This is a genomic window from Nocardioides immobilis, from assembly GCF_003515065.1.
GTDB lineage: Bacteria > Actinomycetota > Actinomycetes > Propionibacteriales > Nocardioidaceae > Nocardioides > Nocardioides immobilis.
The window spans coordinates 55,886-163,288 of the sequence record NZ_QXGH01000014.1; the positions used below are offsets into that span (position 1 = coordinate 55,886).

Consider the following 107,403-nt stretch of genomic DNA (forward strand, 5'->3'; position numbering starts at 1 on the left):
CGATGGGCCGCCGACCGCCTCGTACGGCAGCAAACCGCCACCCGGGAAGCGTGGGAGCGCCGCCAGGAGCAGACGCGGCGTATCGAGCCACCCCCTCCCAGCCGGAGCACTCCTGACCACGGGAGAGGAATTGGCCGCTGAACCAGTCACTCCAACAAGCACCGGCTAACGGCGTCCGATCCGCACCACCACCTGTTGCTTTTCCTGGTCGAGACACCCGCGCGTGATCGCTCCGGGAGGTGCTGCACACCTAGGAGAACAAGCGCAGTCGATCCGGCACCCGCCCCCCGCGCTTTGTAGATCACCCACCACCGATGAGGAGAAGCAACATGAGCACCGCGCCCCACCACGACGACAATCACGCAGACGACGAGATCCTCAGCATCGAGGAAGCCGCCGGGTTCCTCCGCGTCCCCGTCGCCACCCTGCGCTACTGGCGCTACTGCGGCGACGGGCCCGTTCAGCTTCAAGGTCGGTCGCCACGTCCGCTACTGGCGCACCGACCTCATCCTGTGGCGCGCCGAGCAGGGACGCCGACCCAACCCCGACTCTTCGCGGACAGACCGCAGGTGAGACGACAATGTCGGACCGGCGGGTCACGATGGTGACCCAGGAGAGGAGCGGCCATGGCCGGGAACATTGCTAAGCGCGCCGACGGGAAGTGGCGCGCACGCTACCGCGACGAGGCAGGCAACGAACGCGCTCGCCACTTCGACCGCAAGATCGACGCACAACGCTGGCTCGACAACGTCACCGCCTCGGTGGTGGCGGGCACCTACGCCGATCCCAAGGCCGGCAAAGTCACGTTCGCCGCGTTCTTCGGCGAGTGGTCCGCGCGCCAGGTTTGGGCTCCCGGCACGGTGCTAGCGATGTCGCTCGCAGCACGCTCCGTGCCATTCGGGAGCAAGCCGATGAAGCTTGTCCGTCGCTCCGATGTCGAGGCCTGGATCAAGAGCATGGACGCCGCCGGGCTGGCCCCCGGGACGATCAAGACCCGTTACGTGAACGTCCGCTCGGTGTTCCGCGCGGCGCTGAAGGACAGGATCATCGGCTCCGACCCGACCGAGGGAGTACGCCTCCCCCGCGGCCGTCGCGCTGAGGCCGCGATGTCGATCCCAGCACCCGAAGAGGTCGGACAACTGCTGGACGTGGCCGATGACCGGTTCCGAACGTTCGTCGCCCTCTGCGCGTTCGCCGGTCTACGCCTTGGTGAGGCGGCCGCCGTCCAAGTCGGCGACATCAACTTCCTCCGCAAGTCACTGACGGTGCACCGTCAGGTGCAGCGCGTGAACGGCGGCTCCGTCGACATCCGCTCCCCCAAGTACGGCTCGGAGCGCGTCATCTATCTGGCCGACAGCCTCGTCGACCTGCTCGCCCAGCACGTCGCCGCCTTGGGCGGCAACGGATCACAGCAGTGGTTGTTCGTCGGTGAGGGCGACGATCCGCCCCACCAGAACACGGTCGGCTACTGGTGGCGTAAGACCCTGCGCGACGCGAGTCTTTCCGGCATCAAGCTCCATGACCTGCGCCACTTCTATGCCTCGGGCCTGATCGCCGCTGGATGCGACGTGGTGACCGTCCAGCGCTCACTGGGTCACTCGAAGGCAACGACGACGCTCAACACCTATGCCCACCTCTGGCCGACGGCGGAGGACCGAACGCGCAAGGCCGCCGAGTCGATCATCGCCGCGTCCCTCGGACGACCTGATGACGCCGCTCAGTCCGACGCAGACTCAGCGAGCGTCCTTCGTTCCCGCTATCCCGAGAGGGCATCCAGCCGCGCGACGTAGTCGTTCAACCAGGCCACCGCGTCAACGACGCTCGGGAGCACGTCAAGGCCGTCCGCGGCTTCGGAGTACAGAGGCCCCCAGTCGACACCTGGGGAGAGCATCGGCGGCCACTCGTGCTCCGCGCGGAATGTGAACAGTCGTCTGGTCGTCGCCGCGACAAGGTTCGACGCCGTCATCGGCGCTATCAACTGGAGGTCCACCAGGTCGTGCGCTCGGTCGCTGCGAGGCGCAGTGCAGGCATGGATCTTCTGGGCGATCTGGTGATGCAGCGGTTGGACGCGCACCGGCGCCGGCGCCGGGAGGCCAAGTGCACCGAACAGGCGGAGCACCTCGTCGGACATCTCGAACTCGGGCTCTTCCCGTGTGGTGGCCTCGAGCTCGTCGTAGCCCACTTCGAGGTCGACGCCTTTGAAGGTGCGGTCGTGATACTTCATCGTCACCCGGAAGGGCTGCATGACGTACGCCTCGGGCACGGTCTGCGGGCTTCGCTTCGCGCCCATTGTCACGGTGCCGGTGAACCCGCCCCAGCCCAATTGCTAGCGTCTCGGAAAGCCGGTCGTGGAACTCGTCAAGATCACCACGGAACGCCGTATCGAGGTCGGGGGTGTCCCGGGTCAGGCTCTCCCCGAAGCGGAGCTTTAGTCCAGTTCCTCCCTTGATCGCCGAGTCGGGCAGCATCTGCGACAACGCAACGTTGCCGACCAGTGCAACCAGACGCCGCTCGGTCGTATCGACTTCCTTGCTCAACGCCGTGATGGCGCGGAAGAGGTCAGCGACCCGCTTCGGTGGTTCGGTCATTCCTGCTCCAGTTCCGAGATGATCGCTTCCGCTTCGCGATGGTCGATCAGGCCACGTACGTCAGCTTGCCGTGCGGCGTCGATGAGCCTCGAGGTCCTCACTCTGTCCCGGCTGGCGCGGATCGCGGCGGCCAAGGTCATCGCGGGCAACCCGTCGATGTCGGTGCGCTGGTCGGCCGGGACCGTACGAGCGATCACCTCGATGGTGGGCGGCAATTGTCTGCGCACCCTGCCGCCCGTCGCGACCTGGATGCGTCGTAGGTTCACCTGTGCGAGGTCGTGGGCCGCCAGCACGGACTCGTCGGCCAGTACCGCGTCGCCGCCGACCAGTGCCACCGCGGCCGCGAACTCCGTGAGGGCATCGGCCGGAGCCTCCTCCATCCGGTAGACCCCATGTCCGAGCCTGGTGAGCGCGCCGCGGGAGGCGAGCTTGCGGACTTCGACGGCGGGCACGCCACTGGACTCCGCATCGCGCAGCGTGACGATGCCATGCGAGTCGAACGCCAATTCGCGTAGTTCGCTTCGGTAGCCCACGGCTCTGCCTCCTGCCAAAAGCGTACCAATAACAGTACGGTTTTGGCATGGGCGGCAACCAGCGCTAACGGGTCGGCGAGCGGCGTCCCTGAAATTCTTGCGGACTATTTGCGGACTTGGGGCACCTACACCCCCTCTGACCTGCGCAAACGCGTCGATTCACACGTTGAAGCGGAACTCGACCACGTCGCCGTCCTGCATGACGTAGTCCTTGCCCTCCATCCGGACCTTGCCGGCCTCACGGGCCTTGAGGACCGACCCCATGGCGATGAGGTCGTCGTACGAGATGATCTCGGCCTTGATGAAGCCCTTCTGGAAGTCGGTGTGGATGACACCGGCCGCCTCAGGCGCGGTGGCGCCCTTCTTGATCTCCCACGCGCGGACCTCCTTGGGCCCGGCGGTGAGGTAGGTCTGCAGGCCGAGGGTGGCGAAGCCGACCCGGGCCAGTACGTCGAGGCCGGGCTCGTTGATGCCGACCTCGGCCAGCAGCTCCCGTGCCTCCTCGTCGTCGAGCTCGACCAGCTCGGACTCGAGCTTGGCGTCGAGGAAGATCGCCTCGGCGGGGGCGACGAGCGCGCGCATCCGGTCCTTGAGCTCCTCGTCGGCGAGCTCGTCGGTGTCGCAGTTGAAGACGTAGATGTAGGGCTTGGCGGTGAGCAAGGACAGCTCGCGGATCAGGGCGCGGTCGATGTTGGTCGCCACGATCGGCGTACCGGCCTCGAGCGCCTCCTTCGCCTGCTTCGCCGCCTCGAGGTTGGCCACCAGGTCCTTGACCTTCCGCGACTCCTTCTCCAGCCGCAGGATCGCCTTGTCGACCGTCTCGAGGTCGGCGAGGATCAGCTCGGTCTGGATGGTCGAGATGTCGCTGCCCGGGTCGACCTTGCCGTCGACGTGGGTGACGTCCTCGTCGCGGAAGACGCGTGTGACCTGGCAGATCGCCGCAGCCTCGCGGATGTGCGCGAGGAACTTGTTGCCCAGACCCTCGCCCTGCGACGCGCCCCGCACGATGCCGGCGATGTCGACGAACTCGACCGTGGCCGGCAGCAGCTTCTGCGAGCCGTAGATCTCCGCGAGCCTCGGGAGCCGGTCGTCCGGGACGCCGACGACCCCGACGTTGGGCTCGATCGTGGCGAACGGGTAGTTCGCCGCCAGTACGTCGTTCTTGGTCAGCGCGTTGAAAAGCGTCGACTTGCCTGCGTTGGGGAGACCGACGATGCCGATGGTGAGAGCCACGGGCGGTCACTCTACGAGGGAGTGCGGCTCCCCTGTGAATCATGCAGCTCGCTCTCCTCTGCGACGGCGTCACGCCGCTTCAGCCGAGCGCGAGCGATGAACGCGGCGCCACCGAGCATCAGGATCAGACCCACGACCCTCATGTTGAGCCACGACGAGTCGGCCTTGAGCGCGAACGTGAAGATCGCACCGACGATGAAGAGGATGATTCCGGGAGCCATGCGCGACCGGTACCCATCCTCACGGTCGCGATCCGACCAGGCTCGGCAAACCGCTCGCACTCCGTCGTCGGCCGCGGGCAGAGTGGGCCCATGGCGATGACCGTGAACAACATGACGTTCGACTGTGCCGACGCCCGCGAGCTGGCCGAGTTCTGGGCGGCGATGACGGGATGGATCGTCTTCTACGACGACGACCCTGAGGTGCTGGTAGCGCCGCACTTCCCGGCGACCGGGCCGACGATGCTCTTCATCCCCGTGCCGGAGGGCAAGACGGCGAAGAACCGCCTCCACCTGGACCTCCAGCCGAGCGACCGCACCCGGGACGAGGCGGTGGCCCAGGCGCTCGCGCTCGGCGCCACCTTGATCGGCGATCATCGCAAGGACGACGGCACCGGCTGGGTGACGCTGGCCGACCCGGAGGGCAACGAGTTCTGCGTCGAGCGGTCCGCCGCCGAGCGTGGCGAGCCCGAGGGCGTCCGCAGCTACCGGATCGGCAGCTGACCCTCCTCAGCCTGCGCTCACACCCAAAGGGAGCGCGGCACGCCGCCCGTCCTTTCCCACTGGTCCCCGTCGAGTCACCACAGGAGAAGGAAGGCGGCGTGCCGCTTTGGGGGGAGGTCGGTCAGGACCCGTAGAGGGCGCGCACGCCAGCGGCGTCGGAGGCCTGGAACTCCAGGTCGTCCGAACCGCCGTTGCACTGCGGGTAGTGCATGATCGACTTGTTGTCGTACGGCGTCAGCGGCCGCCAGTTGTTGTCCTCGAAGCAGGTGCCGGACTCGGGCCGGGTGTGCTCGTGCCGGAAGCCGAGGGTGTGGCCGAGCTCGTGGGCGATGATGTCGATCGGCTCCCAGTTGCCCGAGGTCCAGATCGAGTCGTCGATGAGGACGTTCCGCGAGCGCTTCGACGTGCTCGGGAAGAACGCCCGGGCGATGTACTGCGTCGTGCTCACCGGCTCGACCGAGAACAGCACGTTGTTGTTGCGGGTGTTGCACTTGCTGTCCTGTGACGGCACGTAGACGAAGTTGACCTTCGTCGTCGCGGCCTCCCAGAGACCCGCGCCGCCGGACATCGCCGCCACGACGTCAGCGTGCCGGGTGCCGAACCGGGTGCTCACGCAGTAGGTCATGTTGGCCGCCGTCGCCGCCGACCACTTGTCGTCGTTGCCGTTGACCGTGTTGACGATGAGGCCACCCTCGAGGGTCTTGCCGGTCTTCTTGTTGCCCACCATCTGGCTGTAGAACTTCTTGAGGTCACCGTCGTTGCTGATGACCTCGTCGCCGTTCACGACGTACTGACTGTCGAAGTCGACGTACGTGTCGGCCTTGAACTGCTTGTACGTCGGCGCGCCCGCGTCGGTGGCGGTCGCCGCGGTGCCCGCGAACCCCGCAACCAGGCACGCGGCCCCCACCCCGACGGAAATCTTGCTGAACCTCGAGAACTTCATTGAAAACCCTTCGTCGACAGACCCTTCCGGGCTCATCGAAGCCGTCGAGAGTCGGAATCGACAAGAGGTCCTCCGCCTCACAAACTGGCAGGGTCGAAAGCTGCAGGGTTCTGCACCGCCGCTACCCTCACCGGGTGCGGATCGCCACCTGGAACGTCAACTCGCTGCGCTCGCGGATCGACCGGGTCGAGGCGCTGCTCGACCGGCACGAGATCGACGTACTTGCTCTCCAGGAGACCAAGGCGCGCGAGGACCAGCTGCCGCTGATGGGCCTCCAGGCCAGGGGGTACGACGTCGCCGCCGCCGGCGTGAACCAGTGGAACGGCGTCGCCCTCATCAGCCGCGTCGGCCTCGACGACGTCGAGGTCGGCTTCCCCGACATGCCCGGCTGGGGCGACCCGATCGCGCCAGAGGCGCGCGCCATCGGGGCGACCTGCGGCGGTGTGCGGGTCTGGAGCCTCTACATCCCCAACGGCCGCAAGCCAGACGACCCCCACTACCTCTACAAGCTCGACTGGCTGGCCCGGCTCCGGGAGGCGGCGCGGCCCTGGCAGGACGTGCCGACCGCGCTCGTCGGCGACTGGAACATCTGCCCGACCGACGACGACGTCTTCGACGTCGCGCAGTTCAAGAACTCCACGCACGTGACCCCCGCCGAGCGCGCCGCCTTCCAGGCGTTCCTCGACGACGGCTGGGCGGAGGTGACCCGCGCCCACGCGCCCGGCTACACCTACTGGGACTACTACCGCCAGCGGTTCGAGCGCGACCGCGGGCTGAAGATCGACTTCGTGCTCGGCTCCCCGGGCTTCGCCGCGCGGGTGACCGGGGCGTTCATCGACCGCGAGGAACGCGCCGGGCAGGGCGCCTCCGACCACGCCCCGGTCGTGGTCGACCTCGACCCGGACTCCGAAGCAACCTGAGCCGCGCTCGCGCGTCCTAGGTTGCAGGGGGCACCAATCCGGCGACCAGCGGAGGCGGACATGCACAGGCGACGAACCACCAGGGCCGTCGGGACGGCCGTTGCCGTCCTCGGGGCCTTCCTGTCGATGCTCAGCCCGGCGTCGGCTGCCGCGAGGCCGGTCGTCGACACCGACTTCCCCACGATCGACGAGGTCGCGGCCATCTACCCCTTCTACGCGGGCGGCTGGCGCCAGTTCGTGGACGACCCGGAGCTCATCCTGATCACCCGCGACTGTCTGGGCAACCGGGCGGGGCCGACGGCGCCGTACGGCGGCCGCGGGCTCTACTGGGGCACCGACGCCAACCCGTCGCCCCTCGACGACGGCGATCCCGAGCCGACGGTGGAGGTCTACCGCTTCAACAGCCGGGCCCGCGCCCACCGGGTGCTCGACAGGGTCCGGGACAACGTCGCCCGGTGCTACGGACGCTCTGCCGCGGGTCAGCTGGTCCGCCGGCGCCACGCCATCACGGTGCCCGACCTCGGTTCGGAGCCGCCGCTCGCGTGGCGGACCCGCCTGCGGAACCGGCCGGACCGGGAGGAGGTGCCGGACTACCGCGGCATCGACATCTGGATGCGGCGCGGGCGGTTCCTGATCCTGGTCAACGTCTTCCAGATCACCGCGCCGACGAAGGCCCCCGTGGTCACCCTGGCTCAGCGCGCGCTGGACGCGATCGGTTGACCGCGCCTCGTCAGATGCCCTGCCAGGTGGGCTTGGCGTCGTAGACCTCGCGGTAGTGCCGGAGCCGGCCCAGCCCGGACGCGGCCGGCGGGTCGACCAGCACGGACACGTGCGGGTGCAGCTGCAGGACCGAGGCCGGGCAGGAGGCGGACACGGGTCCTTCGACGGCCGCTGCCAGCGCTTCGGCCTTGCCGGCGCCGGTCGCGAGGAGCAGCAGGTGGCGGGCCCGGAGGATGGTGCCGAGGCCCTGCGTCAGCACGTGCCGCGGCACGTCGTCGACCGACCCGAAGAACCGCGCGTTGTCCCGCCTGGTCCGGTCCGTGAGCGTCTTGATCCGGGTCAGTGACCCCAGCGACGAGCCGGGCTCGTTGAAGGCGAGATGACCGTCGGAGCCTATGCCGAGGAGCTGGAGGTCGACTCCCCCGGCCGCGCGCAGCTCGGCCTCGTAGCGCTCGCCTGCGGACGGGAGGTCCGCCTCCGCCGGGTCCGGTCCGTGCACGCGCTCGGCCGCGATCCCGAGCGGGTCGGTGAGCTCGCGGGCGATGGTGGCGCGGTAGCTCTCGGGGTGGCCAGGAGGCAGGCCGACGTACTCGTCGAGCGTGAAGCACCGCACGTCGTCGTACGACGGGCCCCCGCCGGCCCGGTGCCGCCGGATCAGCTCCTGGTACGTCGCCAGCGGGGTCGACCCGGTCGCGAGACCGAGCACCGTGCCGGGCTGCGCACGGACCGCGGCCTCGATCGTGTCCGCGGCGAGCGCGGCGACCTCGTCGGCGGAGTCGAGCGGGACGACCTCCATCAGTCCGTCCCTCCGTGCACGAGCCGCCCGCCCACGATCGTGGCGACGACCCTCAGCTCCGGGTCGACCAGCGTCAGGTCGCCGCGGGCGCCCGGCGAGAGCCGCCCGCGCTCTCCGTCTCCGACCACGCGGGCCGCGGTCGCGGTGCAGGTCGTGACGGCCTCGGCCAGCGTGCAGCCCGTGGCCGAGCGCAGCGTCCGCAGGCACTCGGGCAGCGAGGCCGCCGAGCCGGCGAGGGTGCCGTCGGCGAGCCGGACCGTGCCGCCGCGAGCGACGACGTGCTGCTCGCCGAGTCGCCTCGGGCCATCGGGCAAGCCCAACGCGGCGGTGCAGTCGGTGACTGCGAGCAGCCGGTCCCGCCCCAGCGCCTGCCACAGCGCGGCCAGGGTCACCGGATCGAGATGATGGCCGTCGGCGATGACGCCCGAGACCAGACGTGGATCCGCGAGGGCAGCGCCGACCGGTCCCGGCTCCCGGGCGCGCAACGGCGGCATCGCGTTGCCGAGATGGGTGACCACCCGGGCACCTCGCGCCACCGCGGCCGCGACCTCGCCGGCGGACGCCTCCGTGTGTCCGACCGCGACCACCACCCCGCGCTCGACCAGGGTCGCGATCACGTCGAGGACCCCGGGCAGCTCCGGGGCGACCGTCACCATCACCACCCCGGCCTCGCGCGACCAGCCTGCGACCAGCTCTGCCGACGGCATCGCGAGCCATCGCTCCGGATGAGCACCCTTGCGTCCTGCGGCGATCATCGGACCCTCGAAGTGCCAGCCCAGCGGCGTTGCGCCGGACCACCCGGTCGGCGGGCCTCCGCCGAACGCGGCGAGCGCCCGGTCGCGGATCTCGGGTGCGGAGCTGATCACGGTCGGGAGGAACGCGGTCACGCCGTACGCCGGCAGCACCGCCGCCGCCTCCCAGAGCCGCTCGGGTTCCAGGGTGAGGTCGATCCCGGCGACGCCGTTGACCTGGAGGTCGATGAGGCCGGGCAGAACCGTCAGGCCGTGGGCGTCGTACGTCGGTCCGTCGGCGCGCCCGGAGACGATCCGTCCTCCCGACATCCCGACGTCGTACGGCGCCCCGCCGGCGTCGCGCCCGCCGCGTACGAGGAGGCTGCTCACGACGGGACACCCGCCAGCAGTGCGGCCCCGAGAGCCGCGACCGGCACGTCGCCCGGGACCAGCAGCACCCGGCCCGGCAGGTCCAGCGAGCGCAGGAACGGCGACGTGGCCGCCTGCTCGGCGAGCGCGTGGGCGACTGCCACGCGCAACCGCTCGCCGACCTGGGCGACACCGCCACCGAGCACGACGTACTCCGGGTCGACCGTGAGGCAGACCAGCCGGATGGCGTCCGCGACGCGCGCGGCGAAGGTGTCCCGGACAGCGACCGCACGCGGATCGCCGGCCGCGGCGGCGTCGAACAGCGCCTGCGCCGGAGCGATCCCCGCGACGGGCCACGCTTCCGCGACCGCCGATCCCGATGCCGCCGTCTCCAGGCACCCGACCTGGCCGCACTGGCACGGGTGGCCGCGCGGATCGACCGGGACGTGTCCGATCTCGCCGGCCGCGCTCCGGAACCCCCGCCGCAGCCGTCCGTCCAGGATGGACGCGGCCGCGAGGCCGGTGCCGAGGCTGAGGTAGACGAGGTCGTCGTGGCCGGTCACCTGCGCCGCACCGAGCGCGGCGGCGTTCACGTCGTTGTCGACGACGACCCGGGCACCGGTCCGTTCGGCGAGCCGCTCGGCGATCGGGAACCAGTCGTCGACGCCGAGGTTGACCGCGTGCTTGACGTTGCCGCCGGCAGCGTCGACCAGGCCGGGTACGCCGACGCCCACGACGCCGTCGAGCACGTCACCCACGCGGGCCCGCAACTGAGCCACGAGCTCGGCCGCCGCGGAGACGACCGCGTCGCCACCGGTCGGCGTGGTCGCGAGCACGTCGGCGAGCACCGTGCCGTCGGACGTCGCCGCCACGCCGTGCATCTTGGTGGCACCGATGTCGATGCCGACCCGTGCCTTTGCTGCGCTCACCGTCGCAGACCCGCCTTCTGCATGATCTCCTCGACCGCGGCGACCGCCGGCTGCGAGCTGCCCCGGGTGCAGATGCGCGCGTGGCCGCTGTCCGGCCAGCCCGTGCGCGGGCCGGGCCAGCCCCATTCGACGACCAGGGCGGGACCGCGGAGCGCCGCGAGCATCGCGCCGACCTCCGGGTGGCGATGTGCATCGCGGACCTGCACCACGAGCGGTCCGGCCGGCAACGCCGCACCCGGAGGTACGACGAGATCCGGGCGGGCCCCCCACGGCACCTCACCCACGGCGATGTTGGCAGGGGTGCTGATGCTCAGCACCTGGGCGCCGGTCAGCTCCGGCAGCTCACCTTCGACCACCAGCGACCGCAGAGCAGCCTCGCTCATGACCGCGCAGACGTCTTCCCCGGACGGCGTGCCCGTCGACGGGCGGCGGATCCGACCGACCCGCGCAGCTGCCTCCGCGAGTCGCTCCTCCGTCAGTCGTCCGGACCGGACCGCGTCCACGACGACCGACTGGACCTCGCGGACCAGTGACTCGTCCTTGTCCGGCCCCACGCAGAGCAGGTCGACGCCGGCGGCCAGGGCGAGCACGGATGCCTCGGGAATGCCCCGCCCCGCGGACGCCCCCGCCATGTCGAGCGCGTCACTGACGATCGCGCCGTCGAACCCCAGATCCTGCCGCAGGACCGAGAGGATCGGCCGGCTGAAGGTCGCCGGCAGCTGCGGATCGATCGCCGGGACGGAGATGTGGGAGGTCATCACCGCAGCGACGCCGGCATCGATCGCGGCCGCGAACGGCGGGATGTCGCGAGCCCGGATCTCGGGCACCGGTGTGTCGAGGACCGGCAGCGTGAGGTGACTGTCCTGCTCGGTCGCGCCGTGGCCCGGGAAGTGCTTGACGCACGCTGCGACCCCGCCGGACTGCAGCCCGCCGACCCAGGCCGCGACGTGGCGGCCCACGAGTCCCGGGTCCGATCCGAAGCTGCGGGTCCCGATCACCGGGTTGTCGGGGTTGCTGTTGACGTCGGCGACAGGACCCAGGTCGAGGTCGACACCGGCGGCGACCAGGTCCGCCGCAACCGAGCGCCCCGCCGCGGCTGTCAGCGCAAGGTCGTCGACGGCACCCAGCTGAGCCGCCCCCAGGACCGGGCTCCCGGTGCGCGCGTGCAGTCGGGTGACATCGCCACCTTCCTCGTCGACCGCCACCAGGGCATCGGCCCGCGCACGCCGTACGGCGTTCGTCAGCGCGCGGGCGTCGGCGATGCTGCCGGTGAGGTTGGAGCCGAACAGGCAGACCCCGCCCAGCCCCTCCTCGAGGAGCCGCGCCCATCCCGCTGCCAGGTCGGGTCCACGGAACGACGGCATCAGCACGCGCAGCGCGAGCGAGTCGAGGCTCATCCCTTCACCGCGCCCGCGGTGAGACCCGAGACCATCCGCCGCTGCACGATCAGGAAGAACACGATGACCGGGATGGTGATCAGCGTGGACGCGGCCATGATCGCTCCCCAGTCGACGCCGCGGCTCCGCGACTCGGAGAAGCCGACCAGCCAGACCGGCAGCGTCTCCTTGGCCGGTTCGGTCATCACCACGAGCGCGAGCGTGAACTCGTTCCACGCCTGGATGAACCCGAACAGCCCGGTCGCGACCAGGCCCGGGGCGAGCAGGGGCAGGGTGACCGTGAAGAACGCCTGCACCCGCGAGCAGCCGTCCATCATCGCCGCCTCCTCGAGCTCGCGCGGCACGCCGTCGACGAACCCGCGCAGCGTCCAGACGGTGAACGGCAGCACGCTGGCGACGTAGACCAATGTCAGCCCGAAGACCGAGTTGAGCAGGCTGACGCCCTCGAGCATCTTGTACTGGCTGATGAACAGCCCCTCCGCCGGGATCATCTGGATCACGAGCAGAGTCAGGATGAAGGACCGCCGCCCCCGGAACCGGAACCGGCTGACCGCGACCGCGGCGAGGAACGCGAAGAGCAGCGCCACCCCGACCGTCATCAAGGTGACCGACAGGCTGGTGACCAACGCGTTCCGGAAGCCCTCCCCCTCGAGGATCCGGTCGTAGTTGGCCAGCGTGCCGTCGGTCGGCAGCCAGGCCTGCTCGTCGCTCTTGATCCGGTTGCGCGGCAGGAACGACCGGCTGATCATCCAGTAGACCGGGAAGATGCTCACGACCAGGATCACCAGGCCGGCGGCGTTCGCGACGAGACGCGCGGGCGTCGGTGTACGGCGGGCGGACATCAGTCCTCCTCCTGACGAAGCATGACCCGGACGTACGGCGCCGTCAGGATGACGGTGAGCACGAGCATGAACATCGCGGCGGCCGCAGCAGTGCCGAAGTCGCCGCCCTTGATCCCCAGGGTGTAGATGTAGGTGCCGAGCAGGTTGGTGTCACGGGTGATGCCGCCGGCCTTCTGGAGCGTGTAGATCTGGGTGAAGACCCGCAGGTCCCAGATGATCTGCAGGAGCAGGACGACGAGCAGCACCGGCCGGACGGTCGGGAGCACGACGTGCACGAACCGCTGCCACGCCCCCGCACCGTCGATCTCGGCCGCCTCGACCACGTCGTCCGGGACCTGGGTGAGCGCCGCGTAGGTCGTGAACACCACGAACGGCACGCTCATCCAGACCACGATCATCGTCGCGATGGTGAAGAACGACATCGGCTCGATCAGCCACGAGTGGCCGTCGTAGTCCCAGCCGAGACCGGTGAGCACCGCGTTGACCACTCCGTAGTCGGTGTCGAAGAGGAACTGCCACACGATCATCGCGGCGACCACCGGCGTCGCCCAGGTGAGCAGCAGCCCGCTCTGGACGGCGATCCGCACCCAACGGCTCATCCGGGTCATCAGCAGGGCGATGCCGACCCCGATGCCCATCGTCAACGCCGCGTTGACGAAGCAGAACGCCACGGTCCGCCCGACGACTGTCCAGAGGTACGAGTCACCGACCAGCTCGCGGTAGTTGCCCAGCCCCACCCACTCCGGGGGTCGCCCGAACTGCTGGGCGAGGCCGAACTCCTGCAGCGAGAGGACCACCTGCCGCCCGAGCGGGTAGCCGAGCGCGAGGGCGAGGAGCGCCGCGGCCGGCAGCACGAGGCCGATGGGCAGCGGCGTACGTCGTACGGCCGGTTGGCGTCGAGCCATTGCGCGAGTCTCCTTTCGTTCGGGTCGTGGTGTCGAGGGCACGCTGACGCTCGCCGAGCCTGTCGAGGCGAGGCTGCCTCGCCAAGCTCGGCGAGCGAGCCGGTCGAGACCAGCTAGTTCAGCTCTTCGGTGATCCGCTCGTCGGCGTCGGACGCGAGCTCCTCGACGTCCCCGCCCTGCGCGATCTGGCTGAAGAGGTCCTCGAGGATGCGCGTCCCCTCGACCGTCGCCCAGTTCGCTGCGGCCGGCGTCAGCTTGGCGTTCGACGCCGCCTCGATCGTCGCCTGGGCGAACTCGTCGTCGCCGAGCAACGACGCCAGCGACTCCCGGGCCGGGGTCAGGCCGGCATCGGCGAGGATGCCCTGGTACTCGTCACTGAGCATGAGCGCGACGATGTCGCGGGCCAGGTCCTGGTTGGGAGTCTGGGCGCTGACCGCGATGTCGGACCCACCGAGCAGAACCGGCGCGGGGCCGCCGTCCGATCCCGGCAGCGCGAAGACGCCGACCTTCTCGGCGAGGTCGGGGCAACCTGCCTCCGGGTCGGTGAGCATTCCGTAGACCCAGCCGGGACGGGACATCATGCCGATCTTGCCGGCGCAGAACGGGGTGACCGGGTCGGCCTCGTTGGCGTCGGCCGGCGCGCCCGAGGCCTCCTCGTAGAGGGTCTGGAACGTCGTCAGGCCAGCGATCGACTCCGGCGACGAGAGGGTCCCGGTCCAGCCCTCGCCGTCCGGGGCGGCGAAGTCACCGCCGGCGTCCCACAGGAACGCGGCGCCGTCACGCCAGTCCTGGCCCGGGAGCCAGTAGCCCGAGAAGTCCTCCTGGTCGCTGTCCTCCTTGAGCGCGACCGCTGCGGCGACGAAGTCGTCCATCGTGGTCGGCACCTCGAGCCCCGCCCGGTCGAAGAGGTCCTTGCGGTAGAAGACGTACGTCGAACCCGCGTAGTACGGCACGGCGTACGTCTTGCCGTCCCCCGTCGCCCCCTCGACGAAGCCCTGCAGCAGGTCGTCCCCGCCGAGCTCGTCCAGGTCGCCGGTGAGGTCGCTGAACGCACCTGCGGTCGTGAAGGTCGGGGCCTGGGTGTTGCCGACCTCGACGACGTCGGGAGTCTGGTCCTCCGACGAGAGCGCGGTCGTCAGCCGCTCGACGAGGCCGTCCCACTCCTGCTCCTCGATGGTGAGCGTGGAGCCGGGGTGCTCCTTCTCGAACGTCTCCTTGAGCCAGTCCCGAGCCTCCTGGGGCGTGTCGGTGCCGTTGAGCCACACGACCATGTCCGCCTCCTCCGGTCCGCCGCTGGTGGCCGGCGAATCGTCGTCGGAGCCGCAAGCGCTGGTCACGCCCCACAGGGCGGTGACGGCCGCAATGGCCAGAATCTTCTTGATGCGCACCACTAGTTCCTCTGCTTCCTTGCGTGGGACTTTCCTGTGATTCCGACCCCGTGCGGGTCGCGCTCTGCGGGGATCACGACACCCCCAGCTCGGCGGCGAGGACCAGACCGGTCGCGCCGACGATCACTCCGTCGTCGCCGAGCGTCGTCGCCCGGACCACGAAGTGCTCCGCCGTGACGGGCATGACCCGCTCGCGGATGAGCGGCGCCGCTGCCAGCGCCAGGGGCTCGACGAGGTCGAGCGGCCCGCTGAGGACCACCTCGCCGAGGTTGAGCGTGGCGACCACGGGCGCCAGGGCCTCCGCCAGGTGCTGCGCGGCGTCGGTGAGCACCCGGTCCGGCCCGTCGTCGACGATCCGCCGCCGCAGGCGCGGGACCGACAGGTAGGTCTCGAGGCACCCGCGCCGGCCGCAAGCACAGGCCTCGCCGCCCTCCTCGACGCGGACGTGGCCGATCTCGCCCGCGGCGCCGCCGTGCCCGTGCAGCAAGGAACCGCCGAGCACCAGTCCCGCGCCGACACCGGTGCTGAGCCGCAGCAGCATCAGGCCACCTTCGGCACCTCCGCCGAACGTGAACTCGCCCAGCACCGCGATGTTGGCGTCGTTGGCGACGTAGACGGGGTGTCCGAGAGCGGCGCCCAGCGTCTCCGCGAGCTTGACGTCGCGCCACCCGAGGTTCGGCGCATCGAGTACGACGCCCTCAGGGCTCACGACGCCGGGGCTGGCGACGCCGACGCCGAGCAACGGCGTCGTGGAGCCCCGGATCAGGTCCGCGGCGAAGGTGCGGACGGCCTCGACGGCCTCGTCACCACGCCGGCCCTCCAGCGCTCGCGCATCGCGGGTGACCACGGCGCCGGCCAGGTTGACGACGGCGCCGACAATCTGGCCGTCGACCGACAGGTCGATCGCGAGGATGTGTCGCGCGTCCGGTACCAGCCCGACCAGCGTCGGGGGCTTCCCGACCCGGCTCTCCGCGGGAGCACCCAGCTCCTCGACCAGCCCGTCGGCCAGCAGCTCGCCGACCAGCTCCGACACCGTCACGCGGGTCAGCCCGCTCGATCGCGCCAGGTCCGCACGACTCGCCGGGCCCTCACCGAAGAGCTGCTGGAGCACCATCGACCGGTGGTGGCGTCGCGAGTCGGCACGGTGCAGCTTGGTGCGGCCGCGGTTCGGGCGTTCGGTCGGACTGCTCCAGGACATGTTTGTTAGTTCAGCATACTTACATATAGGCTGTCTACCTATGACGCAGATCACCTTCGCGGGCGCCCAGCGCTGGTACGCCGGAGCCGACCGCCCCGCCGTACCAGGAATCGACCTGGAGGTCGTCGACGGCGAGTTCCTGGTCCTCGTCGGCCCGTCCGGCTGCGGCAAGACCACGACGCTGCGGATGCTCGCCGGCCTCGAGCCCGTCGATGCCGGGCGGATCCTCATCGGCGACCGGGACGTCACCCGGGTTGCGCCGAAGGACCGCGACATCGCGATGGTCTTCCAGAGCTACGCGCTCTACCCGCACAAGTCGGTCCGCGACAACCTCGGCTTCGCGCTCCGGATGGCCAAGGTGCCAGCGGCGGACCGCGACCGCCGGGTCGAGGCCGTCGCCGCGATGCTCGGGCTGGCCGACCTCCTCGACCGTTTGCCCAAGGAGCTCTCGGGCGGACAGCGCCAGCGGGTCGCGATGGGCCGGGCGATCGTGCGCCAGCCCCAGGTCTTCTGCATGGACGAGCCGCTCTCCAACCTGGACGCGAAGATGCGGGTGCAGACCCGCGGCGACATCGCGCGACTCCAGCGCGAGCTCGGCGTGACGACGGTCTACGTCACCCACGACCAGGTCGAGGCGATGACCCTCGGCGACCGGGTCGCGGTGATGCACGACGGAGAGATCCAGCAGGTCGACACTCCCCTCGCTCTGTACGACCGACCGGCCAACCTGTTCGTGGCCGGCTTCATCGGCTCGCCGCAGATGAACCTGCTCGAGGTGCGCACCGAGGGCCCCGCGCTCCATCTCGGCGCGCACCGACTGGCCCTGAAGACGTCGTACGACGCTCCGCCGGCCGGCGGGATCACGGTCGGGGTCCGACCCGAAGGCTGGGAGCTGGTCGGAGCCGGAGAAGGGGTGCCGGTCCGGGTCGACCTGGTCGAGGAGCTCGGTTCCGACAGCTTCGCCTACGGCTCCGCCGACCTCGGCGATCGTACCCAGACCGTCTCGGTCCGGCTCCCGCACCGGGACCCCGCCGCGGTCGGCTCCACGCTCCACGTCACGGTGCCGACGCGCGCGGCCCACGTCTTCGACACCGCGACCGGTCGCCGCCTCAGCGAATGACCGACGTACGGCGCGCCGCGCCCGCCGCGCGCGAGCGCCGACCTAGCGTGGAGGCGTGACGAGCGCATCGCGCACGCTGTGGGAACAGGGCGACGAGCCCGGCTACGAGGTGGCCGCGCTCGCGGTGGCCCTGCTGCTGACCGCGGCCACGATCGATCTCGCGCTCGCGGACCGGCTCGGCCTGCTCTTCGACCTCACCTTCGTCACGGTGTGCGCCCGGGCAGCACTGATCGTGCGACCCGCCGCCTTCTTCACCGTCGGGGTGCTGCCGCCGCTCGCGATGCTCGCCGCGATCCTGCTGCTGGCGCTCGTGGAGCCGGCCTCGATCGCCCACCCCGACGACGGCGCCGTCCAGGCGACCGTCTCCGGCCTGTCGGCCCACGCGGTAGCGCTCGTGGTCGGCTACCTGGTGTGCCTGGCTGTGCTCGCGGTGCGCAACCAGGTTCAGACGAACCGGTCGGGGTCTCCCGCGCCGCGGCGCACCAGCTCGGGGTAGCCCTCCGACCAGTCGACGACCGTGGTCGGCTCGGCCGGGATCTCCCCCGCCTCGACCACGATGTCGACCTGGTGGTCGAGCTCTTCCTTGATCTCCCAGCCCATCGTCCGCGGCTCGGTCTCGCCCGGCAGGATCAGCGAGCTCGACAGCAGCGGCTCACCCAGCAGGTCGAGGATCGCCCGCACCACCCCGTGGTCGGGGATGCGAACTCCGACGGTGCGCTTCTTGGGATGCATCAGGCGGCGGGGCACCTCCGGCATCGCCGGCAGGATGAACGTGTAGGGACCCGGCGTGGCCGAGCGGATCGCTCGGAACGCGGCGTTGTCGACGTGGACGAGCTGTCCGAGCTGGGAGAAGTCGCGGCAGACCAGGGTGAAGTGGTGGCGGTCGTCGAGCCCCCGGATCCGGAGGATCCGGTCGCGACCGTCCCGGTTGCCGACCCGGCACCCGAGGGCGTAGCCCGAGTCCGTCGGGTAGGCGATGAGCGCGTCCTCGTGCAGGGCGTCGACGATCTGCTGCAGCGCCCGCGGCTGCGGGTTGTCCGGGTGGACGTCGAGATAGCGAGCCATCGGTGGTTGCTACGGACGGCCGGCGGCCTTGAGGTCGCGGTGCAGCTCCTTGGGGAGCGAGAACACCAGCGACTCCTCGGCGGTCTGGACCGCGCGAGCGTCGGGGAACCCGCGGTCGGCGAGGAAGGCGAGCACGCCGGTCACCAGGTCGTCCGGCACCGACGCCCCGGAGGTGACGCTGACCGTGCGGACGCCGTCGAGCCAGGACTCGTCGATCTCGGACGCGTCGTCGACGCGGTACGACGTCTTCGCGCCCGCCTCGAGCGCGACCTCGACCAGGCGCACGGAGTTCGAGGAGTTGGCGGAGCCCACCACGATCACCAGGTCGGCGGTGGCGCCGATCTCCTTGACCGCCACCTGGCGGTTCTGGGTCGCGTAGCAGATGTCGTCGCTCGGCGGGTCCTCGAGCTGGGGGAACTTCGTGCGCAGCCGGCGCACGGTCTCCATCGTCTCGTCGACGCTGAGCGTGGTCTGGGACAGCCAGGCGAGCTTCGCGTCCGGCGGGAACTCGAGCTTGTCGACGTCGTCGGGGTGCTCGACGAGCACGGTCTGGTCGGGGGCCTCTCCCGCCGTACCCTCGACCTCCTCGTGACCGGCGTGGCCGATCAGCAGGATGGTGTAGCCCTCGCGGGCGAAGCGGACCGCCTCGCGGTGCACCTTGGTGACCAGCGGGCAGGTCGCGTCGATGGTCTTCAGCTCCCGCTCCGCCGCCTGGCGGTGGACGGCCGGCGACACTCCGTGGGCGGAGAAGACGACGGTGGCGCCGGGCGGGACCTCGTCGAGCTCCTCGACGAAGATCGCGCCGCGCTTCTCGAGGTTCGACACGACGTGCTTGTTGTGGACGATCTGCTTGCGGACGTAGACCGGGGCGCCGTACAGGTCGAGTGCCTCCTCGACCGTCACCACGGCACGGTCGACACCGGCGCAGTAGCCCCGCGGGTCGGCCAGCAGGACCTGCCGGTCGGCGTCGTCCACGGACAGGACGCGAGGGGTACCGATGTCGATCGTCATGCCTGCCAGTCTACGGGCGTCGCGACCACGCCCGAAAACGCGCGAGCCGTCGCATCTGACCCGAAAAATGCACCGAGCCGGCGCATCCTCAAGATGCGCCGACTCGGCAACGTGCAGCGATCAGGCCTGCTCGTCGGTCTCCTCGACCTCGGCAGCGGGCTCGTCGGTCGCCTCGTCGGCGGCCGACTCCTCGGTCTCCTCGACCTCGGCCGGCGCCTCGGCGTCGGCGGTGGTCTCCTCGACCTCGGCGGTGGTCTCCTCGACCGCGGGCTCCTCCTCGACGACCGGAGCGGCAGGCTCGGCGGTCTTCTTGGAGGCCGACGGCTTCGGGTCGTACGCGTCGGTCACCAGCTCGATCACGGCCATGGGGGCGTTGTCGCCGTGGCGGGGACCGATCTTGGTAATCCGGGTGTAGCCACCCGGACGCTCGGCGAAGACCGGCGCGATCTCGGTGAAGAGGTGGTGCACGACGCCCTTGTCGGTGATGCTCTTCAGCACCTCGCGGCGGTTGTGCAGCGGGTTCTCACCCAGGTGCGCCTTCTTGGCCTTGGTGATCAGCTTCTCGGCGTAGGGCCGCAGGGTGCGGGCCTTCGCCTCCGTGGTCGTGATCCGGCCGTGCTCGAAGAGCGCGGTGGCCAGGTTGCGGAGGATGAGCCGCTGGTGGGCCGGGCTACCGCCGAGGCGGGGACCCTTCTTGGGCTTGGGCATTTCTGACTCTCATTCCCCCCGGCCGTACCAGGTACCGGGGATCAAGGCCCCCGACCGCGTGTCGGTCGGAAGCCGCCAATCAATCTGTAGTTGTGTCTACGTCAACCGCGAGGGCGGCAGCGTGTCGGACGGCCGGCGAAGCCGGCACGGTGAGGCGCCCGCGGGCCGAGCGAAGCGATGGCCCGTGCGGCGCGTCACCGTTTCCGACACGCTCGCCCAATCCAACTCAGTACTGCTCGTCCTCGACGAAGGTGTCGTCGTCGTCATCGCCGTACGACGCAAGCGCCGCGTGCGGGTCGAAGCCCGGAGCGCTGTCCTTGAGGGACAGGCCCATCTCGACCAGCTTCGCCTTGACCTCGTCGATCGACTTCGCACCGAAGTTGCGGATGTCGAGCAGGTCCTGCTCCGAGCGGCTGATGAGCTCACCCACGGTGTGGATGCCCTCGCGCTTGAGGCAGTTGTAGGACCGGACGGTGAGCTGCAGGTCCTCGACCGGCAGGGCCAGGTCGGCGGCGAGCTGCTCGTCGACGGGCGACGGGCCGATGTCGATGCCCTCGGCCTCGACGTTGAGCTCACGGGCCAGGCCGAAGAGCTCGACCAGCGTCTTGCCGGCCGACGCGATGGCGTCGCGGGGCAGGATCGACGGCTTGGTCTCGACGTCGATGACGAGCTTGTCGAAGTCGGTGCGCTGCTCGACACGGGTGGCCTCGACCTTGTAGGTCACCTTCAGCACGGGGCTGTAGATCGAGTCGACCGGCATCCGGCCGATCTCGTTGTCGGCGCCCTTGTTCTGGACGGCCGAGACGTAGCCGCGGCCACGCTCGACGACGAGCTCCATCTCGAGCTTGCCGTTGTCGCCCAGGGTGGCGATCTTCAGGTCGGGGTTGTGGACCTCGACACCGGCCGGGGGCGCGATGTCCGCCGCGGTGACGTCGCCGGCACCGGACTTGCGGAGGTACATGGTGACCGGCTCGTCGTGCTCCGAGGAGACGACCAGGCCCTTGAGGTTCAGGATGATCTCGGTGACGTCCTCCTTGACGCCCTCGATCGTCGAGAACTCGTGGAGCACGCTGTCGACCTTGATGCTGGTGACCGACGCGCCCGGGATGGACGACAGGAGGGTACGACGGAGGGAGTTGCCGAGCGTGTAGCCGAAGCCAGGCTCGAGGGGCTCGATGACGAACCGCGACCGGAACTGGTCGACGGTCTCCTCCGACAGGGTGGGGCGCTGTGCGATGAGCACTGTGTTCTTATCCTTTCCGGACCGACCGCTATATGAGGGCCCAGACGTGGTGCTTGGACGGGTGAGGCTGAAGGTGGGCGGGGAAGCCCGGTCAGGCGGCGCTGACGAGGCCCCCCACTCACGTCACTTCTTCGAGTAGTACTCGACGATGAGCTGCTCCTGGATCGGGAGGTCGATCTGCTCCCGGACCGGCAGCTGGTGCACCAGGATGCGCATCCGCGTCGGCAGCGCCTCGAGCCAGGCAGGCACGATCCGCTCGCCGTGGGTCTCGCGGGCGACGATGAACGGCGTCATCTCCAGCGACTTCTCGCGGACGTCGATGATGTCGTACTGCGTCACCTGGAACGACGGGATGTCGACCTTCTTGCCGTTGACCAGGAAGTGACCGTGGGTCACCAGCTGGCGGGCGTGACGGCGGGTCCGGGCGAACCCGGCGCGGTAGACGACGTTGTCCAGGCGGCACTCGAGCAGCTGGAGCAGGTTGTCGCCGGTCTTGCCCTGGCGACGCGCGGCCTCGACGTAGTACTTGTGGAACTGCTTCTCGAGGATGCCGTAGGTGTAGCGCGCCTTCTGCTTCTCCTGCAGCTGGTTGCGGTACTCGCTCTCCTTGATCCGCGCGCGGCCGTGCTGGCCCGGCGGGTAGGGGCGCTTCTCGAAGGCAGCGTCGCCGCCGATGAGGTCGACACCGAGACGGCGCGACTTCTTGGTGATGGGACCGGTGTAACGGGCCATGTCCTTACGCTCTCTTTCTCAGTCTCGGGGTCAGACGCGCCGGCGCTTGGGCGGGCGGCAACCGTTGTGCGGGGCAGGGGTGACGTCCTGGATGGTGCCGACCTCGAGGCCGATCGCACCCAGGGACCGGATCGCCGTCTCGCGGCCCGAGCCCGGGCCCTTGACGAAGACGTCGATCTTCTTCATGCCGTGCTCCATCGCCCGACGGCCGGCGGCCTCAGCGGCCATCTGCGCGGCGTACGGCGTGGACTTGCGGGAGCCCTTGAAGCCGACGGTGCCGGCAGAGGCCCACGAGATGACCGCCCCGGTGGGGTCGGTGATCGTGACGATCGTGTTGTTGAACGTGCTCTTGATGTGGGCTTCGCCCTGAGCGACGTTCTTCTTCTCCTTGCGGCGGACCTTCTTCGCGCCCGCACGAGCCTTGGGAGGCATCTAGATCACTTCGCCTTCTTCTTGCCGGCAACGGTGCGCTTCGGGCCCTTGCGGGTACGAGCGTTGGTCTTGGTGCGCTGACCGCGGACCGGGAGGCCCTGGCGGTGACGACGACCCTGGTAGCTGCCGATCTCGATCTTGCGGCGGATGTCGGCCTGGACCTCGCGACGGAGGTCACCCTCGATCTTGATGTCCGCGCCGTCGATCGCGTCGCGCAGCTTGACCAGCTCTTCGTCGCCCAGCTCGTGGACGCGCAGGTCGGGGCTGACCCCGGTGGCTTCCAGCAGCTTCTGAGCGCGGGTACGGCCGATGCCGTAGATGTAGGTAAGAGCGACCTCGATGCGCTTGTCGCGCGGCAGGTCTACTCCGACGAGGCGTGCCATGAAAGGCGTATCTCCTTGGATTCCACTGAGGTGTCGTGCGTGATGCGTCCGTCCGCGGACGGCGCCGGCCTCAGTTCCGACGGTGGGCTTCGTCGTACGACGAAGCTGCGATCACGCTGCAGAGGTTATTCAGTTGTGGCGGTTCTGCTTCAGCCCTGGCGCTGCTTGTGGCGCGGGTTCTCGCAGATCACCATGACGCGGCCGTGGCGACGGATCACCTTGCACTTGTCACAGATCGGCTTGACGCTCGGGTTGACCTTCATGTCAGCCCTTTCTTGGGGTAGCGGCTTGTCGGTGCTTACTTGTAGCGGTAGACGATGCGACCCCGGCTGAGGTCGTACGGCGAGAGCTCCACCACGACCCGATCCTCGGGGAGGATCCGGATGTAGTGCTGGCGCATCTTGCCGCTGATGTGAGCGAGGACCTTGTGGCCGTTGCTCAGCTCCACACGGAACATCGCGTTAGGAAGGGCCTCCACAACGGAGCCCTCCATCTCGATGACGCCTTCTTTCTTCGCCATGCCGTCCTTCGGGTTGGGGTTGTCTACCGGTGACCCGGGAACCTCCTCCGCAGCCCTGACGGGCGACTTCGGTGGACCTCGTGATGTCGTGTCGCGAGCCTCAACCCAGCGCGCAGCGACCTACTCTGGAGGAGTCGATCGGTAGCGACCGGGCAGCCGCGAGGCAGCACGACACAGACCCACGTTGGGCCGACACGCCAGTTTAGTCCACTGATTCACGAACTCCCAATCGCGACCGTGAGCAACTCGGTGGCGATCGCTGCTGCCCGGCCGGTCGCGGCGTCGTCGACCTCGACCTCGTAGATGACGGGTCCGACCTGGGCAAGACCGGACGCTTGGCTCACCGCAGCGGCAGGGTCGTGGACCAGCAGGGCGGCGTCGGCACCCGGCACCTGGATCTGCTGGGGAGAGACGCCCTCCGGGACGTATCCGTGCTCAGCGAGGTAGCGGTCCGGGTCGCCGGCGTCACGGGCGGTGCTGAGGGTCGCGCTGGTGCCCGTTCCGGTCTCCCAGGAACATGAGGACCACGCCTCCTCCGCAGGGCCGGCCTCCCGCTCGGCACGCCGCCCCAGCACGGAGGTGACCTGCGGGTCGAGGTCACAGACGTCCGGCACCGCAGCGCCGGTGTGGTCGACGGCGTCCCCACCGAGCGCCGCCGACAGCAGTCGTACGGCGACCTCCGTCGAGCCACCGAAGGTGACCACGAAGGCGTTCCCGTCCACCTCAGCGGCGACCTGCTCGATCACCAGGTCGCCATCGTCCGTGGTGAGGACGACCGCATCGTCGGCGCCGGGTACCTCGATCGGGTTCTCGGTCACCTCGCCGAACATCTCGAGGCCCCGCACGACCTGGTCGAGGTCCCCCTCACCTGCACTGACGGTCAAGGTAAACGGTGCCTCGTCCTCGCTCTGCTGGTAGGAGCAGAGCGGGAAAGGCAGGTCCGGGGAGGGCTCGTGGGCGCGAAGGTAGCTCGCCCCGACGATACGGGTCGCGTCCTCCGGCGGGAGGAGGGCGCAGACGTCGTCGATCGGCTCCGGGTCCCCGGACGAGCCACTCCCGGAGCCGTCGTCACCACCCGAGCACGCGGAGAGGACCAGAGCGGCTGCACCGGCCGCGAGAATCGAGCGCATCACCCGGCGCAGGCTAGCGGTGCTCAGGTCGCCAGCAGCTCGAGGGTCCGCACCCGCGCCGGAGCGCTGCCGGGGTCGGTGCCGGCCACGGCACCGGCGACGGGGTGCACCATCACCTCGTCGACGTCGTACGACGACGCGAGCTCCTCGATCTCGGCCCGGGCGCCGGCGGCGTCGCCGATGACCCAGCGTCGCCGCATGGCCTCGAGCAGCCCGGAGTGCCCCTCGGGCAGCCCGTCGGCGACGACCTTCTCCGCGTCCTCCACCAAGGGTTGGGCGGTCAGGGTCTGACCGGTGCGGAGGGCCAGCATCTGCAGCAGCTGCGGGAGCGCCAGCCGCCGCGCGTCGTCGGCCGTCTCCGCGACGGCCGCGTTGACGGTGAGGAAGGTCCGCGGCTCGTCGAGCAGCGCGGACGGCCGGAAGGTCGAGCGATAGAGGGCGAGCGCCTCGGCCGTGCCGGAGCCCGAGAAGTGGTGCGCGAAGACGTAGGGCAGGCCCTTCTCCGCGGCCAGTCGCGCGGAGTAGTCGGAGGAGCCCAGCAACCACGGCGTGGCCACCGACCGTGCGGCCGGGGTGGCCTTGAGGACGTGGGTGCGTCCCCGCAGGTCGAGCCCGGCGCCGGCCGGTTCCATCATGGTCAGCACGTTGTCGACGTACTCACCGAACCGCTCGACGGCGTTGTCGTCGACGCCGCCCGCGCCGTGGCGGAGCGCCCAGCGGGTGATCGGGTCGGTGCCGGGCGCGCGACCGATACCGAGGTCGATCCGCCCCGGGAAGGCTGCCTCGAGCAGGGCGAACTGCTCCGCGACGACGAGCGGGGCGTGGTTCGGCAGCATCACGCCGCCGGACCCCACCCGGATCCGGGTCGTCTGACCGGCGAGCAGGCCGATCAGCACCGGCGGGTTGGTCGCCGCGACCGCTGGCATGTTGTGGTGCTCGGCGACCCAGTAGCGGCGGTAGCCGAGCCGGTCCGCCGTACGCGCGAGGTCGATCGAGGCCTGGACGGCGTCGGCGGAGGTCTGGTCGGAGCGGACCGGGACGAGGTCGAGGACGGAGAGGGCGGGAGGCATCGCTGGTTCCAAGGCCAGGCGCGGCCCGGGCATTCCCGGGGTCGGTCAGTCCTCGGTGGCGCTGCGACTGGTGAGCCACAGGCCGAGGCCGAACGCGACCGCGCAAAGGACACCCAGCATGCCGAGGCCCATGAGGTAGTGGCCCGCGCCGGCGAGCGCGATCCAGTCCTCGTCCTCGGGTGCCTGACCCCGGACCAGGCCCATGGTCGAGGCGGTCGCGGCGTACGCCCATCGTGACGGCGACAGCCAGGCGATCTGCTCGAGGACCGGCCGGCCGGCGATGCCGAACAGCGAGCCGGACAGCACGAGCTGGATCATGATCACGCCGACCAGGGTCGGCATCGTCTGCTCGTTGCTCCGCACCAGGGCCGACAGTGCCAGACCCACGACCGCCATGGTGAACGCGAGGAACGCGATCGCGAGGGCGAGCCGGATGGTCCCGAGCTCGCCGTCGGGTCCAGGTAGACCGACGGTGGCGATGACGGTCACCAGCAGGCCCTGGACGAACGCCGCGCTGCCGAGCACCAGGACCTTGCTGAGGAAGTAGATGCCGGGTGACAGGCCGACGGCGTACTCCCGCCGGAAGATCGGCCGCTCCCCCACCAGCTCGCGGATCGCGATCGCCGTCCCCATCAGGCAGGCCGCAACCAGGAGGACGATCAGCCGCTGACGGGCCTCGCCCTGGTCGAAGACCATGCGGATGGCGTCGCCGAACGGCTCGCCGTCCTGCATCGCCTTACATTTTCCGCGCCCGATGGACTCGGTCTTACCCGGACATGTGAGTGACTCGTCGAGGGAGAACCCGTAGGTCCCCGGGACCAGCCGGCTCAGTCCGCCGAGGACCAGCGGCAGCAAGAGCAGCATGCCGAGGAGGAGCCGGTCCGAGACGACGACCGCGGCATTGCGCCGGACCATGGTCGAAAGCTGGCGGCCGGGCGACTGCCGGGGCGGCGACGGTACGCCGGCGGCGGCCGCCGGGAGAGCTCCGGTGGTCGGGGCGAGCTGGGGCTGGGCGGGGATCTGCTGCCAGAGGTTCGGGTCGTCGAGCAGGTCGAAGACCTCGGGATAGCTGGGCCGGCGGAAGTGGGCGAGGACGCCGGACGGCGGACCGAAGTAGGCGACCCGACCGCCGGGCGCGAGCACCATGACGTTGTCGCAGACGTCGAGCGCGAGCACGGAGTGGGTGACGACCATGACCACCCGGCCACCGTCGGCGAGGGAGCGGAGCTGCTTCATGACCTCGAGGTCGAGGCCCGGGTCGAGCCCGGACGTCGGCTCGTCGAGGAACAGCAGCGGAGGGGCAGTCAGCAGCTCGGTCGCGATGGACACCCGCTTCTTCTGCCCCCCGGACAGCTCGGTGCCGATCCGGTTGTCGAGCCGCGAGGTCAGCTGGAGCTGGTCCGCCACCTGGAGGACCCGGGCATCCTGCTCCTGCCGGGTGGTGTCGGGCGGGAGCCGGAGCTGGGCGGCGTACCGCAACGCCTGGCGGACCTTCAGCTGCGGGTGCTGGATGTCCTGCTGGGGCACCAGGCCGATCTGGAACCGGAGCTGGTCGTAGTTCGCGTAGAGGTCGTGGCCCTGCCAGATCACCCGCCCGTGCGTGGCCGGCCGGAGCCCGGTGAGGGCACCGAGGAGCGTCGACTTGCCGGCGCCGGACGGTCCGATGACCGCCGTCAGGCTGGAGGGCTTGAGCTGGAACGACACGCTCTGCAACAGCTGCTTGCCGCCGGCCACGACCGTCGTCAGCCCATCGGCGTACAGCGTGAACTCGTGAGTCGTCGCCGATGCGATCAGCTGGGAGCCGTCCCAGCGGAAGGTCTGGTTGCCGATGATGACCTCGGCGCCGACCGCGAGCTGCACCGCGCCCTGCACCCGGTGCCCGTTGACGAAGGTGCCGTTGAAGCTGCCGAGGTCGTGCAGGACCGCCAGCCGGCCGGGGCCGCCCGGGTCGAGCCGGGCGTGCCGACGGCTGACGAGCGCGTCGTCGAGCACCACGTCGTTGCCCTGCTCGCGTCCGATGCTGAGGGGACGGCCGGCGGCGACCTGCTGCGGGAGCACGATCGAGTGGCCGTGCGCGAGCTGGCCGGGCGGGACGTTCTCCTGCGGCCGCCAGGCGTCCACCGGCGCCGCACCGGCGGGGAGCTGGGGCGGCGGCAGGTTGCGCCACCACTGCTCGTCCGGCGCGCCCGGTGACGGCTGGTACGGCGGCGGCGCAGCTTGGTGCGGCGGCGGCACGGGCCGGGACGCCGAGGCCGGAGCGTCCACCAGCCGCACCAGCACCGCCTCCCCCGCCGGACCTCCGAGGTGGAGGCTGAGCGGGTTCATCGGTACGGCGAGCCGGTTGATCCGCTGCCCCCGCACGAACGTCCCGTTGCTGCTCGTGTCGACGACCACCCAGGAGCCGGACTCACGCTGGAGGACGACGTGGTGCCGCGACGCGCTCGGCTCGCTCACGACCACGTCGCAGTCGGCCTCGCGGCCGATGACCACCCGGTCGGCGTCGAACGTCCTCGTCGTCCCGCCCCATTCGACCTGAAGGCGCTGCTGACCGCCGGGACGGTGTGATGCGCTGGTCATGGGCCTCGTCGGGAGCTCGGGAGCGGGTTCGCAGGAGAACCCTAACCATGCCCGACCGGCGCCGTGGTCAGTCCTTCCAGTCCGGACCGGCGGTGTCGTCGACCTCGGCCGGGACGTGCGCCGGGGTCGGCTCGTCCTTGGCCGACCTGGTCAGGCTGGCGACGGCGGTGATCACCAGGGTCGCGATGATCACGCCGAGGCTGAACAGCGAGGAGATCTCGGGCGCCGCCTTCACGTGCTCGCCGCCGTTGATGAACGCGAGCTCGTTCTCGTGCAGCGCGTGGAGGACGAGCTTCACGCCGATGAAGGCGAGGATGAAGGCCAGGCCCAGCGACAGGTAGATGAGCCGCTCGAGCAGCCCGCCCAGCAGGAAGTACAGCTGCCGCAGTCCCATCAGCGCGAAGACGTTCGCCGTGAAGACCAGGTAGGGCTCCTGGGTGATGCCGAAGATCGCCGGGATCGAGTCGAGCGCGAACAGGATGTCGGTGACCCCGAGGGCGATGATCACGATCACGATCGGGGAGACGAGGCGCACGCCGTTCTCGTGGTACCAGAGCTTCAGACCCTGGTAGGTCTCACCGACCCGCATGTGGCTGCGGGCGAACTTCACGACAGCGTTGTCCTCGGGGTGCTCGTCCTCATGGGTGCGGTAGGACTTGACCAGCCCGTAGGCCGTGTAGACCAGGAACGCGCCGAAGATGTAGAAGACCCAGCTGAAGTTCTCGATGAGGGCGTAGCCCAGGGCGATGAAGATGCCGCGGAAGATCAGCGCGAGCACGATCCCGACGAGCAGAGCCTCCTGCTGGTACTTCCGGGGCACCTTGAGCGCAGCCATCAAGATGATGAAGACGAAGAGGTTGTCGATCGACAGTGAGTACTCCGTCAGCCAGCCGGTGTAGAACTCGATGCCGTAGGCCTGGTCATGGTAGAGCCACACGAACAGGCCGAACGCCAGCGCGGCCCCGATGTAGAAGCTGAGCGCGACCGCGCACTCCTTCATCGACGGCTCCCGCGGGTCGCGCGCGATGACGACGACGTCGAAGAGCAGTACGCCGATGGTGGCGGCGATCGTGATGGTCCATTCCAGCGTGGTGACGTCCACAGAGAGCCTCTCGGTGATCAGGGTCGGGCGGTCGGCCCGAGGTCTCTTCCGCCGCCTGCCGGCGACCCACGCTCCCGGACCAGCCCGATGGAGCGGCCGATCGTGATGACGAGAACGCAGCGGAGGAATACTCCCCTCTGGTCCTCCCATCCTTCCACAGCCCGCCGGGAACTCCCGCATCCCGAGATCGAGTACGACGCCGCGCGGCCGGCTAGGCGAGCAACGAGGCGAGCCGGGCCATTCCCGAGCCGGGGCTCGAGAACACCGGGACGGACAGGGCTCCCCCGAGCATGGCGACCACCCGCGCCATCGACGCCTGGGCGAGCACGATCACATCCACGTCCACCGCGAGATCCATGAGTGCCTCCCCGATGATCTCGTCGTGCCGTCCACCGTCGCCCGACCTCATCGCCGTGAATGCCGCCTCTCTCAGCAAGGGTGTCAGCTCGACGTCCTTCCCGAGGCCTCGGGCGCAGCGTCGCAGCAGGTCAACGGTGGGGTCGAGCGTCGATGCGACTGTCGCCAGCACGCCGATCCGCGTGCCGCTCTCGATGGCGGCGGCAGCCATGGGTTCGTCGATCCGCAGGACCGGTACGTCGACCAGCCGTGAGGCGATCTCCACGGCTGGTCCGATCGAGGAGCACGTGGCGAGAACCGCGACCGCGCCACTGTCCGCGGCCGACAGGATGTGGTCCACGACCCGACGATTCAGCGAGGGGGTGAGCCTCCCTGCTGCGATCGCATCTTCCAGCAGGGACTCGTCCACGATGTTGGAGATCTTCACGTCGCCCGGCAGGCCCTTCGCCAATTCCTGGAAGATGGGCACCAACCCAGCGACCGTGTGCACAAGAACAACCCGACGCATCATGCTTGCCGCCTTTCTGCCAGGGCGGTGAGCTGGGCGTCGGCCAGCGGCCTGGTGCGCTGCTCGCGCAGCAACAGCCACAGGCGAGCTGTCTCCTCGATCTCCTCCGCTGCATCCGCCGCAGAGAGGAGATCCTCGGCAACCACGATCGAGCCGTGGTTCGCGAGCAGCATCGCGTGGTGCTCGCGCGCCGTCTCCTCCACCGCGACGCTCAGCGCTGGGTCCCCGGGCGCGAAGTACGGCACCAGGGGCAGCCGCCCCACGCGCATCACGAAGTAGGCGGTCAACGGTGGAAGCGCGGAGCGTCCATCGATGTCGGCCAAGCACGACACGGCCACCGCGTGCGTGCTGTGGAGGTGCACGACCCCTCGGGCGGCCGGACGGGCACGATAGAGCGCGGCGTGCATCACCGCCTCCTTGGAGGGCTTCCCTCCCCTGACCGGACGCCCTGCCAGGTCGATGATCGCGAGCCGGCAGGGATCCAGGGACCCGAGGCTGACACCGGTGGGTGTCACCACGATCTCGTCCTCGATCCTGCAGCTCAGGTTGCCGGTACGTCCGGGAGTGAGGCCGCGGGCGAAGATCGACGCTCCCAGCTCGGCGATGACCTCGGATGCGGCACGAATGGTGTCCTCGTGAGCGCTCATGCGGCGTCGACCAGCAGGCGACGAGAGCCGAAGTTTCCCGACTTGAGCAACAGGCGCAGGGGACGAGGCCCCTCCGTCGTGCACCAGGGCACTCCTGCTTCGAGCTCGTCCTCGACCAGTACGTGCTGGATGCCGAGGGCGGAGACGACAGCCCCGGATGTCTCCCCGCCGGCCACCACGAAACGGCGTGTCCCCATGGCGGCGGCATCCACGGCCAGGGCACCCAGTACGTGTTCCAGGTGCTCAGCAGTCCGCGGTCCCATGGCCGCGACGGCTGCTTCACGTTCTGCTGCCGTCGCCGAGGCGTAGATGAGTCTCGGTCGGCCGGAGGGTTGCGCCTGCAGCCACGCACGAGCCTCGCGGAGCATCTGTGCCGGGTCAGGGGTCCGCACCGGGTTGAGCCTGTGGCTCGGAAAGGCCGTCTTCGCTTCCGAGACCTGCGCGAGGGTCGCCGCGGAGCAGCTGCCCGCCAGGAGGAGGGTGGCTGCGGCGGAGACGGTCTCGACCGGGGTGCTGTGATCGTCCCGCGCGGCACGGGGACCGGCCGACGCGTCGCCGTCGGGGGTCCCCGTCCCGATGTCGCGCTGATCGCGGACGAGCTCGGCCCATGCTTCGGCGAGACCAGCTCCCCCCGTCAACAGCGAGCAGTCCTGCGTCGCTGACACGACGGTCCGGAGGTCATCGACGCTGATCGCATCCGTGACGACGTGGCGAACACCCGATCGCGCAAGGAGGTCGAACGCTTCTCGGACGGTCGGGGGACCCGCGTCAACGACTGCCCAGCTCACGAGCCCCACTGGACCTGCCGTCTGCCGAGCCAGGACCCGGACCAGGTCGGGATCGGTCATTGGTGTGAGGGGGTGGTGGCGTAGCGGTGACTCCGACAGCAGCCGGTCGCCGACGAAGAGGTGTCCCTGGTAGACCGTTCGACCGTGCACCGGGGACGAGGGAGAGATCACCGATGTCCGCATCCCGGTGAGCTGGAGCAAGAGATCGGTGATGGGTCCGATGTTCCCCTCGGTTGTCGAGTCGAAGGTGGAGCAGTACTTGTAGTAGAAGCGCCGCACCCCCTGGCTCGTCAGCCAGTCATAGGCTGCGGAGACGTCTTCGGACGCCTTCTCGACAGACGTCGTGCGGAACTTCATGGCCACGACTACCGCATCGCACGGGGGCAGGGCCTGGCCCGAGGTGGGAACGCCGAACACCAGCGCAACCCGCAGGCCCGCTCGCCGCAGACCAGCGGCGACGTCGGTGCCTCCCGTGTAGTCGTCGGCGATGCATCCGATCTCGGTCATCATGCTGGTTGTCCTTGCGGGATCAGCTAGTGGGACGGGGGCAGGAACGGCGCAACCAGCCGGACGCGCTTCGCGGGCCTCCCCGTGCGCTCCTCGTAGGCGTCAGCGGACGCGAGCGTCTTGTGGATGAGCCTCGAGGCGATGAACCGCAGGGGCTCAGGCTCCCAGTTCCGGGTCTGGTGGCCGACCCAAGGAAGCGACGTCAGGTCCGTGCTGTGTCCCAGGATCAGGTCACGCATCGTGCGGCCGGAGATGTTGGAAGCTGTCACGCCGTGACCGCCGAACGCACCGACGAATCCCAGCCCCGTCTTGCGGTCGAAGGTCGTTCTCATGCACCAGTCGCGCGGGACCGCCAGCGAACCGCCCCAGTGATGGGTGATCCGGGCGTCGGCCACAGCCGGAAGCGCCTCGCGCAGCGTCTGGCACAGCCGCTCATAGACGCGGGAGTCCTGCTCGTTCTCGGGGGAGACGGGATTGCTCAGTCGGTACGGAGCCCCTCGGCCGCCGACCACGATCCGCCCGTCGACCGTCCGCTGGGCGTAGTAGAAGAGGTGCCCCAGGTCTGAGAATCCGATGCCGTCCCGCCACCCGAGCTCGTCCCAGGTCTGCTGCGGGAGAGGTTCGGTAGCGATCAGCAAGGCGTAGAGGGGCAGGAACGTGCGTCGCTGGCCCCGCTCGCGGATCGTGTACGACTCCGTTGCTCGGACCACGACATCGGCCGAGATCCGACCGTTCCTGCACTGGACCACGTTCGGGCCCAGGTGCTCTGCCGGGCTCTGCTCATAGATCTTGACACCCAGACGCTCGCAGGCCGCGGCCAGGCCACGAGCCAGCCGAGCGGGGTCGACGCGCGCACAGTGCGGCGTGAAGGACGCAGCAAGAAGGCCCTCCGGCCCGGGGATGAGGTCGGCGCACTCGTCGGCGGTGAGGAGCCTGATGTCCTCGGGGCCGAGCCCGGAGCTGTGCTTTGCCTCGACGCGGGCACGAAGACGTTGCAGCTGCGGTTCGTTGGTCGCGACGGTGAGCGCCCCCGCCTTCTTGTAGCCGCAGTAGATGCCTTCCACCGACACGACACGGCCGATCTCGTCGATCCCGTGCAGGACCTCGCGCTCGGCCCGGAGGACACTGTCCCAACCGCTACGTCGCGCGTAGCGCGCGCCGCTGCCGGCGATACCAGCCGAGACGAAACCGCCGTTGCGACCGGCAGCGCCGAACCCTGCAATCTCAGCCTCGACCACGGTGACCCGCAGGGACGGATCGGCCGCCTTGAGGTAGTACGCCGTCCACAGCCCGCCGAATCCGGCTCCGACGATCGCGACATCACACGTGTGGTCGCCCGCAAGCTGCTCCCTCGGCGACAGGTCCTGGACTACCCCATCGAGCCACAGGCTCCGTGCCCACGGGTTGTCGGATGGTGGTGGAGGAGCGGGCGCACGGTCCGGGCTGTTCCTCGGGCGTTCTACCTTGAACACGACTACATCTCTCCCGTTCGTGCCTCGTCGTCGATCAGATCCCGAGCAGCGGCGGCAGGTCGGAGAGCAGGTTGATCCCGTGGAAGTTGTAGCTCGGGGTCGCGGGCTCGGCCCCACGCTCCACGTGCACCTTGTGCTTGATGCCCAGGTCGTTGGCCGCCATCAGGTCGTAGCGCGGGCTGGCCGAGACGTGCACCACGTCCTGCGGGCGGCAGCCGAGCTGGTTGAACATGTAGTCGAACGCCTCGAACCGGGGCTTGTAGGCCTGGGCCTGCTCGGCGGTGAAGACGGCGTGGAAGGGTGCGCCGAGCTTCTCCACGTTGCTCATCACCTGGTCGTCGGCGGCGTTGGTCAGGATCACCAACGGGTAGCGCGACGCCAACGCCCGTAGCGCTTCGGGCACCTCGGGGTAGGGACCCCAGGTGGGCACCGCGTCCACGAGGGCCTGACTGTCGGTCTTGCGGTACGGCAGGTCGAAGCGCTCGAGGGTCTTGCGGAGCGAGTCGTGGATGACGTCGGGGAAGGGCTTCCATGGGCCCAGCACCTCGTCGTACCGCTGCCACTTGAAGCCGTGGACGACATCCGCCATCTGCTCGGGAGGAACGATGTCCGCGAGCAGCTCACGGGTCATGTCCGCCATGTGCCAGCGGATCAGCGTCCCGTGCATGTCGAAGGTGATGTACTTCGGCTCGAACTCGATCATGGGGTCTCTCCTCTGAGGCTCGACGGCGTCCTGCTCGGTCTGCGACGCAGGAGCTCGTCGTCGTTGCATCAATGGAACATCCCGACCACCGCTAACGTCCAAGACTCGTTTGCAGGCTGACCGATAGGCGATTCCTATCGATATGCTGGCCACCCGCCCCTTCGATTCGAGAGGCGCAAGACGGCGCCGACGGCGCGGAGAGCGGCATCCATGGACGTTCGGCAGCTCCGCCAGTTCCTTGCCGTGGTCGATCACGGGAGCGTCCATCGGGCGGCCGAGCAGTTGTTCGTGGCCCAACCGTCCGTGACGCAGACGATCCGCCGCCTCGAGTCCGACCTCGGGACGAAGCTGTTCATCCGCCAGGGACGAGGATTGGTCCTCAGCCCCTCTGGGGAGGCGCTGGTCGGCCCGGCGCGGGAGGTGGTCCGGGCGCTCGACGTGGCACGAGAGACGGTCGCCGCCGTCGACGGCCTGCGCGGAGGGCGGTTGAGGATCGCGTCCATGCCGTCGCAGGTCGTCAGCCCGCTGACCGGCCTCGTGGCTTCGTTCGTCGAGCGCTACCCCGGCGTACAGGTGGCCGTCGGCGCCGCACCCCGGCCCGACGACGTCCGAGAGGCCTTGCGGCGCGGCTTCGCCGAGGTCGGCGTGGTCGCAACCGGCGGCCCGACGGAGTCCCTGGCCGACCTCGACCGGCTACCGCTGGAGACCCAGTCCTTCCTCCTGGTCGCACGCGACGACGTGAACCTGCCGGCAGACCACGGTGATCTGGAGCTGAGTGACCTGCGGAGCCTGCCGCTGGTGGCCGGCCAGCCGGGCACCGGGATGCGGCGCGTCGCGGACGCGATCGTTGCCGCCACCGACTGTCGGATCGTGGTGGAGATCGAGCACCGCGAGGGCCTTCTGCCCCTGGTGCTGAGCGGTGTCGGGGCGGCCGTGGTCGCTGACTCGTGGCGCCCCCTGGCCGACGCCGTGGGCCTGCAGGTACGCCGCCTGGTGGTCGAGGACCAGCTCGACGTCGCGCTGGTGTGGCAGCGCTACCGGCTCAGCCCGGCAGCTGCGGCATTCGTGGAGGTGGCCGCAGCCCGCTGACGGGACCGCGCCGCTATCCCAGGCCGGCGACGCGCGTCATCGTCTCGAGCTTCGCACCGGTCTCGCGGACCTCCGAGTCGGGATCGGAGCCGGCGACGATCCCGGCGCCGGCGAACAACCGCATCCGCGCACCGTCGATCACGGCGGCCCGGATGGTGATCGCGAAGACGCCGTCGCCGGACTCGTCGACCCAGCCGACGCAGCCGGCGAAGTAGTCGCGCAGGTCGCCTTCGAGGTCCGCGATCGCCTCGGCGGCCGCCTTGGCGGGCACCCCTCCGACGGCGGGCGTGGGGTGCAGCATCTGGGCGAGCCGGAGCGCGCTGGGCCCGGAGTCGGGATCCTCGAGTCGCGCCGTGATCGGGGACGCGAGGTGCCAGACGGTGTCGGTCGCGAGCAGGGTCGGTCCGGTCGGCGGCTCGACGTCGACGCAGACCTCCTTGAGCGCGTGCACGATCGCGTCGACGACGAACGCGTGCTCGGCGAGGTCCTTGGCGGAAGCGCGCAGCGCGTCGGCCCGGCGGGCGTCCTCGTCGGGACCGGGCGAGCGCGGCACCGACCCGGCCAGCGGAGTGCAGGCGATCCGGTCACCCTCGCGGCTGACGAGGAGCTCGGGGCTGGCGCCGACGAGCAGCGGGCCGTCCTCGAGGCCCTCGGTGAGCGGCACCGAGAAGACGTAGCGGCCGGGACGGGTCACCAGCAGCCGGTCGATGATCTCGGCGGGCTCGAGCGGCGGGTCGCTGATCACGTCGAGGCAGCGCCCGATCACGACCTTGCGCACGACGCCCGCGGCGATCTTGTCGAGCACTGCCCGCACCATGTCGGCGTACGCCGCCGGGGTCGGGAACTCGTGCACGTCGTAGGTGCGGGCACGGGGCGGCGACGCCGGTCGGTGCAGTGGTCGCTCGGAGCCGACCACCTGGTGCAGGATGCCGGGCGCACCGGCGGCGAACGACAGGGCGCCGATCGCCCGCTCCCCGGGCTCCAGCGCGGCGACGACCTGGTCCGCCCAGCCGGGGTCGGCGCCGTCCGGGGTGATCCAGGTGCGGAGCACCCGGTCGGCGACGTACGCCTCCTCGCCGGAGGCGAAGAGGAGCGGTCGGGCGGGCAGGGCCATGCTCGATGATAGGTCGACGCGCTCAGCGGTCACCCGGGGCCGCCGTACGGAGCCCCGAGCCGCTCGAGGTCGGCCCGGCCGCCGTCGTGCGCGGTCAGCACCCACACGCCGTCGTCGGTGAGCGCGAAGGTGTGCTCGAAGTGGGCTGCGCGGGAGCCGTCGGTGGTCACGACGGTCCAGTCGTCAGCGGTGACCGCGGTGTCCTTCGTGCCGAGGGTGATCATCGGCTCGACGGCCAGTGCGAGACCGCGCCTCAATCGAGGCCCGCGCCCGGGGCGGCCGTGGTTGGGCACGTCGGGCGGCAGGTGCATCGCGGTCCCGATGCCGTGTCCGGTGTAGCCCTCGACGATCCCGTAGTCGCCCGCCGCGCGGACGTGCTGCTCGATGGCGTGCGAGATGTCGCCGACCCGCCCGCCGGCCCTGGCCGCGGCCAGGCCGCGCCAGAGGGCCTCCTCGGTGACGCGCATCAGCTCGGTGACGTCATCGGGGACGTCGCCGACGGCGATGGTGATCGCGGCGTCGCCGTGCCAGCCATCGACGATCGCCCCGCAGTCGATCGAGACGACGTCGCCCTCCGCCAGCACCTGCGACCCCGGGATCCCGTGCACGACCGCCTCGTTGACCGACGCGCAGATCGTCGCCGGGAACGGCGGGTCGCCGTACCCGAGGAACGACGGCGTGGCCCCGCGCGACCGGATCAGGTCCGCGGCCACCTGGTCGAGCTCACCCGTGGACACACCCGGACGTACGGCGTCGCGCACCGCTGCCAGCGCATCGGCGACCACGAGCCCGGCCTCCCGCATCAGCAGGACCTGCTCCGGCGTCTTGATCTCCAGCCCGCTACCGAACACAGGGGACTACCGCCGGGCGCGCGACCGCGCAGCAGCGCGGTGCACCATCCGCGACGCGCTCGCGCGACTCAACTCTGCTCGACGTCGTCGAGGGCCTCGAAGATGCGCTTCGTGACGTCCTCGACCTCGCCCATGCCGTCGATCTCGTGGACCAGGCCACGTTCCTTGTAGACGGAGATGAGCGGCTCGGTCTCGGCGAGGTAGATCTCCTGGCGCCGACGGATGACCTCTTCGGTGTCGTCGGCACGACCCTCGGTCTGGGCGCGCGCGAGCAGCCGCGCCACGAGCTCGTCCTGGTCGGCCGTGATCGCCACGACGGCGTCGAGCTGGTGCCCGGTGTCGACGATCATCGAGTCGAGCTCCTCCACCTGGGCCAGGGTGCGCGGGTAGCCGTCGAGCAGGAAGCCCGGCTGGGCGTCGTCCTCGGCGATCCGGTTGCGCACCATCTGGTTGGTGACCTCGTCGGGGACGTACTCGCCCGCGTCCATGTACTTCTTCGCCTCGACTCCCAGCGGCGTGCCCTGGGAGACGTTGGCGCGGAAGATGTCGCCGGTGGAGATCGCCGGCACCCCGAAATGCTCGGCGACGAACTTGGCCTGGGTGCCCTTGCCGGCGCCCGGGGGGCCCATGAGAATCAGCCTCATCGAAGGAATCCTTCGTAGTTGCGCTGCTGGAGCTGGCTCTCGATCTGCTTCACCGTGTCAAGGGCGACACCCACCATGATCAGGATGGACGTGCCCCCGAAGGGGAAGTTCTGGTTGGCGTCGATCAGCACCAGCGCGATCAGCGGGATGAGGGAGATCAGACCCAGGTAGAGAGCACCCGGCAGCGTGATGCGGGAAAGGACGTAGGACAGATAGTCCTGGGTCGGCTTGCCCGCCCGGATCCCGGGGATGAAGCCGCCGTACTTCTTCATGTTGTCGGCCACCTCTTGCGGGTTGAAGGTGATCGAGACGTAGAAGTAGGTGAAGAAGATGATGAGCAGGAAGTACGTCGCCATGTAGAGCGGGTGGTCACCGACGACGAAGTAGTCGGCGACGAACCGCACCCAGGCGGAGTCGCTGGTCTGGTTGAACTGCACCGCCATCGCGGGCAGGTAGAGCAGCGACGAGGCGAAGATGACCGGGATGATGCCGGCCTGGTTGACCTTCAACGGGATGTACGTCGAGCTGCCGCCGAACATCTTGCGGCCGACCATCCGTCGGGCGTACTGCACCGGGATCCGGCGCTGCGCCTGCTCGATGAAGATGACGCCGGCGACGATGACGAGACCGATCGCGATCACGATGCTGAACGTCCACCAGCCCTGCTGCTTCTGCACTGCCCAGAGCGCGGCGGGGAAGGTCGCGACGACCTGCGTGAAGATCAGGATCGACATGCCGTTGCCGATGCCGCGCTCGGTGATCAGCTCACCGAGCCACATGATCACGGCGGTGCCGGCGGTCATGGTCGTGACGATGACGAGGAACGTCGTCGTGTTGTCGTGGTGGAGCAGCGGCTCCTCGCAGTTCTGCAGCAGGCTGCCGGTGCGCGCGAGCGCCACGATGCCGGTCGCCTGGAGGAGCGCGAGCCCGAGGGTCAGGTAGCGGGTGTACTGCGTGATCTTCGTCTGACCGGCCTGGCCCTCCTTCTTGAGGGCCTCGAGCCGCGGGATCACGACGACGAGCAGCTGCAGGATGATGCTCGCCGTGATGTACGGCATGATCCCGAGCGCGAAGATCGTCAGCTGCAGCAGCGCGCCACCGGAGAACAGGTTGATCAGGTTGTAGATGCCGGTGTTGTTCGCCTCGTCACCCAGACACTGCTGGACGTTGGCGACGTGCACACCGGGGGCCGGGATCTGGGATCCGGCCCGGAAGATCACGATGATGAACAGGACGAACAGCAGCTTGCGCCGCAGGTCCGGAGTCCGGAATGCGTTGACGAACGCGCTGAGCACTGAAGGTCCTCTTTCTCATAGGGCCGTCGACACCTGAGGGCCGTCGGGAAGCCTAACAGGGAGCGAGAAAGGCGCGGCCAGCCTGGTGACCAGGCCGGCCGCGCCTCAACTCTTGGGGCTCGTCACAGAACGGTGACGCTGCCGCCGGCACTCTCGATCTTCTCCTTGGCGGAGTTCGAGAAGGCGTTGGCGCTCACCGCCACCTTGACGGAGATCTCGCCCTGGCCGAGCACCTTCACGGGCTCGCCCTTGCGGACAGCGCCGCGGGCGACGAGCAGCTCCGGGGTGACGTCTCCGCCCTCCGGGAACAGCGCGCTGATCCGGTCGAGGTTGACGACCTGGAACGTGACCTTGAAGGGGTTCTTGAAGCCCTTGAGCTTCGGCAGCCGCATGTGCAGCGGCATCTGGCCACCCTCGAAGGCCACCGGCACCTGGTAGCGGGCCTTCGTGCCCTTGGTACCGCGACCGGCGGTCTTGCCCTTGGAACCCTCACCGCGGCCGACGCGGGTCTTGGCCTTCTTGGCCCCCGGCGCCGGGCGCAGGTGGTGCAGCTTGAGCGTCATTTCACTCCACCTCTTCGACCGTCACGAGGTGACGGACGGTCTGGACCATGCCCCGGATCTCCGGGCGGTCCTCCTTGACGACGACGTCACCGATCCGCTTGAGGCCGAGCGAACGCAGCGTCTCGCGCTGGTTCTGCTTGCAGCCGATCGACGACTTCTTCTGCTGGACCTTGAGCTGAGCCATCAGGAGCTCACCCCTGAAGCGGCCTTGGCCGCAGCAGCGGCCTCCTCCTCGCCCAGTGCCTTCGCCTTGAGCAGCGCCGCCGGGGCGACGTCCTCGACGGGGAGGCCGCGGCGCGAGGCCACGGTCTCCGGCATCTCGAGCATCTGCAGCGCCGCAACGGTCGCGTGCACGATGTTGATCTGGTTGGACGAGCCCAGCGACTTGCTGAGCACGTCGTGGATGCCGGCGCACTCGAGTACGGCGCGCACCGGGCCACCGGCGATCACACCGGTACCGGGCGCGGCCGGACGCAGGAAGACGACACCGGCGGCCTTCTCGCCCTGCACCGGGTGCGGGATGGTGCCCTGGATGCGGGGGACGCGGAAGAAGTTCTTCTTCGCCTCCTCGACACCCTTGGCGATCGCCGCGGGCACCTCCTTGGCCTTGCCGTAGCCGACGCCGACCAGACCGTCACCGTCGCCGACGACCACGAGGGCGGTGAAGCTGAAGCGACGACCACCCTTCACGACCTTGGCGACGCGGTTGATCGCGACGACCCGCTCGACGTACTGGCTCTTGTCCGCGCCGCCGCGACGGTCGTCGCGACCACCGCGTCCGCGGTCGCCACCCGAACGCTGTCCGCGCTGGGGTCCGCTCATGATTTCTCCTCAGTCCTTGCTTCGCGATCAGAAGGTCAGGCCACCGGCGCGAGCGCCGTCGGCCAGGGCCGCGATGCGACCGTGGTACTTGTTGCCGGCCCGGTCGAAGACGACCGATTCGACACCGAGCTCCTTGGCACGGGCGGCAACGAGCTCGCCGACCTTCTTCGCCTTGGCGGTCTTGTCACCTTCGTACGACCGCACGTCGCCCTCCATGGTGGAGGCGTACGCCAGGGTCTTGCCGACCAGGTCGTCGACGACCTGGACCGTGATGTGCTTGGTCGACCGGGTGACCACCAGGCGCGGACGCTCGGCGGTGCCGGAGATCTTCTTGCGGCCACGAATCTGCCGGCGCAGCCGCGACTTGGCGCGCGCCGAGAGGTGCCGCTGGTGCTTGAGTGTGATCGCCATGGTCACTTACCAGCCTTTCCGACCTTGCGACGGACATGCTCGCCGGCGTACCGGACGCCCTTGCCCTTGTACGGCTCGGGCTTGCGGAGCTTGCGAATGTTGGCCGCGATCTCGCCGACCTGCTGCTTGTCGATGCCGACGACACCGAGCTTGGTCGTGCCCTCGACGTTGAAGGTGATGCCTTCGGGAGCGTCGAAGATGATCGGGTGGGAGTAACCGAGCTGGAACTCCAGCTGGGTCGGGCCCTTGGACAGGACGCGGTAACCGACGCCCACGATCTCGAGCTTCTTCTCGTAGCCCTCGGTCACGCCCACGACCATGTTGTTGATCAGGGTGCGGGTCAGACCGTGCAGCGACTTGCTGATGCGCTCGTCGTCGGGGCGCTTGACGTCCAAAACCGGGGCGCCGCCTTCGTCGTTTCGTTCGACGATGATCGGGGCGGCCACGGTGTGGGTGAGGGTGCCCTTGGGGCCCTTCACCGTCACGACGGGACCGTCGAGCACTACGTCGACACCGGCCGGGACCGGGACGGGGAGCTTGCCAATACGCGACATTGCTATTCCTCTCTTCCTGGTCTCGTCACCAGACGTAGGCGAGGACTTCCCCACCCACGCCCTTCTGGTTGGCCTGACGGTCGGTCAGCAGGCCCTGGCTCGTGGAGATGATCGCGACGCCGAGGCCGCCGAGCACCTTCGGGAGACCCGTGTGCTTGGCGTAGACCCGCAGACCGGGCTTGCTGATCCGGCGGACGCCGGCGATCGAGCGCTCACGGCTGCGGCCGTACTTGAGCGTGATCGTGAGCGTCTTGCCGACGCCGTTCTCGTTGTCGGCCACGTCGAAGGAGGTGATGTACCCCTCCTGCTTGAGGATCTCCGCGACGCCCTGCTTCAGCTTGCTGTAGGGCATCGCGACCGTGTCGTGGTACGCCTGGTTGGCGTTGCGCAGACGAGTCAGCATGTCTGCGATCGGGTCGGTCATCGTCATGATGTGTGTTTTCCTTCTGCTGCGGTTTCCGCCCGCACTGGGCAGCTCGGACCTTCAGCTGTTATTGGTGATTACCAGCTCGACTTGGTGACGCCGGGAAGCTCGCCCCGGTGGGCCATCTCCCGCAGGCAGATCCGGCACAGGCCGAACTTGCGGTAGACCGACTTGGGCCGGCCGCAACGCTGGCAACGGGTGTAGCCGCGCACCGCGAACTTGGGCTTGCGGGCCGCCTTGACCCGCAGCGATGTCTTCGCCATGTCAGTTCTCCTTGAACGGGAAGCCGAGCTGCTTCAGCAGCGCGCGACCCTGCTCGTCGTTGGTCGCAGTGGTGACGATCGTGATGTCCATGCCGCGGCTGCGGTCGACCTTGTCCTGGTCGATCTCGTGGAACATGACCTGCTCGGTGAGACCGAAGGTGTAGTTGCCCTTGCCGTCGAACTGCTTCGGGCTCAGACCACGGAAGTCACGGATACGCGGCAGCGCGAGCGTCAGCAGCCGGTCCAGGAACTCCCACATCCGGTCGCCGCGCAGCGTGACGTGCGTGCCGATCGGCATGCCCTCGCGCAGCTTGAACTGGGCGATCGACTTGCGGGCCTTGGTGACGGCCGGCTTCTGGCCGGTGATCGCCGTCAGGTCGCGGATGGCGCCCTCGATCAGCTTCGAGTCGCGAGCCGCCTCGCCGACACCCATGTTGACCACGATCTTGGTCAGGCCGGGCACCTGCATGATGTTGGCGATCTCGAACTCCGACCGCAGCGCGGGGAGGATCTCCTCGCGGTACCTGGTCTTGAGCCGCGGGGTGACCTTCGCCGAAGACTCCGTCACGGGCGCCTCTGTTGCCTGCTCGCTCATCAGATTTCCTTCCCCGTCTTGCGGGAGATCCGGACGCTGCGCGTCGACGGGTACTCCGAGCCGTCGGGGCGACGCTTGGTGACCTCGACCCGCTTGTAGGCCACGCGGGTGACGCCGTCACCCTCGACCAGCATCACGTTGGAGACGTGGATGGGGGCCTCGGTGGTGATGATCCCGCCGGTGTTGCCGGCGCGACCGCCCTGGTTGACGACCTTGGTGTGCTTCTTGATCCGGTTGACGCCCTCGACGATCACCCGCTGCTCCTCGCGGAGCACCTTGATGACCTTGCCCTCGGCGCCCTTGTCCTTGCCCGCGATCACCTTGACGGTGTCGCCCTTCTTGATGGCGATCTTCGCCGGCTTCTTCTGGGCGTTCGACTTGGTCATCACAGCACCTCCGGCGCGAGCGAGATGATCTTCATGAACTTCTTCTCCCGCAGCTCGCGGCCGACGGGACCGAAGATGCGGGTGCCGCGCGGCTCGCCGTCGCTCTTGAGGATCACGGCGGCGTTCTCGTCGAACTTGATGTAAGAACCGTCGGAACGACGGCGCTCCTTGACGGTCCGGACGATGACGGCCTTGACGACGTCACCCTTCTTCACGTTGCCACCGGGGATCGCGTCCTTCACGGTGGCGACGATGGTGTCGCCGATCCCGGCGTAGCGTCGACCCGAGCCACCGAGAACCCGGATGCAAAGGATCTCCTTGGCACCGGTGTTGTCGGCGACCTTGAGTCGCGACTCCTGCTGAATCATTTCTTCTCCTGGTTGTCGTGCCGGTTCTCAGCGCCTCGCGAGCGGTGAGCCTGGCCGAACTTGCCGAAAATTTGGTGGAGCTACTTGGCCCGCTCGAGGATCTGGACGACGCGCCAGCGCTTGGTCGCGGACAGCGGCCGGGTCTCCATGATCAGGACGCGGTCACCGACACCACACTCGTTCTGCTCGTCGTGCGCCTTCAGCCGGGTGTTGCGCCGCAGCACCTTGCCGTACAGCGCGTGCTTGACGCGGTCCTCGACGGACACGACGACGGTCTTGTCCATCTTGTCGCTGACGACCATGCCCTCGCGCGTCTTGCGCGAGTTGCGCTCGACGGTGCCGTTGGCGCCCTCGTTTGACTCAGTGCTCATGCGCTCTCCTCCTCCGAACCCGGGGCGGTCCGGATGCCGAGCTCGCGCTCACGCACCACGGTGTAGATCCGGGCGATGTCCTTCTTGACCGTGCGGAGCCGACCGTGGGACTCCAGCTGGCCGGTGGCCGCCTGGAACCGCAGGTTGAACAGCTCCTCCTTGGCCTCGCGCAGCTTGGCCTCGAGGTCGATGTCGTTGAGCTCGTCGAGCTCGTGGGCCTTGACGTCCTGACTCATCAGAACTCACCAGCCTCTCGGGTGATGAAGCGGCACTTCATGGGCAGCTTGTGGATGGCACGGCGCATCGCCTCGCGAGCGGTTTCCTCGTCCACACCGGACAGCTCGAACATGACGCGACCGGGCTTGACGTTGGCGACCCACCACTCGGGCGAGCCCTTACCGGAACCCATCCGGGTCTCGGCCGGCTTCTTGGTCAGCGGGCGGTCCGGGTAGATGTTGATCCACACCTTGCCGCCACGCTTGATGTGGCGGGTCATGGCGATACGCGCGGACTCGATCTGCCGGTTGGTCACGTAGTGACCCTCGACCGCCTGGATCCCGAAGTCACCGAACGCGAGCGTGGTGCCACCCTTCGCGGCACCCCGACGCTTCGGGTGGTGCTGCTTGCGGTGCTTGACGCGACGCGGCATCAACATGGCTCAGGACTCCGTTCCGCTGGTGGGAGCAGTCGGCTCGGCCTGGGCGGCACCGGCGTCGGCGGCCGGAGCCTCGCGGTCCGAGCGGGTCGGACGGTCGCCGCGCGACCCACGGGTCGGACGGTCCCCGCCACGCGTGGGACGGCCACCGCGGCCGGGGACACCGGCGCGGGCAGCGGCCTGGGCCTGACGCTCGGCACGGGTGCCGGCGACCTCGCCCTTGTAGATCCACACCTTCACGCCGATCCGGCCGAAGGTGGTGCGGGCCTCGTAGAAGCCGTAGTCGATGTCGGCACGCAGCGTGTGCAGCGGGACGCGACCCTCGCGGTAGAACTCGGTGCGCGACATCTCGGCGCCGTTGAGGCGGCCGGAGCACTGGATCCGGATGCCCTTGGCACCGGAACGCATCGAGGTCTGCATGGCCTTGCGCATCGCGCGGCGGAACTGGACACGGCCCGACAGCTGCTCCGCGACGCCCTGGGCGACGAGCTGAGCGTCGACCTCGGGGTTCTTGACCTCGAGGATGTTCAGCTGGACCTGCTTGCCGGTGAGCTTCTCGAGCTCGCCACGGATCCGGTCGGCCTCCGCGCCGCGGCGGCCGATGACGATGCCCGGCCGGGCGGTGTGGATGTCGACGCGGACCCGGTCACGGGTGCGCTCGATCTCGACCTTGGCGATGCCGGCCCGCTCCATGCCCTTGGAGAGCAGCTTGCGGATCGCGACGTCCTCGCCGACGTACGCCTTGTAGAGCTTGTCGGCGTACCAGCGCGACTTGTGGTCGGTGGAGATTCCGAGGCGGAAGCCGTTCGGGTTGATCTTCTGACCCATTACTTCTTGGCCCCCTTCTTGGACTGCGCGACAACTTCTGCGGGCTGGACCACGATCGTGATGTGGCTGGTGCGCTTGTTGATCCGGGTGGCCCGGCCCTGCGCACGCGGGCGCCAGCGCTTCATCGTGGGGCCCTCGTCGACCTGCGCGACCGAGACGACCAGGTCACCGGTGGGCAGGCCCTCGGTGGTCCCGGCGTTGGCGATGGCGCTGTCGAGCACCTTGCCGACGGTCTTGGCAGCGGCCTGCGGGGTGAACGCGAGGATCGACTGCGCCTCGTCCACGGGCAGGCCGCGGACCAGGTCGACGACCCGGCGGGCCTTCATCGGAGTGATCCGGACGTAGCGCGCGCTCGCGAACGCACCCGGCTGGTCGCCGAGGAGCGTGTCGCGGCGGGCGCTGGTGCGCCGGCGGTCGGTGGTGGTCATCGACGACGTCCCTTCCGGTCTTCCTTGACGTGGCCGCGGTAGGTGCGGGTGGGGGCGAACTCGCCCAGCTTGTGGCCGACCATGGAGTCGGACACGAACACCGGCACGTGCTTGCGACCGTCGTGGACGGCGATCGTGTGGCCGATCATCGCCGGGACGATCATCGAGCGGCGCGACCACGTCTTGATGACGTTGTGGCTGCCCTTCTCGTTCTCGGCGTCCACCTTCTTCATCAGGTGGTCGTCGACGAAGGGGCCCTTCTTCAGGCTGCGAGGCATCTTGGTTACTTCCTACCCTTGCCGGACTTGCGACGACGGATGATCTGGGAGTCGGAGGCCTTGCGCTTGCGCGTCCGGCCCTCCGGCTTGCCCCACGGCGAGACCGGGTGGCGACCACCGGAGGTCTTGCCCTCACCACCGCCGTGCGGGTGGTCGACGGGGTTCATGACGACACCGCGGACGGTCGGGCGCTTGCCCTTCCACCGCATCCGGCCGGCCTTGCCCCAGTTGATGTTGGACTGCTCGGCGTTGCCCACCTCACCGACCGTGGCGCGGCAGCGCACGTCGACGAACCGCATCTCGCCCGAGGGCAGACGCAGCGTGGCGCGCGAGCCCTCACGGGCGACGAGCTGAGCGCTGTTGCCGGCGGAGCGGGCCATCTTGGCGCCGCCACCGGGACGGAGCTCGATGCAGTGGATCGTCGTACCGACCGGGATGTTGCGCAGCGGCAGGTTGTTGCCGGGCTTGATGTCGGCACCGACACCGGACTCGATGCGCATGCCCTGGACGAGGTCCTTGGGCGCGATGATGTAGCGCTTCTCGCCGTCGGCGTAGTGCAGCAGCGCGATCCGAGCCGTGCGGTTCGGGTCGTACTCGATGTGAGCGACCTTGGCCGGGACGCCGTCCTTGTCGTAGCGACGGAAGTCGACGATGCGGTAGGCCCGCTTGTGGCCACCGCCCTGGTGCCGGGTGGTGATCCGGCCCTGGTTGTTGCGGCCGCCCTTCTTCGGAAGCGGGCGCGTCAGCGACTTCTCCGGCGTGGTCCGGGTGATCTCGACGAAGTCGGCCACCGAGGAGCCACGACGGCCCGGGGTGGTCGGCTTGTACTTACGGATTGCCATATCTCTTCAGTCCTCGTATCAGAGCCCGGTCAGGCGACCGGACCTCCGAAGATGTCGATGCGGTGGCCCTCGGCGAGGCTGACGATCGCGCGCTTGGTGTCCTTGCGCTTGCCCATGCCGAACTTGGTACGGCGGGTCTTGCCCTGACGGTTCATCGTGTTGACCGAGGTCACCTTGACGTTGAACACCTTCTCGACCGCGATCTTGATCTCGGTCTTGTTGGCGTCCGGGTGCACCAGGAAGGTGTACTTGTTGACGTCGAGCAGGCTGTAGCTCTTCTCCGACACGACCGGCGCGATCAGGATGTCGCGGTGGTCCTTGTGCAGGGTGCTCACTTGTCTGCCTCCTCAGTCGACACCGGCTTCTTGCCGTAGGCGGCGCCGGAGACGAACGCGTCGTACGCGCCCTTGCTGAAGACCACGTCGTCGCTCGCGAGCACGTCGTAGGTGTTCAGCTGGTCGACGGCGACCAGGTGCACCTCGGGGGCGTTGCGCAGCGACAGCCAGGTGACGGTGTCGGTGCGCTCGAGGACCACGAGGTAGTTGTTGCGGTCGGTCAGCGAGCTGAGCGCGGCCAGGGCGTCCTTGGTCGACGGCTTGTCGCCGGAGACCAGGCCCTCGACCACGTGGATCCGCTCGTTGCGGGCCCGGTCGGTGAGGGCGCCACGCAGGGCGGCGGCCTTCATCTTCTTCGGGGTCCGCTGGCTGTAGTCACGCGGCTGCGGGCCGTGGACGACGCCACCGCCGGCGAACTGCGGAGCGCGGGTCGAGCCCTGACGGGCGCGGCCGGTGCCCTTCTGCTTGTAGGGCTTGCGGCCACCGCCGCGCACGTCGGCGCGGGTCTTGGTGGCGTGCGTGCCCTGACGCGCAGCAGCCTGCTGGGCGACGACGACCTGGTGGATCAGCGGGATGCTGACCTCGACGTCGAAGATCTCGTTGGGGAGCTCGACCTTCACGGTCTTGACACTGCTCTTGGCCATGTCGATCAGCCCTTCTTCGCAGAGGTCCGGAGGACGATGACGCCACCCTTGGGGCCGGGAACGGCGCCCTTGAGCAGGATCAGGCCCTTCTCGACGTCGACCGCGTGGACGGTGACGTTCTGGGTGGTGACGGTGTCGCTACCCATCCGGCCGGCCATCCGCATGCCCTTGAAGACACGGCCGGGGGTGGCGCACGCGCCGATCGAGCCCGGCTTGCGGTGGTTGCGGTGGGCACCGTGCGAGGCGCTCACGCCGGCGAAGCCGTGGCGCTTCATGACACCGGCGAAGCCCTTGCCCTTGCTGGTGCCGGTCACGTCGATGACGGTGCCCGGCTCGAAGGTGTCGACCGGGAGCTCCTGGCCCACGGTGTAGGTCGGGGCGTCCGCCGTACGGATCTCGATGAGGTGACGGCGCGGGGTCGTGCCGGCCTTGGCGAAGTGACCCGCCTGCGGCTGGTTGACCTTGCGGCCCTCGATCTCGCCGTAGCCGATCTGGATGGCGTTGTAGCCGTCCGGCTCGGGCTGGCGGACCTGGGTCACCACGTTGGTCGTGGCCGCGATGACGGTCACGGGGACGATGCGGTTGTTCTCGTCCCAGAGCTGGGTCATGCCGAGCTTGGTGCCCAGCAGGCCCTTCACGTTGCGTTCGATCGTCATGACAACAACCTCAGAGCTTGATCTCGATGTCGACGCCCGCCGGCAGGTCGAGCCGCATGAGGCTGTCGACGGTCTTCGGGGTGGGGTCGATGATGTCGATGAGGCGCTTGTGGGTGCGCATCTCGAAGTGCTCGCGGGAGTCCTTGTACTTGTGGGGCGAGCGGATGACGCAGAAGACGTTCTTCTCGGTCGGCAGCGGCACCGGGCCGGCGACCTTCGCACCCGTACGGGTGACGGTGTCAACGATCTTCCGCGCCGAGGTGTCGATCACCTCGTGGTCATAGGCCTTGAGCCTGATGCGGATCTTCTGTCCCGCCATAGGTCTCTCTCGTCCTTCTTCTCTCCACGCCTGCTGTGTCGAGACGTCCTCGGGTTTGAGTCGGTCCCGCCCTGTTCTCACCCCGCACCGCCGACCCCCGAGGTCGGGCGTGTCGCTGCCCAGAATCAAACTCTGTTCGGCGCACACGACCGCCGTGGCGGATCATGCTGTGTTGTCGGGGTGCCTGACGGTTCGTCAGGCTGATCGGGTCTCCTGGGTCCGGCGCTTCAGCACCACTGACCGCAATCCAGGAGCGGCTGCCCGGAGTTAGCTCCAGGACACCTGCTCGGAGACACGATTCAGTAGTCAAGATGTGCCGCACCCCGACAGTCCCGTCGGAGCAACCTGGATATCTTGGCAGAGATCCCGCCCGGCCACAAAATCGCAGCCGCCTTGGTGAAAGGATGGCGCCGTCCCCCGGACCGGAGCCCTGCTCGGTCCGGGTTTCTCTGACATCCTGCAGGGCCGGGTGAGCGTGCAGAAGGAGTGCGATGACGGGGACACCGCACCACTACCCTCCGCCGGGCGCACCGCCCCCGGAGGAGCCGCCCCGTCCGGCCACCCCGGCGGCACCGGCGGCCCCCGTCGCTGGTCCGCCCGTGCTGGGCATGCTCGGCGCCGCCCACAAGCCCGGCGCGATCCCGCTCCGGCCGCTCGGCCTCGGCAACATCTACGACGGCGCGTTCCGGATCATCCGGTTCAACCCCAAGGCGACCGTCGGCTCGGCTGTCCTGGTGACCGCGGTCGCGATGATCATCCCGATCGTGGTCAGCGTGGTCATCGCGTTCACCGTCGGGACGGGCATCAGCTCCGACGGCCAGGCCTCCGAGGACCTGAGCACCGCGGAGGCGCTCGGGCTCCTGGGCTCGTTCGGATCCCTCTTCCTCGGGATCTACGCGGCGCAGCTCGGGATCGTCTTCGTGGTCGGCATGGTCTCCCACGTCACCAGAGCCGCGGCCGTCGGCCGGCGGCTCAGCCTGGCCGAGGCGTGGGCCGCGACGTACGGGAAGCGCTGGCGGCTGCTCGGACAGGCTCTTCTGGTCGGCCTCGTCAGCACCGTCGCGATCGTGGCGGTCGTCCTGCTGGTCGTGCTCGTCGCCGTGCTCACCGGCGACGTGCTCATCACCGTGCTGGTCGGTCTCGTCGCCACGTTCGGCGCGATCCCGCTGTTCGCATGGCTCTGGATCCGCGTGGTCTACCTCGCCACCCCGGCCCTGATGCTCGAGCCGATCGGCGTCTTCCAGTCGTTCGGACGGACCTGGCGGCTCACCGCCGGCCAGTTCTGGCGGACCCTCGGCATCGGCCTGCTCACCCTCCTGATCGTGCAGGTCGCGGGCGGCATCCTCACCACGCCGGTCACCATCGGTGGCCAGCTCCTCGCGGTCGTCCTGCCCGAGTACTCCGTCCTCGTCCTGGTCCTCGCCCAGGCGATCGCGCTGATCATCCAGAACGCGTTCGTCGCACCGTTCACGGCCGCGGTGACCTCGCTGCAGTACCTCGACCAGCGGATGCGCAAGGAGGCGTACGACGTCGAGCTCATGCGTGAGGCCGGGCTGATCCCGCGGTGACCCTCATCGTCCCTGCAGCGCCGCTGCTCGTCGCCGACCCGCCGCTCGACCCCAGCGGCGAGGAGGCCCGGTCACTGCTCCGTCGGGAGCTCGCCCGTCCGGAGTACCACGACGCGAACCTCGTCGAGCGGATCGGGAACTGGATCCGGCGCCGGTTCGACGACGGCGTCGGCGCTGCCCAGGACGTCCCGCCGATCGGCACGTTCGCGGCGATCGTGGTCGGGCTGCTGATCCTCACCGGGGTCGTGATGCTCGTGTCCCGCGCCCGCCGTACGGCGCGGGCCCGGGCCGACCGCTCACCGGCCCTGACCGGCGAGGTGATCACCGCAGCCGCGCTGCGCGCCCGCGCCGAGGCGGCGCTGACAGGAGGGCGTTTCGACGACGCGCTCGTCGACGCCTTCCGCGCGCTCGCCGTACGTCAGGTCGAGCGCGGCCGGATCGAGGACCTCCCGCAGGCCACGGCCCACGAGCTCGCGGCCGGCCTCGGGGCCGAGTTCCCGGCGCAGCGCCACCTCATCGACCGCAGCGCCGACCTCTTCGACTCCGTCCTGTACGGCGACCACCCCGCCACCCGCGAGCAGGCCGTCGACACGCTCGCTCTCGACGACGAGCTCAGTGGCCGACGGGAGCGCGCCCGATGACGACGACGACCGCTCCCCCGCCCACCACCGCGCCCGACCCGGGTGAGGTCGCGACGGCCGGCTTCTGGCGCCGCAACCGGGTCTGGTTCTACGTCGGCATCGCGCTGGCGGTCGCCCTCGCGCTCTCGGCCCGGGTGAGCCAGGGCGATCAGGAGTTCTCCGCACCGCTCGACCCCCAGAACCCCGACCCGGACGGCGCCCAGGCCCTCGCTCAAGTCCTGGAGGACGAGGGGGTCGACGTCACCATCGTCCGTACGGCCGACGCGCTCCACGACGCCGAGGTCGGCCGACGGACCACGGTCCTGGTCACCGGTTCCGACCAGCTGGCGCCCAGCACCACCCGGCGTCTGCGTGACGACGCCGGCAGCGCCGAGATCGTGCTCGTCGAGCCGCCGCCGTACGTCCTCAGCGAGATCCAGGACGACGTGGAGCCCGCGCACGCCTCCGACGAGACGACCGGTGACTGCGCAGACGACCGGTTCGACGGCCTCGAGCTCGCAGTCGACGCCGCCACGGGCTACGACACGCCGGACGGCTGCTTCCCCAGCAACGACGGCTTCGTGCTGGCGCAGGGCCCCGGCGCGACGACGTACTTCGGCGCCGGCGAGGCGCTCAGCAACGACCAGGTCCTGCGCGGCGACAACGCGGCCGTCGCACTGCGGCTGCTCGGCGGGCACGACCGGCTGGTCTGGTACCTCCCGACGTACGACGACGCCGCCGACGACGAGGCCGTCAGCCTCTGGACCTTCGCGCCCTCCTGGCTGGAGCCCGCGCTGTGGCTCACCTTCTTCGCCACGATCGCCCTGATCTGGTGGCGCGGCCGGCGGCTGGGGAGGCTCGCGACCGAGCCGCTGCCGGTCGTGGTCCGTGCCGTCGAGACGACGCGCAGCCGCGGCCGGATGTACCGCCGCGCGGACGACCGGCCCTACGCCGGCGGTGCCCTGCGCGCCGCCGCCCGGCGCCGGCTCGCCGACCATCTCCGGCTCGGCCGGGGTGCGTCCGAGTCCGAGGTGATCACGGCCGTGGCCCACCACCTCGGCCGACCCGAGGAAGCGATCGGCGCCCTGCTCGCCCACCACGCCCCCGTCCCGGGCTCGGACCACGGACTGGTCCAGCTCGCCCAGGAACTCACCCAGCTCGACAGAGAGGTACGCCGAGGATGACCGACCAGATCCCCGAGCACGACGCACTCCGCGAGCGCCTGCTCGCCGTACGGCACGAAGTGGGCAAGGCCGTCGTCGGCCAGGACGCCGCCGTGTCCGGCCTGCTCGTCGCGCTGCTCTGCGGCGGGCACGTGCTGATGGAGGGCGTGCCCGGTACGGCGAAGACGCTCCTCGTGCGCACGCTGGCCGCGTCGCTGTCCGTCGACACCCGGCGGGTGCAGTTCACGCCCGACCTGATGCCCGGTGACATCACCGGCTCGCTGGTGATCGACAGCTCCGCCGGCGAGCTCACCTTCCGCGAGGGCCCGGTGTTCACCAACCTGCTGCTCGCCGACGAGATCAACCGGACGCCTCCCAAGACGCAGTCCGCACTGCTCGAGGCGATGGAGGAGGGCCAGGTGTCCGCGGACGGTGTCACCCGCCCGCTCCCCCGGCCGTTCCTCGTCGCGGCGACCCAGAACCCGATCGAGTACGAAGGCACCTACCCACTGCCGGAGGCGCAGCTGGACCGGTTCCTGCTCAAGGTGATGCTGCCGGTGCCCCCGCGCACCGACGAGATCGCGATCCTCACCCGTCACGCCGATGGGTTCGACCCTCGCGACGTCGCGGCGGCAGGCGTCACGGCGGTCGCGTCGGGCACCGACATCGAGGCCGGCCAGGCCGCGGTGAAGCAGGTGCAGGTCGCGCCGGAGGTGGCGACGTACATCGTCGACATCGCGCGCGCCACCCGCGAGTCGCCGTCCCTGTCGCTCGGGGTGAGCCCGCGCGGTGCCACCGCCCTGTTGCGCGCCGCCCGCGCGTGGGCCTGGCTGTCGGGCCGCGACTTCGTGACGCCCGACGACGTCAAGGCGCTCGCGCACGCGACCCTCGTGCACCGGCTCGGCCTCCGGCCCGAGGCCGAGCTCGAGGGCGTCGACACCGCGAAGGTGCTCTCCTCCGCTCTCGGCTCGGTCCCGGTGCCGAGGTAGCCCATGGTCATCTCCGGGCGGGTGCCGCTCCTCCTGCTGCTCGGCGTCGTGGCCGTGGTGCTGCGACCGTCGGCCGGCACCGTCGTGCTCTGGCTGCTCGCCGTCGCCCTCTTCGTGGGCGCCGACCTGCTGCTCGCGCCGTCGTCGGGTTCGGTCGGCCTCCACCGGCGGCCGCCGGGCACGGTGCGGCTCGGCGACCCCGCCGAGTCGGCGCTGACCGTCGCCAACGACGGCGGCCGCACCCTCCGGCTCGAGGTCCGCGACGCCTGGCAGCCGACCGCCGGCGCGACCGGCAACCGGCACCGGGTCTCGCTCCCCGGCGGCGAGCGCCGGGTCCTGCGCACCGCGCTGCGGCCGTGGCGGCGCGGCGACCTTCGTGCGTTCGGAGTCACGGTCCGCTCCTGGGGCCCGCTGCACCTGGCGGCGAAGCAGCGGACGTACGACGTCCCGGGCAGCGTCCGCTCCCTGCCGCCGTTCGAGTCACGCAAGCACCTCCCCTCTCGGCTGGCGCAGCTCCGCGAGCTCGACGGCCGGGCGGCGGTGCGGATCCGCGGCGCCGGCACCGAGTTCGACTCGCTCCGTGAGTACGTCCGGGGCGACGACGTGCGCTCGATCGACTGGCGCGCGTCTGCCCGCACCCCGCACGTGGTCGTCCGCACCTGGCAGCCGGAGCGGGACCGGCGCGTCGTGCTCGTGCTCGACACCTCCCGCACCGCCGCAGGGCGGGTCGGCGGCACCGGCGACCAGGGCGGGATGCCCCGCCTGGACGCCGCGATGGATGCAGCGCTGCTGCTCGCCGCCCTGGCGTCCCGCGCCGGTGACCGGGTCGACTTCGTCGCCGGCGACCGACGGGTGCGGGCCCGGCTGCGCGCGGCCGGTGCGCGCGACATCGCCGCCCGGCTGCAGGAGTCGATGGCCGACCTCGAGCCGACCATCGTCGAGGCGGACTGGGACACGCTCGCCGGCGCGGTCCAGGGCTTCGGCAAGCAGCGGGCGCTCGTCGTACTCCTCACGCCGGTGGAGCCGTCCGCGGTCCAGCAGGGCCTGCTGCCGGTCCTGCCGACACTCACCCGTCACCACCGCGTGGTCCTCGCCTCGGTGCGCGACCCCGAGCTCAACCGGCTCGCCGACGAGCGCGGGACCGTCGACGAGGTGTACGACGCAGCGGCCGCCGAGCAGGAGCTCCGGCGCCGCGAGTGGACGGCGGACGTGCTGCACCGGCTCGGCGTGCACGTCGTCGACGCCGACGCCGAGCGGCTGCCGCCGGCCCTCGCCGACCACTACCTGGCGCTGAAGGCCCAAGGCCTGCTCTGACCCGCCGAAGTGTCAATGTTGGTCGGCCGAAGTGTCGCACTTGGCTCATCGAGGTATCACACTTCGCGCGACCAACCTCGACACTTCGGCGGTCAGTCCTGGGTGGCGACCCGGTCCTCGAGCAGGTCGGCGCTGATGTCGCCGGTGTGACCCGCGCGGACGGCCTGGCGGCCGAGCACGAAGACGTAGGCGAAGAACGCGATCTCGGCGAGGATGCCGATCGCGATCCGCGCCCAGGTGGGCAGCGGGGACGGGGTCACGAACGCCTCGATGATGCCGCTGACGAAGAGGACGGCGACCAGGCCGAGTGCGACCGTGACCATCGTCCGTCCGGCGATCGCGAGCGAGTTGCCCCGGCTGATCCCGCCCGGCTCGATCCACGACCAGAACAGCTTCAGGCCCACGCCGCCGGCCACGAAGACCGCCGTCAGCTCGAGCAGGCCGTGCGGGAGGATCAGCCCCCAGAACAGGTCGGCGCGGTCGTGGCGGGTCATGATCGAGCCGACGACGGCGACGTTGAGCACGTTCTGGAACAGCAGCCACACCACCCCGACCCCGGTGATGCCCAACGCCATGCACAGGGCGGCGACCCAGGCGTTGTTGATCCACACCCGGGTGGCGAACGCGCTGGCGGCGTGCTCGCTGTAGTAGCTCTCGAAGTCGTTGTTGACGAGGTCGTCGACCTCCTGCTTCGACAGCAGCGTCTGCTCCACCTCGGGGTGGTCGACGAACCACCACATCAGTACGGCGCTCACCACGATGTTGGCGGCCATGCACCCCAGCCACCAGTAGCGCAGCCGGTAGAGCGCGGCCGGGAACTGATGGGTGAAGAACCGCCCGGCGGCCCGCCAGCTCAGGACCCGCGCGCCGAGCATCGCCATCCGCGCCCGGTTGAGAAGGGAGGAGAGGTAGGCGACCACCTCGCCGTCCGGCGCCGCCGTCCGGATCACCGACAGGTGGGTCGCCACCTGCTGGTAGCGGTCGACCAGCTCGTCGCTCTCCGGTCCGGTCCGCCGTCCCGCCCGCACCAGCTCCTCGAGCCGAGCCCACTCGTGGGCGTGCGCGACGACGTAGGCGTCGAGGTCGATGCGCGGCACGGGCGCAAGAGTACGGCGTCGCCGTACTCTTGCATCGATGTCGACCCAGCCCGCGACCGAGTTCGCCACGATCACGACCGACGACCTCGTCACCGGCGAGGGCGTGGCGCTCGACCTGCCCCCGGCCAGCCTGGGTCTGCGAATCGCCTCCGGCCTGATCGACTACGTCGTGACGATCGTGATGTTCATCGTCACCTGGATCGTCATCGCGATCGCCACCATCAACGTCTCCGAGGCGCTCTTGCTGATCGCGCCGATCGTCGCGAGCATCCTCAGCTTCGTGCTGTACCCGACGTTGCTCGAGACCCTCACCCGGGGCCGCTCGCTCGGCAAGCTCGCGCTCGGGCTGCGCACGGTCCGCGACGACGCCGGTCCGATCACGTTCCACCACGCACTGGTCCGCGCGCTGATCGGCTTCGTCGAGATCTACGCGCTGCAGGCCGTCCCCTACTTCTTCGCCGTCCTGATGAGCAAGCGCGGCAAGCGGCTCGGCGACTTCGCGGCCGGCACCTACGTCATCCGCGACCGGGTCGCCCTCCGGCTCCCGCCCCCGTCGCCGATGCCCCCGCACCTGGCCCACTGGGCCCGCACCACGGACCTGGCGAGCCTCCCGACCGGCCTGGCGCTCGCCGTCCGGCAGTACCTCGGGCGGCTCCCCACGCTCGACCCGCACTCGCGGCACCGGGTGGGCACCGACCTCCTCGCCGAGGTGCGCCAGTACGTCGCACCCGCGCCCCCGGCCGATGCACCCCCGGAGCTGGTGCTCGGCGCGGTCATCGCGGAACGCCGGGAGCGCGACCTGGCCCGGCTGCGACGCGACGAGCAGTTCCGGGCACGGCTCGCAGCGCGGGACTGAGTTCCCGTCCCCTGGGTAGGTTGTGCGTCGATGACCACCACGCGAAGCGCCCCACCCACCACCCCGCTCACGGCCGCCGACGTCGCGCGCGCGAGTGGAGCGATCGACCGCATCTCGGCGGCGTTCTCGAGCCGCGTCGCCGGCCAGGAGCGCATCCGCACGGCGCTGCTGGTGACGCTCCTCGCGGAGGGCCACGTGCTGCTCGAGAGCGTGCCCGGCCTCGCGAAGACCCTGGCCGCGTCGACACTCGCGCAGTCCGTCAACGCCGACTTCTCGCGGATCCAGTGCACCCCCGACCTGCTGCCGAGCGACATCATCGGCACCCAGGTCTACGACCCGCGGCGCCACGAGTTCGAGACCCAGCTCGGTCCGGTGCACGCCAACTTCGTGCTGCTCGACGAGATCAACCGCTCCAGCGCCAAGACCCAGTCCGCGCTGCTGGAGGCGATGCAGGAGCGACAGACCTCGATCGCCGGCACCATCCACCCGCTGCCGAGCCCGTTCATGGTGCTGGCCACCCAGAACCCGATCGAGGAGGAGGGCACCTACGTCCTCCCCCACGCCCAGATGGACCGGTTCCTCCTCAAGGAGGTCGTCGACTACCCCGAGGAGTCCGACGAGCTGATGGTCCTCGACCGGATCGAGGACGGCACGCTCGGCCAGCACGCCGAGCAGGTCACCCCGGTCGCCAGCCTGGCCGACGTCATCGAGCTGCAGGCGATGGTGCGGCGGGTCTACGTCGATCCGGCGATCAGGCGCTACGTCGTCTCCCTGGTCCGGGCGACCCGGCACGTCGGGCAGCTCCTCGGCCCCGATCTCGGGGCGTACGTCGAGATCGGCGCCAGCCCGCGCGGCAGCATCGCGTTCTTCCAGGCCGCCCGGGCGATCGCCGTCGTCCAGGGCCGCCACTACGTGATTCCCGAGGACGTCCGCGAGCTGAGGCACGCCATCCTCCGCCACCGGATCCACCTCAGCTTCGAGGCGCTCGCCGATCGGGTCCAGCCCGAGAGCATCATCGACGCGGTCTTCCGCGCCGTACCCACGCCGTGACGGGAGTCCGCGGTTGACTGCCCACCTGACCCGCGTCAAGGCCCGCCTCTCGATCCACGCCCACCGCAAGGCGCGCGGGCTGCTCGAGGGCGAGTACGCCGCGATCCAGGTGGGACGCGGCATCGACTTCAACGACCTCCGCGAGTACGTCCGCGGCGACGACGTGAAGGACATCGACTGGAAGGCGTCGGCCCGCACCCGGATGCTTCTCATCCGGCGCTACGTCGCCGAGCGCAAGCACACGGTCGTGCTCGCTGTCTCGACCGGTCGCAGCATGGCGGCGATGAACGACGCGCAGGTGTCGAAGCGCGACCTCGCCGTGTTCGTCTCGGGTGTCATGGGCTACCTCGCGGTGCGGCACGGTGACCTGGTCGCCCTCGTCTACGGCGACGCGCGCCGCCAGCACGTGCGCCCGCCGGACAACGGCGAGCTCTACCTCGAGCGGCTGCTCGGGCTGGTCCACGACGCGATCACCCCGGAGGCGCCACCGAGCGACCTGGCCGCGGTGCTCGACTACGTGGCCCGCGCGATCCGGCGCCGGACGATCCTGGTCGTGGTGTCCGACGAGACCTCCGTGTCCGACCAGCTCGCCGAGTCGCTGCGCCGGCTCACGGCCCAGCACGAGGTGCTGTTCCTGACCATCGGCGACCTCGACCCGACGATCACGGCCGGCGCCCCGCGTCGGCTGGTCGACGTCGACGCGGGCGCAGAGGTGCCCGGCTGGCTGCGCGGAGACGTCCGGCTCCAGCAGGAGTACGCCGCCCTCGTGGCCGGCGAGGAGTCCCAGCTGCGCCGGCGGCTCGACCAGCTCGGCGTGGTGCACGAGCGGGTCGAGGACACCGAGTCCGCGATCGCCGCTGTGTTCCGGGTCCTGGAGAGGCAGAAGCATGCTCGCCGCCGCTGACCTCCAGGAGGAGTTCAACGGCCCGGTGGCGTACGCCGACCGCTGGCTGTGGTTCGCCCTGCTCGGCCTGTTCCTGGTGGCTGCCTACTACCTCGGGGTCCTCTGGTTCACCCGCGACCGGACCGCGACCGGTCCGATGCCGTGGAACCGGCCGGACGTGCCGTCCGCCCGCCAGCAGCACCTCGCCCGCATCGATCGGATCGAGGCGGCGGTGCGCGGGGGCGAGGTGACGGCGCGCGACGGCCACCAGCAGCTCAGCGAGACGGTCCGCTCCTACGTGGGCGCGGTGAGCACGCTTCCCGCGCCGACGATGACCTTGTCCGACCTCCGCCGGGAGCGGGCGCGGCCCCTCGCCGACGCCATCGAGCTGATGTACCCGCCCGAGTTCGCGCCGGACGACATCGGCGAGGCCCAGGAGCGGTTCGACCAGGCGGTCTACCAGGCCCGACGGCTGGTGGCGTCATGGAACTGACGTGGACGACGAGCGACAGCGAGCTGAAGTGGCCCTGGCTGGTGGTGCTGCTGGTCGTGCTCGTCGTCGCGCTGCTGGCGGTGTGGGTCCGGATCTGGTGGCGACGGCATCCCCCCGGCGCGTCGTACGTCGCCCACGCCACGCGCCTGGTGTCGCTCCCGCGCTACCGGACCCTGGTGCAGCGGCGACGGCTGCTCGGCGGATTCGGGTCCGTCGCCGCGCTGGTCGCCTGCGTCGGCGGCATCGTGCTCGGCGGGCGGGTGCAGGAGACCCAGGTGATGGACCGTGACGAGGCGTCCCGCGACATCATGCTCTGCCTCGACGCCTCCGGCTCGACCGCGCCTTGGAACGTCGACGTCGTCCAGGAGTTCCGCGACATCGTCGAGGGGCTCGAGGGCGAGCGGATCGGGCTCACGGTCTGGAACAACGCCGCCATCACGAAGTTCCCGCTCACCGACGACTACGACTTCGTGCTCGACCGGCTCAGCGAGGCCGAGCTGGCGTTCGCGGGCTGGAGCGAGATCTACCCGAGCGAGGAGTTCGACGACTACACCGCCGGGACCTGGAGCGAGGAGCGGCAGTACCAGTCCTCCCTCGTCGCCGACGGCCTGGTGTCCTGCGTCCAGCGCTTCGACCGGCTCGACGAGGACCGCGGGCGGGCACTGGTGCTCGCGACCGACGGCGAGCAGCGTGGGCGCGGCGTCTACAACCTCGACGAGGCAGCGGAGTACGCCGCCGAGGACGGCATCGTCATCCACGTGGTCGCCAACCCGGGCGAGCCCGACAAGGAGGGCGACAGCGACGGTCTCCAGGCCGCCGCCGACGAGACGGGCGGGACGTTCGCCCAGCTCGGCACCGGGGGCTCCGCCGAGGACGTGGTCGAGGAGATCAACGAGCTCGAGGCGGCCAAGATCGAGCGCCCGCCGCTGGTCCAGACGGTCGACGAGCCGCGTACGGGGCAGGTGCTCGCCGGCATCGGGGTCGGCCTGCTGTTGCTCGTGTGGACGGTCCAGGGCCTGATCGCCCTTGCCGGACGGACGAACCGGGGGTCGACGCCGTGAGCACCGTGCTTCTCCTCGCCCGCCGGATCGGGATCGTGCTGACGCTGGTCGTGATCCTCGTGCAGCCGGGGTTCGGCACCCGCGCCGCGCCGAGCCAGGTCGCCGACATCGAGGTCTTGGTGGTCGTCGACCGGACCCGCTCGATGGCCGCGCTCGACTACGAGGACGGCCCGCGGATCTACGGCGTGCAGCAGGACCTGGCCGACCTGGCGGAAGCTCTCCCCGCGGCCCGGTTCGCGATGCTCACCTTCGGCGCCGACGTCGAGCTCGAGCTGCCGTTCACCAGCGACACGACCACGTTCGGGACCGCGGTCGACACGCTCCGCCTGGAGGGCCCGTTCGACGGCACCGGATCGCGCGCCGACCGCCCGCTGGAGGCGATGCGGGAGGTCCTGGAGCGTGCCGACGAGCAGCATCCCGACCGACGGCGGATGGTGGTCTACGTCGGCGACGGCGAGAACACGGCCGAGGGCGAGCAGGAGTCCTTCGTGGAGCTCGAGGACCTCGTCGACGGCGGCATCGTGCTGGGCTACGGCACCGAGGAGGGTGCCAAGATGCCGGAGGCCGACAACCTCTCCGACGAGGACGGCTACGTCTACGACCAGGACCGCGGCGAGGACGCGATCTCCCGGCTCGACGAGGACAACCTGCAGGACATCGCGAACCAGCTCGGCATCGACTACGCGCACCGCACCGAGCCCGGGGGGATGGACGCGATCGCCGCCGACTTCGAGGCGTCGTACGCCTTCGACGAGGGCGAGGGCGCGCCGGCGGAGCATGACCTGACGTGGGTGTTCGGCCTCCTCCTGCTCGGGCTGGTGCTGCTCGAGCTGCGGTCGTGGTGGCGGGCGCTCTGGACGTCGCACACCGCCCTCCAGCCGACCCGGAAGGAGGCGACCTCGTGAGGCTCCGCAGAGTGCTCGTGCTCGCCGGCATCCTGCCCGCGCTGGTCGCCCTGGCGTTCGCGGTCAAGGTCGTCACGATGCTGTCGCACGACCGCGACGGCCGGAGCGGATTCGACGACGGCTCCTTCCTGGCGGCGGCGGACGAGTTCTCGGCCAACGGCTCGCTCAACTGGTTCGAGCCGTGGATCACCGCCTTCGACGAGGGCGCCGCCCGGCACGCCGAAGGTGACCTCGAGGATGCGCTCGAGCTCTACGTCACGGCGCTGGCGGACGTGCCGGCCGAGGAGGAGTGCACGGTACGGATCAACGAGGCGCTCGCCCTCGAGTCGCTGGGTGACACGGCGGCCGAGAACGGTGACGCCGACGAGGCGACCGGTCGCTGGCAGGCCGGCATCGACACCCTCGCCGAGGGCGGCTGCCCCACGGACTCCGGTCGCGGGGACGACCAGACGGCCGATGCTGCCGCCGTCGACCAGCGCCTCCGCGAGAAGCTGCAGCAACAACAGCAGCAGCAACAGCAAGAGGAGGAAGAGCAGCAGAACCAGCAGCAGGATCCTCAGCAGCAGCAGGAGCAGCGCGAGCAGGAGCGCAAGGAGCGCAAGCTCGAGGAGCGCAACGACGACGCGATCGAGGAGGAGCAGGACTACGAGGAGTCGAACCAGGAGCGCGACTACTCGCAGTACCACTGGTGAGGGGCTGATCCTCCCGGGTCAACGGCGACGCAGGACGCGGAGCAGCACCAGGAGGCCGACGAGCGCCAGCGCACCGAACGCGAGCTGCTTCCCGTAGGACTTGACGAGCACCGGCAGCACGGTCGCGCCCAGGTCGAGGGCGTCGTCCTGCGGGGTCGACGCCGACGCAGGCATCGACGCGGGCCCCGCGTCCTGGTCGACACCGTCGGCCGGCGCGACCGTGGCCGCACCGGCCGGCTCGGAAGCCGGCCCGGCGTCCTGGTCCCCCTCGTCCGCGGTGAGCCGCCGCTCGAGGCACGCGACGAACTGCCCGAGCAGCTTGTCCGAGACGTCCTGCATCACTCCCCGCCCGAACTGGGCGGGCTTGCCCGTGACTGCCAGGTCGGTCAGCACCTCGACCTCGGTGCCCGTGCCCGACGGAGCCATGCTCAGGGTCACCGTCGCGCCCGCCGTACCGTTGCCGCGCTTGTCGCGCCCCTTGGCCTCCACGACGAACCGGTGCGCGGCCTCGTCGCGCTCGACGAACGTGCCTGACCCGGTGTAGACGAGGGCGATCGGCCCCAGCTTCACCTTGCAGGTGCCGGTGAACGTGTCAGCCTCGGCGGAGGTGACCTGGGCTCCCGGGAAGCACTCCGCGACGGACGCGATGTCCTGGAAGGCCGCCCAGGTCTCCTCGACCGCGGTGGGTACGGCGAACTTGTGCGACAGGTCCATCAGCCAGGAACCCTCGTCCCGTTGCGCCCGGCGGCCGCGAGCACTGCCCGGCCGGTGAGCACGGTCGCCAGGTGCCGCCGGTAGTCGGCGCCGCCATTGAGGTCCGTAGGCGGGTTCGCACCGTCGGCGGCGTGCGCGGCCGCCTCCCGTACGGCGTCCTCCGTGGCCGGTCGCCCGACGAGCGCCTCCTCGACCGCGGTGGCCCGCAAGGGCGTGCTGCCCATGTTGGTCAGACCGACCCGCGCCTCGGCGATGGTGTCCCCGTCGAGCCGGACGGACGCCGCGACCGCGACGATCGGCCACTGGTGGGCCACCCGGACGAACTTCTCGTAGTGCGCGCCCCAGCCGGTGTGCTTCGGGATGTGCACCTCGGTCAGGATCTCGTCCTCGCCGATGGCCGTCTCGAAGATGTCGACGAAGAACTCCCCCGCCGGGACGGTCCGGCTGCCGCCGGGGCCCGCGATCACGAAGGACGCGTCGAGAGCCAGCGCGGGCGCACCGACGTCGCCGGCGGGGTCGGCGTGCGCGAGAGCGCCACCGAACGTGCCGCGGTGCCGGACCTGCGCGTCGGCCAGGTGGGTGACGGCCTTCGTGAGCAGCAGGGCGTGCTCGTGCACCAGCGGGTCGTGGCCGACGGCGTCGTGGGTCGTCATCGCGCCGATCACCAGGTGGTCACCGCCGTCGCGGACTCCCCGCAACGAAGGGATCCGGCTCAGGTCGACGACCCACTCCGGCGCGTTGAGGCGCATCCGCAGCACCGGCAGCAGACTCTGCCCCCCAGCCAGGATCTTCACGTCGTCGCCTGCGGCACCGTGCTCGGCGAGCGCCTGCAACGCCTCCTCGACCGTGGTCGGGGCGACGTACTCGAACGCTGCGGGAATCACTGGGCACCTCCTTCTGCGCGGTCGACGGTGCCGGACATGCCCGTCGAGGGATCGAAGTGCGGGGCCGCCGCACCGGCGGTCTCGCCGCCGCCGTCCGAGCGGCTGTGGATCGCCCGCCACACCCGTTCCGGCGTGCACGGCATCTGGATGTCGTTGACCCCCAGGTGCCGGATCGCGTCGACGACCGCGTTGACCACGGCCGGGGTGGACGCGATCGTGCCGGCCTCGCCGACACCCTTCGTGCCGAGCGTGTTCGTCGTGCTCGGCGACGTGGTGTGGTCGATGTCGAAGCTGATCGTGTCCGCCGCGGTCGGCAGCAGGTAGTCGACGAACGACCCGGTGACGAGGGTGCCGTTCTCGTCGTACACCGCCTCCTCCCAGAGAGCCTGGGCGATGCCCTGGACCAGGCCGCCGTGCACCTGCCCGGCGACGATCAGCGGGTTGATGATGTTGCCGATGTCGTCGCAGCAGGCGTACTTGCGCATCTTGATCTGGCCGGTCTCGGTGTCGACCTCGACCGCGCACAGGTGGGTCCCGTGCGGGAAGTTGAAGTTCACCGGGTCGTACGTCGCCTCCGAGTCCAGCGAGGACTCCACCCCGTCGGGCAGGTTGTGCGAGGCGAACACCGCGGTCGCGATCTCGGTGATCGGCAGGCCCTGGTCGGTGCCGCGCACCGTGAAGCTGCCCTGCGCGAACTCCAGGTCGTCGATCGACGCCTCGAGCAGGTGGGCCGCGATCGGCCGCGCCTTCTCGATCACCTTGTCGACCGCCCGGACCAGCGCCTCACCGCCGACGACGAGGCTGCGGGAGCCGTAGGTGTCGAGGCCCTTGTGCGACACCTGGGTGTCGCCGTGCAGCACCTCGACGTCCTCGAACGGCACGCCGAGCCGGTCGGCCACGATCTGGCTGAAGGCCGTCTCGTGCCCCTGCCCGTGCGCGGAGGCACCGGTGACGACCTCGACCTTGCCGGTCGCGAGCATCCGCACCTCGGCGTGCTCCCAGCCGCCGGCCCCGTAGTTGAGCTGGCCGAGAATCCGCGACGGGGCGAGGCCGCACATCTCGGTGAACGTCGAGACGCCGATGCCGAGCTGGACCCGGTCGCCCCGCTCGCGTCGCTCCCGTTGCTCAGCACGCAGCTCGTCGTACCCGATCATCTCCTTGGCCCGCGCGGTCGCGGCCTCGTAGTTGCCGGAGTCGTACTCCATCCCGGCCACGGTGGTGAACGGGAACTCGTCGTGCTTGATCCAGTTCTTCTCGCGGACCTCGAGCGGGTCGACGCCGAGCTCGGCCGCGAGCTCGTCCATCAGCCGCTCGACGGCGTACGTCGCCTCCGGCCGGCCGGCGCCGCGGTAGGCGTCGGTCCAGGTCTTGTTCGTGAGGATGTTGCGGGTCGTGAAGCGGTACGCCGGGAACTTGTAGATCGCGTTGAACATGAACGCGCCGAGCACCGGCACGCCGCCACCGACGATCGCGACGTAGGCACCGAGGTCGGCCAGCAGGTCGACCTTGAGCCCGGTCACGGTGCCGTCCTTGGTGGCGGCGAGGGTGAGCCGCTGCCACTGGTCGCGGCCGTGGTGGGCGGTCATCAGCGACTCGCTGCGGGTCTCGGTGAACTTCACCGGCTTGCCGAGCATCCGGGCGACAGCGAACGCGATCATCTCCTCCGGCGTCTGCTGCAGCTTGCCGCCGAACCCGCCGCCGACGTCGGGGGCGATCACCCGGATCTTCGACTCGGGGACACCCGTGGTGGCCGCGAGCGCGAACCGGAGGATGTGCGGGATCTGGGTGGCGGACCACATCGTGATCTGCTCGCCGGTCGGGTCGACGACGACCGACCGCGGCTCCATGAAGGCCGGGATCAGCCGCTGCTGGCGGTACTCCCGCTCGATGACGATGCCGTCCTCGCGCGCCTGGGCGATCGCCTCCTCGACGTCGGAGCCGGTGCCGGCCTCGGCCGAGTCGAACGTCCAGACGGCGCTGACGTTGGTGCCGAGGTCGGGGTGCGCCAGTACTCCGTTGTCAGAGTCCGCGGCCGCAGCTTCCTTGAGGTCGAGCGCGGCGGGCAGCTCGTCGTACTCCACCTCGACCAGCTCGGCGGCGTCGCGCGCCTCCGCGGCGCTGCGGGCCACGACCACGGCGACGGTCTCGCCCGCGAACGCGACCCGGTCGGCCGGCATCGGTAGGTGGTCGGGAGTGACCTGGTCCGTCACGACCGGCCACGCGTTGATGCAGGCGCCCTGGCTCTCCGCGAGGTCCGCGCCGGTGTAGACCGCGACGACGTTGGTGCTTTGCTTGGCGGCGCTGGTGTCGATGCTGGCGATCCGTGCGTGCGGGAACGGGCTGCGCACCATCGCCAGGTGCAGCATCCCGGGGAGGGTGAGGTTGTCGGTCCAGCGGGTGCGACCGGTGATGAGGCGCTGGTCCTCCTTGCGGCGGCGGTCGCGACCGATCTCAGCGGTCGGCGTCGCGACGCCCGGGTCCTGGGTGGCGGTCATGCTCCGACCCCCTCGGCGTGCTGGCTGGAGGTCGCCTCGGCGGCGTGCTGCACCGCCTTGACGATGTTGTGGTAGCCCGTGCAGCGGCACAGGTTGCCCTCGAGGCCGAGCCGGATCGCCTCCTCGGACGGGTGCGGGTTGTTGTTGAGGAGGTCGATGCTCTGCATGATCATCCCGGGCGTGCAGAAGCCGCACTGGAGGCCGTGGCACTCGCGGAACGCCTCCTGCACCGGGTGCAGCCGGCCGTTCTGGGCGAGACCCTCGATCGTGGTGATCTCGCTGCCGTCGGCCTGGACAGCGAGCACGTTGCAGGACTTCACGCTGGTGCCGTCGAGGTGGACGGTGCAGGCTCCGCAGTTGCTGGTGTCGCAGCCGATGACCGTGCCGGTCTTGCCGAGGCGCTCCCGGAGGTACTGCACGAGCAGCATCCGGGGTTCGACGTCGTCAGCCACCTGCTGGCCGTCGACGGTGAGGTTGATCCGGGTCATGACACTCCCTTGGGTCGGGCCGGGTCGAGGGTGAGCTCTGTGACCCGGCTCACGCTAGGCAGCGTCGGTTGGTGAAAGGTTGCCTCAGAGGCGGGCCACGGAGAGGCGCGCCTTGAGCAGCGGCACCGCCGGGTGACGGCCTCCGTGAACCCGGGCCAGATGCTCGAGACACGCCTCCAGGACGGCCGTGTCGTACGGCGCCCGCTCGATGTAGTGCAGCACCGCGTCGGGCAGCGGATCGGCCAGCAGCGCCTCACGGACGGCGACCGCGACGTACTCCCCCATCTCGGTGAGCGCGGGGCTCTCGGTGCCGGGGAGCAGGTCACCGCCGTACGCCTCGACGGCTGCGGCGACGTCCCCGCGGCGGACCAGCGCGAGCACATGGTCGACGTCGGTCGCGATCGGCATCAGCAGCCGGTAGGGGCGGGAGGCGAGCTGGCCGCCGAGCGCGTGGCGCAGGTGGGAGACCTCCGCCTTCAGCGTGGAGAAGGTGACCGCGTGGTCGCCGTACAGCATCGTGTGCAGCTGGTCGAGGGACAGTCCGTCCGGGTGGAGGGCGAGCAGCGCCAGGATCTCGGTCTGGCGGCGGTTGAGCAGCAGCCGCTGCCCGTCGACGCGGGCCTCGGCGGTGCCGAGGAGGGTCAGGACCAGGCCAGGGTCGGCCGTGTCGTCGAGCACGGGGTCGTCGACGTAGAGCTGGGTCCGCGGCATCGCCTGCTCCAGCAGCCGGGCGAGGACGCGGACAGTGGCGAGGCCGATGGGGTGCGTGCGGTCCCAGGTCGTGGAGATGTCGAGGACGCCGAGCTTCTTGCCGCTCACCGGGTCGTGGAGCGGCGCAGCCCAGCAGACCCAGTTGTGGACGATCGGCGCGTAGTGCTCGGCGCTGAACACCATCGACGGGCGGTCGAGCCGGTTGGCGAGGTCGAGCGCGTTGGTGCCGACCGAGCGGTCGTCCCAGCGGCCGCCGGCCACGAAGTTCACCGTCTCGGCCCGGCGCCGCATCACCCGGCCGCCGTACGTCCAGAGCACCCGGGTCGCCGGATCGGTCACCGCTACCACGAGGTCACCGTCCTCGGCAGTACGGCGCAGCTCCTCCTCCACGCGTTCGACCGCGATCTGCAGGGGTGAGCCCCGCCAGAAGGAGCGGGTCTCCGACTCGTCGGCCAGCGGGGCGTGGCCGACGTCGCGCGCCACCGAGGCGCCCGAGCGGGTCCAGCTGTCGAGGATCTCGGGCCGGACCGGCACAGCGGAGCGGTCACCCTCCTCGACGAAGGTGGTCCAAGCGGTCAGAGCCGCGCGGCGCCGCTGGTCGAGCTCGCCCATGCCTGGACAGTACCCCCGCATGGTGAGGCAGGTCACTGCCCTGGCGCGACCGGCGCAGCACCGGGGATCAGCCGTGGATCCGACCCGACCGCGCGGCCAGCGGCTCTCCGGATCCACCCCACCGGCCCGCCACGATCTCGGCCGCGATGCTGATCGCGGTCTCCTCGGGGGTGCGGGCGCCGAGGTCGAGCCCGATCGGGCTCGAGAGCCGGGCCAGCTCGTCCTCGGTGAGGCCGGCCTCGCGCAGCCGGGCCATCCGGTCGTCGTGGGTGCGCCGCGAGCCCATCGCGCCGACGTAGGAGAGCTCGGGGATGCGGAGCGCCTGCTCGAGCAGCGGTACGTCGAACTTCGGGTCGTGGGTGAGCACGGCCACCACCGTGCGCGGGTCGATCCGGCCCGCCTCGTGCTCGGCCGCGAGGTAGCGGTGCGGCCACTCCACGACGACCTCGTCCGCCTCGGGGAAGCGGGTGTCGGTAGCGAACACGGGCCGGGCGTCGCACACGGTCACGTGGTAGCCGAGGAAGCTGCCGACCCGGGCGACCGCGGCGGCGAAGTCGATCGCCCCGAACACCAGCATCCGCGGCCGCGGCGCGAACGCCCACACGAAGACCTGCATCCCCTCGCCACGACGCTCGCCGTCCGGGCCGTAGGTCAGCGTGCCGTTGTGGCCCGCCTCCAACAGTCCGAGCCCGTCGTCCCGAACCGCGTCGTCGATGCGGCTGCTGCCGAGCGAGCGCGATAGTCCCTGACGTTCCTGTCGTGAATCGGCTACATCGACGACAGAATCGTCAGGGATTATCCCGTCTGGGCGGATGAGCGTCCGGCGTCCGACGTACGACGGGTCGGGGTGCTCGACGACGGTCGCGACGGCGATCGGCGTCCCCCGCTCGATCGCTTCGGCGATCTCGCCGAGCTCGGGGAAGGTCTCCTGTGAGACCTTCTCGACGTACACGTCGAGGATCCCCCCGCACGTGAGCCCGACCGCGAACGCCTCGTCGTCGCTGACGCCGTACCTCTGCAGGACCGGGACCCCGGACGCCACCACCTCGTGGGCGAGCTCGTAGACGGCGCCTTCCACGCAGCCGCCCGACACCGAGCCGACCGCTGACCCGTCGGCGCCGACGAGCATCGAGGCCCCGGCCGGACGGGGGGCCGACCGGAACGTCGCCACCACGGTTCCCATGCCCACGGTCTCGCCGGCCTCCCACCACTTCATCAGCTGGGGCAGCACCTCACGCACGGGCGATCACCTCCACGAGGTCGGCGAACGTGGCCAGCGAGTGGCCGGCCAGGAAGTCGTCGACGTGGGGAAGCACGGCGACGATGCCGCCCTGGAGCGGCTCGTATCCCGGCTTGCCGCGGTGCGGGTTCACCCACACGACGCGGTGGGCGATCCGGTGCAACCGCGCCATCTGCTCCGCCAGCAGCGCCGCGTCACCGCGCTCCCAGCCGTCGCTGAAGATCACGACCACCGCACCCCTCGCCATCCCGCGCTGGCCCCAGCGGTCCAGGAAGGCACGCAGGGTCTCGCCGAGCCGGGTGCCGCCGGACCAGTCGGGCACCGCGTCGCCGGCTGCGGCCAGCGCCCGCTCGGGGTCACGCGCCCTCAGCGCGCGGGTGACGTGGGTGAGCCGGGTGCCGAGGGTGAAGGTCTCGACACCGTTGGTGGTCGAGCCCGTCGAGACCCCGTGCCCGAGCCGGTGGGCGAGACGGAGCAGCGCGTCGGCGTACGAGGACATCGAACCGGACACGTCGACGAGGAGTACGACGCGGCGCGGGCGGGTGCCGCGCCGGCGCCACCGGATCTCGGCCGGCTCCCCCATCCGGCGCAGGCTGGCGCGGAGGGTGCGGGATGCGTCGACCTCGCCGCGGTGATGGGCGACGTGGCGGGCGGTGCGGCGGCGGGGGCTCCGCACGGGGAGCGTGGCGTAGAGGGCGGTCAGCCGCTGACGGTCGGCGGGCGACAGGCCGGCGACGTCGCGGTGGCGCAGCACCTCGGTGGCGCTCGCGGCAGCGCGGATCGGGTCGTCGGCCTCCCCTGCTCCCTGTCCCTCGCCGGAGTCGTCCACGACGAGGGTGGTGACCGCGCTGCGCTCGCGGGGGGAGGCCGTGGAGGTCCGCGGGAGATCGGTCCCGAACCAGGCCTCGAAGACCCGGTCGTGGCGCTCCAGGTGGTCGGGCGACGAGCACAGGGTGGCGCGTCCGGCTGCCGACGTCGCGGCCCGGTCGCCCAGGCCGACGATGGCGACGGCGTCGAGGTAGGCGCGGGTGCGATCCTGGGTGACCGGGACCCCGGCGGCCCGCAGGGCGCGGGCGAACCCGAGCAGAACCTCGTCGCCACCCCGCAGCGTCGTGCCGATCCTCGGAGTCATTGCGCGAGCATCCGGTCGAGGGCGGCGCGGACCCGCTCGGTGTCGTCGCGGTACTTCACCAGCGCGCCGAGCGTCGCCGACGCCGTGCCGAGGTCGAGCTCGGTCGTGCCGAGGTGCTCGAGCGCGCGTGCCCAGTCGAGCGTCTCGGCGACGCCGGGGGGCTTGAGCAGGTCGTCGCGGGTGCGGAGCTGCTGGACGACCGCGACCACCTGACGGGCCAGGTCGGCGCTCACCTCGGGAGCACGGGAGCGGACGATGGCGACCTCCCGATCGAGACCCGGGTGGTCGATCCAGTGGTAGAGGCAGCGGCGCTTGAGCGCGTCATGGAGCTCGCGGGTGCGGTTGGACGTGAGGACGACGGTCGGCGGTGTCGCCGCCTGCACGGTGCCGAGCTCCGGGATGGTCACCTGGTACGTCGACAGCACCTCGAGCAGGAACGCCTCGAACTCGTCGTCGGCCCGGTCGACCTCGTCGACGAGGAGCACGACCGGGCTCTGCTGCAGCGCCGCCAGGACGGGGCGCGCGAGCAGGAAGCGGGCGTCGTACAGGCTCTTCTCGGCCTCCTCCAGGTCCGTCCCCTGGCCGCCGTGCCCGGCCGCCTCGAGCGCGCGCAGGTGGAGGATCTGACGCGGGAAGTCCCAGTCGTAGAGGGCCTGGGTCGCATCGATGCCCTCGTAGCACTGGAGCCGGATCAGCGGTTGGCCGAGCGCCGACGCCAGCGCCTCGGCGAGCGCGGTCTTGCCAGTGCCGGGCTCGCCCTCGAGCAGCAGCGGTCGCCCCATCCGGAGGGCGAGGAAGACCACCGTGGCGAGCTCTTCGTCGCACAGGTAGCCGGTCCCTTCGAGCAGGCCGGACACCTCGGCCACACGCGCGTCCATGGTCCTCACGGTAGATCCCGCTCGTTGGTCGCCGGTTGGCCGATCAACGCTGGTCGACGTCCTGCCCGGTGGCCAGGTCGCCGCACTCCACGAGGACGGTGCCGTGCTCGGCGAGGTACGTGCGCGCTCCCTCGTCCCCGGTCACCGCCGCCAACAGCGGGGGCCAGTGGTCACGGCCGATCAGCACCGGGTGGCCGGGCGTGCCGTCGTACGCCGCCCGCGCCAGCACGTCGGGGCGCACACCGACGGCGAGCACCCGGCGGACGACGTCCGCGGTGACGTCGGGGAGGTCGACGAGATGGACCATCGCCGCCGGCGCGTCGCCGACCTCCAAGGCGATGAGGCCGGCCCGCAGAGTGCGAGACATCCCCTCGGCCCAGTCAGCGGCGACCACGACCCCGACACCGTGGGGCACCAGTGGCCGGGCGTCTTCGGCGTGCGATCCCAGCACCACCACCACGCGGACGCAGCCTCCCTCCAGCAGCACGTCGACCGCGTCCGGCAGCCAGCCGGGCACCAGTGCCTTCGGCATGCCCATCCGGCTGCCGGAACCGGCGGCGAGCAGCAGACCGGTGACCATGGCCCGAACATGCCACAGGGCCCCCGCCGAAGCGAGGGCCCTGTGGTTGGTGCTTGTCTGGTGCTCAGCGAGCGGGAGGCTCTGATCGGTGGATCAGAAGTCCATGCCGCCCATGCCACCGGACGGGTCGCCGCCCATAGGCGCGGCCTTCTCCGGCTTGTCGGCCACGACGGCCTCGGTGGTGAGGAACAGCGCGGCGATCGACGCGGCGTTCTGCAGCGCGGACCGGGTCACCTTGGCGGGGTCGATGATGCCGACGGAGATCATGTCGACGTACTCACCGGTGGCGGCGTTGAGGCCGTGACCGGCCTCGAGACCGCGGACCTTCTCCGCCACGACGCCACCCTCGAGACCGGCGTTGATCGCGATCTGCTTGAGCGGGGCCTCGATGGCGACCTTGACGATGTTGGCGCCGGTGGCCTCGTCACCCTCGAGCTCGAGCTTGGCGAACGCGCCGAGCCCGGCCTGGACGAGCGCCACGCCACCGCCGGCGACGATGCCCTCCTCGACGGCAGCCTTCGCGTTGCGGACGGCGTCCTCGATGCGGTGCTTGCGCTCCTTGAGCTCGACCTCGGTGGCCGCGCCGACCTTGATGACGGCCACGCCGCCGGCCAGCTTGGCGAGGCGCTCCTGGAGCTTCTCGCGGTCGTAGTCGGAGTCCGACTTCTCGATCTCGGCGCGGATCTGGTTGACCCGGCCCTCGATCTGGGCCGCGTCGCCGGAGCCCTCGACGATGGTGGTCTCGTCCTTGGTGATGACGACCTTGCGGGCCTGGCCGAGCAGCTCGAGACCGGCGGACTCGAGCTTGAGGCCGACCTCCTCGGAGATGACCTGGCCACCGGTCAGGATCGCGATGTCCTGCAGCATGGCCTTGCGGCGGTCACCGAAGCCCGGAGCCTTGACGGCGACGGACTTGAAGGTGCCACGGATCTTGTTGACGACCAGGGTCGACAGCGCCTCGCCGTCGACGTCCTCGGCGATGATGACGAGCGGCTTGCCCGACTGCATGACCTTCTCGAGCAGGGGCAGCAGGTCCTTGACGCTGCTGACCTTGGAGTTCGCGATGAGGACGTAGGGGTCCTCGAGCACGGTCTCCATGCGCTCCGGGTCGGTGACGAAGTACGCCGAGATGTAGCCCTTGTCGAAGCGCATGCCCTCGGTGAGCTCCAGGTCGAGGCCGAACGTGTTCGACTCCTCGACCGTGATCACGCCCTCCTTGCCGACCTTGTCCATCGCCTCGGCGATGATCTCGCCGACGGTGGTGTCAGCAGCGGAGATGGACGCGGTGGAGGCGATCTGCTCCTTGGTCTCGATCTCCTTCGCCATGCCGAGCAGCTGCTCGGACACGGCGTCGACGGCTGCCTCGATGCCGCGCTTCAGACCCATCGGGTTCGCACCCGCGGCCACGTTGCGCAGGCCCTCGCGGACCATCGCCTGGGCCAGGACGGTCGCCGTCGTCGTACCGTCACCGGCGACGTCGTCGGTCTTCTTCGCGACCTCCTTGACCAGCTCGGCGCCGATCTTCTCGTAGGGGTCCTCGAGCTCGATCTCCTTGGCGATGGAGACACCATCGTTGGTGATCGTCGGGGCGCCCCACTTCTTCTCGAGCACGACGTTGCGGCCCTTGGGACCGAGGGTGACCTTGACGGCGTCGGCCAGGGTGTTCATACCCCGCTCGAGCCCGCGCCGGGCCTCCTCGTTGAAAGCAATCAGCTTCGGCATAACTCCTGCGATCCTTCGCAATAGAGATGTCTGTGGGCCCGGATCGTCGCCCGCGACGGACGGCCAGACCGAACCGGCAGACCCTTCCCGCCGACGCTGCTGACCTCGACTCCCCGAGCCGGGTTCGTTGTCACTCTCCTGAGGAGAGTGCCAGCGTCATGTTTAGCACTCGACCCCTGCGAGTGCAAGAACGGGGTCGCAGAGCGGGCAGCGGGCGGGGGGTCAGCGATGCAGGTCGGCGAAGCTCGGACCCCCGAGGAAGGTGCCCGGCGAGCCGTCGATCTCCGCGACCTTCCAGAACTCACGGGTGCCGATCCGCCACGCGACCAGCAGGTGACCGGCCTCGGTCTCGGACTCGTAGACCACGGTCTCCTCGTCGAGCCAGCCGACGGCGACCGGTCCGTAGATCCAGCGCTCCTGGCCCACTCGTTCGACGAAGGCGAGCGCCAGGTCCTCCTGTCCGACGACCTCCAGGTACGGCGGATCGCTCAAGTAGCGGCCACTCCCCTCGGTGGGGACCGGAAGCGACGGCCGCCCGTCCCACGCGTGGGCCTCGCGGAGGCCGGGCCCCGGCTTCACCGGCCCGGACTGGCTCGCGGACGAGGGACCGACGTGGAACGCACGGTCCGGCGCGATGCCGCCTTCGGCCGGCGAACGGCCGTCGAGCGTGTACAGCGGACCGGTGTCGCTCCCTGCGGGCGGCAGCAGCAGGTACCGGTTCTCGACCCACGCCGGGTAGCCCGTGACGTCGTCGCCGGTGTCGATCCGCCGCCACTCCCCTGTCGCGAGGGTGACGACCCAGAGGAACCCGTCCTGCCCGAAGACCAGGCGCCGACCGTTGGACGACAGCATGTTCCGGGTGGCGAGGTCGTACGACGCGCCGGCGTCGCCCTGCTCCTCGAGCCGCCCGACGTCGAGCTTCGCGAGCGCGAGGTCCGGCCCGATCAGGACCACCCACTCCGGCCGCTGGGGATCGGGGTACGGGAACGCCGCGACCGCTCGGTCGAACGGCACGCTGCCCGGTTCCAGCACCGGTGCCACCTCGACGGCAGCCTCGACGTCGATCTCGCGCGACAGCACCGACTGCTCCAGCCACGGCAGCGCTGCCTCGCCCGCGACGTCGGGGCTCCACCAGACCGGGACGCCCTGGACCTCGGCGTCGGCAGCCCCTGCGGGCTCCTCCGACCCGCCGGGCCCGGTGCCGACCGACCCGTCGATCGCCGCGAAGCTGGCGACGTACGACTCCTCGCCCGGCTGCCACCCGCGGATGTCGGAGACCCGGAGCACCTCTCCGGTGCGCGGCCGCCAGGCAAGGATCCGGGCGTCCTCGTGCCGCGACTGCAGCAGGACCGTGTCCGCGTCGAGCCACCCGACCGCCGGGCAGCACTGCTTCCACCGCCCCCCGCCGGATTCGGGCGGGAAGGCGAGCAGGTCCTCGGGCCAGTCGCGACCTCCGGCGCCGAACGCCTCCACGCGACGGTACTCGCTCCCGTCGGGGGCGCTCACCGGCCCACCCATCCCGAGGCCCCGGGCGCCGTCACCCTGGACGTTCCGGACGACCGGACCGTGACCGGTGTCGTCGGCCGCCCGCAGCGAGAAGTAGTCGTCCTCGTCCAGCGTGTGCCCGCGGCGATCACCGGTCGGCGAGTAGAGGTCGGCGATGGGTCCGGTGCCCGGACGGGGCACGACGATCAGGGATCCGTCCTCGGACCAGTGCACGCCGGATGTCTCCGCGTGCTCGGTCGGGATCGAGGTCCAGCGCCCCGTCACGAAGTCGTAGACCTCGACCGATCCCTCCTGCGCGAAGACCGCTCGTCGCCCGTCGGACGCCAGGCTCGACGCACTCAGCGGGGGATCCTCCTGACCGTCGACGGGAACGGGGGCGAGCCGGGAGACGTCGAGCGAGTACGACGTGCCGTCGGCGCCGACGACCACGACCTCGCCGGGCGTCTCGCGCCACAGCTGGAAGATCGCGATCGCCTTGGAGCCCGTGGGCATCGAGGCGTCGGGCGACAGGTCGATCTCCGGAGGCAGGGCGGTGCCTGTCAGGGCGGGAAGCTCCGCCTCCTGCTCCGTCGTCGGTCCCCACCAGACACGAGCGTGGGAGTACGTCCCGGAGCGGACGGCCTTCAGCCCGTCGGTCGACGGAGTGGTCACCGGCGGCGGCTCGCCGTCGTTGGTGCCCACGACGACGGCAGTGGTCCCGACGATCGCGACGACGGCGGCGACGACCGCGACGACGGCGCGGCGGCGGCGTACGGCGTGCGCGCGCTGCCAGGCGGCGTCGACCAGATCGACGTCGGTGACATCCGCGACCCGCTCGTCGAAGAGCTCGCGAAGACGCTGGTCGGTCATGGGGACTCCTCTCGCAGCAGTTCGGCGAGCTCTGGGGCGGCGTCGCGGAGCCGGCGGAGGGCGAGGTGCGTCTGGCTCTTCACGGTGCCGACGGAGACACCCATGGCCTCGGCAGCGTCCCGCTCGGTGAGGTCGTCGTAGAAGCGGAGCACGATCACCGCCCGCTGGCGCGGCGTCAGCGTCGCGAGCGCCCGGTCGAGCAGGATCCGGCGGTCGACGCCCGCGGTGGGGTCCGGTCCGCGGATGTCCGTGGGATCGGCGACGACCACCTCTCGCCGGGTCTTGCGCCACGCCGAGATGTTGTCGCGCACGAGGATCTGCCGCGCGTACCCGTCGGGGTTGCCCGCTGCCAGGCGCCGCCATCGCAGCGCCACCTTGGTGAGCGCCTCCTGGACCAGGTCCTCGGCGCGGTGGTGGTCACCGGTGAGGAGCAGCGCGGTGCGCAGCAGCCCCAGCTGGCGCTCGCCCGCCCACTGGCGGAACGCCTCCTCGTCGCTGGTCACACCCCATCAACGCGCATCGGGTCTCAAAGGTTGGAGGCCACGAGATCGGCGAAGGGCTGGGCGATCCCCGGGTCGACATCCAGGTACAGCCCTGGCTCGATCAGCTCGACCTCGCTCACCACCCACTGCCCCTCCCAGTCCAGGAGGTCGAGGCGGGCATAGGTGAGGTCCGCGTCGAGCAGCTTCGCTGCCGCCCGTACGGCGTCCTCGGCGATCCGGGCGCGCACCGGGTCGAGCGCCACCGGCCGGCTGCTGCCGCCGTACACCTCGTGCACCCGCACCTCGTCGCCGGCCACTGCCTTGTCGACCTGCGCGACGGCTCGACCCGCGATCACGTAGACCGACGTCTCACCGCTGGTGAGCACGGACTCCACGAACGGCTGCGCGACCCAGGGGCCGGGAGTCAGGTCGAAGAGGCTCCAGTCGTCGAGCCGTTCGACGACGACCACGCCGCGCCCACCGGCGCCGAGGCGGGGCTTGACCACCACCTTCCCCCATCGCTGGAAGGCAGCCGACAGCCCGCGGACCAACGTGGCGTCGTCGATCAGCATCGTCGGCACCACCGGGATCAGGTCGGCGAGCTCGGTCAGGTACGCCTTGTCGCCGTTCCACGCGAACACGTCGGCGCCATGGAGCAACGGCGCGACCTGCTCGACGTCCCGCGCCCAGTCGAGGAACGCGCGGAACCGACGGTGGTAGTCCCAGGTCGAGCGGACAGCGACCAGGTCGGCGGCCGCCCAGTCGACGTCAGGGTCGTCCCAGCACACCCAGCGGCTGTCGATCCCGCGCTCGGCGAGCGCCGCCGTCAACGCGGCTCCGCCGGGCTCCCCTTCGGGCATCAGGTTGAAGGTGACGAGGAGGACCGAGGGCACCGCGGCAGCCTATGCCGCGGCGAAAGTCAGCGACCGCTGGACGGGTTGCGGATGCTCCTCGCCTGCACCTCGAGGTCGGTGAAAGTCGTGGGGCCGGGTGTCTCACCGGTCCGGCGGTCGAACCTCGGCCGGGACGTGGTGGCCGAACGGCACCTCGTCCGCCACGCCGAGCGCCGTCAGCACCGAGGGCAGCAGCGCCTTCGCGGTTCGCTTGTAGCCCAGCGCACTGGGGTGGAAGCGGTCGAGGCTGAACATCTCGTCCGGGTTGGTGATGAAGAACGGCCCGACCACCCGGGCCAGTGCCACCGCGTGCGCGCCGCTCCGGACCGCGGCGTGGGTCTGCGCGACCGCGAGCTGGCGCGACATCCGCGACCCGAGCGAGCGCAGCGGCTGCGGTACCTCGCGCAGCGCCCCCAGGTCCGGGCAGGTCCCGACGACGACCTCCGCCCCGGTGCTGCGCAGCCGGACGATCGCGTGCTCGAGGTGCTCGACCGACTCGCCGACCGGCACCCGGTGGGTGACGTCGTTGCCGCCGACGACGATGACGGCCACGTCCGGACGGTACGACGACGGCAGCCCGTCGAGCTGAGCTGCCAGTGCCGAGGACTCCGATCCGACGACCGCGGCGGTGCGCAGCTCGACCGAGCGGTGCAGCTCCTTGGCGAGCCCCCGCGCGATCCGCGCACCCAGCGTGTCCTTCCGCCGCTCGGCACCGAGTCCCGCGGCGATCGAGTCACCGAGGACCAGCAGTCGCAGCGGGTCGCCGTACGTCTTCTTCCAGATCCGGTCGGCGTCGATCGCGTGCTCGCCCAGCGGCTTGCCGATCCGCCGCCGTGCGATCGCCGCCTGGCGTCGCAGCAGCTCGCGGCCGCCGCCCGCCGCCGTCACGCCGAGGCCGGCCAGGACGACGGCGGCACCCGCCACCGTGCGTTTGCGCATCATGGCGCCTGTCAATCAGAGGAACCTGAACCGATGGTGGCGGCGCGGTGGCGGGTCGGTGTCAGCCGGCGACCACGATCTCCGGCTCGTGCGTCACCGGGAAGTTCACCGACGCGGCGATGAAGCAGTTCTCGCTGGCCTCGTGATGGATCGTGCGGGCGAGCTCGACCTGCGCAGGATCGGTGATGGTGACCCGCGGCCGCAGCACCACCGAGGTGAACCGCCCGCCCTGACCGACCTGGCTCATCGTTCCCACGGGAGCGTCGGCGTAGTCGGTGACGACGATGCCGTGGTTGACCGCCGAGTGGAGGTAGGACAGCAGGTGGCACTGCGCGAGCGCGGCCAGCAGCAGCTCCTCGGGGTTCCACCTGGTGCCGTCGCCGCGGAACGGGACGTCGGAGGAGCCGAGCAGGTCGGGCTTGCCGTCGGCGGTCAGCACGCAGTCACGGCTGTAGTCGCGGTATCCGCTCGTGCCGCTCCCGCGATTGCCCAACCAGGTCAGCCCGAGGGCGTAGTGATGGTCCGTCACCGGACCAGTCTTGCTCAGCCGGGGTTCTGTCCCCGGGCCAGCCGCCCTTCGACAGACTCAGGAACCGCCGGCGACTGCGGGGATGACCGAGATCTCGGTGCCGTCGGGGGTCGGGGTGGCGAGGTCCTGCTGGAAGCGGACGTCGTCGTTGCCGACGTAGACGTTCACGAAGCGGCGGAGCTTGCCGTCCTCGTCGATGATCCGGCCCTTGATGCCGGCGAACTGCGTGTCCAGGTCATCGAGGACCTCGGCGAGGGTCGCACCGCTGGCGCTCACCTCGGAATCGCCGCCGGTGTAGGTGCGCAGGATCGTCGGGATCCGGACGCTGACGCTCATTCGCTGCTTCTCTCTCTCGTTCGACTCAGATGCCGGTGGCCTTGAAGGCGGCGTACGACGGCGCGATGGTGGCCGCCGCACTGACCTGCCCGGACACCGCGTCGAGGGTCTTGAGCCCGTGGCCGGTGTTGATGACCACCGTCTCCTGGGTGGGGTCGAGGGCTCCGACCTCGACGAGCTTCTTGGTGACCGCGACGGTGGTGCCGCCCGCGGTCTCGGTGAAGATGCCCTCGGTCCGGGCGAGCAGCACGATGCCCTCGCGGATCTCGTCGTCGGTGACCTCCTCGACAGCGCCACCGGTACGGCGCGCGATGTCGAGGACGTAGATGCCGTCGGCGGGGTTGCCGATCGCGAGGCTCTTGGCGATCGTGTCGGGCTTGACCGGGCGGATCGCGTCGGTGCCGGCCTTGTACGCCGTGGCGACCGGGCCGCAGCCCTCTGCCTGTGCGCCGAAGATCCGGTAGGGCTTCTCCTCGACCAGGCCGAGCTTGATCAGCTCCTGGAACGCCTTGTCGACCTTGGTCAGCTGCGATCCGGACGCGACCGGGATCACGATCTGGTCGGGCAGCCGCCAGCCGAGCTGCTCGGCGATCTCGTAGCCGAGCGTCTTGGAGCCCTCGGCGTAGTAGGGCCGGACGTTGACGTTGACGAACGCCCAGCCGTCCTCCTCGCCGGCGATCTCGGAGGCGAGCTTGTTGACGTCGTCGTAGTTGCCGTCGACGGCCACGAGGTTCTCGGTGAAGATCGCCGAGTTGACCTGCTTGGGGTGCTCGAGGTTGCTCGGGATGAACACGACGGTCTTGATGCCGGCGCGGGCGCCGGCCGCCGCGACCGCGTTGGCCAGGTTGCCGGTGGACGGGCAGGCGAAGACCTTGGAGCCGAGCTCGCGCGCGGCGCTCAGCGCGCAGGCGACGACCCGGTCCTTGAAGGAGTTGGTGGGGTTGGTCGAGTCGTCCTTGACCCAGAGGTTCTCGATGCCGAGCTCGCGCCCGAGGTTGTCGGCCTTGAGCAGCCGGGTGAAGCCGGGCTCGGTGTTGGGGCTCGACTGGATGTCGGTGGGCACGGGCAGCAGCGCCTGGTAGCGCCAGATGTTGCGCGGGCCGGCCTCGATCTCCTCGCGGGTGATCGCCGGGAACTCGTAGGACACCTCGAGCGGCCCGAAGCATTCCGGGCAGGCGTAGAACGGGCCGAGCTCCACCTGGTGGCCGCACTCGCGACAGGCCAGGGCGACGGCATTGCCGAAGGCGCCCTCACGCGGCCCGGACGCCGGGGTCTCGACGGGACAGTCGGTCTCGGTCACGACAACGCTCACAGTTCCTCCTTCTCATCTGCCCCGGCACGTCCGTCGCGCCGGGTCGGATTTGGCACCGTGTCCCACGTCCGATCCCCAACCCCGTGGTGCGGGTGGGAGGCGGAGGCTCGTGGCGGTTGCCGGGACTTCGCAGGGCCGTTCCCTCAGTCCCTCTGGATGAGCAGGTCACAAACTATCGGGAAGGAGGTCACCGACTGAAATCGAGATCCCGACATCCGAGACTGATGTCCACGATCCGAGATGAACTCCAGGGGTCGGAATTGACGGTGGGCTCCTGTCGATCCGGCCGCTCCTCGCCCGTCATTTCGATGACAGACCGGACACTCACCTGAGAGGTTGCCACCATGACCACCTACGTCGTACTCCTGCCCGGCGACGAGACCGCCTGGGAGAACGCCACCCCAGAGCAACAGGCGGCCGTCTTCGCCAGGCACGAGGAGTTCAGCCAGGCGCTGGCCGCACGGGGTCACACCGTGACCGGCGGCGAGGAGCTGACGCACTCCCGGACCACCCGGAAGGTGGCGCGCAACACCGACGGGAGCCTTCTCGTCACCGACGGCCCCTACGCCGAGACGGTCGAGCAGCTCAGCGGGTTCTACGTCGTGGAGTCCGACGACGTCGACGACCTCATCCAGGTCTGCGCGATCCTCGCCGAGCCCGGGAGCGCGCCGGTCGAGGTGCGGGCGGCCGTCGACCACAGCGGCGAGGCATGACCTGACCAGGGTCGGCACGGCACTCGACCGGGCGCTGCGCGACGAGTGGGGCCGGCTGCTGGCCCTGCTCGTCGCCCGGTTCCGCCGGCTCGACCTGGCCGAGGACGGGCTCGCGGACGCCTTCGAGGCCGCGGCCCGCACCTGGCCCCACGACGGCGTTCCGGCCAACCCCGCGGGGTGGCTCCTCACCGCTGCGCGGCGCCGGGTGCTCGACCGGCTCCGGTCCGAGGAGGTCCTCGCCCGGTCCATGCCGCTGCTGGCCGTCGACGCCGAGCTGACCGAGGAGGCGCAGCGGGTGATGGCGGATCCCGGCGACGAGCTGCTCGACGAGCGGCTGCGCCTGGTGCTGCTCTGCGCGCACCCGCGACTGTCCCGGGAGGCCGCGGCCGCGCTCACCCTCCGGCTGGTCCTCGGCATCAGCACCGACGACATCGCGCGCCTGTTCCTCCAGACCACCTCCACGATGGCGGCCCGGCTCACCCGGGCCCGCAAGAAGCTGGCGGGCGAGCGGTTCGCCGTACCGACCGAGGCGGAGCTCGTCGACCGGGTCGGCGTCGTCGCCGAGGTCGCCTACCTCGCGTTCACGGCGGGCTACGCACCCGGCTCCGGACCCGACGTGGTGCGGGCCGAGCTCGCCGGCGAGGCGATCCGGCTGGTGCGGGTGCTCCGCACCGTGCTGCCGTACGACGACCAGGAGCTCGCCGCCCTCCAGGCGCTGATGCTGCTCCAGCACTCGCGCCGGGACGCGCGCGTGGCCGCCGGCGCGCTGGTCCTCCTGCCCGACCAGGACCGGTCCCGCTGGCACGCCGCCGAGATCGGCGAGGCGCTCCAGATCCTCCAGCCGCTCACCGCCGCCCCGCCCGCGCCGTACCTGCTGCAGGCGCTGATCGCCGCCGAGCACGCGATCGCTGCCACCCCCGCCGACACGGCGTGGGAGCGAATCGTGGCCCGCTACGACGAGCTGATCGCCCTCCGCGACACCCCGGTCGTCCGGCTCGGCCGGGCGATCGCGGTCGCAGAGGCGGACGGGCCCGAGGCCGGCCTGGCCGCGCTCGGCGGCGTGGCGCTCCCCGGCCACCGGCTCCCTGCGGCCCGCGCCGAGCTGCTCGCCCGGCTCGGCGACCACACCCGCGCGCGGGCGTCGTACGACACCGCGATCACGCTCTGCGCCAACGAGGCCGAGCGCGCCCACCTCATCCGCCGCCGGGACCTGCTGCCGCCCGACGCGCGTCGTACCTGAAGTTTCGGCCCCGAATTCGGCGAAAGAGGGGCCGGAAGTTCAGGTACGACGCACTCCCGGCCAGCCAGTCAGCCGCGCGCGGAGCTCTGCATGATGTCGAGCCGCAGCTGGCGCAGCAGGCTGACGACACCGGCCGGACCCTTGACCACGACGTCGGAGAGCGGCAGCAGCGCGCTCTGCTCCTGCGACGCCGAGCAGACCCGGAGAGCCGCGAGCCCCTGCTTCTCGAGCTCCGCGACCGCCTCGAACGCCTCCAGGTCACCGAGGTCGTCCCCTGCGAACATGAACCCCCGGGCGCCGAGCTCGGCGGCGAGCTTCTCGACCACCATCCCCTTGTGGGCGCCCGGTGAGCGCACCTCGATCACGCTCCGCCCGGGCTCGATCACCATGCCGTGGCGCTCCGCCAGGGAGCGCAGCGGCGGCAGCAGCCGCTCGAACGCGTCCTGCGGGTCCGGCAGCCGGCGGGTGTGGACCGCGACTGCGAGGCCCTTGTCCTCGACGTAGGCGTCGGAGGCGCCGGCGAGGCGCAGCGTCCGCGGGAGGTCGCGCTCGAAGGTGGCGAGGCCGCGCGGCGGGCGCGGCGCGATGATCCGCCGGTGCCGTGAGGACCACCGTTCGTTGCCGTACTGGCCGAAGAGGAACAGCTCCTTGCCGACGCCCTGGATCGCGTCACCGACCTCCTCGAGGCCGCCGAGGTCGAGCGCCTGCCGCGCCGGTCGACCGGTGATCACCGCGATCGCCAGGACCTGCGGGGCGAGCTCGACCAGCACATCGGCCGCGTCGGGGTGGATGTGCGCCCGGGTGGGGTCGTCGACGATCGGCGACAAGGTACCGTCGAAGTCGAGTCCGACGATGGTGCGGTCGGCTACGCGGACCAGGTCCGCGTAGCGATGTTCACCCTCCATAGACGAGAACTGCACGCGTCAAGCCAACCACGAAACGCAACCGGGCCGGGTTGCGGCAGGGTTAACCGATGCCGATCGGGGGGTCGGGTCAGCCGAGCGCGCCGGTGAGGATCACGGTCAGGTTGGTGTCGCTCATGGCCGGGTCCGCCGGCACCAGCCGCTGGATCCCGAGGTCGAGCGCGAGCTTCTGCGCGGCATCGCGCTTGCCGTCCGGGAAGTAGACCGTGGTCGCGGGGATGGTGCCGTACCAGTTGTCGGCGGCCAGGCCGTTCCACCCGATCTCCTGCACCTGGGCGAGGACCTCGCCGGCCAGCCCGGTGATGCTGGTGTTGTTGAAGACGACGACACCGACCTCGCTGCGCACGACCGGCGGCTTGGTCTTCTTGGGCTCGTCCGGGGTGGTGGTCTCGCTGGGGTCGGTCGACTCGTCGTCGGCCGGGGTCTCGGTGTCGGTCGCCTCGTCGTTGGCGGACGAGGTCGTGATCTCCCGCTCCTTCTGCTCCGCGTCACGGGTGACCGCGAAGGCGATCGCGGCCACGACGACGGCGACGATGCTCAGCCAGACGACGGGCGACGGGAGTACGGCGCCGCGCTGGTCGCGGCGGGCGGGGCTGGTGGGGCTGGTCGGGTCGGGGGAAGGACGACCGATCATGGGTTGCAGACCTTTCAGACCTCGAAGCCGAGGCGTCGTGCCGAGCGCTGGCGCTGGCGCTGCGACCGCAGCCGCCGCAGCCGGCGGACGAGCAGCGGGTCGGCGGCGAGCGCCTCGGGCCGGTCGATGAGGGCGTTGAGGACCTGGTAGTAGCGGGTGGAGCTCATGTCGAACTTCTCCCGTACGGCGGTCTCCTTGGCGCCGGCGTACTTCCACCACTGGCGCTCGAACTCGAGAATCTCGCGGTCGCGGTCGCTGAGGTCGGCCGCGGTGGTCGTCACGGCCCCGGCTGACTCAGCAGCCGGGATGCTCCGCTGCGGGTCCATTCGCTTCTCCCCCGTGTCGACAGTGGTCCAGGACCCACTGTACGCATCGAATCACACCGATGTCATTCAGGCCGCCGACGTGTTGCGGAGGAACCGGACGACGGCGAGCACCCGACGGTGCGCGGCGTCGTCGTCCGGAGCCAGGTCGAGCTTCGCGAAGATCCGCTGCGTGTGCTTCTCGACGGCACCGAGGGTGACCGTGAGGGCCTCGGCGATCGAGCCGTTCGACCGGCCCTCCGCCATCAGCGCCATCACCTCCCGCTCGCGCGGCGTCAGCCGGGCGACCGGGTCGCCCGGACGGGACTGGCGGGCCATCAGCTGCCGGACCACCATCGGGTCGAGCACCGTGCCGCCGGCGGCGACGGCGTCGACCGAGGTGAGGAACTCGTCGACGTCGGTCACCCGGTCCTTGACCAGGTAGCCGATGCCGCGCTCGCCGGTGGCGAGCAGGTCGTCGGCGTACGACACCTCGACGTACTGCGACAGGACCAGCAGCCGGGCCTCCGGCCACCGACGCCGTACGGCGAGCGCGGCACGCAGGCCCTCGTCGGTGTGCGTCGGCGGCATCCGGACGTCGACGAGGGCGAGGTCGGGGCGCCGGTCGAGCACGGCGTCGACCCACCGCGGTCCGTCGCCCACGGCGTCGACCACCTCGTGGCCCGCCTCGGTGAGCAGGAGCTGCAGCCCCTCCCGGAGGAGCACCGAGTCGTCGGCCAGCACGATCTTCATGGGACCAGCCTCACCCGAGCGGGACCTCCGCCCGGACCCGGGTGGGTCCGCCGTCGGGCGAGGCGACCACCAGGGTGCCGTCGACGCCGGCGAGCCGCTCCCGCAGCCCGTCGAGCCCGCGTCCGGCTGCCACCCGGGCGCCGCCACGCCCGTCGTCGTCGACGGTCACCAGCAGCCGGCCGTCCTCGGCCGCCAACGCCACCCGCGCCCGCGTCGCCTGGCTGTGCTTCGCGATGTTGGTCAGCGACTCGGCGACGACGAAGTACGCCGTCGTCTCTGCCGCCTCCGACAGGGCCGGTACGTCGACCGCCACGTCGACCGGGATCGCCTGGCCCGAGGCCATCTCCCGGACCGCGACCGCGAGGCCGCGGTCGACGAGGAGCGGCGGGGCGATCCCCCGCGACAGCGCGCGGAGCTCCTCGACGGTCTCCCGGGTCTGGGCGAGCGCCGCGTCGATGGTGGTCGCGGCGAGGGCGGGATCGTCGCTGAGCTGCTTGCGGGCCCGGCCGAGGTCCATGCCGAGCCGGATCAGCCGCTGCTGGGGCCCGTCGTGGATGTCGCGCTCGAGCCGGCGCAGCGACTGCGCCTCCGCACGGTGCGCCGAGTCCCGGCTCTCCTCCATCCGCACCATCCGGCCCATCAGCTCGACCCGGCTGCAGAGCAGTACCCGCGAGACCGCGGCGTGCGTGGCGGCGGCGATCCGCATCGCCACCGGCAGGGTGAGCAGCGCGACCACGCCGATCGCGGTCTGGAGCAGTACGTCGGCCGTCCGGGTGCTGCCGAGGCCGATCAGCTCGGCCAGCGACGTGTTGTCAGGACCGCGCGGGATGAACCGCTCCCAGAACCAGTAGCTGAGCCCTCCGAGGGTCGCCGCCCACCACGCGACCGCCACGGCGAACGCGAACGTCGCGGTGGCGAACCCGATCAGGCACCACAGCACGTCGAGCCACGACTGGACGTCGCGCAGCGGGGTGAGCAGCGCCCGCACCCGGCGGTCGTCGGGCCGCGCCCGCAGGTACGCCGGGTGCGGCGCGTCGACGCCGAGCATCGAGCGGAGCCGGACCCGCTCGACGTGCGCGAGCCCGCGGGCGACGTACGCCGTCGCCACCAGCACCAGCAGGCCGAGGCCGGCCACCACGATCGTGCCCACCCCGCTCGCGACGCCCGCGACCACCAGCGCGAACGACGGGATCGCCAGCACGAACGCCGTCAGTGCGTACGCGCTGTCGAGCAGCACCCGGCGAACGATAGTCCGGTCGGTTGTGGGTACCACGGGCATCAGCATCGTCTCGGTCATGTCCTCAACGCTAGGAAGCCCCGCCCCGTGCCACCATCCAGCCAGCCCGACAACCGTCCCTCATGGCTAAGGTGAGTCCCGTGGCCCACGACCTCGTGATCGTCGCCAATCGACTTCCGGTCGACCGGGTCACCCTGCCTTCGGGGCGCAAGGTGTGGCGCCGGTCCCCCGGCGGACTGGTCACCGCGATCGAGCCGGTCATGCGCACCCATGGCGGCGGCGTGTGGATCGGCTGGCCCGGCGGCACCGGGCAGAAGCTGAGGCCATTCGAGGACGAGGGGCTGTCCCTCGTCCCGATGTCGATGACCCAGGACGAGATCGAGGGCCACTACGAGGGCTTCTCGAACGCGACCCTCTGGCCGCTCTACCACGACGTGGTCGCCAAGCCTGAGTTCCACCGCGAGTGGTGGGACGAGTACGTCCAGGTGAACCGCCGGTTCGCCGAGAAGGCCGCCCAGCTCGCCGCCAAGAAGGGGACGGTCTGGGTCCACGACTACCAGCTCCAGCTGGTGCCGCAGATGCTGCGCGACCTCCGGCCGGACCTCCGGATCGGCTTCTACCTGCACATCCCGTTCCCACCGGCCGAGCTCTTCCAGCAGCTCCCCTGGCGTCGGCAGATCCTCGAAGGGCTGCTCGGCGCCGACCTGGTCGGGTTCCAGCTGCCCGAGGCCGCGGCCAACTTCGTCCGGCTGGTCCGGCAGCGGGTCGGCCACAAGACCCATCGCGACCTGATCTACCTGCCCGACGGTCGCACCGTGCGCGCCGCGGCGTTCCCGATCTCGATCGACTCCGCGGGATTCGAGGAGCTCGCCTCCTCCCCCGACGTGGTCGACCGCGCGAAGGCGCTCCGCGAGGCCCTCGGCAACCCGCGGCGGATCTTCCTCGGCATCGACCGGCTCGACTACACCAAGGGCATCTACGCCCGGCTGCGCGCGTTCAGCGAGCTGATCCGCGACGGTCACTTCGACGTCGAGGACGCGGTGTTCGTGCAGGTGGCCGTGCCGTCCCGCGAGCAGGTCGAGCACTACCGGATCCTACGTGACGACATCGAGCGGCTGGTCGGCCGGATCAACGGCGACCTCGGCCGGATCGGCCGGCCCGCGATCAGCTACCTCCACACCTCCTACCCCCGCGAGGAGATGGCCGCGCTCTACCGCGCCGCCGACATCATGGTGGTGACTCCCTACCGCGACGGCATGAACCTCGTCGCCAAGGAGTACGTCGCCTGCCGGGTCGAGGAGGACGGCGCCCTCGTGCTGTCGGAGTTCGCGGGCGCTGCCGAGGAGCTGAAGCAGGCCTGGCTGGTGAACCCCTACGACATCAACGGCATGAAGGCGGCCCTGCTCGAGGCCTACCAGGCCGAGCCGAGGGAGCTCGCGCGTCGGATGCGTGCCATGCGCAAGACGATCAGCCAGCACGACGTGAAGGCCTGGGCGGCCAGCTTCATGACCGAGCTCGAGGACGTCAGCCACCACACCAAGCACCTCCGCCCGGCGACCAGGTCCTGACCGCGCCGCGAGCCGGTCTCCGGACGGCGGTCCCCTCCCTGCTCCACGCGGGGTAACTTTCGGCCATGGATCTGATCCCGAAGCCTGATCAGGTCGTGTCCGCGGCCAGCAACGTGGCGCACAAGATGCTCTACGGCGGCCTCGCCGACCTGCGCCCGATGCCGCGCACCCTGATCGACGACGGGACCCTCCGCGAGGTCTACCACTACCGCCCGTCCGGCACGGTCAAGGAGACCGGCGACCCGGTCCTCCTCGTCACCCCGCTCGCGGCGCCCGCGATCTGCTACGACCTGCGGCGCGGGTGCTCGCTCGTCGAGCACTTCGTGACCGGCGGGCGGCCGACGTACCTGGTGGAGTACGGCGAGGTCTCGTTCCGCAACCGCAACCTCGGCATGGAGCACTGGATCGACGAGGTCGTGCCGACGGCGATCCGCGAGGTCTCGGCCCACGCAGGCGGCCGTCCCGTGCACGTCATCGGCTGGAGCCTGGGCGGGATCTTCTCGCTGCTGGCCGCGGCCGACAGCCCCGACCTGCCGATCGCGTCGCTGACCGCGGTCGGCTCGCCGATCGACGTCTCGCTGGTGCCGCTGGTCGCGCCGCTGCGGCCATTGCTCAACTGGTTCAACGGCAAGGGCCCGATCACCAAGGGCTACCAGCTGCTCGGCGGGGCTCCCAAGCCGCTGGTGAAGTGGGCCTTCCAGCTCTCGTCGTTCCAGAAGATGGTGACCAAGCCACTCGCGCTGGCCAGCCACATCGACGACACCGAGTTCCTCGCCCAGATCGAGGCGGTCGACCGGTTCACCGACAACATGATCGCCTACCCCGGCCGCACGTTCGGGCAGCTCTACCACCGGTTCGCCAAGGGCAACCAGCTCGCCGCCGGCGACTTCGAGCTCGACGACCGCACGATCCGGCTGAGCGACATCAAGGTCCCGGTGCTGGTCTTCGGCGGCGCGACCGACGGCATCGCCCCGGTGGCAGCCGTCAAGGCGGTCGTGCCGCTCCTCTCGGGGTCGCCGGAGGTGCGGTTCGAGATCGTTCCGGGCGGTCACCTCGGCATGCTCACCGGCCGCGCGGCGCGTCGCACGACCTGGGTCGTGATGGACGAGTGGATCAGCGAGTGGTCGCCCGACGACGAGGATCCGGCCGACAAGCTGTCGTCCGCCAAGGCCGCCGTGGCCGCCACGATCGGCACGAACCCGAGCCGGCGCCACACCTCGTCGGCCTCCCGCGCGCTGAAGAAGTAGCGACGACCGCCGAGACCGGCCTGCTAGTCAATAGTGACTAGCGAGACCGACCGCACGCCCGATCCGGGACCGGTCGTCGCACTCATAGAGTCGGGATCACCGACGCGGGTCATCAGGACACACTGGAGGGAGCCCGCCAGGCAGGCGCTCTGCGCCGCCGGTGGTCCAGCGATTTCCCTGGTGGCCCGCGTCGGAGCTACGCACTGGCGGCGCGCCCCTAGGAGGGAGAGGGGCGCGTCGTTCTGCGTTCAGGCGAGCAGGTCCTGGTAGTCCGGGTGCTTGCCGATCCAGCCCTTGATGAACGGGCAGGTCGCGATGACCTTGAGGCCCTCGGCACGGGTCTGGTCGAGCGCGGCGCGGGCGAGCTTGCCGCCGATGCCCTGGCCCTCGAACTCGTCCTTGACCACGGTGTGGACGAAGTCGCGCACGCCGTCACCGGCGACGTACTGCGTGAAGCCGGCCAGCCGGCCATCGTCGGTGTGGATCTCGAACCGGTTGCGGTCGTCGTTCTTCGTCACCTGGGTGTCGCTCATGGTCCGAGCCTAGTGAGAATGACCCCATGAGCGCGCTGGGCGGACTCGTCGACAAGGGCCTGATGGCCCCGGACTGGGCGGAGGCGCTGGCCCCGGTGGACGACCGGGTCGCCGCGCTGGGCGGCTTCCTGCGGGAGGAGATCGCGGCCGGGCGGTCGTACCTGCCGGCCGGCGACCACATCTTCCGCGCGTTCCGTCGGCCGCTGGCCGACGTCCGGGTGCTGATCGTGGGGCAGGACCCCTACCCCACGCCGGGCCACCCGATCGGCCTCTGCTTCGCCGTCGACCGCGGAGTCCAGCCGATCCCGGCCAGCCTGCGGAACATCTACCAGGAGCTGGGGATCGACGTCGGCGTGACGCCGCCGCCTCACGGCGACCTGACCGCCTGGACCGAGCAGGGGGTGATGCTGCTCAACCGGGTGCTCACCGTCCAGCCCGGCCGGCCGGCGTCACACCGGGGCAAGGGCTGGGAGCACGTCACCGCCTGCGCGATCGCAGCGCTGGTGCGGCGGGCCGATGCCGGTGCCCCGATCGCGGCGATCCTGTGGGGCAACGACGCGCAGTCGCTCAAGTCGCACCTCGGCCGGATCCCGTACGTCGAGTCGGCCCACCCGTCGCCGCTCGCGGCGTACCGGGGCTTCTTCGGGTCTCGCCCCTTCAGCCGCGTCAACCAGCTGCTCGTCGAGCGCGGCGGCGAACCGGTGGACTGGTCGCTCCCGACGGAATAAAGTTGAATCATCAACTATTGAGGTGAGCATGACTGCTGTTGACCGGATGCCGGCGCTCTACATCGGCCACGGTGCGCCGCCGCTGCTCGACGACCCTGTGTGGTCCGGCGAGCTGGCGGCCTGGGCGCAGGACCTGCCGCGCCCGAAGGCGATCCTCATGGTGAGCGCGCACTGGGAGTCGGCGCCGGTCTCGTTGAGCGCCAGCGGAGCCGACCTGGTCTACGACTTCGGCGGGTTCGACCCCCGGTACTACCGGATGACCTACCGCACCCCCGACGCCACCGCCCTCGGGGAGCGGATCGCGAAGCTGATGCCGGACACCGAGTCGGTGCACCAGCACGCCTCCCGCGGCCTCGACCACGGAGCCTGGGTGCCGCTGAAGATCATGTACCCGGACGCGGACATCCCGGTGCTGCAGATGTCGCTGCCGACCCACGACCCCGAGCGGCTGCTCAAGCTCGGCGAGCGGCTCCGGCCGCTGCGGGACGAGGGCGTGCTGATCATCGGCTCCGGGTTCCTGACCCACGGCCTGCCGTTCCTCACCGAGTTCCGGATCGACGCCAAGGTCCCGCAGTGGTCCGCGGACTTCGACCAGTGGGCTGCCGAGGCGCTGGCGCGCGGCGATGTCGACGAGCTGTCGTCGTACCTCTCGAAGGCGCCGGGCATGCCCTACGCCCACCCCACGGTGGAGCACTACAGCCCGCTGTTCGTGACCCTCGGCGCGGCGACCGACCCGGGCACGCCCGGCACCCAGGTCATCGACGGCTACTGGATGGGCCTCTCGAAGCGCTCGCTCGAGGTCGCCTGAGGCGCAGTCAGTGCCGCCTGCGCAGCGCGGCGTTCTCCCGGCGGAGCCGTACGACCTCGCCCTCGAGCTCGAGGACCCGGCGGATCCCGGCGAGGTTGAGCCCGTCGGCGAGCAGGTCGCGGATCCGGTGCAGCCGCTCGATGTCGGCGCGGCTGTAGAGCCGCGAGCCGCCGGGGGTGCGGGCGGGCTCGACCAGGCCCCGCCGCTCGTAGACGCGCAGGTTCTGGATCTCCATCGAGACCAGGTCGGCCGCGACCGAGATCGCGTAGACGCCTTGCGCCCGCTCGCTGCTCATCACCTTCACCTCCCTCGGGGGCTTGATTCTACTGGAATAGATAATCTATAACAGTTATTACAGATCTTAGGAGCGTCGGACGGACCGTCCGACCCAGACGAAGGAGGAACCATGTTGCTGCGAACCACCGACCCGTTCCGCGACTTCGACCGCCTGGCCGGACAGCTGCTCAGCATGGGTTCGGGGACCACCAACCGCCCGGCCGTGATGCCGATGGACGCCTGGCGCGAGGGCGACCGGTTCGTGATCGAGTTCGACCTGCCGGGCATCAACCGCGACAGCATCGACATCGACGTCGAGCGCAACGTGCTCACGGTGAAGGCCGAGCGCGTCGCCGGCAACGGTGACTGGCAGCGGCTCGCTTCCGAGCGGATCCACGGTCAGTTCAGCCGCCAGCTCGTGCTGGGCGACAACCTCGACCTCGACCGGATCGAGGCGGGCTATGAAGGCGGAGTCCTGCGGCTCGTCGTACCCGTCGCCGAGAAGGCCAAGCCGCGCAAGGTCGAGATCGCCGGCACGGCACCCAGGGTCGAGACCCAGGCCATCGAGGCCTGAGCGACCCCTCGCATCCGCTCCGGGGGGTGCGATTCCCCCGGCCCCGGAGCGGATGCTCCACGTGCTGCTCGGGGGGCGTCAGCGCACGCGGAGTCGTCGCATCAGCTTCAGCGAATGAAGCATCTGCTGGACGTAGGCATCGTAGTCCTGACCGGGTCTCGCGCCCAGCACCTGCTTCTTCAGGACCGCGACGTTCTTGACGTCGGTGTACTTCAGCAGCCCCTGGTCACCGTGCCGGGCGCCGACTCCGGAGTTCTTGACGCCTCCCGACGGCGTGGCCTTCGATGCGTACGCCGTCGCCAGCGCGTCGTTGATGTTCACGTTGCCGGATTCGATCCGCTCGGCAACCGCCTCCGCACGGGCGATGTCGCCGCTCCAGACCGACGCGTTGAGGCCGTAGTCGGTGTCGTTGGCGAGCTTGATCGCCTCGTCGACGGTCCGGTAGCGGTAGAGCCCGACGACCGGCCCGAACGTCTCCGTCCGGCCGGCCAGCATGTCCTTGGTGACGCCCTCCAGCACGGTGGGCTCGAAGAACGCCGGGCCGAGGTCCGGCCGTGCGCGCCCCCCGGTCAGCACGGTCGCGCCCTTGGCGACGGCGTCCTCGACGTGGGAGGCGACGCGGTCGCGGTGGTCGGGCGACACCAGGCTCCCGATCTCCGGTCCGAAGTCGTACGACGCACCGATGCTCAGCGTGGAAGCCCGCTCGACGAGGGCGTCGCGCAGCTCGTCGTACCGGCGCTCGGGGAGATAGATGCGCTCGATGTGCATGCAGATCTGGCCGGTGTTGCCGAAGACACCGAAGGTGGCGCTCTCGACCCACTCGTCCGCGTTGACGTCGTCGAGCACGATCATCGGGTTCTTGCCGCCGAGCTCCAGGCAGCAGCCGATCAGGTTGCGGCCGGCGCGCTCGCCGATCACCCGGCCGGTCGCGGTGGACCCGGTGAACATGACGTAGTCGGCGTTGTCGATGAGGGTCGGGCCGACGTCCGGACCCTCACCGCACACGACCTGGAACAGCCCCTCGGGCAGGCCCGCCTCCTCGAGCAGGCTGATGCCGTAGAGCGGGCTGAGCGCGGTCTTGTTGTCGGGCTTCACGACGACCGCGTTGCCGGCGATCAGGGCCGGGATCGCGTCCGAGAGACCGGTGGCGAACGGGAAGTTCCAGGGCGCGATGATCCCGACGACGCCCTTCGGGACGTGCACCTCGGTCGACGAGGAGAGGAACGGCACCGGCCCGCCGTGCTTCTTCGGCGTGAGCAGCTTGGGCGCCCGCTTGAGGTAGTGGCTGATGATCATCGGCGGGTCGCAGGTCTCCTCGACCGCCATCCGCCGGTTCTTGCCGCTCTCGGCCTGGATCAGGTCGGTCGTGGTGAGCGCGTTGTCGAGGAGGAGCGTGTGGGCCCGCTCGAAGATCTCGAGCCGCTTCTTCAGCGGCCACTGCGCCCAGAGCCGCTGGGCGGCACGGGCCTCGTGGAAGGCACGCTCGATGTCCTCCTCCGTCGACTGCGGGAGCTCGACGAGCACCTCGCCGGTGTAGACCTCGGTCAGCTTCCAGGTCGCGCCCGACGAGCCGGGGACCCGGGCGACCAGGCCGTCGAGGAACTCGTCGGTGAGGGTGGCGGGGCGGGTCGTCGTACTCACGACTGGGCACCCAGCATGATCTCGGCGGCCCGCTCCCCGATCATGTAGCACGGCGCGTTGGTGTTGCCGCCGGTGATCGACGGCATGATCGATGCGTCGACCACCCGCAGCCCTTCGATGCCGCGGACCTTGAGATCGGGGGAGACGACCGCTCGGCTGTCTGAGTCCGGGCCCATCCGGCAGGTGCCGACGCCGTGGTATACCGACGTCGAGCGGATCTTGAGCGCCTCTCGGAGGTCAGCGCCCTTCAGCGCCGGACCGGGGTGGATCTCCTCCTTGACGGTCCCGCCGAACGCGGCGCCGGCCATGATCTCGCGGATCATCTCGGTGCCCTCGGCGAGCACCTCGATGTCGTCCTTCTCCTTGAAGAAGCCGTAGTCGATGAGCGGCGCGGCCATGGCGTCCGACGACGCGAGCCGGATGGTGCCGCGGCTGCGTGGGTAGATCAGCGTGGAGAAGACGCTGAGGCTCGGCCGCGGGTCGACCTGGTGGCGGATGGGGGCGTCCTGGTTGGGGGTCGGGTACGACCACGGCAGCATGTGCAGCTGCAGGTCCGGGACATCGGTTGCGAACGACGTGCGCACGAACCCGACCGACTCGAAGACCGAGTTGGCGAGGAACGAGCCGCCCCGCGTCTTCTCCTTGAGCAGCGCCTTGCCGAAGTAGAGCGGCGTGCCGCGGTGCTGGACCGTCGGCACGTGGAACGTCAGCGGGTGGAACAGGTGGTCGTGCAGGTTGTCGCCGACCGGGAGGTCCGCGATGCAGTCGATGCCGACCGTGGCGAGGTGGTCGGGGTGGCCGATGCCGGACAGCATCAGCAGCTGGGGGCTGCCGACGAAGCCGGCGGAGACGATGACCTCACGCCCGGCGCGGACGAGCCGTCGTACGCCGCCGCCCTTGGGCACGGCGCCGGTCCTGTCGAGCTCGACCACCTCGACGCCGGTCGCGCGACCGTTCTCGATCACGACCCGGGTCGCCTGGACCCGGGTCTGCACCTCGAGGGTCGGCGGGGCGAGGTGGTGGACGTAGCCGCGGGCCGAGGAGTAGCGGAGACCGTCGGCAGCGTTCTGCTGCATCCGGGCGATGCCCTCCTGCTCGGCGGCGTTGTAGTCGTCGAGCACCTTGACGCCGAGGGTGTCCGCGGTGGCCTGGATGAACTGGAGGCTGGCCTCTTGCGGGAACTTGTTGCGGGTGATCTTGATCGGCCCGCCGGCGCCGCGGTAGTCGTTCTCGCCGTCCTCGAAGTCCTCGTAGCGCTTGAACGCGGCGTTGACCTCGTCCGCGCTCCAGCCGGTGTTGCCCTCGGCCGCCCAGGAGTCGTAGTTGGCGCGGTTGCCGCGCACGTAGACCATGCCGTTGACCGAGCTCGAGCCACCGAGCACCTTCCCGCGCGGGGTCGGCATCTTCCGGCCGTCGAGCCCCTCCTGCGGCACCGAGTAGTAGCCCCAGTCGTTCAGCTTCTTCAGCTTGGGCTCGGCGTGCATCGGGCCGATCATGCCGGGGACCTTGGTGAGCATCTGCTCGTCGGTCTTGCCGGCCTCCAGCAGGATCACGCTCGCGCCCGACTGGGCGAGCCGCGCGGCGACGATCGAGCCGGAGCTGCCCGATCCGACGACGACGTAGTCGGCTTCGTTGCTGCGCTGCGCTGCGCGCTTGGCCATGGGGTTCCTCTCGACGAACAGCGGTCGAGTAACTGTAACTTGTTCTAGTTCTCTTACGAAAGGGTTTCGTATTGCGGCGCTGAGAGGATCGTCGGGTGCGCATCCTGTCGATCCAGTCCTCGGTCGCCTACGGACACGTCGGGAACTCCGCCGCGGTGTTCCCGCTCCAGCGGCTGGGCCACGAGGTGTGGCCGGTGATCACGGTGCACTTCTCCAACCACACCGGGTACGGCGCCTGGCGCGGGCCGATGCTGGCGCCCGCCGACGTCGCCGAGGTGATCGCCGGCATAGCCGACCGCGGCGTGCTCGGTACGGCGGACGCGGTCCTGTCCGGCTACCAGGGCGATCCGGCGATGGGTGCGGTGATCCTCGACGCCGTCGCGCAGGTGAAGGCGCTCAACCCGGCGGCGGTCTACTCCTGCGACCCGGTGATCGGCGACGTGGGACGCGGGGTGTTCGTGCGACCGGGGATCCCCGAGTTCATCCGCGACCAGGTCGTGCCGCGGGCGGACATCGTCACGCCCAACCACTTCGAGCTCGACTTCCTCACCGGCAGCACCACCACGACGCCGGAGGAGGTGCTCGCGGCGGCCGACGCCCTCCGGGCGCGCGGGCCGCGGGACGTGCTGGTCACGTCGGTCCGCTACCCGGGAGAGGACGACACGCTCGATGTCCTCGCCGTCTCGGACAAGGGGGCATGGGTGGTCACCACTCCCCTGCTGCCGATCAGCCCCAACGGGGGCGGCGACCTCACGGCCGCGCTCTACCTCGCACACCTGCGGGACACCGGCTCCCCGGCGACCGCCCTCGAGCGCACGACCGGCGCGGTGTTCGCCGTACTCGAGGCGACGCTGGCCGCCGGCACTCGCGAGCTCCAGCTGATCGCGGCGCAGGACGCCATCGCGGACACCGCAACCCGGTTCGAGGCGCGGCGCCTGCGCTGATCAGCGGATGGCGGTCGGCCGCTTCACGGTCGCCTGCTGCTCCTCGGCGTACCACTCCGCGAACGTCAGCCGTTGCTCCAGGTCGACGCCGGACCGGGCAGCCAGCTCGGTGACGTGGTGGACGTCGCCGACCCGGCCCTCGATGACCTCGCGGTAGGTCAGGAACAGACGTCGGCTGTAGGACTTTGCTTTCTCGGCCATGGCGGGCCCTTTCCCCAGACACAGCGGCTTTGTCTCGCAACGGGGACCGCTGTCAGCACGGACGACCCCGAGCTCATCCGGACCCGTCCATGGTGCCGCATCCGGAGCTGCGGTCCTGCCCACCGGACCTGCCACGAGACGCCGTTCGGCGGGCGGGGCCGGCGCTGACTACGATTGTCAGGCGTCTCAGGTGACGCGCGCCGCGTTAGCTCAGTTGGTCAGAGCGGGGTTCTTGTAAAACCTAGGCCGTCGGTTCGATTCCGACACGCGGCTCCAGAACTCAACCTTACTTGAACTCTGGCTCATGGCGCGCAACCATCTCGGCATGACCCTGCTGACCATCGGACAGCTCGCCGAGCGCGCCGGCGTGGCGACCAGCGCGATCCGCTTCTACGAGGACAAGGGCCTGGTGCGCTCGACGCGGACGACGGGCAACCAGCGGCGCTACGAGCAGTCGACGCTGCGTCGGGTGGCGTTCGTGCGGGCCGCCCAGCGGGTCGGGCTGAGCCTCGAGGAGGTGGCGGAGGCGCTCGGCACGCTGCCCGACCACCGCGCGCCCACGAAGTCCGACTGGCACCGGATCAGCCGGGAGTGGAAGCCCCGGCTCGAGGAGCAGATCCGCCGGATCCGCCTGCTGGAGCAGCGGCTGGACAGCTGCATCGGGTGCGGCTGCCTCAGCCTCAAGAGCTGCTCGCTGATGAACCCGGGGGACGTGGCCGGCGAGCAGGGCGGCAAGGGCGCAGTGCTCCTGGAGCCCTGAGCGCGTACGGTGCCGGTATGGCGCTGCACGTCGTCGCCAGCCGGGCCGGGCCGGCCGAGAAGACGGCCCTGCTGATGCTGCCTTGGGCGACTCCTCTGGCCGACTGGCCCGAGGAGTACGTCGTGCCCCTGCCGCGGGGCCTGTCGCGGCACGTCGTGCGGATCGTGCGCGCCGGCCAGCAGACGCTGGCCGTGAAGGAGACCGAGCCGGACATCGCAATGCGGGAGTACCGCCTGCTGCGCGACCTGCGGCGGATGGACCTCCCGGCCGTCGTGCCGAAGGGCGTGGTGACTGGGCGCACCGATCCTGCGGGCGAGATCCTCCCCGCCGTGCTCGTGACCGAGCACCTCCGCTTCTCCCTGCCCTACCGCAGCCTGTTCCGGCACGGGCTGGACGCCGAGAACCTGCCGTCGCTCGTCGACGCGCTCGTCGTACTCCTCGTGCGGCTGCACCTCGCCGACTTCTACTGGGGCGACGTGTCGCTGTCGAACGTGCTGTTCCGCCGGGCCGCCGGCGGCTTCGCGGCCTACCTGGTCGACGCCGAGACCGGCGAGCTCCAGTCGACCCTCTCCGCCCGGATGCGAGAGCACGACATCACCGTCGCCCGGGAGAACGTCTTCGCCGAGCTGCTCGACCTCCAGGCCGGCGAGGAGCTCGATCCCGACGTGCGGGCGCACGAGATCGTCGACCTGCTGGCCGAGCGCTACGAGGCCCTGTGGACCGAGCTGACCAGGGCCGAGGAGTTCGGGACCAACGAGATGTGGCGGATCGAGCAGCGGATCGAGCACCTCAACGAGCTCGGGTTCGACGTCGACGAGCTCGACATCGTGACCGACCTCGGTGGCGACACGGTCCGGATCCAGCCGAAGGTCGTCGAGGCCGGGCACTACTGCCGCGAGCTGCAGGCGCTGACCGGCCTCGGGGTCGAGGACGCCCAGGCGCGGCGGCTGCTCAACGACCTCGCGGCCTACACCGCGCACTACGACCTGGGCCGGGAGGACCCGGCCATCGTTGCCAACCAGTGGCTGACCACGATCTACGAGCCGCTGGTCGCGATGATGCCGGCCGACCAGCGCGGCAAGCTGGAGCCGGCGGAGTTCTTCCACGAGGTGCTGGTGCACCGGTGGTTCCTCTCGGAGCAGGCCGGCCACGAGGTCGACATCTTCGACTCGGCGGCCGACTACATCGCGCACGTGCTCCCGGAGCGGCCCGATGAGTTGGTGGCGGCGGACTAGTCTCACCCACCGTGGACCTGCCCGTGATGCCGCCCGTCCAGCCGATGCTCGCCAAGGCAGTGAAGGGTGTGCCCGATCCGGCGAAGTTCGACCCCGACGGGACGTACGACGGGCTCGGCCTCAGCTTCGAGCCCAAGTGGGACGGCTTCCGCTGTCTGCTGTTCAAGGACGGAGACGAGGTCGAGCTGACCAGCCGCAACACCAAGCCGCTGACCCGCTACTTCCCCGAGCTGGTGACCGCCGCCCAGCAGCAGCTGCCGGAACGGTGCGTGCTCGACGGCGAGATCTTCGTCGCCCTCAGCAAGGACGGCGGGAAGCGGCGGCTCGAGTTCGAGGTGCTGCAGGAGCGGATCCACCCGGCGAAGAGCCGGATCGACCTGCTCGCCGAGACGACCCCGGCGAGCTTCGTCGCGTTCGACCTGCTCGCGCTCGGTGACACCTCGTACGTCGACCGCCCGTTCGCCGAGCGCCGCGCCGTCCTCGAGGAGGCGCTCGCCGACCTGGACGACCCGGACGACACCGCGGAGGGGCGTTGCCACCTGACCCGCACCAGCACGGACCCGGCCGTGGCCGAGCGGTGGTTCCACCAGTTCGAGGGTGCCGGCCTGGACGGCGTCATCGCGAAGCCGATGGGTGCGCCGTACCAGCCGAATGCCCGCACCATGCTCAAGATCAAGCACGAGCGCACGGCCGACGTCGTGGTCGCCGGCATGCGGGAGCACAAGACCAGCACGCCCGAGCGGCCGCTCCTGGGCAGCCTGCTGCTCGGCCTGTACGACGGCGGGGAGCTGCAGCACGTCGGCGTCAGCGCCAGCTTCACCGAGGCGCGGCGTGCCGAGCTGTGGCAGGAGATGCAGGCGCTGGTCGTCCCGATCGAGGAGCACCCGTGGGGGCGGTGGCAGGAGTTCCTGGTGGCCAACCCCGGTCGCCAGCCCGGCACCCAGAGCCGGTGGAGCCAGGGCAAGGACCTGTCGTTCACCCCGCTGCGGCCGGAGCGCGTGCTCGAGGTCAAGTACGACGCCATGGAGGGCCGGCGCTTCCGGCACACCGCCCACTTCAAGCGCTGGCGGGACGATCGCGACCCCGAGTCGTGCGGCTACGACCAGCTCGAGCAGCCGGTCTCCTACGACCTCTCCGACGTGCTCGGCGGGGCCGCTGGTTGAGAGGCTCCAACGGGTGTAGACCTTGTACATGGAGACCGCACCCGAGAGGTACGACGTCGTCCTCCTCGTCGAGCAGCCCCTGACCGCCGCAGACGCGGCCCAGGTGCGTTCGCTGCACGAGGACTTCGACGCCGCTGTCGTCTATCACGTGCTGCTGCCGCTGGTCGACGCGGCGGCCGCAGTCGAGGCCTCGCTCGGCGCGATCGGCGGCGCCGACCTGCTGGCACCGCCGATGACGCCCAGCCCCGACGAGCTCGCGGCCCTCCGCGACGAGCAGCGCGAGCAGGCCAACCACGACCTGGTCGCCACGACCGACGCGCTGCGCGCCGCAGGCGCCGAGATCGGCAGCGCGGCGGTCGTCACCGAGCCTCCGGTCGACGCCCTCGCTGCCAAGGTCTCCGCGGTCGACGGGCGCGAGGCGATCGTGCTGACCCGGCCCCACGTCGTCGCCGAGTTCTTCCACGTCGACTGGACCTCGAAGGCGCGCCGCAAGCTCGGCGTCCCCGTGCTGCACCTGCTCGAGCACGAGAACTTCGACGAGCAGGCCGGAGGCGGCGAAGGGGTCACCGGGCTCTGAGCCGACCGGAGTCGGCGTCACCGTTCGAGCAGCAAGGGGAGAGCCGCCGCTCGACACGACGTCATGGACGGGCGAGGACTCCTCCACCACTGGCGCGCAGACCGCTGCACACTGGAGTGGTGGGCATCTCGCCCCGGCCGAGCCGGCGGACCAACCTGGCGCTCCTCGCACTGCTCGCGGGGGCGTTCGTGACCGGCTGGGTGGCCTTCGCGATCGAGGGATCGCCTGAGTCCCGGGTGATCAGCGTCGTCCACGGCGTCGCCGGCCTCGGCATACTCGTGCTTGCCCCGTGGAAGAGCGTGATCGTGCGACGGGGACTGCGCCGTCGACGCCGACATGCGCTCGCGGTCGCATTCGCCGTGACCGTCGCCGCCAGCCTGCTGGCCGGCATCGCCCATGCGACGTTCGGTCGGTTCGACGTGGCAGGGGTCAGCGCGCTGGACGTGCACGTCGGGTCCGCTGTCGCGGCCGTCCCGCTCGCGATCTTCCATGTGATCCGTCGACCGCAGCGACCGCGGTCGACCGACCTCTCCCGGCGTACGGCGTTGAGAGCGGTGGCTCTCAGCGGCACCGCGGCTCTGACCTACGCCGTCCTGGAGGCGGTCACGTCCGTCGCCAACCTCCCGGGTGAGCGCCGCCGCGGCACCGGGTCCTACGAGGTCGGGTCTGGCGTACCGTCCGCGATGCCGGTGACCCAGTGGTTCACGGACGACGTCCCCCTCATCGACCTGGACGCGTACGAGCTGCTGGTCAGCCGACCTGACGAGGTGGCGCAGCGGTTCCGCTACGCCGACCTGCTCGCGATGACAGCCGTGACCGAGACCGCCGTCCTGGACTGCACCGGCGGTTGGTGGGCCGAGCAGACGTGGCGCGGCATCCGGCTGGACCACCTGATCGGCCCCCTCGGCGGCGGGTCGATCGTCGTGCGCTCGGTGACCGGCTACGCGAGGCGCTTCCCGCCCGAGGACGCAGCGGCCCTGCTGATCGCCACCCACGTCGGTGGTGCACCGCTCTCGCGCGGGCACGGCGCGCCCGTCCGGTTGGTCGCCCCTGGCCGCCGTGGCTTCTGGTGGGTGAAATGGGTCGGGCAGGTGAGCGTCGAGTCGGATCCCTCGTGGTGGCAGTCACCGTTCCCTCTGCGGTGAGCGACGACTCCCGGCCCTGAGGCCGCCCGACCTGGCGCGGTCCTCGGTCAACCTCGAAATCAGTCCGCCAGCTCGACGACGATGTCGAGGTGGCCGGCGTGCCGGGCGTACTCGGCCAGCACGTGGAAGCAGATCCACTCGAGCGTCGGCGGGTCCGCGGAGAATCGGCCGCCCGGCGAGGCCAGCGCGTCGAGCGGGTACGACGCCAGCACCTCGCGCGTGCGCTCGCCGATCGCCTCGAGCCGGTCCGCCAGCTGCTCGGCGGTCACGTCGTCGGGGACCTGCCACCGACCCTCGACGCCGTCGCGCCACGGTTCGTCGACGTCCCAGTCGCCCCACGGCTCGGCGACCGGCTCGCCCAGGAAGCCCCACACGAACCACCGCTGCTCCATGTGGAGCACGTGGCTGAGCAGCTCGATCGGCGTCCAGCCCGACGGGACCCGCGCGGTGCGCTGCTGCTCCGGCGCCAGCCCCAGCACGCCCCGGATCAGCTCGGCCCGCATCCAGTCGAGGTAGTCCGACCAGCGCGCGGCGCCGTACCCGCCGGTCTTCGGGGGCTCCTCGCCGTTGCGCGCCATCCGGTTGTCCTCGGTCATCAGCGCTCCGGGCCGATGTAGTTGCCCTCGTCGTCCCAGTGCTCGGCGACCTTCTTGCTCGGCTGGACCCGCGGGGGCTCGCCGGGCATCTTCGGGTAGTCGGGCGGGAAGTTCAGCTCGCCTCCCGGCAGCTCCTCCCACAGCTGGAGCAGAGGCTCGAGCGAGAAGGCCCGGTCGTCGATGCTCGCCCACGGGTCACCGTCGGCGACGCGGTCGGGCACGGTGAAGAGGTTGAACTCCTTCGGGTCCTTCACGTCGGCGAGCTCGTCCCAGGTCATCGGGGTCGAGACCGGAGCGCCGGGGATCGGCCGCAGCGAGTAGGCCGAGGCGATGGTCCGGTCGCGGTTGTTCTGGTTGTAGTCGACGAAGATCCGCTCGCCCCGCTCCTCCTTCCACCACGCGGTGGTCACGCCGCCGTCGCGACGCTCGAGCTCGCGACCGAAGCCGATCGCCGCGTGCCGGACCTCCTCGAACGTCCAGCGGGGCTCGATGCGGACGTAGATGTGGATGCCGCGGTTGCCGGAGGTCTTGGGGTAGCCGGTGATGCCCAGCTCCTCGAGCACCTCGCGGGCGACGCCCGCGACCCGCACCGCGTCGGCGAAGGTCGTGCCCGGCTGGGGGTCGAGGTCGATCCTCAGCTCGTCGGGCCTGTCGAGACTGCCGACGTCGTCCGTTCGTCTGACAGGCCAGGGGTGGAACGTGAGCGCGCCCATCTGCGCGCACCACACGGGCACCGCGATCTCCGTCGGGCAGATCTCGTCGGCGGTCCGCCCGGACGGGAACGTGATCTGCACCGACTCGAGATAGTCGGGCGCCCCCTTCGGCACCCGCTTCTGGTAGAACGCCTCGGCGTCCTTGTCCCACGGGCCGGTGGCGAGCTTGAAGCCTTCGCGTACGCCGTTGGGCCACCGCTCCAGCGCGGTCGGCCGGTCGCGGAGCGCCCGCATCAGGCCATCAGCCACGCTGACGACGTACTCCGCCACCATCAGCTTGGTGACCTCGGGCGTGCGCTCGGTGGCCTCATAGATCACCCGGTCGGCGCTCGAGACCCGCACAGCACGGTCGCCTGCCTGCACCTCGACGGCAGCGGTCTTCGCCATGCCCGTGACCCTAACGGCCGGCACCTACCCCGGTGTGTCGGTGCCGGCCGTCAGGTGGAGGGAGGTCAGCGGCGGTAGTCGGCGATCACGCGGAAGTGGGCGCGCTTGGTCAGGGTGGCGCCGGTCGGGATGTCGCGCTCGTTCGCACGGGTCACGACCTGCACGAAGATGTTGTACCGCCCCGGCTGGACGTTGAACGTCAGGCCGCCGTGCGGGTTGGGCCGGATCCGGTCGACCACCGGGATGCCGCCGCGCGAGACGTAGATCTGCTCGATCTGACCGGCACTCCCCCGGCGCGGCCGGCAGCAGGAGCGAGCCGGCGGTTGCAGTCGCGAGCGCGGCTGCGGCCAGCGCCCGGCGTACCGAGGGGGTCGAGATCATGGCGCCACGCTAGGACGGATTCCCAGCCCGTGAATCAGGGTTAGCCCTTTTGCACGAAGGTTCCCGCCGGGAGGCAACCACAGCCCCGCCCGCGCGTCTGGACTGGCATGAAGCGCACTATCGCAGCAGCCGTCCTCGCCGCCGCTCTTCCCACGCTCCCGCTGGCAGGCCCTGCCTCAGCGGGCGAGCCCATGTGTCGTGGCCAGGAGGCCACCCACGTCGGTGTGCCAGGTGAGCTGCTCATCACCAGCCCGGGACCGGACGTCATCGTGACCAACGGCGCGCGCGCCGTACGGTCCCTCAACGGCGACGACGTCATCTGCGCGACCGGCAACCAGGCGGTCACGATCACCCCCGGCGGCGGCGACGATGTCGTCGACGCCCGGTCGATCGGTGACGACGGTTGGGCCACGACCCATCTCGGCGCACGCGGGGTGGCCGGCAGCTCGGGCGACGACGTCTACCTCGGAAGCGCCAACAGCGAAGCCGTTCGACTCGCCTCGGGCGCGCCGGCGGACCGCAAGCGGGTCAGCCTGGGTGGCGGCGAGGACTACTTCACGGTCGAGGACGGCTATCCCGGCCGCGCGCGGGCGTGGCTCGGCGCGGGGCCCGACCAAGCCTCCGTCTACGGGATCCGGTCCGGGATCGACCTCGACTTCGGACCCGGCCGCCACGACCAGCTCACCGCGTGGTGCGACGACTGCGAGGACGCGACCTTCAACCTGCGACGCGGGACGATCCGGGTCGACGGCGCGCCCGCCGGGCAGGCGTCGAACATCGAGAAGCTCGAGTTCGACACCTCGACCCTGGGGGCCGTGCACAGCGCGACGGTGATCGGCAACGATGCCGCGAACTGGATCTCCTTGCACGCGTGCCTCAGCGAGGTTCGCGCCGGCGCCGGCAACGACGATGTCTATGCCAGCGGGCACCAGAACGTCTGTGGCCGGCTGGAAGCCGAGATCCTCGGCGGCGCGGGTGACGACTTCCTCTGGGGCTGGGACGGTCGTACGACGACTCGTGGCGGTCCCGGCGACGACGCGATGGTCGGCGGTCCGGGCAGTGACACCCTCCGCGGTGGCGACGGCCAGGACCTCGCCCGCGGCGGCCCGGGCGAGGACGCCTGCCGGGCGGAGCTCCGACGAAGCTGCGAGAGTTGAGCGCCGTGAGGTGGACGATCCCGGCCGCGCTCGCGGCCGCCGTACGACGTCATCTGCGCGAGAGGGTCGCCGGTTCGTCTCCCTCATCCCCGGGCGGCGCCGAGACCAAGTTCTCCTGCGAGCGCTGATCAGGCCTCGTCGGCGGGCTCCAGGGTCAGGCTGATCGAGTTGATGCAGTAGCGGTCACCGGTCGGGGTGCCGTAGCCGTCCGGGAAGACGTGGCCGAGGTGCGAGCCGCAGTTGGTGCACCGGACCTCGGTGCGGACCATGCCGGCGGACTTGTCCTCGATGTACTCGATCGTGTCGCTGATCGGCTGGTAGAAGCTCGGCCAGCCGCATCCCGAGTGGAACTTCGTGTCCGACTCGAAGAGCTTGGCCTGGCACGCCTTGCAGCGGTAGACACCCTTGGTCTCGGTGTCGGTGTACTCGCCCTTGAAGGCGCGCTCGGTGCCGGCCTTGCGGAGCACGGCGTACTCCTCAGGAGTGAGCTCTGCCTTCCACTCCTCGTCGGTCTTCTCCACGTTGTAGGTCATGGTTCCGAGGCTACCCACGGGCCGTTCGGCTCACGCCGCAGTCAGGTAAAGATTCGCCCCGGTCAGACGTCGTCGGTGGGCACCGGCAGCGGCTCGACCTGCCCTGGCGGCGGCGCCTCGATCGTCACCGGCTCGCCCCACTCGCTGAAGGTCGCGTCGACGGTCTCGCCCATCGCCACCACGATCATCCGACGGAGCAGGTTGTGGTCGTCGAGCCATAGCCGGTAGGTGACGTCCGGAACGCGCTCGATCGGCACGTCGAGCTCGTCCGCCAGGAACTCCTTGCGCATCCTCACGTCGTAGCGGTGGGTCATCCCGTACTCGACCTCGTGCGACGCGCCGTACTCGAGCGTCTCGATGCCGGACTCGAAGGTCGACGCCATCTCCGCCGGGCTGCCCATGCTCATCTCGGCGAGCACCTGGTCCACGAGGTAGTCGGGGAGCTGGAAGTAGATCCGCTCCCCCTCGTCGCGGAAGTAGGCCTCGCCGTCGACGATCGTCATCTCCCCGACGGTCACACCGTCGTCATAGGTGCCGGTCATCGCGAGATCGTCGTCCGTCGCGCCGTACCGGACGTCCATCGACATCGTCCCGACGCCGGCCTCCATCTCCAGGTGCATCGTCGGATGGCGGAACATCGCCTCGGTGATGGCGTCGGCGAAGGTGGCCTCGGTCAGCGGCACGTAACCAGGCTCTGCCTCGATCAGCTGCCAGTGGGAGTCGACGAGGCGGCACCCCGATACCAGCGCCGGCAACGCGAGCGCAGTCGCGGCAAGCGGCAGCGCACGTTTCCCCCAGGACATGGTCGAACGGTAGACGCCGGCGCGGTTCCGGTCAGGGGATCCGGTCGATCAGGTCCGCGACCTCGACCCGGGCGCCGGTGTAGAACGGCACCTCCTCGCGCACGTGGCGGCGGGTCTCGGACCCACGCAGGTGGCGCATCAGGTCGACGATCCGGGTCAGGTCGTCGGCCTCGAAGGCGAGGATCCACTCGTAGTCACCGAGCGCGAACGACGGCACCGTGTTGGCGCGGACGTCGGGGTAGTCGCGGCCCATCTGGCCGTGCTCGGCGAGGAGGCGGCGGCGCTCGGTCTCGTCGAGGAGGTACCACTCGTAGGAGCGGACGAAGGGGTAGACCGCCACGTAGGCGTGGGCCCGCTCGTCGGCGAGGAACGCCGGCAGGTGGCTGCGGTTGAACTCCGCGGGCCGGTGCAGGGCCATCTGCGACCACACCGGCGCCAACCGCGAGCCGAACGCCGTACGACGAAGCCGGTGGTAGGCCTGCTGCAGCTGGTCGCTGGTCGCGGCGTGCCACCAGACCATGAGGTCGGCGTCGGCGCGGAGGCCGGCGACGTCGTACACACCGCGGACGACCACGTCGTCCGCGGCGAGCTCAGCGAGCAGGGCCTCGACCTCGGCCGCCTCGCTCTTGCGGACGACGTCGTCGCCGCCGATCGGGCGCTCGAGCTTGAAGACCGACCACATCGTGAAGCGGATCGTGTCGTTGAGCTCGTTGATCTTGGCGGCGTTGGACTTGATGTCCGCCTGCGGGTCGCTCATGCCTCCATTGTGCCGAGTCGGGTGGGTGAGAGTGACCGATGGGTCACTCTCACCCACCCAGCTCACCGGCGGCGCGATGGCCGGAGGCGATGCAGGCGGCGATGCCGACGCCGTCGTACGCCGCTCCGCACACCGCGAGGCCAGGGACCTCGGCGACCGCGGCGCGGATCCGGGCGACCCGGTCGAGGTGGCCGACCCAGTACTGCGGCAGGCCGCCGCCCCAGCGCTGGACGACCGCGTCGACGGGGCTCGCGGCCAGCCCGGTCGCGGCGCCGAGGTCGGTCAGGGAGGCCCCGACCAGCTCCTCGTCGGAGACCTGGAGAGTCGCTTCCTCGCCGAACCGGCCGAGGGAGGTGCGCAGCACGAGCAGCCCGTCCGCAGCGGCCCGCACCCAGTCCCACTTCGCGAACGAGAACGTCGAGGCCTTGATCGCCCGATCGTCGACCGGCGGCACCAGGAATCCTGCGGCGCCGACGTCGAGGGCCTCGGCCACGCCGGGGTCGTCGGCACGGAACGCGAGCGTCACGAGTGCGACCGATGCGTAGCCGATCTGCTCCAGCTCCCCCGCCGCGACGGGCGCGACGTCGGCCAGCAGTCGCGCCGACGGCGCCGCGGGGGTCGCGAGGACCAGGCCGTCGGCGGCCTCCTCACCGCCGGCGGTGGAGACCACGAAACCCGAGCCGGTACGGCGGACCGCGGTGACCGGGGCGTCGTACCGAAGTTCGACCCCGGGCCGCTCGCGCAGGTCCGCCTCGAGCGCAGCAGGCAGGCGCCACATGCCGCCCTCGACGCCCGCGAACATCGGCGGCGCATCCGCGGGAGGGGCCGGGAGCGTGAACTCCCTGCGGGCGAGCAGCTCGGCGAGCTGGGGGGCAGCCGAGCGGATCGAGATGTGGCGCGCCTGGCCGGCGTAGACGCCGCCGAGCAGGGGCTCCACGAGCCGGTCGACGACCTCCTGGCCGAACCGGTTGGCGACCAGCCAGCCGACCGACTCGTCCTCGTCGGGGTGCTGGATGTACTGGTGCCGGGCCCGGCTCATGCCCTCCGGCGAGAGGATCCCGGAGGCCTCGAGCTGGTCGAGGTCCAGCGGGGCGCCCATCAGGGTCCGGGGCAGCGGGCGCAGCGCGTCACGGGTCCAGATCCGCGACGTCGCCGGGGTGGGGTGGGTCAGCGGCAGTCCGACCGCGGTCGCGAGG

General features: G+C 70.4%; 126 protein-coding genes, 1 tRNA gene and 1 riboswitch (2 of these 128 only partly in view). Of the genes, 36 read left to right on the forward strand and 91 right to left on the reverse strand.

The genetic code is table 11. The features are described 5' to 3' along the window. Positions 1-141 carry the final stretch of a MobF family relaxase gene (mobF, locus tag D0Z08_RS10290; protein WP_182481262.1) on the forward strand. Its footprint begins 3,474 nt before the window's first position, so 141 of the gene's 3,615 nt are visible here — the last part of the coding sequence; the start codon falls outside the window, past its left edge; the stop codon is at positions 139-141. A 485-nt stretch (positions 142-626) separates the two neighbouring features. After that, entirely contained in the window at positions 627-1,790 is a 1,164-nt protein-coding gene (locus tag D0Z08_RS10300) for a tyrosine-type recombinase/integrase (protein WP_118925158.1), read from the forward strand. On the opposite strand, the gene D0Z08_RS10305 is transcribed toward D0Z08_RS10300, so the two are convergent. From D0Z08_RS10305 to D0Z08_RS10320, 4 genes are all read right to left on the reverse strand, one after another. After that, a complete protein-coding gene (locus D0Z08_RS10305) occupies positions 1,757-2,323 on the reverse strand; it encodes a nucleotidyl transferase AbiEii/AbiGii toxin family protein (protein WP_118925159.1) in 567 nt (188 codons plus the stop codon). The genes D0Z08_RS10300 and D0Z08_RS10305 overlap by 34 nt on opposite strands. Before the next feature lie 261 nt (positions 2,324-2,584). Then, a complete protein-coding gene (locus tag D0Z08_RS10310; RefSeq protein ID WP_182481263.1) occupies positions 2,585-3,121 on the reverse strand; it encodes a type IV toxin-antitoxin system AbiEi family antitoxin domain-containing protein in 537 nt (178 codons plus the stop codon). A 159-nt stretch (positions 3,122-3,280) separates the two neighbouring features. Then, positions 3,281-4,354, reverse strand: coding sequence for a redox-regulated ATPase YchF (ychF, locus tag D0Z08_RS10315; protein WP_118925161.1), 1,074 nt, complete (start codon positions 4,352-4,354; stop codon positions 3,281-3,283). Between the two features lie 11 nt (positions 4,355-4,365). Next, positions 4,366-4,575: a hypothetical protein gene (locus D0Z08_RS10320; RefSeq protein ID WP_118925162.1), complete on the reverse strand. Its 210-nt coding sequence runs from the start codon at positions 4,573-4,575 to the stop codon at positions 4,366-4,368. A 90-nt stretch (positions 4,576-4,665) separates the two neighbouring features. Here D0Z08_RS10320 and D0Z08_RS10325 point away from each other — a divergent pair, with 90 nt between their 5' ends. Beyond that, positions 4,666-5,076, forward strand: coding sequence for a VOC family protein (locus tag D0Z08_RS10325; RefSeq protein ID WP_118925163.1), 411 nt, complete (start codon positions 4,666-4,668; stop codon positions 5,074-5,076). A 121-nt stretch (positions 5,077-5,197) separates the two neighbouring features. Here the strand turns inward: D0Z08_RS10325 and D0Z08_RS10330 are convergent, their stop codons facing one another. Continuing rightward, positions 5,198-6,019 (reverse strand): M57 family metalloprotease, encoded by an 822-nt coding sequence (locus tag D0Z08_RS10330; protein WP_118925164.1) that lies wholly within the window; start codon positions 6,017-6,019, stop codon positions 5,198-5,200. 134 nt (positions 6,020-6,153) lie between these two features. On the opposite strand from D0Z08_RS10330, the gene D0Z08_RS10335 reads away from it, so the two are divergent. Both D0Z08_RS10335 and D0Z08_RS10340 read left to right on the forward strand, forming a co-directional pair. Next, a complete protein-coding gene (locus D0Z08_RS10335) occupies positions 6,154-6,939 on the forward strand; it encodes an exodeoxyribonuclease III (RefSeq protein WP_118925165.1) in 786 nt (261 codons plus the stop codon). A gap of 60 nt (positions 6,940-6,999) precedes the next feature. Beyond that, positions 7,000-7,659, forward strand: a complete 660-nt coding sequence (locus D0Z08_RS10340; protein ID WP_118925166.1) for a hypothetical protein — start codon at positions 7,000-7,002, stop codon at positions 7,657-7,659. Between the two features lie 10 nt (positions 7,660-7,669). On the opposite strand, the gene nagB is transcribed toward D0Z08_RS10340, so the two are convergent. The 8 genes from nagB to D0Z08_RS10380 all read right to left on the reverse strand — a co-directional run bounded on the left by nagB (position 7,670) and on the right by D0Z08_RS10380 (position 16,214). Beyond that, entirely contained in the window at positions 7,670-8,455 is a 786-nt protein-coding gene (nagB, locus tag D0Z08_RS10345) for a glucosamine-6-phosphate deaminase (RefSeq protein WP_118925167.1), read from the reverse strand. Then, the gene (locus tag D0Z08_RS10350; protein WP_245993854.1) at positions 8,455-9,576 is read right to left on the reverse strand and encodes an N-acetylglucosamine-6-phosphate deacetylase; all 1,122 of its coding nucleotides are present in this window, start codon (positions 9,574-9,576) and stop codon (positions 8,455-8,457) included. The genes nagB and D0Z08_RS10350 overlap by 1 nt, the downstream gene beginning before the upstream one ends. Beyond that, a complete protein-coding gene (locus D0Z08_RS10355; RefSeq protein ID WP_245993856.1) occupies positions 9,573-10,484 on the reverse strand; it encodes an ROK family protein in 912 nt (303 codons plus the stop codon). The genes D0Z08_RS10350 and D0Z08_RS10355 overlap by 4 nt, the downstream gene beginning before the upstream one ends. Next, on the reverse strand, positions 10,481-11,881 hold the full coding sequence (locus D0Z08_RS32940) for a glycoside hydrolase family 3 protein (protein WP_245993858.1): 1,401 nt from the start codon (positions 11,879-11,881) through the stop codon (positions 10,481-10,483). The genes D0Z08_RS10355 and D0Z08_RS32940 overlap by 4 nt, the downstream gene beginning before the upstream one ends. After that, positions 11,878-12,723: a carbohydrate ABC transporter permease gene (locus D0Z08_RS10365; protein ID WP_118925169.1), complete on the reverse strand. Its 846-nt coding sequence runs from the start codon at positions 12,721-12,723 to the stop codon at positions 11,878-11,880. The genes D0Z08_RS32940 and D0Z08_RS10365 overlap by 4 nt, the downstream gene beginning before the upstream one ends. After that, positions 12,723-13,628 (reverse strand): carbohydrate ABC transporter permease, encoded by a 906-nt coding sequence (locus tag D0Z08_RS10370; RefSeq protein WP_118925170.1) that lies wholly within the window; start codon positions 13,626-13,628, stop codon positions 12,723-12,725. Before D0Z08_RS10370 ends, D0Z08_RS10365 begins: the two co-directional genes overlap by 1 nt. A 113-nt stretch (positions 13,629-13,741) precedes the next feature. Beyond that, a complete protein-coding gene (locus D0Z08_RS10375) occupies positions 13,742-15,016 on the reverse strand; it encodes an extracellular solute-binding protein (RefSeq protein ID WP_118925339.1) in 1,275 nt (424 codons plus the stop codon). Between the two features lie 73 nt (positions 15,017-15,089). Further along, positions 15,090-16,214 carry an ROK family transcriptional regulator gene (locus tag D0Z08_RS10380; protein WP_118925171.1) on the reverse strand — a complete coding sequence of 375 codons (1,125 nt, stop codon included), beginning with the start codon at positions 16,212-16,214 and terminating at the stop codon, positions 15,090-15,092. 40 nt (positions 16,215-16,254) lie between these two features. Between D0Z08_RS10380 and D0Z08_RS10385 the strand changes: the two genes are divergently transcribed. Next, positions 16,255-17,334 (forward strand): ABC transporter ATP-binding protein, encoded by a 1,080-nt coding sequence (locus D0Z08_RS10385; protein WP_118925172.1) that lies wholly within the window; start codon positions 16,255-16,257, stop codon positions 17,332-17,334. Positions 17,335-17,389: 55 nt separating this feature from the next. Beyond that, entirely contained in the window at positions 17,390-17,830 is a 441-nt protein-coding gene (locus tag D0Z08_RS10390; protein ID WP_118925173.1) for a DUF6542 domain-containing protein, read from the forward strand. Here the strand turns inward: D0Z08_RS10390 and D0Z08_RS10395 are convergent. The 18 genes from D0Z08_RS10395 to D0Z08_RS10480 all read right to left on the reverse strand — a co-directional run bounded on the left by D0Z08_RS10395 (position 17,779) and on the right by D0Z08_RS10480 (position 34,289). Further along, positions 17,779-18,399 (reverse strand): L-threonylcarbamoyladenylate synthase, encoded by a 621-nt coding sequence (locus D0Z08_RS10395; protein WP_118925174.1) that lies wholly within the window; start codon positions 18,397-18,399, stop codon positions 17,779-17,781. The genes D0Z08_RS10390 and D0Z08_RS10395 overlap by 52 nt on opposite strands. Before the next feature lie 9 nt (positions 18,400-18,408). Beyond that, a complete protein-coding gene (locus D0Z08_RS10400; protein ID WP_118925175.1) occupies positions 18,409-19,410 on the reverse strand; it encodes a 4-hydroxy-3-methylbut-2-enyl diphosphate reductase in 1,002 nt (333 codons plus the stop codon). A gap of 120 nt (positions 19,411-19,530) precedes the next feature. Further along, positions 19,531-20,118, reverse strand: a complete 588-nt coding sequence (gene rplQ, locus D0Z08_RS10405) for a 50S ribosomal protein L17 (protein WP_118925176.1) — start codon at positions 20,116-20,118, stop codon at positions 19,531-19,533. 226 nt (positions 20,119-20,344) lie between these two features. After that, positions 20,345-21,361: a DNA-directed RNA polymerase subunit alpha gene (locus tag D0Z08_RS10410; RefSeq protein WP_118925177.1), complete on the reverse strand. Its 1,017-nt coding sequence runs from the start codon at positions 21,359-21,361 to the stop codon at positions 20,345-20,347. A gap of 123 nt (positions 21,362-21,484) precedes the next feature. Next, positions 21,485-22,093, reverse strand: coding sequence for a 30S ribosomal protein S4 (rpsD, locus tag D0Z08_RS10415; RefSeq protein WP_118925178.1), 609 nt, complete (start codon positions 22,091-22,093; stop codon positions 21,485-21,487). 30 nt (positions 22,094-22,123) lie between these two features. Next, entirely contained in the window at positions 22,124-22,525 is a 402-nt protein-coding gene (gene rpsK, locus D0Z08_RS10420; RefSeq protein ID WP_038681087.1) for a 30S ribosomal protein S11, read from the reverse strand. Positions 22,526-22,530: 5 nt separating this feature from the next. Continuing rightward, entirely contained in the window at positions 22,531-22,908 is a 378-nt protein-coding gene (rpsM, locus tag D0Z08_RS10425) for a 30S ribosomal protein S13 (protein ID WP_118925179.1), read from the reverse strand. A gap of 149 nt (positions 22,909-23,057) precedes the next feature. Beyond that, positions 23,058-23,171: a 50S ribosomal protein L36 gene (rpmJ, locus tag D0Z08_RS10430; protein ID WP_004008316.1), complete on the reverse strand. Its 114-nt coding sequence runs from the start codon at positions 23,169-23,171 to the stop codon at positions 23,058-23,060. A 35-nt stretch (positions 23,172-23,206) separates the two neighbouring features. After that, entirely contained in the window at positions 23,207-23,428 is a 222-nt protein-coding gene (gene infA / locus D0Z08_RS10435) for a translation initiation factor IF-1 (RefSeq protein WP_028656368.1), read from the reverse strand. A gap of 215 nt (positions 23,429-23,643) precedes the next feature. Then, positions 23,644-24,561 carry a hypothetical protein gene (locus D0Z08_RS10440; protein ID WP_147381392.1) on the reverse strand — a complete coding sequence of 306 codons (918 nt, stop codon included), beginning with the start codon at positions 24,559-24,561 and terminating at the stop codon, positions 23,644-23,646. Positions 24,562-24,581: 20 nt separating this feature from the next. Further along, positions 24,582-25,628 carry an LLM class flavin-dependent oxidoreductase gene (locus D0Z08_RS10445; RefSeq protein ID WP_118925181.1) on the reverse strand — a complete coding sequence of 349 codons (1,047 nt, stop codon included), beginning with the start codon at positions 25,626-25,628 and terminating at the stop codon, positions 24,582-24,584. 45 nt (positions 25,629-25,673) lie between these two features. Then, entirely contained in the window at positions 25,674-28,205 is a 2,532-nt protein-coding gene (locus D0Z08_RS10450; protein WP_118925182.1) for an FHA domain-containing protein, read from the reverse strand. 67 nt (positions 28,206-28,272) lie between these two features. Beyond that, positions 28,273-29,307 (reverse strand): TerC family protein, encoded by a 1,035-nt coding sequence (locus D0Z08_RS10455; RefSeq protein ID WP_118925183.1) that lies wholly within the window; start codon positions 29,305-29,307, stop codon positions 28,273-28,275. Positions 29,308-29,518: 211 nt separating this feature from the next. Beyond that, entirely contained in the window at positions 29,519-30,133 is a 615-nt protein-coding gene (locus D0Z08_RS10460; RefSeq protein WP_220454138.1) for an aspartate/glutamate racemase family protein, read from the reverse strand. A 38-nt stretch (positions 30,134-30,171) separates the two neighbouring features. Continuing rightward, the gene (otnC, locus tag D0Z08_RS10465; protein WP_118925184.1) at positions 30,172-30,819 is read right to left on the reverse strand and encodes a 3-oxo-tetronate 4-phosphate decarboxylase; all 648 of its coding nucleotides are present in this window, start codon (positions 30,817-30,819) and stop codon (positions 30,172-30,174) included. Further along, positions 30,816-32,117 carry a 3-oxo-tetronate kinase gene (otnK, locus tag D0Z08_RS10470; protein WP_118925185.1) on the reverse strand — a complete coding sequence of 434 codons (1,302 nt, stop codon included), beginning with the start codon at positions 32,115-32,117 and terminating at the stop codon, positions 30,816-30,818. Before otnK ends, otnC begins: the two co-directional genes overlap by 4 nt. Before the next feature lie 23 nt (positions 32,118-32,140). Then, positions 32,141-33,586, reverse strand: a complete 1,446-nt coding sequence (locus tag D0Z08_RS10475; RefSeq protein ID WP_182481264.1) for an NAD(P)/FAD-dependent oxidoreductase — start codon at positions 33,584-33,586, stop codon at positions 32,141-32,143. 34 nt (positions 33,587-33,620) lie between these two features. Next, the gene (locus D0Z08_RS10480) at positions 33,621-34,289 is read right to left on the reverse strand and encodes a haloacid dehalogenase type II (protein WP_118925187.1); all 669 of its coding nucleotides are present in this window, start codon (positions 34,287-34,289) and stop codon (positions 33,621-33,623) included. Positions 34,290-34,499: 210 nt separating this feature from the next. Here D0Z08_RS10480 and D0Z08_RS10485 point away from each other — a divergent pair, with 210 nt between their 5' ends. Continuing rightward, positions 34,500-35,378: a LysR family transcriptional regulator gene (locus D0Z08_RS10485; protein WP_118925188.1), complete on the forward strand. Its 879-nt coding sequence runs from the start codon at positions 34,500-34,502 to the stop codon at positions 35,376-35,378. A gap of 13 nt (positions 35,379-35,391) precedes the next feature. Here D0Z08_RS10485 and D0Z08_RS10490 read toward each other — a convergent pair whose 3' ends face one another. The 25 genes from D0Z08_RS10490 to rpsJ all read right to left on the reverse strand — a co-directional run bounded on the left by D0Z08_RS10490 (position 35,392) and on the right by rpsJ (position 49,024). Continuing rightward, positions 35,392-36,525 (reverse strand): isochorismate synthase, encoded by a 1,134-nt coding sequence (locus D0Z08_RS10490; RefSeq protein WP_147381393.1) that lies wholly within the window; start codon positions 36,523-36,525, stop codon positions 35,392-35,394. Beyond that, a complete protein-coding gene (gene map, locus D0Z08_RS10495) occupies positions 36,522-37,343 on the reverse strand; it encodes a type I methionyl aminopeptidase (protein ID WP_118925190.1) in 822 nt (273 codons plus the stop codon). The genes D0Z08_RS10490 and map overlap by 4 nt, the downstream gene beginning before the upstream one ends. Positions 37,344-37,411: 68 nt before the next feature. Further along, the gene (locus D0Z08_RS10500; RefSeq protein ID WP_118925191.1) at positions 37,412-37,987 is read right to left on the reverse strand and encodes an adenylate kinase; all 576 of its coding nucleotides are present in this window, start codon (positions 37,985-37,987) and stop codon (positions 37,412-37,414) included. Next, positions 37,984-39,282 carry a preprotein translocase subunit SecY gene (secY, locus tag D0Z08_RS10505; protein ID WP_118925192.1) on the reverse strand — a complete coding sequence of 433 codons (1,299 nt, stop codon included), beginning with the start codon at positions 39,280-39,282 and terminating at the stop codon, positions 37,984-37,986. Before secY ends, D0Z08_RS10500 begins: the two co-directional genes overlap by 4 nt. Positions 39,283-39,404: 122 nt before the next feature. Continuing rightward, positions 39,405-39,845 (reverse strand): 50S ribosomal protein L15, encoded by a 441-nt coding sequence (gene rplO / locus D0Z08_RS10510; RefSeq protein ID WP_118925193.1) that lies wholly within the window; start codon positions 39,843-39,845, stop codon positions 39,405-39,407. A 1-nt stretch (position 39,846) separates the two neighbouring features. Next, positions 39,847-40,029 (reverse strand): 50S ribosomal protein L30, encoded by a 183-nt coding sequence (gene rpmD / locus D0Z08_RS10515; RefSeq protein ID WP_118925194.1) that lies wholly within the window; start codon positions 40,027-40,029, stop codon positions 39,847-39,849. Continuing rightward, positions 40,029-40,667 (reverse strand): 30S ribosomal protein S5, encoded by a 639-nt coding sequence (gene rpsE / locus D0Z08_RS10520; RefSeq protein WP_118925195.1) that lies wholly within the window; start codon positions 40,665-40,667, stop codon positions 40,029-40,031. The genes rpmD and rpsE overlap by 1 nt, the downstream gene beginning before the upstream one ends. Before the next feature lie 27 nt (positions 40,668-40,694). Next, positions 40,695-41,078 carry a 50S ribosomal protein L18 gene (gene rplR, locus D0Z08_RS10525; protein ID WP_118925196.1) on the reverse strand — a complete coding sequence of 128 codons (384 nt, stop codon included), beginning with the start codon at positions 41,076-41,078 and terminating at the stop codon, positions 40,695-40,697. A 2-nt stretch (positions 41,079-41,080) separates the two neighbouring features. Continuing rightward, positions 41,081-41,632, reverse strand: a complete 552-nt coding sequence (gene rplF / locus D0Z08_RS10530; protein ID WP_118925197.1) for a 50S ribosomal protein L6 — start codon at positions 41,630-41,632, stop codon at positions 41,081-41,083. A 25-nt stretch (positions 41,633-41,657) separates the two neighbouring features. Continuing rightward, positions 41,658-42,062, reverse strand: coding sequence for a 30S ribosomal protein S8 (gene rpsH / locus D0Z08_RS10535; RefSeq protein ID WP_118925198.1), 405 nt, complete (start codon positions 42,060-42,062; stop codon positions 41,658-41,660). 71 nt (positions 42,063-42,133) lie between these two features. Further along, entirely contained in the window at positions 42,134-42,319 is a 186-nt protein-coding gene (locus tag D0Z08_RS10540; RefSeq protein ID WP_118925199.1) for a type Z 30S ribosomal protein S14, read from the reverse strand. A gap of 1 nt (position 42,320) precedes the next feature. Next, on the reverse strand, positions 42,321-42,914 hold the full coding sequence (gene rplE / locus D0Z08_RS10545; RefSeq protein WP_118925200.1) for a 50S ribosomal protein L5: 594 nt from the start codon (positions 42,912-42,914) through the stop codon (positions 42,321-42,323). After that, positions 42,914-43,300, reverse strand: coding sequence for a 50S ribosomal protein L24 (gene rplX / locus D0Z08_RS10550; RefSeq protein ID WP_118925201.1), 387 nt, complete (start codon positions 43,298-43,300; stop codon positions 42,914-42,916). The genes rplE and rplX overlap by 1 nt, the downstream gene beginning before the upstream one ends. Then, positions 43,300-43,668 (reverse strand): 50S ribosomal protein L14, encoded by a 369-nt coding sequence (rplN, locus tag D0Z08_RS10555; RefSeq protein ID WP_118925202.1) that lies wholly within the window; start codon positions 43,666-43,668, stop codon positions 43,300-43,302. Before rplN ends, rplX begins: the two co-directional genes overlap by 1 nt. An 80-nt stretch (positions 43,669-43,748) precedes the next feature. Then, positions 43,749-44,039, reverse strand: a complete 291-nt coding sequence (rpsQ, locus tag D0Z08_RS10560) for a 30S ribosomal protein S17 (RefSeq protein ID WP_118925203.1) — start codon at positions 44,037-44,039, stop codon at positions 43,749-43,751. Continuing rightward, positions 44,036-44,275 carry a 50S ribosomal protein L29 gene (gene rpmC, locus D0Z08_RS10565; RefSeq protein ID WP_118925204.1) on the reverse strand — a complete coding sequence of 80 codons (240 nt, stop codon included), beginning with the start codon at positions 44,273-44,275 and terminating at the stop codon, positions 44,036-44,038. Before rpmC ends, rpsQ begins: the two co-directional genes overlap by 4 nt. Beyond that, positions 44,275-44,694, reverse strand: coding sequence for a 50S ribosomal protein L16 (gene rplP, locus D0Z08_RS10570; RefSeq protein WP_118925205.1), 420 nt, complete (start codon positions 44,692-44,694; stop codon positions 44,275-44,277). Before rplP ends, rpmC begins: the two co-directional genes overlap by 1 nt. Before the next feature lie 3 nt (positions 44,695-44,697). Beyond that, complete coding sequence (gene rpsC / locus D0Z08_RS10575) at positions 44,698-45,522, reverse strand: 30S ribosomal protein S3 (RefSeq protein ID WP_118925206.1); 825 nt, start codon at positions 45,520-45,522, stop codon at positions 44,698-44,700. Beyond that, a complete protein-coding gene (gene rplV, locus D0Z08_RS10580) occupies positions 45,522-45,950 on the reverse strand; it encodes a 50S ribosomal protein L22 (RefSeq protein ID WP_118925207.1) in 429 nt (142 codons plus the stop codon). The genes rpsC and rplV overlap by 1 nt, the downstream gene beginning before the upstream one ends. Continuing rightward, the gene (rpsS, locus tag D0Z08_RS10585; RefSeq protein ID WP_109694766.1) at positions 45,947-46,228 is read right to left on the reverse strand and encodes a 30S ribosomal protein S19; all 282 of its coding nucleotides are present in this window, start codon (positions 46,226-46,228) and stop codon (positions 45,947-45,949) included. The genes rplV and rpsS overlap by 4 nt, the downstream gene beginning before the upstream one ends. A 5-nt stretch (positions 46,229-46,233) precedes the next feature. Next, positions 46,234-47,070, reverse strand: coding sequence for a 50S ribosomal protein L2 (gene rplB / locus D0Z08_RS10590; RefSeq protein WP_118925208.1), 837 nt, complete (start codon positions 47,068-47,070; stop codon positions 46,234-46,236). A gap of 29 nt (positions 47,071-47,099) precedes the next feature. Further along, complete coding sequence (gene rplW / locus D0Z08_RS10595; protein WP_118925209.1) at positions 47,100-47,405, reverse strand: 50S ribosomal protein L23; 306 nt, start codon at positions 47,403-47,405, stop codon at positions 47,100-47,102. Then, positions 47,402-48,049 (reverse strand): 50S ribosomal protein L4, encoded by a 648-nt coding sequence (gene rplD / locus D0Z08_RS10600; RefSeq protein ID WP_118925210.1) that lies wholly within the window; start codon positions 48,047-48,049, stop codon positions 47,402-47,404. Before rplD ends, rplW begins: the two co-directional genes overlap by 4 nt. A 5-nt stretch (positions 48,050-48,054) precedes the next feature. Continuing rightward, the gene (rplC, locus tag D0Z08_RS10605) at positions 48,055-48,705 is read right to left on the reverse strand and encodes a 50S ribosomal protein L3 (RefSeq protein ID WP_118925211.1); all 651 of its coding nucleotides are present in this window, start codon (positions 48,703-48,705) and stop codon (positions 48,055-48,057) included. A gap of 10 nt (positions 48,706-48,715) precedes the next feature. Continuing rightward, positions 48,716-49,024, reverse strand: coding sequence for a 30S ribosomal protein S10 (gene rpsJ, locus D0Z08_RS10610; protein WP_007078637.1), 309 nt, complete (start codon positions 49,022-49,024; stop codon positions 48,716-48,718). A gap of 491 nt (positions 49,025-49,515) precedes the next feature. Between rpsJ and D0Z08_RS10615 the strand changes: the two genes are divergently transcribed. Genes D0Z08_RS10615 through D0Z08_RS10635 form a run of 5 tightly spaced genes read left to right on the forward strand, consistent with a single transcriptional unit; the run spans position 49,516 to position 54,678 of the window. Beyond that, positions 49,516-50,592: a hypothetical protein gene (locus tag D0Z08_RS10615; RefSeq protein WP_147381394.1), complete on the forward strand. Its 1,077-nt coding sequence runs from the start codon at positions 49,516-49,518 to the stop codon at positions 50,590-50,592. After that, a complete protein-coding gene (locus D0Z08_RS10620) occupies positions 50,589-51,233 on the forward strand; it encodes a DUF4129 domain-containing protein (RefSeq protein WP_118925213.1) in 645 nt (214 codons plus the stop codon). The genes D0Z08_RS10615 and D0Z08_RS10620 overlap by 4 nt, the downstream gene beginning before the upstream one ends. Continuing rightward, positions 51,230-52,396, forward strand: coding sequence for a DUF4350 domain-containing protein (locus D0Z08_RS10625; protein WP_118925214.1), 1,167 nt, complete (start codon positions 51,230-51,232; stop codon positions 52,394-52,396). The genes D0Z08_RS10620 and D0Z08_RS10625 overlap by 4 nt, the downstream gene beginning before the upstream one ends. Beyond that, positions 52,393-53,364: an AAA family ATPase gene (locus tag D0Z08_RS10630; protein WP_118925215.1), complete on the forward strand. Its 972-nt coding sequence runs from the start codon at positions 52,393-52,395 to the stop codon at positions 53,362-53,364. The genes D0Z08_RS10625 and D0Z08_RS10630 overlap by 4 nt, the downstream gene beginning before the upstream one ends. Positions 53,365-53,367: 3 nt before the next feature. Beyond that, the gene (locus D0Z08_RS10635; protein ID WP_118925216.1) at positions 53,368-54,678 is read left to right on the forward strand and encodes a DUF58 domain-containing protein; all 1,311 of its coding nucleotides are present in this window, start codon (positions 53,368-53,370) and stop codon (positions 54,676-54,678) included. A gap of 92 nt (positions 54,679-54,770) precedes the next feature. Here the strand turns inward: D0Z08_RS10635 and D0Z08_RS10640 are convergent, their stop codons facing one another. Next, a complete protein-coding gene (locus D0Z08_RS10640; RefSeq protein ID WP_245993860.1) occupies positions 54,771-55,775 on the reverse strand; it encodes a stage II sporulation protein M in 1,005 nt (334 codons plus the stop codon). 37 nt (positions 55,776-55,812) lie between these two features. Between D0Z08_RS10640 and D0Z08_RS10645 the strand changes: the two genes are divergently transcribed. From D0Z08_RS10645 to D0Z08_RS31655, 7 genes are read left to right on the forward strand one after another with little or no spacing between them, the layout of a single operon-like run. Then, positions 55,813-56,631 (forward strand): RDD family protein, encoded by an 819-nt coding sequence (locus D0Z08_RS10645; RefSeq protein WP_118925217.1) that lies wholly within the window; start codon positions 55,813-55,815, stop codon positions 56,629-56,631. A gap of 30 nt (positions 56,632-56,661) precedes the next feature. After that, a complete protein-coding gene (locus D0Z08_RS10650; protein ID WP_118925218.1) occupies positions 56,662-57,681 on the forward strand; it encodes an AAA family ATPase in 1,020 nt (339 codons plus the stop codon). Positions 57,682-57,694: 13 nt separating this feature from the next. Then, positions 57,695-58,585, forward strand: coding sequence for a DUF58 domain-containing protein (locus D0Z08_RS10655; protein ID WP_182481265.1), 891 nt, complete (start codon positions 57,695-57,697; stop codon positions 58,583-58,585). Further along, positions 58,569-59,057: a hypothetical protein gene (locus D0Z08_RS10660; protein WP_118925220.1), complete on the forward strand. Its 489-nt coding sequence runs from the start codon at positions 58,569-58,571 to the stop codon at positions 59,055-59,057. Before D0Z08_RS10655 ends, D0Z08_RS10660 begins: the two co-directional genes overlap by 17 nt. Then, on the forward strand, positions 59,048-60,118 hold the full coding sequence (locus tag D0Z08_RS10665) for a vWA domain-containing protein (protein WP_118925221.1): 1,071 nt from the start codon (positions 59,048-59,050) through the stop codon (positions 60,116-60,118). Before D0Z08_RS10660 ends, D0Z08_RS10665 begins: the two co-directional genes overlap by 10 nt. Then, complete coding sequence (locus tag D0Z08_RS10670) at positions 60,115-61,023, forward strand: vWA domain-containing protein (RefSeq protein WP_118925222.1); 909 nt, start codon at positions 60,115-60,117, stop codon at positions 61,021-61,023. Before D0Z08_RS10665 ends, D0Z08_RS10670 begins: the two co-directional genes overlap by 4 nt. Then, positions 61,020-61,715 carry a hypothetical protein gene (locus D0Z08_RS31655; protein ID WP_147381395.1) on the forward strand — a complete coding sequence of 232 codons (696 nt, stop codon included), beginning with the start codon at positions 61,020-61,022 and terminating at the stop codon, positions 61,713-61,715. The genes D0Z08_RS10670 and D0Z08_RS31655 overlap by 4 nt, the downstream gene beginning before the upstream one ends. Positions 61,716-61,733: 18 nt before the next feature. Here the strand turns inward: D0Z08_RS31655 and D0Z08_RS10675 are convergent, their stop codons facing one another. From D0Z08_RS10675 to thrC, 17 genes are all read right to left on the reverse strand, one after another. After that, positions 61,734-62,429: an SRPBCC family protein gene (locus D0Z08_RS10675; protein ID WP_118925223.1), complete on the reverse strand. Its 696-nt coding sequence runs from the start codon at positions 62,427-62,429 to the stop codon at positions 61,734-61,736. Beyond that, the gene (locus tag D0Z08_RS10680; RefSeq protein WP_118925224.1) at positions 62,429-63,313 is read right to left on the reverse strand and encodes an FAD binding domain-containing protein; all 885 of its coding nucleotides are present in this window, start codon (positions 63,311-63,313) and stop codon (positions 62,429-62,431) included. The genes D0Z08_RS10675 and D0Z08_RS10680 overlap by 1 nt, the downstream gene beginning before the upstream one ends. Continuing rightward, on the reverse strand, positions 63,310-65,808 hold the full coding sequence (locus tag D0Z08_RS10685; RefSeq protein ID WP_118925225.1) for a xanthine dehydrogenase family protein molybdopterin-binding subunit: 2,499 nt from the start codon (positions 65,806-65,808) through the stop codon (positions 63,310-63,312). Before D0Z08_RS10685 ends, D0Z08_RS10680 begins: the two co-directional genes overlap by 4 nt. Further along, positions 65,805-66,296 carry a (2Fe-2S)-binding protein gene (locus D0Z08_RS10690; protein WP_118925226.1) on the reverse strand — a complete coding sequence of 164 codons (492 nt, stop codon included), beginning with the start codon at positions 66,294-66,296 and terminating at the stop codon, positions 65,805-65,807. Before D0Z08_RS10690 ends, D0Z08_RS10685 begins: the two co-directional genes overlap by 4 nt. Positions 66,297-66,380: 84 nt before the next feature. After that, positions 66,381-67,619 carry a transcriptional regulator gene (locus D0Z08_RS10695; RefSeq protein WP_118925227.1) on the reverse strand — a complete coding sequence of 413 codons (1,239 nt, stop codon included), beginning with the start codon at positions 67,617-67,619 and terminating at the stop codon, positions 66,381-66,383. Between the two features lie 67 nt (positions 67,620-67,686). Continuing rightward, complete coding sequence (locus D0Z08_RS10700; protein ID WP_118925228.1) at positions 67,687-68,859, reverse strand: XdhC family protein; 1,173 nt, start codon at positions 68,857-68,859, stop codon at positions 67,687-67,689. Then, positions 68,852-69,991, reverse strand: coding sequence for a vWA domain-containing protein (locus D0Z08_RS10705; protein ID WP_118925229.1), 1,140 nt, complete (start codon positions 69,989-69,991; stop codon positions 68,852-68,854). The genes D0Z08_RS10700 and D0Z08_RS10705 overlap by 8 nt, the downstream gene beginning before the upstream one ends. Then, positions 69,988-70,869, reverse strand: a complete 882-nt coding sequence (locus D0Z08_RS10710; protein WP_118925230.1) for an AAA family ATPase — start codon at positions 70,867-70,869, stop codon at positions 69,988-69,990. Before D0Z08_RS10710 ends, D0Z08_RS10705 begins: the two co-directional genes overlap by 4 nt. Before the next feature lie 43 nt (positions 70,870-70,912). Next, positions 70,913-71,449: a nucleotidyltransferase family protein gene (locus tag D0Z08_RS10715; RefSeq protein WP_118925231.1), complete on the reverse strand. Its 537-nt coding sequence runs from the start codon at positions 71,447-71,449 to the stop codon at positions 70,913-70,915. 93 nt (positions 71,450-71,542) lie between these two features. Continuing rightward, the gene (gene groL, locus D0Z08_RS10720) at positions 71,543-73,171 is read right to left on the reverse strand and encodes a chaperonin GroEL (RefSeq protein ID WP_118925232.1); all 1,629 of its coding nucleotides are present in this window, start codon (positions 73,169-73,171) and stop codon (positions 71,543-71,545) included. 222 nt (positions 73,172-73,393) lie between these two features. Beyond that, positions 73,394-75,526, reverse strand: a complete 2,133-nt coding sequence (locus tag D0Z08_RS10725; RefSeq protein WP_118925233.1) for a hypothetical protein — start codon at positions 75,524-75,526, stop codon at positions 73,394-73,396. Continuing rightward, on the reverse strand, positions 75,523-76,029 hold the full coding sequence (locus D0Z08_RS10730; protein ID WP_118925234.1) for a SigE family RNA polymerase sigma factor: 507 nt from the start codon (positions 76,027-76,029) through the stop codon (positions 75,523-75,525). The genes D0Z08_RS10725 and D0Z08_RS10730 overlap by 4 nt, the downstream gene beginning before the upstream one ends. A 23-nt stretch (positions 76,030-76,052) precedes the next feature. Then, a complete protein-coding gene (locus tag D0Z08_RS10735; RefSeq protein WP_118925235.1) occupies positions 76,053-76,901 on the reverse strand; it encodes an ATP-grasp domain-containing protein in 849 nt (282 codons plus the stop codon). A gap of 102 nt (positions 76,902-77,003) precedes the next feature. After that, entirely contained in the window at positions 77,004-77,843 is an 840-nt protein-coding gene (locus tag D0Z08_RS10740; RefSeq protein ID WP_220454139.1) for an SGNH/GDSL hydrolase family protein, read from the reverse strand. Between the two features lie 58 nt (positions 77,844-77,901). Next, positions 77,902-78,369: an OsmC family protein gene (locus tag D0Z08_RS10745; protein WP_118925236.1), complete on the reverse strand. Its 468-nt coding sequence runs from the start codon at positions 78,367-78,369 to the stop codon at positions 77,902-77,904. A gap of 57 nt (positions 78,370-78,426) precedes the next feature. Beyond that, positions 78,427-78,705 (reverse strand): MoaD/ThiS family protein, encoded by a 279-nt coding sequence (locus D0Z08_RS10750; RefSeq protein ID WP_118925237.1) that lies wholly within the window; start codon positions 78,703-78,705, stop codon positions 78,427-78,429. Positions 78,706-78,730: 25 nt separating this feature from the next. Beyond that, the gene (gene thrC / locus D0Z08_RS10755) at positions 78,731-80,017 is read right to left on the reverse strand and encodes a threonine synthase (protein WP_245993862.1); all 1,287 of its coding nucleotides are present in this window, start codon (positions 80,015-80,017) and stop codon (positions 78,731-78,733) included. 9 nt (positions 80,018-80,026) lie between these two features. Beyond that, positions 80,027-80,180: riboswitch (SAM riboswitch) on the reverse strand. A gap of 181 nt (positions 80,181-80,361) precedes the next feature. Between thrC and D0Z08_RS10760 the strand changes: the two genes are divergently transcribed. After that, positions 80,362-80,730 carry a YciI family protein gene (locus tag D0Z08_RS10760; protein WP_118925238.1) on the forward strand — a complete coding sequence of 123 codons (369 nt, stop codon included), beginning with the start codon at positions 80,362-80,364 and terminating at the stop codon, positions 80,728-80,730. 64 nt (positions 80,731-80,794) lie between these two features. Further along, a complete protein-coding gene (locus D0Z08_RS10765; protein WP_245993877.1) occupies positions 80,795-81,970 on the forward strand; it encodes an RNA polymerase sigma factor in 1,176 nt (391 codons plus the stop codon). Positions 81,971-82,038: 68 nt separating this feature from the next. Here D0Z08_RS10765 and otsB read toward each other — a convergent pair whose 3' ends face one another. The 5 genes from otsB to D0Z08_RS10790 all read right to left on the reverse strand — a co-directional run bounded on the left by otsB (position 82,039) and on the right by D0Z08_RS10790 (position 85,879). Further along, positions 82,039-82,890 (reverse strand): trehalose-phosphatase, encoded by an 852-nt coding sequence (gene otsB / locus D0Z08_RS10770; RefSeq protein ID WP_118925240.1) that lies wholly within the window; start codon positions 82,888-82,890, stop codon positions 82,039-82,041. A gap of 73 nt (positions 82,891-82,963) precedes the next feature. Next, positions 82,964-83,527, reverse strand: a complete 564-nt coding sequence (locus D0Z08_RS10775; RefSeq protein ID WP_118925241.1) for a LytR C-terminal domain-containing protein — start codon at positions 83,525-83,527, stop codon at positions 82,964-82,966. A gap of 14 nt (positions 83,528-83,541) precedes the next feature. Further along, positions 83,542-83,853 carry a DUF3263 domain-containing protein gene (locus D0Z08_RS10780; RefSeq protein WP_245993864.1) on the reverse strand — a complete coding sequence of 104 codons (312 nt, stop codon included), beginning with the start codon at positions 83,851-83,853 and terminating at the stop codon, positions 83,542-83,544. A gap of 66 nt (positions 83,854-83,919) precedes the next feature. Then, complete coding sequence (locus D0Z08_RS10785) at positions 83,920-84,582, reverse strand: response regulator (protein ID WP_118925242.1); 663 nt, start codon at positions 84,580-84,582, stop codon at positions 83,920-83,922. Between the two features lie 10 nt (positions 84,583-84,592). Next, entirely contained in the window at positions 84,593-85,879 is a 1,287-nt protein-coding gene (locus D0Z08_RS10790) for a sensor histidine kinase (RefSeq protein WP_118925243.1), read from the reverse strand. A gap of 62 nt (positions 85,880-85,941) precedes the next feature. On the opposite strand from D0Z08_RS10790, the gene D0Z08_RS10795 reads away from it, so the two are divergent. Together D0Z08_RS10795 and D0Z08_RS10800 are read left to right on the forward strand one after the other, a co-directional pair. After that, positions 85,942-87,387: an alpha,alpha-trehalose-phosphate synthase (UDP-forming) gene (locus tag D0Z08_RS10795; RefSeq protein WP_118925244.1), complete on the forward strand. Its 1,446-nt coding sequence runs from the start codon at positions 85,942-85,944 to the stop codon at positions 87,385-87,387. Positions 87,388-87,452: 65 nt separating this feature from the next. Continuing rightward, complete coding sequence (locus D0Z08_RS10800; RefSeq protein ID WP_118925245.1) at positions 87,453-88,634, forward strand: alpha/beta fold hydrolase; 1,182 nt, start codon at positions 87,453-87,455, stop codon at positions 88,632-88,634. A 248-nt stretch (positions 88,635-88,882) separates the two neighbouring features. On the opposite strand, the gene D0Z08_RS10805 is transcribed toward D0Z08_RS10800, so the two are convergent. Next, complete coding sequence (locus tag D0Z08_RS10805; protein ID WP_118925246.1) at positions 88,883-89,167, reverse strand: GNAT family N-acetyltransferase; 285 nt, start codon at positions 89,165-89,167, stop codon at positions 88,883-88,885. A 26-nt stretch (positions 89,168-89,193) separates the two neighbouring features. Here D0Z08_RS10805 and D0Z08_RS10810 point away from each other — a divergent pair, with 26 nt between their 5' ends. Continuing rightward, positions 89,194-89,895, forward strand: a complete 702-nt coding sequence (locus D0Z08_RS10810) for a uracil-DNA glycosylase (protein WP_118925247.1) — start codon at positions 89,194-89,196, stop codon at positions 89,893-89,895. 28 nt (positions 89,896-89,923) lie between these two features. Further along, on the forward strand, positions 89,924-90,703 hold the full coding sequence (locus D0Z08_RS10815) for a dioxygenase family protein (RefSeq protein WP_118925248.1): 780 nt from the start codon (positions 89,924-89,926) through the stop codon (positions 90,701-90,703). Between the two features lie 7 nt (positions 90,704-90,710). Here D0Z08_RS10815 and D0Z08_RS10820 read toward each other — a convergent pair whose 3' ends face one another. After that, a complete protein-coding gene (locus D0Z08_RS10820) occupies positions 90,711-90,998 on the reverse strand; it encodes a MerR family transcriptional regulator (RefSeq protein ID WP_118925249.1) in 288 nt (95 codons plus the stop codon). A 111-nt stretch (positions 90,999-91,109) separates the two neighbouring features. On the opposite strand from D0Z08_RS10820, the gene D0Z08_RS10825 reads away from it, so the two are divergent. Continuing rightward, the gene (locus D0Z08_RS10825; RefSeq protein ID WP_118925250.1) at positions 91,110-91,553 is read left to right on the forward strand and encodes an Hsp20/alpha crystallin family protein; all 444 of its coding nucleotides are present in this window, start codon (positions 91,110-91,112) and stop codon (positions 91,551-91,553) included. 78 nt (positions 91,554-91,631) lie between these two features. Here D0Z08_RS10825 and D0Z08_RS10830 read toward each other — a convergent pair whose 3' ends face one another. Both D0Z08_RS10830 and D0Z08_RS10835 read right to left on the reverse strand, forming a co-directional pair. Beyond that, positions 91,632-93,194, reverse strand: a complete 1,563-nt coding sequence (locus D0Z08_RS10830) for a succinic semialdehyde dehydrogenase (RefSeq protein WP_118925251.1) — start codon at positions 93,192-93,194, stop codon at positions 91,632-91,634. Further along, positions 93,191-94,855, reverse strand: a complete 1,665-nt coding sequence (locus tag D0Z08_RS10835) for a GMC family oxidoreductase (protein WP_118925252.1) — start codon at positions 94,853-94,855, stop codon at positions 93,191-93,193. The genes D0Z08_RS10830 and D0Z08_RS10835 overlap by 4 nt, the downstream gene beginning before the upstream one ends. A gap of 95 nt (positions 94,856-94,950) precedes the next feature. Between D0Z08_RS10835 and pdxY the strand changes: the two genes are divergently transcribed. Then, positions 94,951-95,799, forward strand: a complete 849-nt coding sequence (gene pdxY / locus D0Z08_RS10840; RefSeq protein WP_118925253.1) for a pyridoxal kinase PdxY — start codon at positions 94,951-94,953, stop codon at positions 95,797-95,799. On the opposite strand, the gene D0Z08_RS10845 is transcribed toward pdxY, so the two are convergent. After that, positions 95,800-96,000 carry a hypothetical protein gene (locus tag D0Z08_RS10845; protein WP_118925254.1) on the reverse strand — a complete coding sequence of 67 codons (201 nt, stop codon included), beginning with the start codon at positions 95,998-96,000 and terminating at the stop codon, positions 95,800-95,802. A 199-nt stretch (positions 96,001-96,199) separates the two neighbouring features. On the opposite strand from D0Z08_RS10845, the gene D0Z08_RS10850 reads away from it, so the two are divergent. The 6 genes from D0Z08_RS10850 (at position 96,200) to D0Z08_RS10875 (ending at position 100,880) form a co-directional block, all read left to right on the forward strand. Then, a tRNA-Thr gene (locus tag D0Z08_RS10850) sits at positions 96,200-96,276 on the forward strand. Positions 96,277-96,325: 49 nt separating this feature from the next. After that, positions 96,326-96,760, forward strand: a complete 435-nt coding sequence (gene soxR, locus D0Z08_RS10855; protein WP_118925345.1) for a redox-sensitive transcriptional activator SoxR — start codon at positions 96,326-96,328, stop codon at positions 96,758-96,760. 17 nt (positions 96,761-96,777) lie between these two features. Next, positions 96,778-97,995: a DUF4032 domain-containing protein gene (locus tag D0Z08_RS10860; protein ID WP_118925255.1), complete on the forward strand. Its 1,218-nt coding sequence runs from the start codon at positions 96,778-96,780 to the stop codon at positions 97,993-97,995. An 11-nt stretch (positions 97,996-98,006) separates the two neighbouring features. After that, entirely contained in the window at positions 98,007-99,158 is a 1,152-nt protein-coding gene (locus D0Z08_RS10865) for an ATP-dependent DNA ligase (RefSeq protein ID WP_182481266.1), read from the forward strand. Positions 99,159-99,186: 28 nt separating this feature from the next. After that, entirely contained in the window at positions 99,187-99,735 is a 549-nt protein-coding gene (locus D0Z08_RS10870; RefSeq protein WP_118925256.1) for a hypothetical protein, read from the forward strand. A 119-nt stretch (positions 99,736-99,854) separates the two neighbouring features. Continuing rightward, entirely contained in the window at positions 99,855-100,880 is a 1,026-nt protein-coding gene (locus tag D0Z08_RS10875) for a molybdopterin-dependent oxidoreductase (RefSeq protein ID WP_118925257.1), read from the forward strand. Between the two features lie 59 nt (positions 100,881-100,939). On the opposite strand, the gene D0Z08_RS10880 is transcribed toward D0Z08_RS10875, so the two are convergent. The 3 genes from D0Z08_RS10880 to D0Z08_RS32070 all read right to left on the reverse strand — a co-directional run bounded on the left by D0Z08_RS10880 (position 100,940) and on the right by D0Z08_RS32070 (position 102,815). After that, on the reverse strand, positions 100,940-101,476 hold the full coding sequence (locus D0Z08_RS10880) for a mycothiol transferase (RefSeq protein WP_245993865.1): 537 nt from the start codon (positions 101,474-101,476) through the stop codon (positions 100,940-100,942). Next, on the reverse strand, positions 101,476-102,576 hold the full coding sequence (locus D0Z08_RS10885) for a DNA polymerase domain-containing protein (protein WP_118925258.1): 1,101 nt from the start codon (positions 102,574-102,576) through the stop codon (positions 101,476-101,478). The genes D0Z08_RS10880 and D0Z08_RS10885 overlap by 1 nt, the downstream gene beginning before the upstream one ends. 65 nt (positions 102,577-102,641) lie before the next feature. Further along, a complete protein-coding gene (locus D0Z08_RS32070; protein ID WP_182481267.1) occupies positions 102,642-102,815 on the reverse strand; it encodes a hypothetical protein in 174 nt (57 codons plus the stop codon). 249 nt (positions 102,816-103,064) lie between these two features. Between D0Z08_RS32070 and D0Z08_RS10890 the strand changes: the two genes are divergently transcribed. Further along, a complete protein-coding gene (locus D0Z08_RS10890) occupies positions 103,065-104,114 on the forward strand; it encodes a calcium-binding protein (protein WP_147381396.1) in 1,050 nt (349 codons plus the stop codon). Positions 104,115-104,119: 5 nt separating this feature from the next. Then, entirely contained in the window at positions 104,120-104,242 is a 123-nt protein-coding gene (locus D0Z08_RS33390) for a hypothetical protein (protein ID WP_281271722.1), read from the forward strand. Here the strand turns inward: D0Z08_RS33390 and msrB are convergent, their stop codons facing one another. The 4 genes from msrB to D0Z08_RS10910 form a co-directional block, all read right to left on the reverse strand. Then, the gene (msrB, locus tag D0Z08_RS10895; protein WP_118925260.1) at positions 104,243-104,647 is read right to left on the reverse strand and encodes a peptide-methionine (R)-S-oxide reductase MsrB; all 405 of its coding nucleotides are present in this window, start codon (positions 104,645-104,647) and stop codon (positions 104,243-104,245) included. Positions 104,648-104,709: 62 nt separating this feature from the next. Next, the gene (locus tag D0Z08_RS10900) at positions 104,710-105,450 is read right to left on the reverse strand and encodes a hypothetical protein (protein WP_118925261.1); all 741 of its coding nucleotides are present in this window, start codon (positions 105,448-105,450) and stop codon (positions 104,710-104,712) included. A 31-nt stretch (positions 105,451-105,481) separates the two neighbouring features. Next, positions 105,482-106,207 carry a hydrogen peroxide-dependent heme synthase gene (gene hemQ / locus D0Z08_RS10905; RefSeq protein ID WP_118925262.1) on the reverse strand — a complete coding sequence of 242 codons (726 nt, stop codon included), beginning with the start codon at positions 106,205-106,207 and terminating at the stop codon, positions 105,482-105,484. Between the two features lie 49 nt (positions 106,208-106,256). Continuing rightward, a protein-coding gene (locus D0Z08_RS10910; RefSeq protein ID WP_118925263.1) for a protoporphyrinogen/coproporphyrinogen oxidase crosses the window boundary here: on the reverse strand, positions 106,257-107,403 show its 3' portion. 197 nt of this gene lie beyond the right edge of the window; only the last 1,147 of its 1,344 coding nucleotides appear in the window; the start codon falls outside the window, past its right edge; its stop codon occupies positions 106,257-106,259.

What these genes read in the sequence shown, in the direction of transcription:
- D0Z08_RS10710 (WP_118925230.1), bottom strand. Translation starts at nt 70,869, where the DNA reads ATGGACGCGCGTGTGGCCGAGGTGTCCGGCCTGCTCGAAGGGACCGGC.
- rpmD (WP_118925194.1), bottom strand. Translation starts at nt 40,029, where the DNA reads ATGGCTCAGCTCAAGGTCCAGCAGAAGAAGTCGTCGATCGGCTGCAAG.
- D0Z08_RS10320 (WP_118925162.1), bottom strand. Translation starts at nt 4,575, where the DNA reads ATGGCTCCCGGAATCATCCTCTTCATCGTCGGTGCGATCTTCACGTTC.
- rplX (WP_118925201.1), bottom strand. Translation starts at nt 43,300, where the DNA reads ATGACCAAGTCGAACGCCCAGAAGAAGCCGGCGAAGATCGCCATCAAG.
- rplR (WP_118925196.1), bottom strand. Translation starts at nt 41,078, where the DNA reads ATGGCGATCACACTCAAGCACCAGCGGCACCTCTCGGCGCGCGCCAAG.
- D0Z08_RS10810 (WP_118925247.1), top strand. Translation starts at nt 89,194, where the DNA reads ATGAGCGCGCTGGGCGGACTCGTCGACAAGGGCCTGATGGCCCCGGAC.
- groL (WP_118925232.1), bottom strand. Translation starts at nt 73,171, where the DNA reads ATGCCGAAGCTGATTGCTTTCAACGAGGAGGCCCGGCGCGGGCTCGAG.
- D0Z08_RS10780 (WP_245993864.1), bottom strand. Translation starts at nt 83,853, where the DNA reads ATGGACCCGCAGCGGAGCATCCCGGCTGCTGAGTCAGCCGGGGCCGTG.
- D0Z08_RS10900 (WP_118925261.1), bottom strand. Translation starts at nt 105,450, where the DNA reads ATGTCCTGGGGGAAACGTGCGCTGCCGCTTGCCGCGACTGCGCTCGCG.
- soxR (WP_118925345.1), top strand. Translation starts at nt 96,326, where the DNA reads ATGACCCTGCTGACCATCGGACAGCTCGCCGAGCGCGCCGGCGTGGCG.
- D0Z08_RS10300 (WP_118925158.1), top strand. Translation starts at nt 627, where the DNA reads ATGGCCGGGAACATTGCTAAGCGCGCCGACGGGAAGTGGCGCGCACGC.
- rpmC (WP_118925204.1), bottom strand. Translation starts at nt 44,275, where the DNA reads ATGAGTCAGGACGTCAAGGCCCACGAGCTCGACGAGCTCAACGACATC.
- D0Z08_RS10685 (WP_118925225.1), bottom strand. Translation starts at nt 65,808, where the DNA reads ATGACCGCCACCCAGGACCCGGGCGTCGCGACGCCGACCGCTGAGATC.
- msrB (WP_118925260.1), bottom strand. Translation starts at nt 104,647, where the DNA reads ATGACCTACAACGTGGAGAAGACCGACGAGGAGTGGAAGGCAGAGCTC.
- rplN (WP_118925202.1), bottom strand. Translation starts at nt 43,668, where the DNA reads ATGATTCAGCAGGAGTCGCGACTCAAGGTCGCCGACAACACCGGTGCC.
- D0Z08_RS10675 (WP_118925223.1), bottom strand. Translation starts at nt 62,429, where the DNA reads ATGGACCTGTCGCACAAGTTCGCCGTACCCACCGCGGTCGAGGAGACC.
- D0Z08_RS10485 (WP_118925188.1), top strand. Translation starts at nt 34,500, where the DNA reads ATGGACGTTCGGCAGCTCCGCCAGTTCCTTGCCGTGGTCGATCACGGG.
- D0Z08_RS10725 (WP_118925233.1), bottom strand. Translation starts at nt 75,526, where the DNA reads ATGACCGACCAGCGTCTTCGCGAGCTCTTCGACGAGCGGGTCGCGGAT.
- rpsD (WP_118925178.1), bottom strand. Translation starts at nt 22,093, where the DNA reads ATGGCCCGTTACACCGGTCCCATCACCAAGAAGTCGCGCCGTCTCGGT.
- D0Z08_RS10870 (WP_118925256.1), top strand. Translation starts at nt 99,187, where the DNA reads ATGGAGACCGCACCCGAGAGGTACGACGTCGTCCTCCTCGTCGAGCAG.
- rplV (WP_118925207.1), bottom strand. Translation starts at nt 45,950, where the DNA reads ATGACCACCACCGACCGCCGGCGCACCAGCGCCCGCCGCGACACGCTC.
- D0Z08_RS10615 (WP_147381394.1), top strand. Translation starts at nt 49,516, where the DNA reads ATGACGGGGACACCGCACCACTACCCTCCGCCGGGCGCACCGCCCCCG.
- infA (WP_028656368.1), bottom strand. Translation starts at nt 23,428, where the DNA reads ATGGCGAAGAAAGAAGGCGTCATCGAGATGGAGGGCTCCGTTGTGGAG.
- rpmJ (WP_004008316.1), bottom strand. Translation starts at nt 23,171, where the DNA reads ATGAAGGTCAACCCGAGCGTCAAGCCGATCTGTGACAAGTGCAAGGTG.
- D0Z08_RS10690 (WP_118925226.1), bottom strand. Translation starts at nt 66,296, where the DNA reads ATGACCCGGATCAACCTCACCGTCGACGGCCAGCAGGTGGCTGACGAC.
- D0Z08_RS10695 (WP_118925227.1), bottom strand. Translation starts at nt 67,619, where the DNA reads ATGGGCGAGCTCGACCAGCGGCGCCGCGCGGCTCTGACCGCTTGGACC.
- D0Z08_RS10705 (WP_118925229.1), bottom strand. Translation starts at nt 69,991, where the DNA reads ATGACTCCGAGGATCGGCACGACGCTGCGGGGTGGCGACGAGGTTCTG.
- D0Z08_RS10650 (WP_118925218.1), top strand. Translation starts at nt 56,662, where the DNA reads ATGACCACCACGCGAAGCGCCCCACCCACCACCCCGCTCACGGCCGCC.
- D0Z08_RS10635 (WP_118925216.1), top strand. Translation starts at nt 53,368, where the DNA reads ATGGTCATCTCCGGGCGGGTGCCGCTCCTCCTGCTGCTCGGCGTCGTG.
- D0Z08_RS10885 (WP_118925258.1), bottom strand. Translation starts at nt 102,576, where the DNA reads ATGGCGAAGACCGCTGCCGTCGAGGTGCAGGCAGGCGACCGTGCTGTG.
- rpsJ (WP_007078637.1), bottom strand. Translation starts at nt 49,024, where the DNA reads ATGGCGGGACAGAAGATCCGCATCAGGCTCAAGGCCTATGACCACGAG.
- rplB (WP_118925208.1), bottom strand. Translation starts at nt 47,070, where the DNA reads ATGGCAATCCGTAAGTACAAGCCGACCACCCCGGGCCGTCGTGGCTCC.
- D0Z08_RS10860 (WP_118925255.1), top strand. Translation starts at nt 96,778, where the DNA reads ATGGCGCTGCACGTCGTCGCCAGCCGGGCCGGGCCGGCCGAGAAGACG.
- rpsH (WP_118925198.1), bottom strand. Translation starts at nt 42,062, where the DNA reads ATGACGATGACCGACCCGATCGCAGACATGCTGACTCGTCTGCGCAAC.
- D0Z08_RS10880 (WP_245993865.1), bottom strand. Translation starts at nt 101,476, where the DNA reads ATGACCGAGGACAACCGGATGGCGCGCAACGGCGAGGAGCCCCCGAAG.
- rplQ (WP_118925176.1), bottom strand. Translation starts at nt 20,118, where the DNA reads ATGCCCAAGCCCAAGAAGGGTCCCCGCCTCGGCGGTAGCCCGGCCCAC.
- rpsK (WP_038681087.1), bottom strand. Translation starts at nt 22,525, where the DNA reads ATGCCTCCCAAGGCTCGTGCGGGCGCGAAGAAGGTCCGCCGCAAGGAG.
- hemQ (WP_118925262.1), bottom strand. Translation starts at nt 106,207, where the DNA reads ATGAGCGACCCGCAGGCGGACATCAAGTCCAACGCCGCCAAGATCAAC.
- D0Z08_RS10450 (WP_118925182.1), bottom strand. Translation starts at nt 28,205, where the DNA reads ATGACCAGCGCATCACACCGTCCCGGCGGTCAGCAGCGCCTTCAGGTC.
- rpsM (WP_118925179.1), bottom strand. Translation starts at nt 22,908, where the DNA reads ATGGCACGCCTCGTCGGAGTAGACCTGCCGCGCGACAAGCGCATCGAG.
- rplD (WP_118925210.1), bottom strand. Translation starts at nt 48,049, where the DNA reads ATGGCCAAGAGCAGTGTCAAGACCGTGAAGGTCGAGCTCCCCAACGAG.
- rpsC (WP_118925206.1), bottom strand. Translation starts at nt 45,522, where the DNA reads ATGGGTCAGAAGATCAACCCGAACGGCTTCCGCCTCGGAATCTCCACC.
- D0Z08_RS10500 (WP_118925191.1), bottom strand. Translation starts at nt 37,987, where the DNA reads ATGAGGCTGATTCTCATGGGCCCCCCGGGCGCCGGCAAGGGCACCCAG.
- rplO (WP_118925193.1), bottom strand. Translation starts at nt 39,845, where the DNA reads ATGACGCTCAAGCTGCACCACCTGCGCCCGGCGCCGGGGGCCAAGAAG.
- D0Z08_RS10400 (WP_118925175.1), bottom strand. Translation starts at nt 19,410, where the DNA reads ATGACGATCGACATCGGTACCCCTCGCGTCCTGTCCGTGGACGACGCC.
- D0Z08_RS10785 (WP_118925242.1), bottom strand. Translation starts at nt 84,582, where the DNA reads ATGAAGATCGTGCTGGCCGACGACTCGGTGCTCCTCCGGGAGGGGCTG.
- D0Z08_RS10365 (WP_118925169.1), bottom strand. Translation starts at nt 12,723, where the DNA reads ATGTCCGCCCGCCGTACACCGACGCCCGCGCGTCTCGTCGCGAACGCC.
- D0Z08_RS10630 (WP_118925215.1), top strand. Translation starts at nt 52,393, where the DNA reads ATGACCGACCAGATCCCCGAGCACGACGCACTCCGCGAGCGCCTGCTC.
- D0Z08_RS32940 (WP_245993858.1), bottom strand. Translation starts at nt 11,881, where the DNA reads ATGAGCCTCGACTCGCTCGCGCTGCGCGTGCTGATGCCGTCGTTCCGT.
- D0Z08_RS10795 (WP_118925244.1), top strand. Translation starts at nt 85,942, where the DNA reads ATGGCTAAGGTGAGTCCCGTGGCCCACGACCTCGTGATCGTCGCCAAT.
- D0Z08_RS10540 (WP_118925199.1), bottom strand. Translation starts at nt 42,319, where the DNA reads ATGGCGAAGACATCGCTGCGGGTCAAGGCGGCCCGCAAGCCCAAGTTC.
- D0Z08_RS10800 (WP_118925245.1), top strand. Translation starts at nt 87,453, where the DNA reads ATGGATCTGATCCCGAAGCCTGATCAGGTCGTGTCCGCGGCCAGCAAC.
- D0Z08_RS10330 (WP_118925164.1), bottom strand. Translation starts at nt 6,019, where the DNA reads ATGAAGTTCTCGAGGTTCAGCAAGATTTCCGTCGGGGTGGGGGCCGCG.
- D0Z08_RS10370 (WP_118925170.1), bottom strand. Translation starts at nt 13,628, where the DNA reads ATGGCTCGACGCCAACCGGCCGTACGACGTACGCCGCTGCCCATCGGC.
- nagB (WP_118925167.1), bottom strand. Translation starts at nt 8,455, where the DNA reads ATGGAGGTCGTCCCGCTCGACTCCGCCGACGAGGTCGCCGCGCTCGCC.
- D0Z08_RS10760 (WP_118925238.1), top strand. Translation starts at nt 80,362, where the DNA reads ATGACCACCTACGTCGTACTCCTGCCCGGCGACGAGACCGCCTGGGAG.
- D0Z08_RS10775 (WP_118925241.1), bottom strand. Translation starts at nt 83,527, where the DNA reads ATGATCGGTCGTCCTTCCCCCGACCCGACCAGCCCCACCAGCCCCGCC.
- D0Z08_RS10380 (WP_118925171.1), bottom strand. Translation starts at nt 16,214, where the DNA reads ATGTCCTGGAGCAGTCCGACCGAACGCCCGAACCGCGGCCGCACCAAG.
- D0Z08_RS10820 (WP_118925249.1), bottom strand. Translation starts at nt 90,998, where the DNA reads ATGAGCAGCGAGCGGGCGCAAGGCGTCTACGCGATCTCGGTCGCGGCC.
- rplC (WP_118925211.1), bottom strand. Translation starts at nt 48,705, where the DNA reads ATGACGATCGAACGCAACGTGAAGGGCCTGCTGGGCACCAAGCTCGGC.
- D0Z08_RS10845 (WP_118925254.1), bottom strand. Translation starts at nt 96,000, where the DNA reads ATGGCCGAGAAAGCAAAGTCCTACAGCCGACGTCTGTTCCTGACCTAC.
- D0Z08_RS10660 (WP_118925220.1), top strand. Translation starts at nt 58,569, where the DNA reads ATGCTCGCCGCCGCTGACCTCCAGGAGGAGTTCAACGGCCCGGTGGCG.
- D0Z08_RS10715 (WP_118925231.1), bottom strand. Translation starts at nt 71,449, where the DNA reads ATGGTCACCGGTCTGCTGCTCGCCGCCGGTTCCGGCAGCCGGATGGGC.
- D0Z08_RS10395 (WP_118925174.1), bottom strand. Translation starts at nt 18,399, where the DNA reads ATGGCTCGCTATCTCGACGTCCACCCGGACAACCCGCAGCCGCGGGCG.
- D0Z08_RS10665 (WP_118925221.1), top strand. Translation starts at nt 59,048, where the DNA reads ATGGAACTGACGTGGACGACGAGCGACAGCGAGCTGAAGTGGCCCTGG.
- D0Z08_RS10750 (WP_118925237.1), bottom strand. Translation starts at nt 78,705, where the DNA reads ATGAGCGTCAGCGTCCGGATCCCGACGATCCTGCGCACCTACACCGGC.
- otnK (WP_118925185.1), bottom strand. Translation starts at nt 32,117, where the DNA reads ATGATGACCGAGATCGGATGCATCGCCGACGACTACACGGGAGGCACC.
- D0Z08_RS10815 (WP_118925248.1), top strand. Translation starts at nt 89,924, where the DNA reads ATGACTGCTGTTGACCGGATGCCGGCGCTCTACATCGGCCACGGTGCG.
- D0Z08_RS10625 (WP_118925214.1), top strand. Translation starts at nt 51,230, where the DNA reads ATGACGACGACGACCGCTCCCCCGCCCACCACCGCGCCCGACCCGGGT.
- D0Z08_RS10790 (WP_118925243.1), bottom strand. Translation starts at nt 85,879, where the DNA reads ATGACCGAGACGATGCTGATGCCCGTGGTACCCACAACCGACCGGACT.
- D0Z08_RS10340 (WP_118925166.1), top strand. Translation starts at nt 7,000, where the DNA reads ATGCACAGGCGACGAACCACCAGGGCCGTCGGGACGGCCGTTGCCGTC.
- D0Z08_RS10825 (WP_118925250.1), top strand. Translation starts at nt 91,110, where the DNA reads ATGTTGCTGCGAACCACCGACCCGTTCCGCGACTTCGACCGCCTGGCC.
- rplE (WP_118925200.1), bottom strand. Translation starts at nt 42,914, where the DNA reads ATGAGCGAGCAGGCAACAGAGGCGCCCGTGACGGAGTCTTCGGCGAAG.
- rplF (WP_118925197.1), bottom strand. Translation starts at nt 41,632, where the DNA reads ATGTCGCGTATTGGCAAGCTCCCCGTCCCGGTCCCGGCCGGTGTCGAC.
- rpsE (WP_118925195.1), bottom strand. Translation starts at nt 40,667, where the DNA reads ATGAGCGGACCCCAGCGCGGACAGCGTTCGGGTGGCGACCGCGGACGC.
- D0Z08_RS10445 (WP_118925181.1), bottom strand. Translation starts at nt 25,628, where the DNA reads ATGCCTCCCGCCCTCTCCGTCCTCGACCTCGTCCCGGTCCGCTCCGAC.
- D0Z08_RS10805 (WP_118925246.1), bottom strand. Translation starts at nt 89,167, where the DNA reads ATGAGCGACACCCAGGTGACGAAGAACGACGACCGCAACCGGTTCGAG.
- rpsS (WP_109694766.1), bottom strand. Translation starts at nt 46,228, where the DNA reads ATGCCTCGCAGCCTGAAGAAGGGCCCCTTCGTCGACGACCACCTGATG.
- otnC (WP_118925184.1), bottom strand. Translation starts at nt 30,819, where the DNA reads ATGAGCGCTCACGAGGACACCATTCGTGCCGCATCCGAGGTCATCGCC.
- D0Z08_RS10325 (WP_118925163.1), top strand. Translation starts at nt 4,666, where the DNA reads ATGGCGATGACCGTGAACAACATGACGTTCGACTGTGCCGACGCCCGC.
- D0Z08_RS10645 (WP_118925217.1), top strand. Translation starts at nt 55,813, where the DNA reads ATGTCGACCCAGCCCGCGACCGAGTTCGCCACGATCACGACCGACGAC.
- D0Z08_RS10480 (WP_118925187.1), bottom strand. Translation starts at nt 34,289, where the DNA reads ATGATCGAGTTCGAGCCGAAGTACATCACCTTCGACATGCACGGGACG.
- D0Z08_RS10835 (WP_118925252.1), bottom strand. Translation starts at nt 94,855, where the DNA reads ATGGCCAAGCGCGCAGCGCAGCGCAGCAACGAAGCCGACTACGTCGTC.
- D0Z08_RS10740 (WP_220454139.1), bottom strand. Translation starts at nt 77,843, where the DNA reads ATGATGCGCAAACGCACGGTGGCGGGTGCCGCCGTCGTCCTGGCCGGC.
- D0Z08_RS10890 (WP_147381396.1), top strand. Translation starts at nt 103,065, where the DNA reads ATGAAGCGCACTATCGCAGCAGCCGTCCTCGCCGCCGCTCTTCCCACG.
- rpsQ (WP_118925203.1), bottom strand. Translation starts at nt 44,039, where the DNA reads ATGAGCACTGAGTCAAACGAGGGCGCCAACGGCACCGTCGAGCGCAAC.
- D0Z08_RS10385 (WP_118925172.1), top strand. Translation starts at nt 16,255, where the DNA reads ATGACGCAGATCACCTTCGCGGGCGCCCAGCGCTGGTACGCCGGAGCC.
- rplP (WP_118925205.1), bottom strand. Translation starts at nt 44,694, where the DNA reads ATGTTGATGCCGCGTCGCGTCAAGCACCGCAAGCAGCACCACCCGAAG.